This window comes from Paraglaciecola arctica BSs20135, from assembly GCF_000314995.1.
GTDB classification, from domain to species: Bacteria; Pseudomonadota; Gammaproteobacteria; order Enterobacterales; family Alteromonadaceae; genus Paraglaciecola; species Paraglaciecola arctica.
In genome coordinates this window covers 1-100,477 of record NZ_BAEO01000009.1, presented here as the reverse complement: position 1 = coordinate 100,477, position 100,477 = coordinate 1, and the positions used below count along the sequence as shown (strand labels likewise).

The 100,477-nt window shown below is 40.6% G+C and carries 79 protein-coding genes and 2 pseudogenes; 54 read left to right on the top strand and 27 right to left on the bottom strand.

The features are described 5' to 3' along the window. Positions 1-186 precede the first annotated feature (186 nt). Complete coding sequence (locus GARC_RS03435) at positions 187-2,070, top strand: class I SAM-dependent methyltransferase (protein ID WP_007616748.1); 1,884 nt, start codon at positions 187-189, stop codon at positions 2,068-2,070. A 115-nt stretch (positions 2,071-2,185) separates the two neighbouring features. Here the strand turns inward: GARC_RS03435 and GARC_RS26660 are convergent, their stop codons facing one another. From GARC_RS26660 to GARC_RS03420, 4 genes are all read right to left on the bottom strand, one after another. Next, on the bottom strand, positions 2,186-2,362 hold the full coding sequence (locus GARC_RS26660; RefSeq protein ID WP_007616747.1) for a hypothetical protein: 177 nt from the start codon (positions 2,360-2,362) through the stop codon (positions 2,186-2,188). A 460-nt stretch (positions 2,363-2,822) separates the two neighbouring features. Beyond that, on the bottom strand, positions 2,823-3,959 hold the full coding sequence (locus tag GARC_RS03430; protein ID WP_007616746.1) for a DUF4124 domain-containing protein: 1,137 nt from the start codon (positions 3,957-3,959) through the stop codon (positions 2,823-2,825). A 220-nt stretch (positions 3,960-4,179) separates the two neighbouring features. Further along, positions 4,180-4,986 (bottom strand): DUF1570 domain-containing protein, encoded by an 807-nt coding sequence (locus GARC_RS03425; protein WP_007616742.1) that lies wholly within the window; start codon positions 4,984-4,986, stop codon positions 4,180-4,182. 34 nt (positions 4,987-5,020) lie between these two features. Continuing rightward, the gene (locus GARC_RS03420; protein ID WP_007616740.1) at positions 5,021-5,365 is read right to left on the bottom strand and encodes a hypothetical protein; all 345 of its coding nucleotides are present in this window, start codon (positions 5,363-5,365) and stop codon (positions 5,021-5,023) included. Between the two features lie 192 nt (positions 5,366-5,557). On the opposite strand from GARC_RS03420, the gene GARC_RS03415 reads away from it, so the two are divergent. After that, positions 5,558-6,376, top strand: coding sequence for a Fic family protein (locus GARC_RS03415; RefSeq protein WP_007616733.1), 819 nt, complete (start codon positions 5,558-5,560; stop codon positions 6,374-6,376). Here GARC_RS03415 and GARC_RS03410 read toward each other — a convergent pair. Together GARC_RS03410 and GARC_RS03405 are read right to left on the bottom strand one after the other, a co-directional pair. Beyond that, the gene (locus GARC_RS03410) at positions 6,365-7,459 is read right to left on the bottom strand and encodes a hypothetical protein (RefSeq protein ID WP_007616732.1); all 1,095 of its coding nucleotides are present in this window, start codon (positions 7,457-7,459) and stop codon (positions 6,365-6,367) included. The two genes, GARC_RS03415 and GARC_RS03410, sit on opposite strands and share 12 nt — an antisense overlap. Continuing rightward, the gene (locus GARC_RS03405) at positions 7,456-8,520 is read right to left on the bottom strand and encodes a hypothetical protein (protein WP_007616731.1); all 1,065 of its coding nucleotides are present in this window, start codon (positions 8,518-8,520) and stop codon (positions 7,456-7,458) included. The genes GARC_RS03410 and GARC_RS03405 overlap by 4 nt, the downstream gene beginning before the upstream one ends. Before the next feature lie 305 nt (positions 8,521-8,825). On the opposite strand from GARC_RS03405, the gene GARC_RS03400 reads away from it, so the two are divergent. After that, positions 8,826-9,416: a hypothetical protein gene (locus GARC_RS03400; RefSeq protein ID WP_007616729.1), complete on the top strand. Its 591-nt coding sequence runs from the start codon at positions 8,826-8,828 to the stop codon at positions 9,414-9,416. A 189-nt stretch (positions 9,417-9,605) separates the two neighbouring features. Here the strand turns inward: GARC_RS03400 and GARC_RS03395 are convergent, their stop codons facing one another. Next, positions 9,606-10,742, bottom strand: coding sequence for an ROK family transcriptional regulator (locus tag GARC_RS03395; RefSeq protein ID WP_007616721.1), 1,137 nt, complete (start codon positions 10,740-10,742; stop codon positions 9,606-9,608). Between the two features lie 320 nt (positions 10,743-11,062). On the opposite strand from GARC_RS03395, the gene GARC_RS03390 reads away from it, so the two are divergent. From GARC_RS03390 to GARC_RS03370, 5 genes are all read left to right on the top strand, one after another. Further along, positions 11,063-13,786, top strand: a complete 2,724-nt coding sequence (locus GARC_RS03390; RefSeq protein WP_007616719.1) for a TonB-dependent receptor — start codon at positions 11,063-11,065, stop codon at positions 13,784-13,786. Positions 13,787-13,899: 113 nt separating this feature from the next. After that, complete coding sequence (locus GARC_RS03385) at positions 13,900-15,537, top strand: phosphodiester glycosidase family protein (RefSeq protein WP_007616718.1); 1,638 nt, start codon at positions 13,900-13,902, stop codon at positions 15,535-15,537. Positions 15,538-15,539: 2 nt separating this feature from the next. Further along, the gene (nagK, locus tag GARC_RS03380) at positions 15,540-16,550 is read left to right on the top strand and encodes an N-acetylglucosamine kinase (protein WP_007616717.1); all 1,011 of its coding nucleotides are present in this window, start codon (positions 15,540-15,542) and stop codon (positions 16,548-16,550) included. A gap of 99 nt (positions 16,551-16,649) precedes the next feature. Beyond that, the gene (locus GARC_RS03375; protein WP_039988579.1) at positions 16,650-17,975 is read left to right on the top strand and encodes a sugar MFS transporter; all 1,326 of its coding nucleotides are present in this window, start codon (positions 16,650-16,652) and stop codon (positions 17,973-17,975) included. 64 nt (positions 17,976-18,039) lie between these two features. Further along, positions 18,040-19,422, top strand: coding sequence for an alkaline phosphatase (locus GARC_RS03370; RefSeq protein WP_007616715.1), 1,383 nt, complete (start codon positions 18,040-18,042; stop codon positions 19,420-19,422). Between the two features lie 288 nt (positions 19,423-19,710). On the opposite strand, the gene araC is transcribed toward GARC_RS03370, so the two are convergent. Then, positions 19,711-20,841 (bottom strand): arabinose operon transcriptional regulator AraC, encoded by a 1,131-nt coding sequence (gene araC / locus GARC_RS03365; protein WP_007616714.1) that lies wholly within the window; start codon positions 20,839-20,841, stop codon positions 19,711-19,713. 361 nt (positions 20,842-21,202) lie between these two features. Here araC and GARC_RS03360 point away from each other — a divergent pair, with 361 nt between their 5' ends. From GARC_RS03360 to GARC_RS03340, 5 genes are all read left to right on the top strand, one after another. Continuing rightward, positions 21,203-23,788, top strand: a complete 2,586-nt coding sequence (locus GARC_RS03360) for a glycoside hydrolase family 3 C-terminal domain-containing protein (protein ID WP_226989053.1) — start codon at positions 21,203-21,205, stop codon at positions 23,786-23,788. A 91-nt stretch (positions 23,789-23,879) separates the two neighbouring features. Further along, positions 23,880-26,129 (top strand): TonB-dependent receptor, encoded by a 2,250-nt coding sequence (locus GARC_RS03355; RefSeq protein ID WP_007616712.1) that lies wholly within the window; start codon positions 23,880-23,882, stop codon positions 26,127-26,129. A 145-nt stretch (positions 26,130-26,274) separates the two neighbouring features. After that, the gene (locus GARC_RS03350) at positions 26,275-27,369 is read left to right on the top strand and encodes a sterol desaturase family protein (RefSeq protein ID WP_007616711.1); all 1,095 of its coding nucleotides are present in this window, start codon (positions 26,275-26,277) and stop codon (positions 27,367-27,369) included. Positions 27,370-27,633: 264 nt separating this feature from the next. Then, a complete protein-coding gene (locus GARC_RS03345; protein WP_007616710.1) occupies positions 27,634-28,527 on the top strand; it encodes a ThuA domain-containing protein in 894 nt (297 codons plus the stop codon). A gap of 185 nt (positions 28,528-28,712) precedes the next feature. Beyond that, on the top strand, positions 28,713-29,780 hold the full coding sequence (locus GARC_RS03340) for an SMP-30/gluconolactonase/LRE family protein (protein ID WP_007616709.1): 1,068 nt from the start codon (positions 28,713-28,715) through the stop codon (positions 29,778-29,780). Between the two features lie 87 nt (positions 29,781-29,867). On the opposite strand, the gene GARC_RS27140 is transcribed toward GARC_RS03340, so the two are convergent. Beyond that, positions 29,868-29,966 carry a hypothetical protein gene (locus tag GARC_RS27140; RefSeq protein ID WP_226989055.1) on the bottom strand — a complete coding sequence of 33 codons (99 nt, stop codon included), beginning with the start codon at positions 29,964-29,966 and terminating at the stop codon, positions 29,868-29,870. Positions 29,967-30,339: 373 nt separating this feature from the next. On the opposite strand from GARC_RS27140, the pseudogene GARC_RS27135 reads away from it, so the two are divergent. The 3 genes and pseudogenes from GARC_RS27135 (at position 30,340) to GARC_RS03330 (ending at position 33,014) form a co-directional block, all read left to right on the top strand. After that, a pseudogene (locus GARC_RS27135) lies at positions 30,340-31,323 on the top strand (cation:proton antiporter domain-containing protein). Further along, entirely contained in the window at positions 31,310-32,050 is a 741-nt protein-coding gene (locus GARC_RS27130; protein WP_226989052.1) for an NAD-binding protein, read from the top strand. The pseudogene GARC_RS27135 and the gene GARC_RS27130 overlap by 14 nt, the downstream one beginning before the upstream one ends. 1 nt (position 32,051) lies before the next feature. Then, positions 32,052-33,014, top strand: a complete 963-nt coding sequence (locus GARC_RS03330) for a universal stress protein (protein ID WP_007616702.1) — start codon at positions 32,052-32,054, stop codon at positions 33,012-33,014. A gap of 8 nt (positions 33,015-33,022) precedes the next feature. Here GARC_RS03330 and GARC_RS27675 read toward each other — a convergent pair whose 3' ends face one another. After that, positions 33,023-33,346 (bottom strand): SRPBCC family protein, encoded by a 324-nt coding sequence (locus tag GARC_RS27675; RefSeq protein ID WP_153810856.1) that lies wholly within the window; start codon positions 33,344-33,346, stop codon positions 33,023-33,025. A gap of 79 nt (positions 33,347-33,425) precedes the next feature. On the opposite strand from GARC_RS27675, the gene abiEi reads away from it, so the two are divergent. Together abiEi and GARC_RS03320 are read left to right on the top strand one after the other, a co-directional pair. Then, complete coding sequence (gene abiEi, locus GARC_RS03325) at positions 33,426-33,968, top strand: type IV toxin-antitoxin system AbiEi family antitoxin (protein WP_007616700.1); 543 nt, start codon at positions 33,426-33,428, stop codon at positions 33,966-33,968. Beyond that, positions 33,958-34,854: a nucleotidyl transferase AbiEii/AbiGii toxin family protein gene (locus GARC_RS03320; protein WP_007616698.1), complete on the top strand. Its 897-nt coding sequence runs from the start codon at positions 33,958-33,960 to the stop codon at positions 34,852-34,854. The genes abiEi and GARC_RS03320 overlap by 11 nt, the downstream gene beginning before the upstream one ends. Positions 34,855-34,918: 64 nt before the next feature. Here the strand turns inward: GARC_RS03320 and GARC_RS03315 are convergent, their stop codons facing one another. After that, a complete protein-coding gene (locus GARC_RS03315; protein ID WP_007616696.1) occupies positions 34,919-35,329 on the bottom strand; it encodes a BLUF domain-containing protein in 411 nt (136 codons plus the stop codon). Positions 35,330-35,547: 218 nt separating this feature from the next. On the opposite strand from GARC_RS03315, the gene GARC_RS03310 reads away from it, so the two are divergent. Next, on the top strand, positions 35,548-36,735 hold the full coding sequence (locus GARC_RS03310) for an aminotransferase class I/II-fold pyridoxal phosphate-dependent enzyme (protein WP_007616694.1): 1,188 nt from the start codon (positions 35,548-35,550) through the stop codon (positions 36,733-36,735). Between the two features lie 250 nt (positions 36,736-36,985). Beyond that, positions 36,986-38,041 carry a GGDEF domain-containing protein gene (locus GARC_RS03305; RefSeq protein ID WP_007616688.1) on the top strand — a complete coding sequence of 352 codons (1,056 nt, stop codon included), beginning with the start codon at positions 36,986-36,988 and terminating at the stop codon, positions 38,039-38,041. Between the two features lie 124 nt (positions 38,042-38,165). Here GARC_RS03305 and GARC_RS03300 read toward each other — a convergent pair whose 3' ends face one another. Both GARC_RS03300 and GARC_RS03295 read right to left on the bottom strand, forming a co-directional pair. Beyond that, positions 38,166-39,017 carry a M90 family metallopeptidase gene (locus GARC_RS03300; RefSeq protein WP_007616686.1) on the bottom strand — a complete coding sequence of 284 codons (852 nt, stop codon included), beginning with the start codon at positions 39,015-39,017 and terminating at the stop codon, positions 38,166-38,168. A 187-nt stretch (positions 39,018-39,204) separates the two neighbouring features. After that, positions 39,205-40,038, bottom strand: coding sequence for an HpcH/HpaI aldolase/citrate lyase family protein (locus GARC_RS03295; RefSeq protein WP_007616684.1), 834 nt, complete (start codon positions 40,036-40,038; stop codon positions 39,205-39,207). Positions 40,039-40,233: 195 nt separating this feature from the next. Between GARC_RS03295 and GARC_RS03290 the strand changes: the two genes are divergently transcribed. The 4 genes from GARC_RS03290 to GARC_RS03275 all read left to right on the top strand — a co-directional run bounded on the left by GARC_RS03290 (position 40,234) and on the right by GARC_RS03275 (position 42,533). Further along, positions 40,234-40,728, top strand: a complete 495-nt coding sequence (locus GARC_RS03290; RefSeq protein WP_007616682.1) for an immunity 22 family protein — start codon at positions 40,234-40,236, stop codon at positions 40,726-40,728. Between the two features lie 171 nt (positions 40,729-40,899). Further along, positions 40,900-41,418: a hypothetical protein gene (locus GARC_RS03285; protein ID WP_007616681.1), complete on the top strand. Its 519-nt coding sequence runs from the start codon at positions 40,900-40,902 to the stop codon at positions 41,416-41,418. A gap of 193 nt (positions 41,419-41,611) precedes the next feature. Further along, positions 41,612-41,887, top strand: a complete 276-nt coding sequence (locus GARC_RS03280) for a hypothetical protein (RefSeq protein ID WP_007616680.1) — start codon at positions 41,612-41,614, stop codon at positions 41,885-41,887. Positions 41,888-41,945: 58 nt separating this feature from the next. Next, positions 41,946-42,533 (top strand): CBS domain-containing protein, encoded by a 588-nt coding sequence (locus tag GARC_RS03275; protein ID WP_007616679.1) that lies wholly within the window; start codon positions 41,946-41,948, stop codon positions 42,531-42,533. 101 nt (positions 42,534-42,634) lie between these two features. Here GARC_RS03275 and GARC_RS03270 read toward each other — a convergent pair whose 3' ends face one another. The 3 genes from GARC_RS03270 to GARC_RS03260 are packed head-to-tail and all read right to left on the bottom strand — an operon-like array spanning position 42,635 to position 44,132. After that, entirely contained in the window at positions 42,635-43,351 is a 717-nt protein-coding gene (locus tag GARC_RS03270) for a CPBP family intramembrane glutamic endopeptidase (protein WP_007616678.1), read from the bottom strand. Between the two features lie 12 nt (positions 43,352-43,363). Further along, on the bottom strand, positions 43,364-43,654 hold the full coding sequence (locus GARC_RS03265; protein ID WP_007616677.1) for a transcriptional regulator: 291 nt from the start codon (positions 43,652-43,654) through the stop codon (positions 43,364-43,366). Continuing rightward, a complete protein-coding gene (locus tag GARC_RS03260) occupies positions 43,647-44,132 on the bottom strand; it encodes a hypothetical protein (protein ID WP_153810853.1) in 486 nt (161 codons plus the stop codon). The genes GARC_RS03265 and GARC_RS03260 overlap by 8 nt, the downstream gene beginning before the upstream one ends. A gap of 317 nt (positions 44,133-44,449) precedes the next feature. Here GARC_RS03260 and GARC_RS03255 point away from each other — a divergent pair, with 317 nt between their 5' ends. Genes GARC_RS03255 through GARC_RS03235 form a run of 4 tightly spaced genes read left to right on the top strand, consistent with a single transcriptional unit; the run spans position 44,450 to position 48,625 of the window. Beyond that, positions 44,450-45,985, top strand: a complete 1,536-nt coding sequence (locus tag GARC_RS03255) for a PQQ-dependent sugar dehydrogenase (RefSeq protein ID WP_007616674.1) — start codon at positions 44,450-44,452, stop codon at positions 45,983-45,985. A 2-nt stretch (positions 45,986-45,987) separates the two neighbouring features. Next, entirely contained in the window at positions 45,988-46,815 is an 828-nt protein-coding gene (locus GARC_RS25825) for a nuclear transport factor 2 family protein (protein WP_007616672.1), read from the top strand. A gap of 38 nt (positions 46,816-46,853) precedes the next feature. Then, positions 46,854-47,894: a sensor histidine kinase gene (locus GARC_RS03240; RefSeq protein WP_039988567.1), complete on the top strand. Its 1,041-nt coding sequence runs from the start codon at positions 46,854-46,856 to the stop codon at positions 47,892-47,894. Beyond that, on the top strand, positions 47,894-48,625 hold the full coding sequence (locus GARC_RS03235; RefSeq protein ID WP_007616669.1) for a LytR/AlgR family response regulator transcription factor: 732 nt from the start codon (positions 47,894-47,896) through the stop codon (positions 48,623-48,625). Before GARC_RS03240 ends, GARC_RS03235 begins: the two co-directional genes overlap by 1 nt. 45 nt (positions 48,626-48,670) lie before the next feature. On the opposite strand, the gene GARC_RS03230 is transcribed toward GARC_RS03235, so the two are convergent. After that, complete coding sequence (locus tag GARC_RS03230; protein WP_007616667.1) at positions 48,671-51,049, bottom strand: penicillin acylase family protein; 2,379 nt, start codon at positions 51,047-51,049, stop codon at positions 48,671-48,673. A gap of 289 nt (positions 51,050-51,338) precedes the next feature. On the opposite strand from GARC_RS03230, the gene GARC_RS03225 reads away from it, so the two are divergent. Continuing rightward, positions 51,339-52,406 (top strand): ABC transporter substrate-binding protein, encoded by a 1,068-nt coding sequence (locus GARC_RS03225; RefSeq protein ID WP_007616665.1) that lies wholly within the window; start codon positions 51,339-51,341, stop codon positions 52,404-52,406. 117 nt (positions 52,407-52,523) lie between these two features. Here the strand turns inward: GARC_RS03225 and msrA are convergent, their stop codons facing one another. The 3 genes from msrA to GARC_RS03210 form a co-directional block, all read right to left on the bottom strand. Further along, complete coding sequence (msrA, locus tag GARC_RS03220; protein WP_007616663.1) at positions 52,524-53,021, bottom strand: peptide-methionine (S)-S-oxide reductase MsrA; 498 nt, start codon at positions 53,019-53,021, stop codon at positions 52,524-52,526. Positions 53,022-53,023: 2 nt separating this feature from the next. Then, positions 53,024-53,470: a peptide-methionine (R)-S-oxide reductase MsrB gene (msrB, locus tag GARC_RS03215; protein WP_007616662.1), complete on the bottom strand. Its 447-nt coding sequence runs from the start codon at positions 53,468-53,470 to the stop codon at positions 53,024-53,026. Between the two features lie 272 nt (positions 53,471-53,742). After that, positions 53,743-55,314 (bottom strand): phytoene desaturase family protein, encoded by a 1,572-nt coding sequence (locus GARC_RS03210; RefSeq protein ID WP_007616660.1) that lies wholly within the window; start codon positions 55,312-55,314, stop codon positions 53,743-53,745. Between the two features lie 430 nt (positions 55,315-55,744). On the opposite strand from GARC_RS03210, the gene amt reads away from it, so the two are divergent. Then, complete coding sequence (gene amt, locus GARC_RS03205) at positions 55,745-58,828, top strand: ammonium transporter (RefSeq protein ID WP_007616654.1); 3,084 nt, start codon at positions 55,745-55,747, stop codon at positions 58,826-58,828. Between the two features lie 110 nt (positions 58,829-58,938). Here the strand turns inward: amt and GARC_RS03200 are convergent, their stop codons facing one another. Continuing rightward, entirely contained in the window at positions 58,939-60,978 is a 2,040-nt protein-coding gene (locus tag GARC_RS03200) for a glycoside hydrolase family 97 protein (protein ID WP_007616652.1), read from the bottom strand. 239 nt (positions 60,979-61,217) lie between these two features. Beyond that, a complete protein-coding gene (locus GARC_RS03195; protein ID WP_052151457.1) occupies positions 61,218-62,612 on the bottom strand; it encodes a M20/M25/M40 family metallo-hydrolase in 1,395 nt (464 codons plus the stop codon). 173 nt (positions 62,613-62,785) lie between these two features. Here GARC_RS03195 and iadA point away from each other — a divergent pair, with 173 nt between their 5' ends. From iadA to GARC_RS03165, 6 genes are all read left to right on the top strand, one after another. Next, on the top strand, positions 62,786-63,973 hold the full coding sequence (gene iadA, locus GARC_RS03190; RefSeq protein WP_007616648.1) for a beta-aspartyl-peptidase: 1,188 nt from the start codon (positions 62,786-62,788) through the stop codon (positions 63,971-63,973). A gap of 2 nt (positions 63,974-63,975) precedes the next feature. After that, positions 63,976-64,794, top strand: coding sequence for a cyanophycinase (locus tag GARC_RS03185; protein WP_007616646.1), 819 nt, complete (start codon positions 63,976-63,978; stop codon positions 64,792-64,794). A gap of 181 nt (positions 64,795-64,975) precedes the next feature. Then, on the top strand, positions 64,976-67,792 hold the full coding sequence (gene cphA, locus GARC_RS03180; protein WP_007616644.1) for a cyanophycin synthetase: 2,817 nt from the start codon (positions 64,976-64,978) through the stop codon (positions 67,790-67,792). A gap of 14 nt (positions 67,793-67,806) precedes the next feature. After that, positions 67,807-69,501 (top strand): Mur ligase family protein, encoded by a 1,695-nt coding sequence (locus tag GARC_RS03175; RefSeq protein WP_007616642.1) that lies wholly within the window; start codon positions 67,807-67,809, stop codon positions 69,499-69,501. A 206-nt stretch (positions 69,502-69,707) separates the two neighbouring features. Next, the gene (locus tag GARC_RS03170; RefSeq protein WP_007616638.1) at positions 69,708-70,643 is read left to right on the top strand and encodes an AAA family ATPase; all 936 of its coding nucleotides are present in this window, start codon (positions 69,708-69,710) and stop codon (positions 70,641-70,643) included. Then, the gene (locus GARC_RS03165) at positions 70,644-72,026 is read left to right on the top strand and encodes a vWA domain-containing protein (RefSeq protein WP_007616636.1); all 1,383 of its coding nucleotides are present in this window, start codon (positions 70,644-70,646) and stop codon (positions 72,024-72,026) included. Here GARC_RS03165 and GARC_RS03160 read toward each other — a convergent pair. Beyond that, positions 72,001-73,002: a GlxA family transcriptional regulator gene (locus GARC_RS03160; protein ID WP_007616634.1), complete on the bottom strand. Its 1,002-nt coding sequence runs from the start codon at positions 73,000-73,002 to the stop codon at positions 72,001-72,003. The two genes, GARC_RS03165 and GARC_RS03160, sit on opposite strands and share 26 nt — an antisense overlap. Before the next feature lie 151 nt (positions 73,003-73,153). On the opposite strand from GARC_RS03160, the gene GARC_RS03155 reads away from it, so the two are divergent. The 3 genes from GARC_RS03155 to GARC_RS25820 all read left to right on the top strand — a co-directional run bounded on the left by GARC_RS03155 (position 73,154) and on the right by GARC_RS25820 (position 79,516). Then, a complete protein-coding gene (locus GARC_RS03155; RefSeq protein ID WP_007616632.1) occupies positions 73,154-74,335 on the top strand; it encodes an acyl-CoA dehydrogenase family protein in 1,182 nt (393 codons plus the stop codon). Between the two features lie 2 nt (positions 74,336-74,337). Then, positions 74,338-75,477, top strand: a complete 1,140-nt coding sequence (locus GARC_RS03150) for an acyl-CoA dehydrogenase family protein (protein ID WP_007616630.1) — start codon at positions 74,338-74,340, stop codon at positions 75,475-75,477. A gap of 424 nt (positions 75,478-75,901) precedes the next feature. Continuing rightward, positions 75,902-79,516, top strand: a complete 3,615-nt coding sequence (locus GARC_RS25820) for an EAL domain-containing protein (RefSeq protein ID WP_007616628.1) — start codon at positions 75,902-75,904, stop codon at positions 79,514-79,516. Positions 79,517-79,594: 78 nt separating this feature from the next. Here GARC_RS25820 and GARC_RS03140 read toward each other — a convergent pair whose 3' ends face one another. Both GARC_RS03140 and GARC_RS03135 read right to left on the bottom strand, forming a co-directional pair. Next, the gene (locus tag GARC_RS03140; RefSeq protein ID WP_007616626.1) at positions 79,595-79,984 is read right to left on the bottom strand and encodes a type 2 periplasmic-binding domain-containing protein; all 390 of its coding nucleotides are present in this window, start codon (positions 79,982-79,984) and stop codon (positions 79,595-79,597) included. Between the two features lie 134 nt (positions 79,985-80,118). Continuing rightward, positions 80,119-80,688: an ECF-type sigma factor gene (locus GARC_RS03135; protein ID WP_007616624.1), complete on the bottom strand. Its 570-nt coding sequence runs from the start codon at positions 80,686-80,688 to the stop codon at positions 80,119-80,121. Between the two features lie 198 nt (positions 80,689-80,886). Here GARC_RS03135 and GARC_RS25815 point away from each other — a divergent pair, with 198 nt between their 5' ends. From GARC_RS25815 to GARC_RS25810, 4 genes are all read left to right on the top strand, one after another. After that, a complete protein-coding gene (locus GARC_RS25815; RefSeq protein ID WP_007616623.1) occupies positions 80,887-82,668 on the top strand; it encodes a serine/threonine-protein kinase in 1,782 nt (593 codons plus the stop codon). Then, positions 82,655-83,458 carry a tetratricopeptide repeat protein gene (locus GARC_RS03125; RefSeq protein ID WP_007616622.1) on the top strand — a complete coding sequence of 268 codons (804 nt, stop codon included), beginning with the start codon at positions 82,655-82,657 and terminating at the stop codon, positions 83,456-83,458. The genes GARC_RS25815 and GARC_RS03125 overlap by 14 nt, the downstream gene beginning before the upstream one ends. A gap of 359 nt (positions 83,459-83,817) precedes the next feature. After that, positions 83,818-85,386, top strand: a complete 1,569-nt coding sequence (locus GARC_RS03120; RefSeq protein ID WP_007616619.1) for a choice-of-anchor Q domain-containing protein — start codon at positions 83,818-83,820, stop codon at positions 85,384-85,386. Beyond that, positions 85,383-86,069 carry a hypothetical protein gene (locus GARC_RS25810; protein WP_007616617.1) on the top strand — a complete coding sequence of 229 codons (687 nt, stop codon included), beginning with the start codon at positions 85,383-85,385 and terminating at the stop codon, positions 86,067-86,069. The genes GARC_RS03120 and GARC_RS25810 overlap by 4 nt, the downstream gene beginning before the upstream one ends. Positions 86,070-86,223: 154 nt before the next feature. Here the strand turns inward: GARC_RS25810 and GARC_RS03110 are convergent, their stop codons facing one another. Continuing rightward, entirely contained in the window at positions 86,224-87,159 is a 936-nt protein-coding gene (locus GARC_RS03110) for a type 2 periplasmic-binding domain-containing protein (protein ID WP_007616615.1), read from the bottom strand. A 122-nt stretch (positions 87,160-87,281) separates the two neighbouring features. Continuing rightward, the gene (locus tag GARC_RS03105; protein WP_052151456.1) at positions 87,282-88,991 is read right to left on the bottom strand and encodes a response regulator; all 1,710 of its coding nucleotides are present in this window, start codon (positions 88,989-88,991) and stop codon (positions 87,282-87,284) included. A 221-nt stretch (positions 88,992-89,212) separates the two neighbouring features. Between GARC_RS03105 and GARC_RS03100 the strand changes: the two genes are divergently transcribed. The 11 genes and pseudogenes from GARC_RS03100 to GARC_RS26650 form a co-directional block, all read left to right on the top strand. Next, the gene (locus GARC_RS03100; protein WP_007616612.1) at positions 89,213-90,709 is read left to right on the top strand and encodes a CoA-acylating methylmalonate-semialdehyde dehydrogenase; all 1,497 of its coding nucleotides are present in this window, start codon (positions 89,213-89,215) and stop codon (positions 90,707-90,709) included. An 8-nt stretch (positions 90,710-90,717) separates the two neighbouring features. Next, a complete protein-coding gene (locus GARC_RS03095; protein WP_007616611.1) occupies positions 90,718-91,875 on the top strand; it encodes an acyl-CoA dehydrogenase family protein in 1,158 nt (385 codons plus the stop codon). Positions 91,876-91,908: 33 nt separating this feature from the next. Further along, positions 91,909-93,063 (top strand): enoyl-CoA hydratase/isomerase family protein, encoded by a 1,155-nt coding sequence (locus GARC_RS03090; RefSeq protein ID WP_007616610.1) that lies wholly within the window; start codon positions 91,909-91,911, stop codon positions 93,061-93,063. Positions 93,064-93,072: 9 nt separating this feature from the next. After that, complete coding sequence (gene mmsB / locus GARC_RS03085; RefSeq protein WP_007616609.1) at positions 93,073-93,978, top strand: 3-hydroxyisobutyrate dehydrogenase; 906 nt, start codon at positions 93,073-93,075, stop codon at positions 93,976-93,978. A gap of 2 nt (positions 93,979-93,980) precedes the next feature. Then, the gene (locus GARC_RS03080; RefSeq protein WP_007616606.1) at positions 93,981-94,742 is read left to right on the top strand and encodes an SDR family oxidoreductase; all 762 of its coding nucleotides are present in this window, start codon (positions 93,981-93,983) and stop codon (positions 94,740-94,742) included. Between the two features lie 628 nt (positions 94,743-95,370). Continuing rightward, entirely contained in the window at positions 95,371-95,685 is a 315-nt protein-coding gene (locus tag GARC_RS03075; RefSeq protein ID WP_007616604.1) for a DUF4156 domain-containing protein, read from the top strand. Positions 95,686-96,003: 318 nt separating this feature from the next. Then, on the top strand, positions 96,004-96,774 hold the full coding sequence (locus GARC_RS03070; protein ID WP_007616602.1) for a hypothetical protein: 771 nt from the start codon (positions 96,004-96,006) through the stop codon (positions 96,772-96,774). Positions 96,775-96,782: 8 nt separating this feature from the next. Then, a complete protein-coding gene (locus tag GARC_RS03065) occupies positions 96,783-97,805 on the top strand; it encodes a sensor histidine kinase (protein ID WP_007616601.1) in 1,023 nt (340 codons plus the stop codon). Then, complete coding sequence (locus GARC_RS03060) at positions 97,802-98,545, top strand: LytR/AlgR family response regulator transcription factor (RefSeq protein WP_007616599.1); 744 nt, start codon at positions 97,802-97,804, stop codon at positions 98,543-98,545. Before GARC_RS03065 ends, GARC_RS03060 begins: the two co-directional genes overlap by 4 nt. A gap of 784 nt (positions 98,546-99,329) precedes the next feature. Beyond that, positions 99,330-100,133 (top strand): PEP-CTERM/exosortase system-associated acyltransferase, encoded by an 804-nt coding sequence (locus tag GARC_RS03055; protein WP_007616597.1) that lies wholly within the window; start codon positions 99,330-99,332, stop codon positions 100,131-100,133. Positions 100,134-100,325: 192 nt separating this feature from the next. Continuing rightward, a pseudogene (locus GARC_RS26650) lies at positions 100,326-100,477 on the top strand (transposase); the annotation flags it as partial.

The window sequence follows — 100,477 nt, the reverse complement described above, 5'->3', positions numbered from 1 at the left end:
GAATTGCTTTTGATTTGGTTTTTTAAAAAATAGCGGCTTTGACTCCAGATGACTTTGGTATTTCTTTTATCCCAAAAGTTGTTAGGATGGTGTTAATAGTAGTGGATGAATACCTCAAGATAAATGGGGTAAATCCTATGCATAGCCGTGGTTTAACTGGCTTGCTGTTGCAATAAAAGGAATACAATGTCTGCGGACTATTACAACAATCAAGTTAATGAGATTTCTCAGCAGTATTTGTCTGTTACCTTTGAAGACGTACACAGCACTTGGTCACAGCATTTAACGCCTATCTTAGAAAAGCCTAATGCCTCTATTTTGGATATTGGCGCGGGGGTAGGGCGTGATGTAAAACGTATCGCTGAACTTGCAGCCGCAATTCAAACCCCAGCCCAAAGCATATCTAACACTTGCCAAATCTACGCGGTTGAACCAGCAGAAGAACTTATGAAAGTAGGGCAGGTAACCACTGCCGCACATAATGTGCATTGGCTGCAAGATTCTCTGCCTTCACTCGACAAGATCACCCGTCTAGAAATCAGCTTTGACTTAATCCTACTCAGCGCCGTTTGGATGCATGTTCCACCTTCTCAACGTAACCGCGCCTTACGTAAACTGGCTAACTTACTTAAGCCGGGTGGAAAAATTGTTATCTCTCTCAAGTTTGGTATGACAGCAAGCGAGCAACAAGAACGCAGTATGTACAATGTGAGTGTGGAAGAAGTAGAAGGTTTAGCGCAAAACCTAGGGCTGTTTTCTACATTAGTCACAGCAAACCAAACAGACAAACTAGGCCGTGACGAGGTGCATTGGCAAACCCTTGTTCTGCAAATGCCAGATGACGGCACAGGCGCATTCCCTTTTATTCGCCATGTGGCAATTAACGACGGTAAAGCTGCCACTCACAAGCTGGCTTTATTAAGAGTGTTGTTACGCATTGCCGACGGCCATCCAGGGGCAGTATTACGCCGCGAAGCTAACCCAAACGGTGACAGGGTGATTTTACCCGTTGGTTTAGTCGCCTTGTATTGGTGCCATCAATATAAAGAATTAATTGATACTCACCAGTTATACCAAACACCCAATAAAAGCCCGAACATGGGTTTTATGAAAGCCGATGGTTGGCATAAGTTAACCCATCGCACGGCGGCAGATTATCGTATTGGTAACTTGTTTATAGGTGACGATGCCATCGCCTTACACAAAACCATTTCGGCTGCTGTTAGCAACATTAAAGACATGCCTTGTCGTTTCATCACCCTGCCAAATAGTGACAAAGCGGTATTTGAAGTAGACAAAAAAAATGTCAAAGCCAAAGACAGCCTTTTTCTAGATCTACAAAGCCTAGAACAATGGGGCGAGTTTTCACTGCCAGAATCTACATGGCTAGCCTTCAACCGATACGGCTGTTGGATAGAGCCAGTATTGGTCAGCGAATGGGTAAAAACCATGGCCAGTTATTCTGGCAATCAACAATATGCTACGGCAGAAAATCAGCACCATTTACAACAAGCATTAAACTGGTTAGAGCCCAAACGCACCACCACTGAAGTACGCAATCGCTTTGAACAAGTGAAACAACAAACCCCCGAGCTAGCTCAATGTGTATGGTCGGCAAAGTCACTAGACAAACAATACGATATTGACCACAGCATGCCTTTCGCCCGCTGGCCCAATAACGACCTATGGAACCTCTTACCCACCGACTGCAAAATCAATAACCAAAAAAGCGACCGACTACCCACAGAACAAAAATTAAAAAACGCCAAACAGCGTATTCAACACTGGTGGCAACAAGCTTGGCTTAAACCAAGTGATACCAACCTAGAAATACAAGAACAAACAGCCAGCTACCAAGTCAGCCGATCTAGTACCGCTGAGGCAAATACCTCAACAGAATTAGAGCAAACAGCCACTAACCAACCATGGCAAAACAAACGTTTTTTCGCCGAAGCCAACATCGCCTTACCGGGATTAACTTCAAGTAACGAATCCATCGACGACTTGTTTGAAGCACTGGTGATACAGCGTGGTAGGTTGAAAGAGATGCAGCAGTTGAGGGAGTGGTAGTCATTAGAGTTGCTCAATGTGCTAGTTTGATAATGGCTTATTGGGTTTAATATTTTGGTAGGTTGTATTGATGTGGGCATGTGATTACTTTGTATTCCTATTATTCAATAAGTTGTTACGATGGGTGTCTATGTAACTGACGGGTGTCTATGTAACTGGTTCCACCAAAAATAAACGCTGTGACAGCCCCATAGGATTGATTTTCGCTAAAATGAATAACTAGTTTTTCATTAAACTTTTCGAATAATTCAAATATTGCCGAAGCCAATGGGGTGTCTGTGTAGAGGCTCAAAGTTATCCTTAATACTGTTAAAATAAGTAATCAGCCAAGAGTGTAATGTCTTGGCTAGATAATTACCAAATTGTTAAAGAACGAAATTCTTAAAATATTTCAGGTGACGACATAAAACGTACAGCACCAAACTTTTCTCAAGCTGATTCCATTGCTAATTGGTCTGAGTCATATGAGCCATCTATAAATTGAAACTGAAAAAATTCCATGCAGAGTGCCTAAACTATTATCCTTTAGGCAGATGATTTAGCTTCATTTCTATAGAAGTATCGGAGTCAGAACAAGGTTATTTTAAACAACAAGATCAAAACCACATTAATAACCTAGTTCTGCGGGATCAAATTAATTCAACAGTAAAATAGTTAGTTCAGGGCTGGGCTTTACTATCCCATTTTTAGATCTTTTCTCCGTGCTCTCTGTGCAGCGTAGCGCTCTGTGGTGAATAGCTTTAGTCTTAGCCCTATATCTGATGCGTAAACTTATCCCCCTTAGCTAACCATCTTGAAAATCTATTTTGTAATTCTCTGTCGCTCATATTAAAAATTTTCATGGTTTGTTTAAACGACAAGGTATTGCATAGGTTTTGTTGTTCGGCTTTTAGCATTTTTACCAGTTTGGCTTTTCGTTTTGTATCGTCCATTAAGAAATAAATAAACGCCCAGCTTGTACTGTATAAGTTACTTTGTGATTGGCTGTTCCACTCCTTTCTTGAGGCGCTTAATACCTTGCGTAAAGGAAGCGGGCGGTATTTGAGTTTGCCATTTTCATACCAGCTTTTATTACGTGTGATTATTGCACTACTGAGATTGATGGTGATGTTTTCTAGGTATTCGGCCATGCCTTCGTTGAACCATTTATTGCTATTACCTATGATGCCGCGATTAATGGCATGTACAGATTCATGTATGGCAGAGGTAATGGCTTGCTCTGAGCTGTAGTACATAATCACGGCTTCATTGGTGCCATTGTCATAAAAGCCTGCAGTGGGGTTAAGGCTTGGGGCGTGTTTTTTGGAATAGGCGAGAAAACGCTGTTTAGAGGTGAAAAATCTTAGATTGACGACTACTTGTCTTAGATCTTCTTTGGCAATTAATTGGCCGTATAGGGCAAACAATTTATTGATGGAGTGGGTGAGTTTTTCTTTAAATTCAAAAGGTACATTTGCACCACTGATATTCAATTTAAAGTAATCAAATATTTTAGGTCCTGCTATTGTCAAAGATTGCGAGTCAGTATCTTCTGGTTTGCTATCGCTAAAATTGGTGACTCCACTTTTATCTTTCCAAGTGTAAATCTTGCTTTGAGGTTTGACTTTTACGTTGCCAAGAGAGTGGTCGATACAGCTAACAGTATTGCGTTGTGTTTGAGGTAACTCTTGATGTTCGTATTGTAGCGCTGGTGATTTTACTGCTTTTTTATCAATTGAGGCCAAGTCTAAGGGCGATGTTCCCGCAAAGTTGCTGTTATCAAAATAGCCAAGTAGCTGGTTTAAAAAGGGCGGTAAATAGAGTTTTTTATCATCTAGATAATAGGCAAGTTGAAAACTGGCTATAAACGCCAGCAGGATCAGAATTCCGTTTCTTATAAATTTTAACAAGCGCGTGCCTTTTTTAATTACAAACTAGGAAACACAAACCTAAGCGCAACATACACACAGATGCCTGCAATAACACTTACCCGCCAAAGTACATAAGAAAATTCTTTTAGAATAGAAAGGTTTATATGAGTCATGATCAATCCGTGATTTTAAGTTTAGGGTTTAAATATACCCTTAAGTCAGAGTTGTTCAATGTGGCGTTTGATAACTGGTTATTGAATTATATATTTTGGTAGGTCATGTAATTGTAAAAAATCAAATGACTTTTACTTTTCAACGAACCTGACCCTTCAGGTCCAGCTAACCACCTCGAAAATCTATTTTGTAATTCTCTGTCGCTCATATTAAAAATCTTCATGGTTTGCTTAAACGACAAGGTATTACATAGGTTTTGTTGTTCGGCTTTTAGCATTTTTACCAGTTTGGCTTTTCGTTTTGTATCGTCCATTAAGAAATAAATAAACGCCCAACTTGTACTGTATAAGTTACTTTGTGATTGGCTGTTCCAGTCCTTTCTTGAGGCGCTTAATACCTTGCGTAAAGGAAGCTGGCGGTATTTGAGTTTGCCATTTTTATACCAGCTTTTATTACGTGTGATTATTGCACTACTGAGATTGATGGTGATGTTTTCTAAGTATTCGGCCATGCCTTCGTTAAACCATTTATTGCTATTACCTATGATGCCGCGATTAATGGCATGCACTGATTCATGTATGGCAGTGGTAATGGCTTGCTCTGAGCTGTAGTACATAATCACGGCTTCATTGGTGCCATTGTCATAAAAGCCTGCAGTGGGTTTAAGGCTGGGGGCGTGTTCTTTGGAATAGGCGAGAAAACGCTGTTTAGAGGTGAAAAATCTTAGATTGACGACTACTTGTTTTAGATCTTCTTTGGCAATTAATTGGCCGTATAGGGCAAACAATTTATTGATGGAGTGGGTGAGTTTTTCTTTAAATTCAAAAGGTACATTTGCACCACTAATATTCAATTTAAAGTAATCAAATATTTTAGGTCCAGCTAATGTCAAAGGTTGCGAGTCAGTATCTTCTGGTTTGCTATCGCTAAAATTGGTGACTCCACTTTTTGTCTTTCCAAGTGTAAATCTTGCTTTGAGATTTGACTTTTACGTTGCCAAGAGAGTGGTCGATACAGCTAACATTATTGCGTTGTGTTTGAGGTAACTCTTGAGGTTGGTATTGTAGCGCTGGTGATTTTACTGCTTTTTTGTCACTTGAGGCCAAGTCTAAGGGCGATGTTCCCGCAAAGTTGCTGTTATCAAAATAGCCAAGTAACTGGTTTAAAAAGGGCGGTAAATAGAGTTTTTTATCATCTAGATAATAGGCAAGTTGAAAACTGGCTATAAACGCCAGCAGGATCAGAATTCCGTTTCTTATAAATTTTAACAAGGGCGTGCCTTTTTTAATTACAAACTAGGAAACACAAACTTAAGCGCAACATACACACAGATGCCTGCAATAACACTTGCCCGCCAAGGTACATAAGAAAATTCTTTTAGAATAGAAGGGTTGAAATGAGTCATGATCAATCCGTGATTTTAGATTTAGGGTTTAAATATACCCTTAAGTCAGAGTTGATCAATGTGGCGTTTGATAACTTGTTATTGGATTATATATTTTGCAATATCTGATGCCGTAGAATTAGTGTCATGTTTTGATACATTGAATGTTAGTGGTTGCAGTAACCAGGCTGATTTATTATTTGCACATCAGGTTTTAATGGCTGGTTTAGTTACTGACGCGGGTCATTATCGCAATGGTAATGTTGGTGTGATGAATGGTAAGCAAGTAGTACATATGGCTCCGCAAGCTGACCGTGTACCGCAACTAATGGCCGATTTGTTGGCGTGGTTACAACAAACTGATATACATCCGCTGATTGCCAGTTCGGTGTTTCATTATGAGTTCGAATTTATTCATCCGTTTAGTGATGGTAATGGCCGTATGGGGCGCTTATGGCAAACGCTTATTTTAAGCAAATGGAGTCATTTATTAGCGCAGCTCCCTGTAGAGAGTATGATCCATAAGCATCAAGCCAGTTATTATCAAGCCATTAATATTAGTACCCAAAAAGCCAATTCTGAGTCGTTTGTTGAATTTATGCTTGAGGCCATTTTAAATACCTTAACAATAAGTAGTGACAAAGCTACCCCTCAAGTTACCCCCCAAGTTACCCCCCAAGTTAAAATGCTTCTGAATGTTTTATTTGAGCAAAAACAAGGGTTAGATCGAGAGCAAATTCAAAGCCTATTATCATTAAAAGACCGTAAATCATTTCGTGAACGTTATTTAAAACCTGCATTAGTCGCCAGCTTAATTGAAATGACAATTCCAGATAAACCTAACAGTAAGTTACAGCAGTATCGGTTAACTGAACTAGGTTTGGCTTTAGTGGGTTAGTCCTTTTTTGAATTCATTAAATTCTTTTTCATATTTATCGTATTTTTTACTCTTATCAGAAAACCAGTCCATTATGTCTAGATTAAAAAATATAATTTTCTCATCTCCTTTGCCAACGACGCCAAAGGAATATTTATTATCTATATGCAGGGTTAGTCCCAGAGGAAATTCTTTGCCATCAGGCCTGTCGTTGTATAGCGAAGTGATAGATATTCCAAGAGGTAGGCGGTTTTTCCACCAGTTGATACCAAGCCATTCAATAGCCGGTACTGGTTTAGCCTCTTCTCCACGTGATGCGTCAGGCATATAGCTGTAAACTAAAGTTGGGTGTAAGGCAAAAAATTGAATAGGTGGCGGGCCCTGCAAATCTGCTTGTTTCCATTTATCTGAATAGATCCAAGTTGTAACCATGACATCTAGTGATGTTTGGAACATTGAATCTTGCATAAAGTTTTTCCAGTCGGCTTCTATTAAAGCTGCATGTTGGGCGATTTCAGAATAGCGTTTGTCTTTTCTAAATACGTTTACTGCGTCTAAGGATTTTTCTAAGTTTTCCGATACTTTTTGGCAAGATACAAACGGCTTAGTGCCATCTCCGATTTTGACGTTTTTACATTTTTCAGTAGGGTCAAATACAATGGCTACATCTTGGTTTTCTATCGGTAAGATATCAGGTAAAACTATTAATTTGATTTTTTGGCCAATGCCCCCGCCAAGGGTATCCAAAGACACCATACGGCCTTTGTTTACATAGTCACTCCATATTGTAGCAAACTCAGTAAATCCATTAAAATTCATTATTGAAGTTCGCATTTTTTCTACTACTAATTTAGATAATTCATTTCTTTGCTCAAACTTGCCTTGGCAATCTAATACAGCCATTTCTTTGGTGATTTTGTCGATGTCGGTAAACAAGGTGTTGAGTTTATTTAATTCAGTTTTATCGCAGGTTAAATAGGTAACATTTGTTTCAACAATTTCTATGTTCGATGGTTCTGCCGCGACTGACTCAAGTGAAAAAGTTAAAAGCAAAAGTAATATACCCATTTTATGTATTCGATTTAAATGGCTTAGCTTTTTCATATATTATCTCCTGGCATCATGGAAACTAGATTGTCGGCAAATAAAAGGGATTCTATTCTTTGTTGATAGGCTTTAACTGAGTCTATTAAATTTATCGCATTATCAATTGCGATGATCGGGGCATCAATTGAATCAACTAAGTCATCCCACAATGTTTGAAGGTTAGCTAAATCACTATTGAAGGTTGTAGCCTTATGTTTGTCTATCGCTGAGGCTAAGTTGTTCGCATCGATACCTGACTCGGTAGAATACAGGTCATAAATTAAGTTAAGGCCAATTTCGGGATGAGCTAAGTAACCTGTTAAATCATGAGTGTTAGCTTGAGTTATGCCACTCGGATGATGAAAACGACCATTGACTGGTACACGTTCATAAGGCTTGACCAACATAAAGGGATCATATTTGTGAGCCGCAACCGTCATCTTTTTAATGCAACCACCTATATTATCGGTCACTACATTTGTTTTTGGATCAGCACCGTTAATATCATTTAACCCATGTATGATCCTGCTAACGTTGGCAATAGACCAATATTTTTCTATCTTGTCATGGTCGGTACTAAAATGTTGCTCGTCACCATCGCCATCTCTATATATCTTAGACAGTGAGTCGTTAATTAACGCGGTACCAAGGCTGTAGCCTAATATATGTATTCTTTTACCTTGGAATAAACCAGCTCGTTTTTGAGCGATTAGGTCATTTATAAAATTACTTCTAAGTCGTTCCCCCCACATTGTTAAACCGTAATAAATGACATCTAAAAGGTGGGAATAAAAAAACTTATCACCGGATAAATTGGTTGCGTAATCGTTCAATTTAGCAATGACGCCGGTGTTAATTCCTAACTGCGAAAATTCACTTAGGGCTTCAGATTCTTTTTTTCTAATGCCATCTAACAGAATTCCATAATTATGCTCATAGAACTCTACATCTTGCATATAATCAAAGTTTAAACCAGCAAACTCTAATGATTTATCTAGACCTGCTTGTACTTCTTTTGTCATTTGGCCTGGTTCATAAGTGCCCATACCATGCACTAAAATAATCAAGTTATTAGCCATTATTATCCACTCTTAAAGTATTTGAAATTAACAAATAAGTTTGGAAAAACAGTGCTGAATGAACACTTCCATATGCTTTCTTGCGTCGATTGATGTGCGCCCAATACCATCAGTGATTAGTATGTGCTGCTGTATGTTTTTTATCCACTTTGTTTGTGGTTTTATCAAATATAAATAGACACTATAAAAAATATCTTAGCTAAACTAAATATTGATTGGGCATTTCAATGGGTGTTTGATAAATGCGTAAAAGCGCAGTGTTAGTCAGATACTAGATACCAAAAATTAAATTTAAGGTAATAATTATGACGATCCAAACCTCCTTAAAACGTAGAAAAACAGATGCGAATAGTTGGAACTGGCGTTGGGGCCAACTCACTTTTTTTCCATCGCTAGTCGCCATACTGACAACTTATTGGTTGGGGCTAATATGGTTCCTTGAATTATTAGAAAAAATGAATTTTGCGCGCTTGGCCAAAGATGACAATCTAATAACAGAGATATATTTGAAGCAGCTTTTTTGCCTAGGGGTTTTAGGGGGAGCGATGCATTGTAGTATTTATATTGCTAAAGAATTTAATTTATACCATTCGAAGAAAGACCTATCTACAGCGCCAATGTTATTCGATTTTTTAGGATACATAATACAAATTATTGGAGCGGGATTGACTGGCATGTTATTGCTATTTGCATTAAAAACAGGTTTGGTTGTTGTGACTACAGGCTCTACCGATATAATAAAAAATATTCCCGCATCTCATATACCTTACTCAGAGTGGTTTATCGCTTTTGCTGGTGGCATGGGAACACACCATGTAAAAGCATTTCTAGATAAGTTTTTGAAAAAATCAACCGGGACGGCTGGTAAACTAGGTGGAGGTCATGACGATAAATGACCTAAAATATAAAAGGAGTAATAGTCGTTTTATACTAAGTAAACTTGCCTAGATTTATATGAGCGATCCTGTGATGTCAACATATAACCTATCCTATCGTGCTGTATTTCAGCACGAATATCCCGTCCTGAAATACATCGACATGCCTATGGTAGTGACAAAGTCACCCCACAAGTTACCCATCAGCATTTATCTTTTAAAAAAATAAAATGCCGGTATGGCTGTTACGCCTTTTTCTAAAATATCGTTGCCATCAGCTAAGTGGATTTTAGGCGTTGGTGCAAAAACATCACCATAGGATGCACCTGTTACTATCACTTTTTCAGATAGTAATTTTTGCAATTCTATGGGTAATCTACCGGTAAAAACGATAGCCTCTGGATCGAGTAAGCTTTGAATGGCTTTTAGTGGAAATTTCATGGTTTCTACACAAGCCGTTACCCAAGACATTATATTGCTATCTTGATTATCTATGGCTTGTTGCACTCTTTGGGGTGTTGCTGGTTCGCCCCAAATGGCACTTAAATGTTTGTAAAGTGAGCCTATTGTTGGCCTTGGAAGGGATTTGTCACTACTAAAAAGAGCAGATATTTCCCCGGCGTTACCAAAAGCACCATCGACTACTCCACCTTCAAACACAAAACCACCACCAATATCTAAGGTAAAAAGCATGAGATAAAAACTTTGTAGTTTTGCGCCTTTCTGGGTAAGTGAAAAGCCGATAGACGCAGCGTTCCCATCGTTTTCAACAAAACATTGTTGTTGATATCGTTTGGCAAAGGTTTCTTGAAAATTAACTTTTGACCAACCTTGCGGATCTTGTTGCGAACATATTCGACCTTCTGTATCGGTAAAAAAACCAGAAATTGAAATGCCAATACCTAACACATTAATCGAAGGTTTTATTTCAGAAAATAATTGGTCGAGCATCGAAATTGCGGCTTCAATAGCCAGTTCAGCAGAAAGGAAAGTGCCGTCTTTGCAATACCTTATGATATTGGTTCGATCAAGATCGTCCAACAGTACCACCACTCGGTCGTGTTCGAAGATAACACCTACACTTGCGAAAACGCCTGGCTCTAAAGTCAAGTAGGTAGCGGGTTGACCACGTAACCCAGAAATTTTTGAATGTTCTGAAACTATGCCTAGGGATAGGAGATGTTGTGTAAGCCTAGTTAGTGTTTGGTTAGATAATCCTGTTGCTTTGGCTATTTCTGCTCTTGTGGCTTTTCTGTTTCTACGAATATTCTCAATGACTTTCTTGTGACTGCTGTTTAATTGTTTTTCTATTGTTGAAATAGAACTAACCTTTTGATTTGTATGCACCTTTATCTCCTTAAATGACTTGGATGATATATGCCAAGGACACCAATCATTACAAGTCATTGGTTAGAATAACAACTAGTAAATTTAATTACCACAATGATATTTAAATATTGATATTTTATACTTCTATGAGAATTAACCAATAAGTCGTAATTATAACAAACTGATAAATAAGAGATTTATTAAAGCTAATGTATGTGGTTACAACTAATAAGTACTGATGTGTGATTTAATGGTTGACAATTATTGGCCTCGTAGTTAGTTTAAGTACCGACGTGGTACTTAATTATAAAAACACACTACAATGTTGAGGAAAATTCATGCACAGAACAATTGTTAATTCCAAACAAAAGAAACTCAGTAAAATTTCTACAGCCGTTATCTTAGGCCTACTAAGTGGCGCTTCGGCTAACCTTTACGCTCAAGAATCAAGTGAAGGTGATATTGAAGCCATAACCATTACAGGTGTTCGTGGTAGCTTATTAAAATCACTTAATCAAAAGAGATTTTCGAACAAAGTTGTTGATGTTATTACAGCTGAAGACATCGGTAAGTTTCCAGAAGCGAACCTATCAGAGGCGCTACAACGAGTCCCAGGGGTAACATTGAATCGTAACCCAACAGGCGAAGGTTCTGCTATCAACCTCAGGGGGCTAGGGCCAGAATTTACCTCAACAGAAGTTAACGGTATGTTGGCTGGTGGTAGTGAAGGTACGCGTGGTTTCTCTTTTGAAATTTTCCCTGCAGAGTTATTTAATAGTGTAGAAATTTCTAAATCAGTGACTGCCGATCAAGTTGAAGGTGGTATTGCTGGTAGTGTTTCTTTGTCGACACCTGATCCACTTTCGACCAAAGAACAAGTATTTAACGTGTCTGTTTACAATAATTACAGTGAAAATGCTGGTGAAAACAGCCCTAAAGCTTCAATGGTTTTTAACCACAATTGGAATGATACCTTTGGCGTTAATGCTGCGGTAGTATATTCAGATACCGCTATGCAAAACAATGAAGTACGTGGCAGCAGCCATACACCTTTATCTGCTGTTTGGAAGGGACCTGCTGTTGGTGAGCCCGGTGGTGCAACTCAAGAAGAACTTGATGCTTTATACCCACGAATAGAAAGTTTTGGCTATACCTCAGAGCAAAGAGAAACTCTAGGTGCGGTGTTAGGTTTGCAATGGCGACCTAATGACGACTTAGATATTAAATTTGGCGCCTTGATGGGTAGTATTGACGGCGACCGAGTAGAAACTATTCTTGATGCCCCTTCTGAAAGTAACATTACCGCAGTGAACAATGTAGTAATCGAAAATGGGGTTGCAACACAGGCCACTTTAACGGGTGTACAACAACGTGTTGGCGCAAGACAGTCGATAATTAATGAAGACGTTAAACAGTTCACTCTTAGTGCCGATTGGCATCTTTCAGATAGTCTGACTTTCTCTCCTTACATTGGTCATTTTAGCCGCGAAAAATCTGACAGCAATGATCTGTTTTCGTTTAGAAGAATGGCAGATGATGGTAATTTTTACCCCGCCGACGTTAGTTATATTATGCGAGATAAATATCTTGAATGGTCAACCAGCGGAACTGACTTTGCCAGCAATCCTGAAGAATTTGTGGTGAATGTATTTATTCGTCGTCCATTAGAAAGAAAAGATTCTAACAATACCTACAAATTCGATTTTGATTACGATAATGGCGATTTGATGAAAGTCGATTTTGGCTTACGTTATACCGACAGAGAGTTAGAACAAACACAATCTAGAACTAACCTCAGAGCCGCTAATTTTCTAGCTGATGGAGTAACGCCTCTTAATCGTCGTACTGATATACCTACTTTAGCTGATGTTTATACTCCTTTAGATAGGTTTGAAGTAGATGGAGCTGGTTTTGCGCCATCAACTTTAATTGGTGCTGATCCAAGCAAAGCTTTTGCAGCTTACTTTAATGCTGATGGCTCGCTTATTGATGGCATGACGGCAGATGTAAACGAACCTTTTGCACTTATTAATAGCTTTGAATTGCAAGAAAAAACCTTAGCGGTTTATGCTCAAGCAAACATCGAAGTGAGTGACGATCTTACCTTTAGTACCGGCCTTCGCTTTGTTAAAACCGATCAAACCATTGGTTCACAGGCAACAACTGATTCATCTGATCCAGATGCGTTTACCCCTGTTACTTTGGAAAGTGATTATCAAGAAGTGCTGCCTAATATAAATCTACGTTATGCGCTGAACGACGATATGGTTATTCGTACTGCTTATTTTAAAAGTTTAACTCGACCTGCCTTGGGTGAACTAGCGGCATTCGAAAGCTTTAATGGTATTGATGCTGGTGGCGGTCGTGGTAGTAGAGGTAACCCTGATCTACAACCTTTTACCGCTGACAACTACGACATTGGCTTTGAATGGTATTTTACTAGCGAAGCGGTTGCGGCAATCAATATCTTTTATAAAGACTTAGATGGATTTATAGATACCTCTTCAACCACCGAAACTAGAGAGTTCCCAAGACAAAGTGATGGTGTCATGGTTAGTGGACCTATCATCTTTACACAACCTGCTAATGGTGTTGCGGCGACAATCACAGGTATTGAATTGGCTTATCAATCTAGACTTGGTTTTATAAGTGAATCTTTGGAAGATTTTGGTTTGCTTGCTAACTACACCCTTATTGACAGTGCAGCTCAATATTCTGATGAGGGTGACGTAAGAAACTCAGGTTTACCTGGTCTTTCTGAAAGCAGTTATAACCTTGCTGTGTATTATGATATCGAAAACTTTAATGCGCGTATGTCTTATACTTGGAGAGATGGATATTTGGTTGCTTTTTCTTCAACTGCTGGGATCCCACAATGGCAAGAAGACTACGGACAGCTTGATTTCTCAGCGAGTTACAATGTAACTGAAGCATTGCAACTGCAAGTGCAAGGATTGAATCTTCTAAGTGAACAAGAAGTGAATCGTTCGGTGCAAAATACTCCTTACGATCTTGCACAAATTGATAGAAGATTTGTAGTGGGTGCTCGATACTCATTCTAAAAACCTAGTGTGAGTTTAAATAAAGGAGTGCCCTAAGGCGCTCCTTTATTTTCCTACCAAATAATTAAGTCATTTCTGACTATTTTTACTTTTTACCAACAGAGTTATTGAACATGTTTTCATTACGTCTTTTAACCAGAGTTGTTCTGTTTACAAGTACAATATTTATTAGTGCTTGCTCAACATCTTCATATTTTGGCAAAGAACTTAATTTACAGCAGTCCCAACAACAATTACTTGTTCCGGGATTAAGTCATTTTCAAATAAACAAAGGTCAAGCTAGTGGCTACTTTGTTTTGAGCAGTGCGGTTGTTTCAATAGAAACGGCAAATTTATTAAAACAAAAACTTGAAAAATTCAACACAACTGGCGGCAATTTACCTAACAAATTACCTCAGCTTATCGCTGTTATTAAGCCAGTTGAAAAGGGACCTAACGGTAACGCTTTAGGTCAACTCGTGACCTTTGGCCAATTTGACACTTTGCTACAAGCACAAAAAATGCAAGCAGAGCTTGATGATATTGGCATACATTTTAAGCCAACTCACAGTACCCAAAGAAGTGCTGGGGCAGGCAAACAACAAATCAGCATACTTAAATTACAGCCCAGTTTATTCTCGGGCCAAGTCATTTCAGCCTTAGGGAATGACAGTGTGTTAGATATTCAGAAAACGTCAAAAATAGCTCAGCAAAATGCCGCGATTGCCGCAGTTAATGGCGGCTTTTTTGCTTATCAATCACATCAAGGGCTAGTGGGTGATCCCGCAGGAATAGCAGTGGTTGACGGCACCTTAGTGAGTGAAGCAGTAAACGGCAGACCTGCTTTGTTGCTGCGTAATACACCGGCTTTGTCGCTAGACATATTAGAAAATGTACATAGCAATTTAGAAATGCGGATTGATGACCAGCAATTTCAAATAAGCGGTATTAATCGACAAGCGGGTAAAATTTTTAATTGTGGCCAGCACCATGGCGACAAAATTGTTGCAGCTATCCACGATTATGTGTGCTCTGAGCAAGACGAAATAATTATCTACAATCATTATTTTGGAAATCTTGAGGTTGTTTTGAAGGAGCAACAGACATTCCGGTTCTTTTTAGATCAAGATAACAAGGTCTATTTTACTCCGCCAGCTACTTATGCTGTTTTACCTAAAGGGCATAGATTAGTCAGTGCATCTGGCAAATATCTAAACATTCTAAAACAAATGGTCAAATCAACTTCAAGTGTCAGTACTTCGCAACGTATCTGGAGTGATGCTGGTGAAGTGGTTTTGGAAAAGGGCATATACATCATAAATGGTGGCCCAACGCTGTTAAGTGGCGGCAAAACCCAAGTTACCCAGCGTGCTCAACAAGGCTGGGATATTGCGCCTGTCAATATTGGCTCTGCGGCAGTTGATAGCAGAGACGAAATTAGTCAAATCCAACAAGCAGACAACAGCAGAGTGAATTTCTATCAAAATTGGGTGTTACAAAGGCATCCCAGAACCGCTGTTGGGATCACTGATTTAGGCACAGTGTTTTTTGTGGTGGTGTACGGACGTGACCCACTACTAAGCATTGGTGCATCAGTGTCGGAAATGGCTGACATTATGAAAGATCTTGGCGCGGTTAAAGCGATTAACCTTGATGGCGGAGGATCGAGTGTGATGGTGATTGAAGGTGAAAATACTGGAAAACCGTCAGACACAAATGGAGAGCGAGCTGTGGCAGAAGCGCTGTTATTTATTGCTGTAAAGAAGGTATAAAAGTGGGAAACGTGATTAAAAACCAATTAGCGGGACAAGAGCCATCAGCGGGAAGAGAGCCATCAGCGGGAAGAGAGCCTTCAGCGGGTAAAGAGCCTTCAGCTCAACAAAAGCCTTCAGAACAACCCTTATTTTTAGGCATCGATGGAGGTGGCACAAAATGTAAAGCCGTTTTGATGTCTAACAATAATGACATTCTGGGAGTAGGTGTGTCTGGGCCCGGCAATCCCGTATATGGTTTAGAAGAAGCCATTCAGTCAATCGAAAACTCTGCGCTTATGGCAGTACAAGATGCAGGAATGGATGCCAAAGTGTTAGGTGAGTTAGTCGTAGGCATGGGCTTGGCTGGGGTCAATATTCCTAGCCACTACCAAAATATCATGGCCTGGCGACACCCCTTTAAAAGCATATATTTAGCGACAGATTTGTTGATTGCGAGTATGGGAGCTCATAACGGCAGCGATGGTGCTGTTATCGTAACGGGAACGGGAACCTGCGGCTTTTCTTATGTTGATGGCAAGACCAGTATTTTAGGTGGCCATGGGTTTCCTCAAGGTGATAAAGGCAGCGGAGCTTGGTTTGGCTTAAAAGCAATAGAGCAAGTTTTACTGACCTTGGATAATATTGCTGGCCCGACACAATTAGTAGAGCTTGTCTTAAAGCAACTCAAGGCAAAAAACGAACAGGAAGTAGTGGAACAAGTGGTCGGAAAATCGGCTTCATTTTTTGCTCAATTATCATCAACAGTGTTCACCGCCGCAAATGCACAAGACAAAACCGCAATTGCTATTGCGCAAGAAGGTGCGAAGTATATCAGTGATATGGGCCTTAGGCTCATAGACACCAAACCACCCCGTATCTCACTTATTGGTGGCTTGGGTCCCTCATTATTACCTTGGTTAGATGATGGCATAAAAAGCCAATTATCTAAGCCTCTCTCTCCGCCTGAAGTGGGGGCCGTGTTGTTTGCAAGGCAACAAAGCCAGCTTAGTCGCACTGTAGGGACATTTTGAAGTTAGATCTAGCTGGATAAAAGGTCTTAGGGTTTTTCAAACAAGAAAATTAATCACCAAATTAATCGCCATGTTAATCACTAATAAAGGTTAAATAATATGCATCAGTCAGCAGTAAAGAGTCAGAGTACATTTGTTCCAATGCTTGTTGTTGGCATACTTTTTTTCATCTTTGGGTTTGTCACATGGCTCAATGGTTCACTCATTCCATTTTTGCAGATAGTCTGTGATTTAAATGAATTTGAAGCCTTATTTGTGACCTTTTCTTTTTATATCGCCTATACGGTTATGGCCTTGCCTATGTCGATTATCCTTAAAAAAACAGGTTATAGAAATGGTATGGCCATCGGACTCGCTATTATGGCATTGGGTGCACTGTTACATATACCTGCGGCAATAAGCGCTAACTTTATGTTCTTTCTGGTGGCGCTATTTGTGTTGGCTGCTGGATTAACTATTCTACAAACAGCCTCTAATCCCTATATTGTTTATCTGGGCCCAGAAGAAAGCGCGGCGATGCGCATCAGTATCATGGGTTTAGTGAATAAAAGCGCTGGGGTATTAGTGCCTATATTATTTACCACGCTAATTTTAGCTGATATGGGGGATATTTCTGCCAGCACTATGGCCGGCTTAGACGAGATAGCTAAAAATCAACGTGTCACTGAGCTTTCACATAAGCTGATTGTTCCTTATATTGTGATGGCCATTGCGCTGGCTTCATTAATCGTTTTGGTCAAATATACCCCTTTACCCGAGATTGAGTTCTCCGCTGTTAGTTCGGAAGAAAGCGCCACTAAAACCTCTATATTACACTTCCCGCAAACAGTGTTAGGCGCAATTGCATTGTTCTTCTACGTCGGTGTCGAAGTGATCGCTGGGGATACCATTGGGCTTTATGGTGCGTCATTGGGAGTGGATAATTTTGCCGGATTGACCTCTTACACTATGGTATTTATGGTGGTAGGCTACTTAATTGGCGTCAGCTGTATACCGCGATTTATTTCTCAACAAAAGGCTTTGATAGGCTCAGGTATTGCTGGCTGCATTTGCATTTTTGGAATTGTATTGTCATCAACTGAATCCACTTGGCTAGCTGCTATTTTGTGGGGATGGAGCGGCTTACCACTCATACCTAATTCAATTACGTTTGTTGCCTTAATGGGGCTGGCCCACGCACTAGTGTGGCCTTCAGTATGGCCATTAGCATTGAAAGGACTTGGCAACTATACCGCACAGGGATCTGCTCTACTTATAATGGGCATATCTGGTGGCGCGATTTTGCCATTATTGTTTGGAAAAATATCTCATGAAATAGGTGATATTCAATATGCCTATTTTATTGGTTTGCCTTGTTATTTGTACATTTTGTTTTACGCATTTCGAGGGCATGCAATTAGAAATTGGGGCAAGTCTGTAAAGTGATTTAAAACATTCTGTTGTGTGCCATTTATAGGTTTATTTTGACCATTAATTATAAGGTTTTAAGATGAAGAAAAAGTTTACTGTTGTAGCTGTGACATTGTTAGTGACAGCTTGTAATGCCACACAAGTTAGTAAAGTTGAGGTAATTGAACCTTCTCACCCTAAAAATATAATTATGATTGTGGGTGACGGTATGGGGCCAGCCTACACTAGTGCCTATCGCTATTTTAATGATGATCCTAATACTGCTGAAATTGAAGATACGGTATTTGATCGGACTCTGGTTGGTATGAGTAGTACCTATCCAGCCCCTGTGTCTGGCTATGTGACTGATTCTGCTGCAGGGGCCACTGCGCTTTCTGCCGGAGTCAAAACCTACAATGGCGCTATTGGTGTTGATGTTAATAAACAACCAGTAGAAACGGTATTAGAGCGAGCCAAGAGTTTAGGTAAAAAAACCGGCGTGGTAGTAACCAGCCAAATTAACCATGCCACTCCTGCAAGTTTTATGGCCCATAATGTCGAACGTGGTAACTACAATGAAATTGCTGATAGTTATATTGAAAATTATACTAATTACGACTTTGTGTTAGGTGGTGGTTGGAAATTTTTTATTCGAGAAGATAGAAATTTAGTGACTGAATTTCAAGATCTAGGTTTTCAATATATTGACGAGTATGCAGGTTTAGCAACACTACAAAAAGACAAGCCGGTAATTGGTTTGTTTGATGAGGTTGGATTACCTTGGGCATTAGATGATAGTGACCCCTCGCGTTTAAAAACAATGACAAAAGCTGCCATTAAGCACATTGAAAATGAGCAAGGTTTTTTTATGTTGGTTGAAGCCAGTCAAGTTGATTGGGGCGGACACAGCAATGATATTGCAGCGGCAATGGGCGAAATGCGCGATCTGGCGATGACGCTAGAATATTTGGAAGAATATGTGGCTAACCATCCCGACACCTTAGTAGTGCTTACTGCTGACCATAGCACTGGTGGTTTTACCTTAGGTTCTGACGGAAAATATAGCTGGTTACCTGAAGTGTTGAGAAACATGCAACATTCACCCAGCAAGATTGCTGAAAAACTGCTAGATGCTGAGATCACTCAAGAATACGCTGATGAGTTATTTAGTTTTACATTAACTGCAGAAGAACTGGCACAACTCAAAGAGGCTAAGGCGCCTAGTCAAGAAGAGCAGCAGTTAGACTCTAAGGGTAATCCTTATGCTGATACATCAGCAAATATTCAGAAAAAAGCCTTGTACACGGCCGCTAAACACATAGTGGATAAAAGAACGATAACAGGTTGGACAACAGGTGCCCATACCGCAATAGACGTTCCAGTATTTGCATTTGGCAGTCAAAGTGAAAGGTTCAACGGCCTAAATACCAACACTAATATCGCCAATACAGTATTTTCTTTGTTGGGTGATAAGTCGAAATAAAGAAACTCCGATACTAAGCAACTAGTAAAAAACTGATTCAGTCAATGTATTGGAAACCTACAGGATTTTACTAAAAAGTGTTATTAGCGGAATTATTACAACAGCCATCAAAGTGATCTGAGCCATTGGATCATCTTTGCTGGCTTTGTCAGCGCCTTTCAAACTAAAGCTCTAGTAAAAACATCGACAGAGTTAAGTCTATTAGTGGTTCCATTATAGCTTTTAGGTACTCCCACCAATCAAAAAATCCTCTTCTAGATTTCATTTGTTAACGCTTGCCTTTGAGACTTAAACTTTTCTAAACTCAATATGTTGATGTTTTTTTCGATACTGCCTTGGATTGCAGTTTAGATGTTGACTAAAACATCGTGAAAAATATAGCGGGTCATCATAACCAACAGTCTCAGCCACTTTGTTTATGGGTTGTCGGGTTTGTGCTAGTAGTTGCGCTGCCCTGGCCATGCGGCGTTCATCACGAAAATTTAGCATGGTTGAACCGGTTTGTTGCTTGAACAAAGCAGAGAGGCGGGCAGGTGACAAGCCCACTAAGGCAGCCAAGGTATCTATAGTGAAGGACTGATTGAAATTAAGGGCTATGTAGTCGGCAATAAGACGTATACGTTTGTCAAAGGGCAACAAACTTTTTTGCGGCGCTAGCTGACGGCTACGAATTAAAATCTGCTCAAGTATATTTTTCTTTAGGGCTTCTGAAAATTCAGAGGCCTGCAAATGTAACTCGCTAATCTGCTCAAATAAGGATTTTAATCTGTGATAGCAGCTTGCAGAGGCTTGAATATGATGGATGCCTGGGCCAATTTCTGGCCATTGCAATAACTCCAGCCAGCGTTCTTCTTGCTGAAAGTACACCCATTGATGTACCCATAAATCACAGGAATGTTCTCGTCTGTAGTCATAAAGCGCATCTGGTGACAGTAAAATTAGATCACCTGGTTTAGAGACGAACCGTTCGCGAATACAGTTGTAATATCCATTTCCCTCAACCGTCAAGTGCAGGCTCCAGCCAATTTTGCTATGGGGTCTTCTGGTGACGAAGTCGCTAAAGTCATCTCGCTTATGACGTGTTGTGCCTGGCGTAATGTGATTGGTGAATAGGGCGTCCACTTCTTCAAGCGAGTTGTAGATCATAATCAGAAACCGCGAGGCATTTAACTCACTTATACCTTCTGGGGCGGCAAAATCAGCCTGCCACTCTTTTAACAAACCTTGGGTGTTTGCCTGACGTTGAAATATTGAATGGGTAATTTCGCTGGGTAGACCTTGGGTAAAGTAATGAAAAGGACTGCCAGTATGATCCCCCATCATGACACGCAGGCACGAAACGAACTCAGCTTTGCTTACCCCTTGATCTCTGAGCATGCGCCAGTGGGTGTTTGCTGCCTTTTGAATATCTGTCAGCAATAGAATTATCCATATAAATAAGTAGTTTCTGTATTCTATTTGTTTTCTCTAACTGAAACAATCACTGTAATGCATTAGGTTAACAAGAGATTAAAATAATGTAATGAAAACGTCAGTATAAAGCGGTGACTATAAATTATAGTTATTTATCTTTATAAATCAGCAGAATACAAGAGTGATAAGTCAGCGTAAACGGGCTAGAGATAGCAATGTAGACACCTGCGGATTGGAATATCTAAATAAATAGTGACGTTAATAGGCATTATTTGAACATTTTTAAAATATAAGACTTTACTCAGCTGTGCTGCACAGTTGTTATTTTTTTCCATATAGTGCGGTAGCACTTTTACTGAAGGCAAACATGACTAAACACTTGCTCACATATGTTTTTATTTACTGTTTAATGTGCTGGTTGCCATTAAATACTTATGCCGCCTCTAAACCAGAAATAGATACTGTGGATCCAAAAATACAGGCTAGGGTTAATGCCCTGTTAGAAAAAATGACGGTGGCAGAAAAGGTGGCTTTGCTTTCTGGGGCTGATTATTGGAATACAGTTGCCATTAAGCGTTTGGACATTCCGTCCATTCAAGTAACAGATGGCCCTAACGGAGTGCGTTCTAATAACAGCGAACCTACTACGTTGTTTCCTGTGGGTGTGGCTATGGCGTCAACTTGGAACCCCAGCTTAATCCAGAAAGCGGCAGCCGCTATGGGCCGAGAAACTCGCGCTATGGGTGCTCACGTTTTGTTGGGGCCTAATGTCAATATTCAAAGAGTGCCGCTGGCCGGCCGTAATTTTGAAGCTTATTCAGAAGATCCCTATCTAAGTGGTGAGATAGGCCTTGGTTTTGTGCTTGGCGTACAAAGCGAAAATATAGGCACATCACTGAAACATTTTGTGGCGAATAATCAGGAGCATATGCGCCGAACGGGCAGCTCTAACATGGATCAGCGTACCTTACGTGAGATCTATATGCCCGCATTTGAAAAGATTGTGAAACAAGCCAAACCTTGGACTGTGATGGCTGCCTACAACAAGGTTAATGGGGTCTTTATGACCGAAAATAAGACCTTGCTGCAAGATGTACTCAGAGGTGAATGGGGCTTTGATGGCCTAGTTGTATCTGATTGGGGCGCGCTACATGCTAGTGCTTCAGCAATTGACGCTGGGCTTGATCTTGAAATGCCTGGGCCAGCAAAACACTACGGAAATAAATTGTTGGCGGCAATTGAGCAAGGCGATGTCGACCTAGAAAAACTTAACGATAGTGCTAAACGCTTACTGACACTTATTATTAAAACAGGTGTTATGGACACTCGTACCTCGGCTACACAGGCAGGTGCCAATGGCGAAGTGAACTCTCTTACCCATCAGCGCTTGAGCCAGCAAGTGGCGGAAGAAGCAATCACACTGTTAAAGAACCAAAAAAATCTACTGCCTCTTAACCATAAAAATATTACTTCCATTGCCGTTATCGGCCCCAATGCTGACGCCGCTATTATACAAGGCAGCGGTAGTTCGCAAGTGGTGCCTTTTCAACAGACAACACCACTGGAAGGTATACAAGCCTTAGTGGGTGATTCGTTAAAAATAAGTTATGCCCAAGGTGTGGATAATGAGCCCGAACCGGCAACAATTGACGCCAGGCTACTCAGCCCAGACAAGCAGCGTACTAAGCAAGGTTTAAGGCTCGAATATTTTGGAAATCAAGATTTTTCAGGCAAACCAGTATTTGTTTCCACAGATCGTAGTTTTTCTAAATTGGGCTTCGCCGATGAAATTTCAAATGCCGCTCGAAATCGTTTTTCTGCACGCTGGCAGGGGTATTTTTGGCCTAAGGTCAGTGGTCGCTACGAATTCGAACTAGTGCATTTGTCCAGTGCCACACTCACTATTGATGGACAGGAAATCATCAATGATAGTCTGGAAAAACAACACACCGGCTTTTTAGACTTTTTAAATATAGGTGCCCGCAAGGCAGGTATTGAGCTTAAAGCTGGCGTAGCCTATCCGTTCAAGCTGGATTATGTGGCAGGTAAAACCCCTGTTCCTCTCAATTTGTTGCGCTTGGCAAGTCGCAGTCCTGCTGGTGAATTTTCCGAGGCAGTGAAACTCGCTAAAGAGTCAGATGTCGCTGTGGTGTTTATAGGTGTGTCAACCACATCAGAAAGTGAAGGCAGAGACCGCTCTGACTTGGAACTCTTTGGAAAACAAAATGCCTTGTTAGAGGCGGTATTAAAGGTCAACAAAAATACCATAGTTGTTTTGAATAACGGTGCACCATTAGCGATGCCGTGGATAGATAAAGCGAATACAGTGATTGAAGCTTGGATGCCTGGTCAAGAGGGCGGACATGCCATTGCCAATGTGCTGTTTGGGCATACCAACCCCTCTGGTAAATTACCGGTTTCGTTTCCCAAACGTCTACAAGACAATCCTAGCTATTTGCATTACCCCGGTGATCAAGATGCCAACTACGGTGAGGGCATTTTTGTTGGTTATCGTTACTACGACAAAAAAGAAATTGAACCCCTGTTTCCTTTTGGCCATGGGTTGTCGTACACCCAGTTTAGTTACAGTGACTTGACTGTGTCGGATCCGCTATTTGATAAAGAGGAACTGCAGGTTTCTATCAATATTAAAAATACTGGTGCCATGGCAGGCAAAGAAGTAGTACAGCTTTATGTTCAAGACAACGAGTCTAAAGTTGTTCGCCCTATTAAGGAACTTAAGGGGTTTAATAAAGTGTCTTTAGGCCCTGATGAGCTTAAAAAAATTACATTTACATTAACCAAAAGAGATTTAAGTTATTTCGATGCACACCGCCAAGCATGGCGAGCAGACGCAGGTAAATTTACCGTTCTAGTGGGCAGTTCTTCACGAGACATTCGTCAGCAAGTGTCATTTCAGCTACCAGTAGATTATAGCCTTGAAATCAATTAGGTCTGAATAAAACGATTTTGGGATCTCTACTCAAGGGGGCTCCAGCTGAATTTGTAAGATTAAATATAATAATAATTAAGGGTACAAACATATGAAAAACATTGGAAAAAGAAGTCGAGTAGCGTCTTCGGTTTCGCTGGCAATGGCGACTTTGATGGCCTCGTCTGTGATGGCTGCAGAAAGCGATTTTGAACTTGAAAAAATCACTGTTACTGCATCGAAAAGAGTAGAAAACTTACAAGACGTGGCCTCGGCCGTTACCGCGCTGTCGGCAGACGATCTGGTTAATAGTCAAATTACCCGAACCGAAGATCTGGTTAACTTGTCGCCCTCGTTAACCTTTCAAAGCGGTGGTAGTGACAACGCCTCCTCTTTTAATATTCGTGGTATTGGCACACAGTCCTTTAGTTCGGGTGTTGAACCTAGTATCGCGACCGTTATTGACGGCGTGATAATGGGGCGTTCGGGCATGGCTTTTAATGAACTTTTAGATGTGCAGCGTGTTGAAGTATTACGTGGCCCGCAAGGCATGTTATTTGGAAAAAATGCCTCTGGTGGTGTGGTGCAGATTATCACTAATGATCCTGGTGATAGCTTTGAAGCGGCCATTAATACCAAAGCGATATTATCTGGCACCGATGAGTATCGCGTCAGTGGCATGATCTCAGTGCCAGTAACAGACACTTTGGGTTTTCGGGTGGCGGCATTCACCACAGAGCGTGATGATCATATTTATAACGTACTGACCGACCGTAATGTAAATGGTAGTAAAAACAGCGGCGCAAGGCTCAAAATCAAGTGGCAACCCACTGATGATTTGAGTGTGAAATGGAGCAGCGACTTTAGTGAAAGAAGTGGAGAGTGTTGTCAGCCACAGGCCCGAACGGCTACCGCTAACGAGGCGCACTTTTTGGGGGAGCTCAGCGCATCTGAAGATAACAAAAGTATTAATGTAGCTGGAGAACTCTACAATGAGTCGGAGTCTTCGGGGCACTCTTTAGAAGCCAACTGGGAGCTTGGCGAATATACCTTAACCTCTATCTCGGCTTATCGAGATTATAGTTCCAAGTCGAACCAAGATGTTGATGGTACACCAGTGACTTTGCTTGATATCAACGCGGGTGAGTCTTCACAAAACCAAACTACTCAAGAATTGCGCCTGACCTCTCCACAAGATCAAATGCTGACCTATGTGGTAGGTCTTTATTATTTTAAGCAGAGTATGAATCGTGATTTTCAACGGATTTATCACGACCTTTTTGGGGTGTTTGTACCTACATTTCCCGGTTTGAAATTTGGCTCTCATTACGAGGCCACAGTTGAAAGCACAAGTTATGCAGGATTTGGTCAGTTTGAGGTTAATATCAGTGACACTTTCCGCCTGCTCGGAGGCGCTCGCTACACCAATGAAGAATTGGATTTTGAATTTGAAAGAGAACAAGCCGCAGACGTATATGCGCCTATTGTGGCCAACCAAGCTTTGTATCAAGACGCCACTGATGACACCGACTGGTCATTTAAAGTGGGCGCGCAGTGGGACTTGAATAAAGATGTAATGAGTTATGTGACACTTACTGAAGGTTACAAAGGTCCGGCTTTTAATGTCATTTTTGAGATGACCAGTGACACCACTTTGCCAGTTGCACCTGAAACTAGCCAAGCCTTTGAAGTAGGGCTTAAGTCGAGATTATTTAATAATCATTTGGTACTCAACACGGCTTTGTTTAAAAGTAACTACGACAATTTCCAAGCCCAAGCTCAAGATGCCAGTTCAGCGGCATTTACCTTGCTTAACGCCGGAGAAGTACGCACCCAAGGCATAGAGTTAGATTTTCAAGCCAGACCTACTGAAGACATGATGATTTCAGGTGGATTTGCTTACATTGATGCAGAAATTGTTGATTTTAAAGGCGGTCCTTGTAGTCCACGTCAAGTGGCGGCTGACGAAAATTCTTGTGCCGATAATAGCCAAGACTTGTCGGGTAAAGACTTACCTTTTTCGCCAAAGGTGAAGTTTAATTTGTCACTTGAGTACTTTATGCCTGTAGGTGAAGACCATGAATTAGTGCCTCGTGCTACTTATCGCTGGCAAGGTGATGAGTTGTTTTCTATGGATCAGGACGCAGAAAAAAGCCAAGACGCTTATGGTGTTTTAGATATCTCTGTACGACTTGAATCCTTGGACCAACCCTATAGCGTCACCTTGTTTGTGAATAATGCCTTAGACGAAAATTATGTCGACGCCATAGTCCACAACAACATCTGGGCCGGATCCTACGACCATTATTATTCGCCAAAAAGTGAGCGCACTGTTGGTATCGACTTCAGGTACACCTGGTAGTCATTAGCATTACCCGTTAAGTTACAGCAGTAACTGTCGACTCAGTATTGAGCTTACGGTTACTGTGTAGGTACTGCAAAGCAGACAAATGTGCAAAGTGGACGAAGATGCAGATTGTACAATTGTGCATAGGAGGACAGATGTAATGAACATTATTAGTTATGCAACACCCTTTTTTTTATTGGCCATATTGCTCGAATTGGCTTGGGGGTGGTTTAGAAAAAATAACACTTATCGTCTGAATGACAGTGTGAATAGTCTTTCTCTGGGTATGCTACGCACCTTAAGCAAAATTATGTTTATTGGTATAGGCGCGGTGGTATTTGCAAAAGTAGAAAATCAATGGGCTATTTTTTCCTTTGATAAAAGCCTGGTTCTACATTGGATTGCCGCCATACTTATTTATGATTTTTGTTATTACTGGTTTCATCGCATTAGCCACGAACGCCAATTTTTTTGGGGCTCACATGTAGTTCATCACCAAAGTGAAGACTATAACTTGTCAACAGCGTTGCGACAGACAGGTACAGGTTTATTTGCGACTTGGATATTTTTTGTGCCGTGTTTTTTGCTCGGTATCCCGCTGTATATGTTTATAACCATTTCTACTGGGCACCTTGTGTATCAATTTTGGATACATACTCAACACATTCCCAAACTGGGGTTTCTAGAGTGGTTTTTAGTGACGCCCTCGAACCATAGGGTTCACCATGCGCAAAATGCTCGATACATCGATAAAAATTACGGCGGGCTATTAATAATATGGGACCGGATGTTTGGGACTTTTGCTGAAGAAGATGAAAGCGAAGAAATTATCTATGGTTTGCGAACAGCCCTAAACAGTTGGAACCCCTTGTGGGCCAATGTACATGTATTTGTTGGCATGTTCCGTGATGCTTGGAGAGCCGAAAGTTACCGAGATAAATGGGCGATGTTATTTTCTCGCACTGGTTGGCGCCCTAGTGATGTGGCACTTAAATACCCTATTGAGAAAACTGATCTGACAAATTTTCACAAATATAACCCCACTTTATCGTCAAAAGCAAAAGTGATGGTTTTTTTATACTACATGATGATGCTGGGATTTTTTATGTGGTTTATGGCCAATGTTGGATCTATGTCGTATATGTATCAAGTTGGTGGCGCCTTAATAATGACTTTGTTTGCGTTAATTCTTGGTGTTGTTATGAACAACAGAAAATCCAGCAAAGTATTTCTAAAAAAAGGCAATACAGGTTAGGTTTGCCCAAAGGAGGCGAGATATTTTCTCGCTATTTTTTTCTTTGGATTGCTAGGTTGAAATTCAGTAATTCTTGATTTGTTTCTTCAAGAGTTTTCGATTATATAAAATTTAAAGAACGCACAAAAGTACAAAAATTATTTCTGAACAAGTAAAATTAAACCGCCTTAATTATCCCTTGTTCATCAGCATTGCTCATCGATTGCAACCTATGTGTAAACGGCTTTATACTTGTTTTAAAATAATCTAGTGATACCTTTTTATATGAAATTATTATATCTGCTACCTTGCGTTTTTTTAACCGCTTGTTCCTCACTTAAGCCTGAGCCGTTACTGGCGGCAGCAGAACCCACTGTGACTGTTATTGGCGAAGAAGTAACAACAACGGGGCGCTATTTTGAATTTGTTCCCACACCTTCCATTTTGATTTTTTCTGAAACTCGAAATTGGCGTCATGAAGAAGGCATTGCAGGAGCAAACCTCGCTATTATGAAAGCTGCAAAAGAAATGGGGTATGGTTATTTCACAACAGAACATAGCGGTATCTTTAATGAAAAGGACTTAGCACGTTTTAATGTTGTGGTTTTTAATAACATGACGGGCGATGCCTTGACACCTGAACAAGAAATGGTTTTTGCCAAGTGGCAATCTAAGGGTAATGGTACTGTTTTAATTCATGGTTCAGGTGATGCGTCACATCAAGACTGGGATTTTTATCACAACGAACTGTTAGGCGCGACCTTTGTTAGCCATCCTGCGGCACCACAATTCCAAGAGGCGCGGGTTGAGGTTTTGGGGCCTACCCATCCCGTTATGGCTGGTATGCCAAAGGATTTTATGGCGATTGATGAGTGGTACACATTTGAAGCTCCACCTAGTGATGATTTTATTGTTCTTGCGGGATTAGATGAAAGCACTTATAGCCCTTTAAACACTGTTTATGGCGATATTTCTGATTTACGCATGGGGCCAAAAACGTCAGATCATCCAATTATTTGGGCGCGATGTCTTGGCGACAATCAGGCTCGCTCGGTTTACACGGCAATGGGACATCGTTATGAAACCTATGAGACACCCGAAGCATTACTCATTTTGAAAAACACCCTAAATTGGACGGCTAAAATAACCGATCCACAATCTTTAGGTTGTGCAAAATAGCCAGTATTTTTGTGGTTTTGCATTGCAGCATCAAGATAAGGCCGATGAGCAATCGGCGAATATCTTCCTGACCTCAACTTATTTCTCATAACCCAGGTTCAGTAGGCTCATTAAGCATTATTTATAATGTTTTATCGTCTTTGAAATAGACAGATGCTTTGTAAATTGAATTTAAAATAAGGTCAGTGGATTTGAAAAAATTAATTATTAGCATCATCATTATTCCAATTGTTTTGTTTATTATTGTTGTTTGGCTACCGGCCCCAATTGCGCCCGTGGCTTACTCACCGCCTCAACCGCAAGCACTTAAAGGCGTACTTGCAGCTAACAAGCTATTGCACAAGGCTGAACTTTTGGCTTTAGGGCAAATCAATGGCCCAGAAGAAGTAGCAGTGGACAGTCAAGGTCGAGTTTACGGAGGAACACAAGACGGCAAGATTATGGTCTTAACCACAGATGGCAAACTAGATGTTTTTGCCGATACTCAGGGACGTCCCTTGGGGATGCAATTTGATCAAAATGAAAACCTGATTGTTTGCGACGCCGATAAAGGGTTACTTTCAATTAATCTTCAAGGAAAAATCACTGTTCTGGCGACATCAGCGAACGGAACTCCCTTTAAGTTCACCGATGCTTTAGATATTTCCAGTGATGGCATCATATATTTTACGGATGCGAGTGCTAAGTATGGGCACAAAGAATATCTTTATGATCTTTTAGAATCAAAACCACACGGCAGACTCCTAAGCTACAACCTAAGCACTGGTGAGATTAAGCTATTGTTGAGCGATCTTTATTTTGCCAACGGTGTGGCTTTGTCTCAGCAGCAAGACTTTGTTTTAGTGAATGAGACTTACCGTTACCGGATTGTTAAGTATTGGTTGAAGGGACCCCAAGCGGGCACTCATGAGATTTTTATTGATAATCTGCCAGGGTTTCCTGATAACATTTCCAGCAATGGTAAGGGCACATTTTGGTTGGCGCTGTTTACTGTTCGCAATGACGTTTTGGATAGCTTACACCCTTACCCTTTTCTCAAAACTCAAATGTCTAAACTGCCCAAGTCTATGTGGCCTAAGCCACAACCTTATGGCTTAGTGTTGGCCTTAAATGAACAAGGTGACATCACCCAAAGCCTGCACGAACCCTCGGGACAACACCTAAAAGAAATCACCTCGGCTAAAGAGCATGATGGTTATTTGTATTTAGGGAGTTTGCATAATGATCGCATTGGTAAGTATAAATTGCCATAAAGAGTGATTACTAAGTTAGTGGCTAATCTGCTTTTTATGGGCCATTTGTTTCTTCGAAGATGTTGATATTCTTAAGCAATTTTTCACTCAAACCTGTGAATATTGCCTAATTAAATTGTGGTATACGTGATGTAGCTTATCTAATTCTTCGCGGCTTATCGCAGGATTAGTCACTAGGGTTTGAATATTTTTATCAAGCTTTTGACGATACCGTGCTACTTCGTCTTTTGCTAATAATTGCTCAATAAATAGATATCCTATTGGTTAAAAACTAAAAATCATAAGTAACTGTGGCCCGTGCGCTGCGACCTTCACCGAGGTACATAAATGCACATGAATGGAAATATGTGAACCGATGAGCTCTAATTTAATCAGACATCATCTTCTGGGTTATAAAAATTGAATTGATGCCCATTGATCCTTGCTTAAGATCAAGCTCTTAATCCATTTTCCCGGTTTAGATCAATATCATATTGAGTTATCGATCTTAATTGGTAGAATTTTGAAACCTTATTGTCGCTGTATCTAAATCTTTGATTTTCAAGACAGGAGTTATGAAATGAATTTAACAGAGCTCATTGCGCAGTCGTCTTTTACAGAAATTGCGGTACTTTTGGTGTTGGCTGCATTTTTGGGTTTTATAGGTTTGTTATTACGACAACCTCTAATCGTCAGTTTTATAGCTGTCGGTTTAATTGCAGGGCCTTCGGTACTTGATATAGTTCATTCCAAAGATCAAATTACCCTTCTTTCCGAATTAGGCATTGCGGTACTGCTATTTCTTGTTGGCATCAAATTGGATGTGAAATTAATTAAGTCCATTGGTGGTGTGTCTGTTTTGACTGGGTTGGGTCAGGTGGCTTTTACATCTTTACTTGGTTATTTTATTGGTTTGGGACTTGGGCTAGATCATATTACCAGCATTTATGTAGCGGTCGCCCTTACATTTTCTTCGACCATTATCATTGTAAAACTGTTATCTGATAAACGAGAAATCGAATCACTACATGGTCAAATTGCACTAGGATTTTTGATTGTTCAAGATCTTGTAGTGGTGGTGGCTATGATAGTGTTGGCTACTATTGGTATAGGCTCTGGTCATGGTGATGCAAATAGCTCATCTGTATGGCAAGTCGCCATTTCAGGGGCGAGCTTACTGGGTTTTGTTATTATTTTTGTTCGTTACATGGCTAACCCTCTAACTGACAAACTTGCCAAAGCTCCAGAATAGTTAGTCATTTATGCCATTGCACAAGCGGCACTATTTGCGGCCATAGGCGAAATGGTTGGCTTAGGTATGGAAGTGGGTGGGTTATTGGCAGGCGTTGCCTTAGCGTCTACTCCTTATCGGGAAAGCATTGCAGCAAGGCTCGCACCTTTGCGTGATTTTTTACTGCTGTTTTTCTTTATCGCTTTAGGCGCGACATTAGATTTATCGCAACTTGGCACCCATTTATCCGCGGCCATTATTTTTTCACTTTTTGTGCTTATTGGTAATCCTCTTATTGTGATGATTATTATGGGGACTTATGGGATATGGTAAAAGAACAGGTTTTCTAGCCGGTTTAACCGTGGCGCAAATTAGTGAGTTTTCGTTGATTTTTATAGCCATGGGCATAGGGCTTGGCCATGTGCCGCAAGATATTCTGGGCTTAGTAACACTAGTGGGTATTATTACCATAGCTGCCTCAACTTATATGATTACCTATTCACATCAACTCTATTCTTTGTTTGCGCCTCTTATAGGTATGTTCGAAAGATCGGGTGTTCCTCGTGAGGCGGCCACAGATGATCATACTGGTGATCACTACCCCGTTATCATCTTTGGTTTAGGGCGGCTAGGAACCGCTATCTCGATGCAACTCAAAGATAAAGGTATTAAAGTTTTAGGAGTTGATTTTAATCCTGCGGCGATAAAACATTGGCATCATTTAGGCTTAGATTGTAATTATGGGGACGCGACAGATGCTGAATTTATTCTTGAATTACCCCTTAAACGTGCACTTTGGGTTGTGTCGACTATCCCTCATCTGCACACTGGCTTATCGTCAGAAGATCCACGAAAAACGGTTGTTCAGTTAACCCGAACAGCAGGGTACACAGGCAAGTTAGCTGCGATTTCACATAGTAGTGTAGAAACTGAAGAATTAAATTTTCTAGGAGTTGAGCTTATTTTGGAGCCTTTTCAGGATACTGCAGATCACGCAGCCAATGCACTTTTCGAAAGTTTTAATGTTCAAATAAATAAACCGGTACAAGGAGAATCATAATATGAAAAGATTTAAGAACTTTCTGTATGTAATGAACCATGACATCAGCGAACCGTCTCCTTCATTGCTACGAGCCGTTTCTCTAGCTAAGAATAATCAGGCCGATTTGACCTTGTTACTAGTGATCCCAAAGCTTTTTTTACCTTCGTCTGTAAAAAAAGTTGGCATGGGTACGGTGGAAATGGAAAAAACTGTTTTTGCCCGAGAGCAAGAAAATTTACTACAGCTTGCAAAGACTCTTGATAAAGATGTGAACGTCAAGGTGCTGCTAAAAGTCGGAAAAAGATATCTTGAAAGTGTACGCCTAGTGTTATCACAAAACGTTGATATGCTTATTAAAGAAGTTGACAAGGTGAGTTGGTTGGACCGTTTGATTGGTAGTGACGACATGCATTTATTGCGCAATTGTCCATGCCCAGTTTGGCTGATGAAAAAGGATGAAAAGCCTGATTACAAACAAGTGTTAGCTGCTGTGGATTTTGATTCTGAAGATGACGAAACTTGTAATGATGAATTGAATCATATGATCCTGGCTCTTAGTTGTTCAATTGCCTTAGCTGAATTTTCGACAGTGCATGTGGTAACGGCCTACAATGCAGCTGATGCTGGATTTATTGGTTTGTGGGCAAGTGATCCCGAGAACGTTGAAAAGCAGATGTTAGAATCAGAATTTCGCAATAGCAGGTATCAAATGGACTTGTTATTTCACAACTTAAACGAAGAAATAGGTAATGAATCTTTTAATTATTTGTCACTGATCCCCCATTTAGTAAAGGGGAGGGCTGGTGAGGAACTCCCTAAAATAGCGAAAAGCATTGGGGCAGATTTAGTGGTGATGGGAACTATCGCCCGCACTGGAATTGCTGGCCTAGTAATTGGTAATACCGCTGAAACTATCCTTAATCAACTAAACAGTTCGGTCTTAGCAATTAAGCCAAAAGGTTTTGTTTCACCAATATCTTAATTTACCAGTCACAATTGCTCGGCATATCGTTTAAGCCCATTTCTTATGGGTTTCTCTATCAAACTGCTGAGCAATTTTCCCCACATTGGAATATTCACCTTAGGTTCAAAGCTAATGGTGTAAACCAGTTTTGAGGTTTCTCCGTCACCTGAAAAGTGCAGTTCACCATTATGGTTTTTAATAGGGCTACCTTTGCTGATTTCATAGGCAATAAATTTATTTGGCTCGTAAGCTTTAATGATTTCTTCAAAAGCTGGGGTGGGAAAAGATTTAATAAGTCTTACTGAGCCTAATCCGTTTTTATCTGCATCTCTACAGAAAACTTCTAAAATAGAAGGTAATTGTTGATTTGATAAGTATGCAAAAAACTGCCATTATGGAAGTATATTGTATATATATTGGGGTTGTCTGATGAGTGTATTCAAAGATCTTAATAAATTAACTATTCAGGCTATCAATAATGGGCATTGCGGAATATTCACCGCCAGTGATCTAGCCATGATGCTTAATCGAGAGGATAACAAAGCCTTTCGTGCCATCCTTACAAAAAGTGTAAGCAACGATACCCTTAAACGTGTCACAAAAGGTATCTATGTCAACGCACACTTAGCTCCCAACCCAAAGGGAGCAATATACAGAATTGCCAAACATCTTAGATGGAAGTATTTCAATTACGTGAGTCTCGAGTCTCAATTAAGCCATGTGGGAGTGATATCTCAAATTCCAATGGCGTATTTGAGCGTGATGACCACTGGACGCAGTGGCACATTCGTAACGGATTACGGCACAATTGAATTTACCCATACAAGTCGAGATATTAGGTTACTTGAAGATAGCGTATATTTTGATGATGAAATCGGTATGTTTCGCGCCAACAAAAAACGAGCAATTACTGATCTTAAACGTGTTGGAAGAAACATAAATATGATCGAGGAAATAGACGATGTTGGATAAGATAGTTCAAAGTGCCTTACGCAGAAACCGAAAACTTTTGGGGCTAGATGATGTGGTTGAAAAAGAAATACTGCACCATGACATAATACAGGTATTGCAGTTAGAAGGAATTTTACAACAATTGACTTTCATCGGCGGTACATCGTTAAGAATATGCTACAACTCAAGTCGCTTGTCTGAGGATCTAGATTTCACTGCAGGGCTAGATTTTAAAACAAGTCAATTTGATGGTATGGCGGAGCAATTGCAAATACATCTACATAGAAAATATGGATTGCGGGTAGACGTCAGAGAGCCAAAACTCACTAACACAGATACCTCTTCGTGGAAAATTACAATAGAAAAATATGCAGATAGACCCGACCTACCATCACAAAAAATGCATATAGATGTATGTGCTCTACCTTCATTTGATCGTGAATTTCATCCCGCTATTGATCATTACGGGATCCAATCACCGATAGCTAGTTTACCAATTCCTGTGCAAAGTTTGGATGAAATCATGGCTGACAAAATGGTCGCTTTTGCTTTTCGTCAGCGCAGGATAAAACCGAGAGATGTATGGGATATCATGTGGTTAAAGCAACGGGGAATCATACAAGACCCCACGCTTATTCGTCGAAAATTGGAAGTAAGGGAAAAATCAATTCAATCATATATCGAAAATACTGAGCGACATTCCCAACTGGTAATTGAAGACAAAACAACCAAGTTAGATTTTGAACGAGAAATGAGCCGTTTTTTACCACAAGATATTCGCTCCAACACTCTTAATAATCCAAATTTCTGGAGAGCTGTGGGACAAGAGATAATGGCTGATGTGATACAAATTAACGATATATTAAAGGGTAAAAAATCACAAAAATCAGCCAGATTTAAGATGTAGAAAATAAATATCCCGAACTCAGGTTACTTAGCTTCGCTATAGTTTCACGCTGTTTTCACATTGATTATTCAGGACTTAGACTTTTCAATAACATTTTTAAACTCTGGCCGTGAATATCACTAAACTTTTGTTTTTCGCTAAATGAGTTCAGTATATGTAGCGCGTCATTGAGTTCGGATCGGTCTAAATCTTTAGAAAATCCCATCGCCCAAGCCTCCATTTCTCTGGTTTTGGTTGTGGTGGCTAAAATCACTCGCAGATTATGATGTCTGGTGTCTTTGGATATGAGCTTATAGGCGAACTCAACATCATCTTGTTTACCTTCAATAATCTGAATGAAGTGTTGTGGTAGTTCTACTAACAAACCTGTAATGCCATACTTTTCGTTATTTTCGCGCGCTTTACATAGAATCGAATCCATATCACTTGGCACAAATGTATTTACTTTGTCGCTAACATAGATGAGTTGGTACACAGTAATAAACGTCCGATATTTATCGATGTTATTGAGATTATCCTCTATGACTCAGTAAGCCAACGTTTTTTGATCCACTTAGATGCACAGCAATGAATAGATAGCCAAGCTAACGATTGGAAAAATCAATCTTTAGTTAAAGGGTGTTTTACGTTGCTACAAAGGGCAAAATAGCTGGCTATTGTTTCACTATTTTCCATAAAGTTGAGTTGTATCATTTGAAATATTCACAACGCGCTCAAGCGATTTCGCCGTTTTTTGCCATGGCTTTTAGTGAAAAAGCTGCTCGTTTGGAAGAGCAAGGCAAACACATTGTTAGATTGAACATAGGCGAGCCTGATTTTGGTGCACCGCCAGACGTGTTAACAGCAATGCAGGATCTTGCGATCAATGCGCCGCTGCCTTACACCTCGGCACTAGGGTTACCAGAACTACGTGCTGCCATTGCAGGCTTTTATCAAACAAGCCACCAAATTGAAATCGATCCAAAACGTATTGTGGTCACAGCAGGGGCATCTGCAGCCTTATTACTACTGTCGGCTGCCTTTGTGGATGAGGGTGACAAGGTGATCATGGCTGATCCGTCGTACCCTTGTAATAAACAATTTATAAAAAGTTTTGGTGGCAAGGTGCAATTGGTGCCGACTCAAGCAGATTCACGCTTTCAATTGAATATGGCGCTGCTTGAACAACACTGGCAGTCAGGCACGCGCGGTTTAATGTTAGCCACTCCCTCTAACCCCACAGGTACAGCTATAGCAGCAGATGAACTAGCTGCGATGTGCCAATTTGCGCGCAGCAAAGGGGCATGGCGAATTGTTGATGAGATTTATCTTAACTTGCACCATGGCCAAGCCGATTCACAACCAATGAGTGTATTGTCATTCGATGATGAGGCGCTTGTTATTAACAGCTTTTCGAAATATTTTGGCATGACAGGTTGGCGATTAGGCTGGTGTGTGGTGCCTGAACGCGCTGTCGATGTGATGGAAAGACTGGCGCAGAATTATTATATTTGCCCGTCGACTTTAGCCCAAAAAGCCGCTTTACAATGTTTCACCCCAAGCTCTATTGCTGTGTGTGAGGCAAGACGAGCAACCCTTATTACTCGAAAAAAACTGGTACTGGCTGGATTACAAAAATGTGGATTACATGTGCCAGTTTCCCCTGACGGCGCTTTTTATGTTTATATCGATGTGAGTCCCACAGGGCTTTCCGCTATGACTTTTTGTGAGCGAGTATTGCAAGAAGCTCATGTTGCGCTAACGCCAGGCAATGATTTTGGTGAATTCCAAGGCGACCAGTATGTGCGTTTGTCATTTGCTTCTGCAGAATCTGAACTCGAAGAGGGCTTGCATCGACTTGCAATCTTTATGGAAGGCTTAAAAAGTAGCCTTACCACTTAGTGTTTGGTGATAAGCCGTGCTCATTTTATTCAAGAATTTGCTTAATTTTAGTAGTTTGAAATAAACTGCCAGCCCCTTATTTTGCAGTTTTGCTAGGGGGCTTTTGTTTTTACTAATATCAATCATCAGTGGAGGGAAAGTCAAAGCATTAGTGTTGCCGACAGTTCGTTTTATATTGTTTTGCCATTATTTAACATGGGAGTTAATTCGTGTAATGTTAACATTCTTATCTCATTAATGATTTTGGTAAATGGAAACGACTAACAACGATAGAATACGTAATGTTCAAGGGAAAGATCGAAGACCCGAATTTTGGCTAGTGTTTATGCGTAGCGCTCAAGTTGCTGCATTAATTGATGTTGCATTCTTTTTTCTTTTTTACGCTTTGGGTTCGCCTATTCTTGCTTGGGTCAATATTGTCAGTGTGGCGATATACACCTTAGTTTATTATGCCTCCAAAAACCGAAAGAAAAGAATTGCTGTCGCCCTTATCTGGTCAGAAGTGATAATTCATGCAGGGCTCGGTATTATTCTTATTGGTTGGGAAAGTGGCTTTCATTACTATTTACTCATGTTTATTCCGGCAATTTGTTTATCAACATCTTTTAGACCAGCGTTAATCACATTGACAGTGTTATTCGCGTGTTATGTCGGACTAGACTTTTTAGCTTGGTTTATTGAGCCAATTCAGCCAATTAATTCATTTGCGTTGAAAATAGTTCATTTGTTCAACCTGAGTGTAGTGTTTGTGATGCTCAGCTATTTGTCGTTGTACTATTTAAAGACCGCGCGTCGCGCTCAAAAAAAACTGAACATATTGGCAACAACAGATCCTCTTACAGAGTTGTACAACCGACGCTATATGAACGACCTAGTAGACAAAGAAATACAAGACTTTAATAGAACAAACGACGGTATTGGTATTATCTTAATTGATATTGACTATTTCAAAAAAATTAACGACCAGTACGGCCATAAAGTTGGCGACGATGTTCTCGTTAGGGTTGCACAGATCATAAAAAAACAAGTCCGCAAGCAAGATCTTATCTCGCGCTGGGGGGGGGAAGAATTCTTGATTATTCTCCCCGACACCCCCCTCATTGATGTGCAGTTGAGCGCCGAGCGAATAAGAGCTGCGTTTCTTACCTATGACTGGCTTAAGGAAATTGGGGAAGATGTTAGTCCCACTATCACGGCAGGTATTAGTGAGTTGAAGCAAGCAGAGAGCTTGGATTCTGCTATAGCCCGTGCCGACCGAGCCCTTTATAAAGGTAAAGCGGACGGTAGGAATCGTGTGGAATTATGAACCTCATCGTTACCACAACACTCATACAAAATTTCATCTGAACTCGAAGAGGGCTTGCATCGGCTTGCAATTTTTATGAGCCGCTTAGATAGCTGATTATTAACAACCTAAGTTACGGGGGTAATTAATGTTTGGCTGCAGACCATTGTTTGGGGTCAAGCAAATAACACTGTTTAAATTGTTCATATAATTTCGGGTGATGGTGCTCTAGCTGATGGGGTTTTTCAAAAAATGTTTCAGTCACCACCGCAAAAAACTCGGCTGGTGATGTGGCGCCGTAGCTGTCAATTACATCGTCTTCACCATCGGCCCACTTTTGTTGTTGCACACTGAACTCGGCATTTAATACTTGTGACCATTGTTGATATTGGGCTGCTGTGGGCAATAAAGGCAAACCATCCATTGCGGCATTTTCTTCGTCTAGTTTGTGGGCAAATTCATGCATCACCACATTGTGGCCATCGCGACTATCTCTGGCTCCTTGCAATACATGATCCCAAGCCAGTATTACCGGACCTCGGTGCCAAGATTCCCCCGCTCTGGTACTAGTACCAGTAATATGCAACATGCCTTCTATCCGAGTGCTGCTGGCTACATAAGTCTCTGGGTAAACCAAGATGCTACGAAATCCAGGATAATAATTGCCTGGCCGATTAAGTATTAACAAACAAGCTTGCGCGGCAATTAACACTCTGACTGTATCGTTTATTTCGAAGTCATTTCGGCCAACTATGTCTTTCTCATCTAAAAACACCTGAATATGGCCCGCTAATTTACTCTGTAATTCATTGGGTAAACGCAAATACAAAGGAAATTCAGTTTGTAATATGTGTAAGTATTCTGGGGGTAATGGCTGCGCTCTTAAGCGGATACGTTTTAACTCACGCTGTTTTATTTTGCGTTTGTCTAGGTAAAACCACGCCACCATGGCCAAAATGGGTAAACTCAGTAAACAATATATTAGGTTTTGGCGCATAGATTTTCTGTGGGTGATTTAAGGACAGACACTAGCTTATCAAGTTTTTATATGAGGAGTTTGAAGAAGTTTATTTAAGAGCTGATCCTGAGATAAATAGCATTCCGTGGATTTCAGCCACTAGAGTCCGACTGTGTTGTCATTAAGCAGTTAAATCCATCGCAAACCTTGATATACGGATGGGTATTTAATCTATTACTTTTGCCAATGCTAAAGTGCGCTGACAAGCTAATATTATTGGTCTGTCTACCATGCGGCCGTTGACCACCACCACTCCTGCATTTTCTTGACCATCAACCGTTTGCATAACCTGTTCGGCGTAAGCAATTTGAGTAGTAGTGGGCTTGAAGGCCATATGAATGGCCGCTATTTGGCAGGGATGGATCGCCGCTTTTGCACTGAAGCCTAAGTCTTTAACTAGTTGGGTTTCGGCCAGTAAACCTGCTTCATCCTTAATGTTGACATAAGGCACATCTATTAAATCAATTTTGGCTCTAGCAGCAGCCATCACTAATTGACTACGCACAAATAACAGCGGTTGATAGGCAAACTCACAGCGCAACTCTGCCGACATATCTGCACCACCAAACATCAAGGCGACGACTTTGTTTGATGCCTTGGCAATTTGGGGGGCGTTGTCTAAACCTTCTAAGGTTTCAATTAAGCCAATGAGTTTAGTGGTCCCCGGATGCAATAATTGGCTGGCTTTTGTCATTTCGGCAGCGTCGTTACATTTGGCTAGCATAATGTAAGCGGGTTGAACTGTAGCCAGTACTTCTAAATCCAAAATACCTAATACAGTAGATAATGGATTGATACGCACACAAAGCTTTTGTTTGTTGGTCTCATCTAAACCTGCGATAAAATCAACTATAGTTTGGCGAGCACTGTCTTTATCGCTAGGTAAAACAGCATCTTCTAGATCAATGCAGACCAGATCAGCACCGGCATTTAAGGCTTTATTAAAACGTTCTGGCTTAGAGCCAGGCACAAATAACAACGAACGAATGAGTTTTTTCATAATCACCTCTTTAATTTATTGGTTTTAATACAGGGAATTAGCAATGAGCATATTTAACCTCAGCTCGGGATAAGCCATACCGTCCAGCACCACTATTATTACGCCTATCTTCGTTGAAGTTGCTCACAATAGCGCGCTATTCCCCTGTCACTATAATAGAATACACAAATATTCATTATCGGCAGTCACTTTTCTATGAACCAAGACAATCATTCAACTCCTGAAAAAGGGTTACTTTTTAATACCAAAGGCAAAGTATCCGTTTGGGCCTCGCAACATCCTTACGCTGATATTCCTGATGAATATTTTGAGGAGACCTTTTTCAAAAAAGGTACTCGGGCAAGAAACGCTTGGTCAGACAATTATAAAATACGCTATTTTACTCCTGAGATGATGGAAACTAATGGTGCACACACTGGCACCATAGATATACATGAAGCGGCTGGTGGCTGTTCTTGCTCAAGCTCTTTTATCGTTAATTTGATGAGTAAAGCGAAAAAAAATAAGATGGAGCAAGTAACCTGGATTATTTTACTTTTCGAACAGGAATATAGCGTCAAACTTAGTGGTGTTGCTGAAGATGAATACACCACCTTTTTGGGAGCTTTTAACTATGATGCTTCTAGCGAGAGTCTGTTGGGTGAAGAAGAAGATGAAAATGACGATGAAACAGAGATAGATCCAGAATAAGGTGGATAACTTTAGCTTTACGATTTATTTATGGCTATTGTCTTTTTTTACCTATTTGAGAAATGTTATTCTCGTTAACGAACGAGCTAAGGATCTTAATTGACTCCATCTTTGGTTAATTAAGATATTGATGTGCACAGCACAATTATTTAAACACCCATTGAGGAATATATGGCGTCACCAAAATTTCATAATAGTATTCGTAAGTACCACCGTTGGCTGGGATTTTTTTTGGCGGGTGTTATCACAATTTACGCTACTAGTGGGATCCTATTAATATTTAGACAGACAGACTTTCTCAAGTTTCCACAAACCGAAGTACGTCAGTTAGAGCCGGGATTACAGATTGAGTCATTAGGTGATAATCTGCGCTTGAAAAATTTTAAAGTCGAGTCTGAATCGAACGACGCCATTATTTTTAACCTTGGTCAATATGATAAAAGTACCGGGGAGGCTGTAATCAATACAATTGACTATCCCAAACCTCTAGCCAAATTAGTGAAGTTGCACAAAGCCACACATAATAGCCCACTGTTTTTCCTTAATATAGGTTTTGGAGTTTCATTATTATTCTTTGTTGTATCGTCATTTTTGATGTTTATGCCAAAGTTGCCTTTCTTCAAAAATGGCATAAAGATATCTATTGCAGGGGCTTTGTTTGCGCTTATATTTGTGATTTTTGCATCATAAAACATACTCTAAACTTTTGAATCTGAACGTATGGCTTATCCCGTGTTCAGATTTAACAGGATGAATCTACTGAAATTTACGACAGGTTCCACTTGTGTTTTTTACTGACAGCCATATTATTTAATACATGAACACTAGCTTACTAAATAAATACCAACTCACAAATTGCATGATTAAGTGCAATGTCGCTGTAATGTTGTTTTTATTTTTGTCGGCATCGTTTATTAATCTTGCCGAAGCCGGTGATGTTTCCAATCAGGAAAAGGCCTTATACCTTGCTGATTATGAATGTGTCGCTGATAGTACACCCGAATATGATCCAGATGATGGTGTCGGTATTTCATATGAGGTTACTGAATACTTCGAAGTTGCCCTTACCACTCTTGAAGTTCAAACCCAAGCAACATACCACCTAAATTTTACCTATCTACGGCCGCTTACCCGTGCTCCACCAAAAGTATTTAATTAATACCTAGTCTACAGAGTCCCTTTGTAGGAAATTTAATAAATATTTTTGGTGAATTAAAATGAATGATTTTAAAATAATTCCTACTGTGGATAGCAGTATTTCTTGTGCAAACGTATCAGTCGAAACGCAGCCTTATGTTGATATACATAGTTCAGCTGAGCATGTTGTTAACGACATTGATTGTATTGTTTCGCAAATGATTGCTCCTGATACAAGTATTGATGAAGCATTGACAGTAATGAGACTAAGCAATAGAAAGTCGAAATTATATGTTGGCACAGATACAAAGTTATTGGGGGTGGTTAGCGGCTTTACTTTGGTCAGCCGTGTTGTATTAATGATTGCAAACCGCAAAGGTGTGGCGAGGGCTGACTTAACAGTGTCAGATGTCATGAGTCAGGCATACAAAATGCCCGCTTTACGAAAAAGTAATGTTCACAGAGCTTGTATCGGTGATATCAAGAAAACCATGGAGTCACTCGGTGAAGCGCATATACAAGTCGTTGATGAAAACAACAAAATTTGTGGAGTGATTTCATCAACAGATATTAGTCGGGTTTTGGATGAGCCAGTTTATATCAATGCCACCGCTCATTCGTTTAAAGATTATTTTGACGTTATGCAAAAACACGAGGAGCTTATTTAACGCCTTATTAGTTTAAGGTCTGTTTATAAAAGGGGAGGGTTATAATAGTAACTCTCCCCTTTATTTTATTAATATTTTGATTCTTATTGTGACAGGTTTTTCTAAACTCTGTCTAACATAGACATAGTATTAAGTAAGCAGTGTGCAATGATTAAAGGCCATAAATTTCTTCCAAAACAAACATAACCGATCCCCATAGCAAGACCAATTAACCCAACAGTAATAGACCTTTCTGATAAATCATAAGAATGTCTAAAGCCAAATATACTCGCCTGAATTAATACTGCGGCTACCGTGGCAAACCAAGTGCTAGAAAGTGCTCTTTCAATCCAGTTCATTAAAAAACCTCGATCTAACATTTCTTCTAACATTGATTGCAGCCAAATAAATGGGATGATGGCGAAAAACAGTTGCCAATTTCCTGCCAGCTCGCCAAATTTAGACGACGCATTTTCATTCGACATGTCGGGGGCAATTTGCAAACCAAGTTGTTCTTTAAATGTTTGAAATATCAGAATTGAAATAATGGTGAAGGCGAAGATAAAAACAGTCGCTAGCAATGTTTTCCGATAATTTTTTGGTCGACATAAACCGATTTCTATCCACGTAATACCTCGTATACGCATTAGAACAGTTGCAACTACTAGGGTAGTAAATGACCAAAAAAGACCGTTAGTAATAAAGTTAAATTGTGCAAAGTACACTTCTCTTATTAAAAACATTACCGAAATATAGACTGCTAAATCAAAGCCTAAAACCATAGGGTTTTTATGATAGGAGAATAACGATTTTATTTTTTTTGAATAGAAAATATGCATTCATTTTCTCGTTTAAAGATTGCCTACTATTTCTTGTAATGCTTTCACATGGCCACTATATGCCATGCGACCCTCTGTTGATAACGACAACCAAGTACGTTGCCGCCCCATGTCTGTGCGTTTAGATAAGCGAACATAATGAGCTTCTTCGAGTGACTTTAAGTGTTTTGAAAGCACAGAGTCACTTACCTCTAATTTTTCACGTAATACTTTGAATTCGATTTCTGCAGTAAGGGTTAATATCGCACAGATTTGTAGGCGATTTTGCCCATGGATCAGCGGATCAAATTTAGCCTTAATCATTTAAATTGGTTCCCATCTTGTAATCACCAGTGGGATAACAATGCATTACATAAGCTAAAACCAAAGTCGTGATAGCGCCACCTGCATAAGAGGCCCACCAGATGCCACTTTCAGAAAATGTTCTGGTTAACGCGACAGCCACTGCAAAAAATATTGCTATTAATAAACCAAATATCAATTCTGACTTACTCTTTGGTGCAAATTTAGGTTTAACGCCTAACAGACGACTACTATAAAAATGAAACGCAATAGCCAATAAAAACACCACGGCAGAGATAATAGCCCCCAACATCCACAAGTTATCGTGGCGAGTCGATGCCCAAGAAAAAACGCCCATTCCGTAGGAACAAGACATAATAAAATTAAGCCACAGCGGTACCCTGAGGAATACGTTTGTGTCTTTCTCAATTTTGGCTAAAGACTCAAGTGCCGCTTTAGCCTCGGTGACAGAAATACTTTTATCATTGTTATGCATCATTAACTCTTTGTTAGTTTCCAATGTGGAAAGTAATATAATCTACACTTTCCAATATGGCAAGTTAAAACTTTCCAAGGTGGAAAGTTGTTGTGTTGGAACCTAGGAAGACAACGTTAGAAGCTAAAATAACTTCGGAATTGCCCTTATGATTTAAAAAGGATGAACATCCAAAAGGGATTATTTGCCGCTTATCTCCCTATTTTACCATTTAAAGATTTTTCCTAAATCTAGCTAATTATTGTCCTATTCTTTAGGTCGCAACTGTTGCAAAACCAACAAAGAATGCTGCGTAGCGTTACGTTTTATAGGATGAGTTTATGAACAGGTTTTTAATGAAAGTTTTACTACTGACTTTACTGTTGTGTGCGATATCAGTTAAAAGTCAGACTATTAATTTAATTGAAGGGATAAAGATTAAAAATGGCAATCGGGCTGAAGCTTTGTTTTATTACAATAATAATTGGCGGGCTATTCGTCTTACCGCTCTAAAACTGGGTTATATAGACTCGTTTGAATTGATTGAAACTAGCGCTGATAAAGCCTCCGAATTTGACATTTTATTGATCACAAAATACTCGGACCTAATTGATCAGAATAAAGCCGAAGGTCGCTTCAATAAAATCGTCGCCAATAGCGGCGCTTTAAAACTGCTTAACGACATCAAGCCAGATGAGTTCAGGCAAAGTGTTTTTGTAAAAATTGGAGAAGGGGTACAGATTCAGGATCCTTTTTCTGGCAAACCCATAAAAGACATGGTTATACAGGGACTGGCACATCCTTGGAGCATGGCGTTTTTATCCGAGAATGAAGTTTTAATAAGTGAAAAAGACGGCGACTTACTAAAAGTTAATTTGCTAACAAAACAGAAAACCGTCATTCAGAATTTTCCAGAGGATCTTGCAATCAATCTTACAATTGATGCGTCTCAATACGAGCCTGGTATTTATCCTTCTTCTTTAACCGGCAGAACAGGAAGTTTTAATATGGGCATTTTTGATGTAGTGCTGGATCCAAATTTCACAGCTAATCAATTGTTTTATGTTGCTTATGCCGCACAAAAAGACGACACATTTACCACAAAAGTCATCAGAGCCACCCTTAAAAACAATGCATTAACAGACATCAAAACAATATTTGTTGCGGATCCCTATACACCGGGAGCCTGGCATTTTGGCGGCGGCATGACATTCGCATCAGACGGAAAATTATATATTACGATTGGCGAACGGCTGTTTAACGAAATGAACCAACCAAGTATGCCTATTGCGCAAGACCTACAAGACAAGCGAGGGAAAATTCACCGAATTAACCCCGATGGCTCCATTCCAACCGACAATCCTAAGTTTGCCGACAAAACAATTGATAGCATTTATGCCCTTGGCATTCGGGCTGCACAAGGTCTAACGGTTGAGCCCCACACTGGCGATATCTGGTTCACTGAACACGGCACCAATCAGGGGGATGAAATTAACCTCTTAAAGGCTGGGGCAAATTACGGCTGGCCAATTAAAACTACTGGTACTTATCGCTATTCCGAGTACAAGCCACCGGCACTTTCAGATCGAACCTTTAGCGACCCTTTGTGGTACTGGCTTCAAACAGTTGCACCAACAGGATTAACCTTTTACACAGGAAGCGAGTTCCCCGAATGGAAAAATGATTTGTTTGTTGCGGGTTTAAGTCGTGGCAGCCTTTGGCGAGTGAGAATTGAAGGCGAAACAATCAAAGCCATCGAAGAACTTTTTGTCGACGACCGCGTTCGCTCCAGAAAAGTAGTGCAAAGCCCAGCAGGAAAATTATACCTGCTTACAGACGAAGACAACGGCAAAATTATTAGAATAAGGAAGAAATAACAATGACAAACAAACTGTTTATATCTATTTTATTGTTGCTAACCTTTGGCCTCAATGCCCAACAAAGCACACCAGTTAACGACATTGAATCCATCACTGTGCCATTAGAAAATTACTTAGGCGGACACCTTAAAGGCGACAAAAGCATGCTCGGCAAAGCCTTGCACAGTGAAGGAAAGCTAAGTTACTTACGTGATGGTAAATACGCCAAATTGGAGTTTCCAGATTACCTAAGTGGCATGAAATTACGCAATCTAGATGATGGAGTACGACGTATTCCCTATATTAAAAGTATCGAGGTAACGGGGAACGTGGCGATTGCAAAATTGGTACTTGATTATTCAAGCATACTTTTTACTGACTACATGACCCTGTTAAACATTAATGGTGAATGGAAAATCACCAACAAAATAGCTTACTCGGTTCGCGACCCACAAAATAACAAAGTCGAGAGGGCCAACATAATAGAAGTGATGGCGCCATTGAAGCGTTATATGCTGGCATACAATAACGGTGATACTGAGCATTTGTCAGCAGTGTTTCACAACAAAGCCAACATAATGTCTATAAGCAAAGGTCAATATAAAACACTCACACTTAAGCGTTATATCGAAAGTTTTAAGCATCTGAAATCCAAGGGTGAAGGGATGATAAGCCATCAAATCCAGAGCATAGACACAACAGGTAATGCCGCAATTGCAAAAGTAATTCTTAACTTCCCAAATTCAATCATCACTCAGTATTTATCATTATTAAAAATTGATGGAGAATGGAAAATAGTCAATAACGCTTTTGATATTATCCCCAGCACGGCGCTTAAAATAATTTAATTAGTTACTTAGGATCTAATTTCTATGGGCCAACATAAATGAATTTTGTGAAGCTAACCAACTCACTTTGGAAATGGCAAGTGATTGGTTGGCTGCTTTATTTCCTGTTGATGTTTTTAACCTTTCTTCCCAGAGATTCTGATGAATCCATTGGTTATATTTTTCTGGTTAAATCGTTTCGAACTCTAGTTGGTTTTTCACTGAGTTGCCTGTTATGGCTGATTTATAGAAATCTTATCAATAGCCAATCTATGGGTAGGACTGTTTTGATTGTTTTTATTTCGACGGCCTTATTTGGCATGGTTTGGACTAGTCTTGAAACACTGTTTTTTTGGTCTACATTGCCTAATTTTGATCTTATGTATTCATTGCAGTTTAAACCTAGAATGGCGTTAACTTATACGGTCACACTTTTAGCCTGGAGTGCTATTTATTTTGGAATAAAGTATTGGAAACAAGTGCAAGTCGAACATCAAAATACATTACATGCCAAAATTTTAGCTGAGACCGCGCAGTTGGAAATGCTGCGCTACCAAGTGAATCCACATTTTTTGTTTAACGCGCTTAATTCAATTCGTGCATCCATTAGCCCAGATAACCCAGCCGCTAAGCAGATGATTACGCAACTCTCTGAGTTTTTACGGCACTCTCTAATGAGTAATGATAAAAATCAAAACACTCTGAGTGATGAGCTTGAGGCAGTAGAAAATTATTTAGCTATCGAGAAAATTCGTTTTGAAGAAGCGTTAGAAGTTGAATTGAATATAGACGATAAAGCAAAGCAAATAATGCTTCCCAGTTTTTTACTTAACCCCTTGGTAGAAAATGCTATTAAGCATGGCTTGCAAACAAGCCCTGAGATTTTAAAAATAAACATTTCTGCAGTTTTAGAAAGCGATAGGCTTGTAATCGAGGTTAAAAACAGCGGCAGACTTAATGCCCAAAAGACTGACAAAAAAGACAAAATTGGTTTGAATAACGTGCAAGAGCGACTCAAAAAACAGTTGCCTAACAAAAGCTCATTTGCTCTGTATGAAGAAAACGGATGTGTTGTTGCCAGAATAGAGATTTTACAATAATGACATTTAAGGCGTTATTAGTAGACGATGAAAGACTGGCTCGCCAAGAGTTACGAGAGCTGTTAGCTGAATTTAGTGATGTTCGGATTATTGGCGAAGCAAAAAACTTAACCGAAGCAGTGGACCTAATCAAAGATAAAAAACCCGATATAGTCTTTTTAGATATTCAGCTGCGACAGGAAAACGGTTTCGATTTGCTCGAAAAAGTTGTGCATAACTTTAATTTAATTTTTGTCACTGCCTTTGATGAATTTGCGATCCGTGCATTTGAAATCAACGCCCTTGACTATCTACTCAAACCGGTTAACCCCAAAAGGCTCAAAGCCTCTATTGATAAGCTGTACCAAGAAAATGCTGAGCCTGTCTTGGCCGTTCAAAAACTCAATATCGATGATCCCATTTTTCTAAATCTGGGAGATCACTCCCACTTTTTACAAATTAGTAAGATTTCTCATATTTGCGCATCTGGTGACTATACCGAGGTATTTACCATTAGTGGCGCTGCAGGAGGGAATGCACTTTTGGTCGAAAAGTCCCTCAAAGAATGGGAAGACCGTCTTCCCGAAAAATCATTTGTACGTATTCATCGTTCGACCATAATAAACATCAGTCAGATTGACTCTATTGAGGTACTCCCTAACCGCACAATGGAAGTCAGCCTAAAAAATAGCCCAAAAATTTTTACTGTGAGTCGCCGTTACGCAAGTAAATTTAAACAACAGTTTGGCTAATGAGCTATTTAGACTAAGAGTAATGATTTTACTCATCCCGGAATTTTATTTAACCGGTATTAATTTTAGTGTACTTACAGTGTTGGCCGCTATATCTGCCTCGCTAAAGTGCTGTTTAATGTATTGACCATTGATATAAGTTTGGGCTTGGTCTTGATAATGTTGATCAAAGGCTACACCACTTTGCCCAACAGGGTTGATACCCAGTGAGTGACTGGGATCGGCAAAGTCGATTAGTCGGCGGGTTGAAGGGCCATATGCCACCTTCCATGGAGTTGGACCCATTTTATGTGACAAGTTGTTGGGCGTTTCGTGACCGCCTGGGGCTGCAAACTGGCCAACGTTGAACATCTTGTCTAGTAAATCTTGCTGACCCAAGGGGTGCCCATGGGTGAGGGTATGAGTTTTGCCCCATTGCCAGTTGGCTGTGTCGGTCCCCAAGGTGCTGCGCAGATGTTTTAGACTTGCTTGCCACGCAATTGCGACTGTTTCAGTGCGATCTTCTATGACTGATGTGTCGCGATTATCCCACCAAGGTGAGTTGGCTTCTGCAGCCAAGCGCGGTAATGCAAAATCAACTACGCGGGTGTTGATCAAAGTATTAAAGAAACTCTCCCCCATCTCGTCTCCCATAGCTTCATAGGCGAGTTGGTAAACTAACTGGTTAAAAATTGTTGGGGCGATGCCTTCAAGCTGGTGATCCCCATTCCAGTTACTGAGTAATAGTACTAGCTCTTGTTCATCGGCGCTGGCAGCTGCCTTTATAATGGGTAACAAAGGTTTGAGTAAGCGCTGTGCATAACCACTACCAGAGTCGAGTTGCAATGCCTGACTGTTTTGTATGTTCCACTTCACACTATTATCGGCTAGACCTTGATTAAGACGTATCCCGCGTGCCGGCAAGTTGTAGTAACCAGGTACCTCAATACCGCTGTCTGGGACGGGCTGATAATTAGCTGAAACTATATAACCACGAGCTGGATTTTCTTCTTGAGGATTAGCAGTAAAAGGTACAAAACCAAGCTTGTCTGCCTCATAACTGCTGCCATCTAAGATAAAATTAGGGTTTACACCATCGGGCCGAAGAGGCAGTTTAGCTGCGGCCCACCAACCAATATCGCCACTGGCATTGGCCCAAACTATGTTGAGCCCTGGAGCATGAATTTTTTCACTGGCGGCTCGCGCTTTTGCCAAAGTATCGGCACGGTTTAGTTGATAAAATGCATCAAGGATTGGGTTCTCGGTTTCAAGAAACGCCCACCACATAGCAATAGGCGTTTTGCCTGCATGTTTGCCTAGTGCATCGTTGATGATTGGTCCATGAGGTGAACGACGCAGAGTTAAAGTGACAGGATCAGCACCTTTGACTGCAATTTGTTCGCTGCGACTTTGCAACTCCACCCACTTACCTTGATACCACACTTGGTTAGCGTTATCAGGGTTGAGTTTTTCGGCGATGAGGTCTATATCGTCGTTCTGGAACATAGTAATGCTCCAACCAAAGTCTAGATTATGTCCCAGAGAGGCCGTTGCACTGAGTGCCTGATGATGGCCGTAAAGCTCAAATCCTGGGTAAGACAAGTGTGCTTCATACCAAACTGAAGGCACCGCAAAACCTATGTGAGGGTCACCTGCTAAAAGTGGTTTACCGCTTGCTGTGCGGTTACCCGATACCGCCCAAGCATTACTGCCTTCAAATAATGCTAAACCACTATCTGTGACTGCTTGTTGGCTGAGCTGGGCGAGGCGATTGAGGTCTTGCCAATCATTGGCTGCTAAGTTTGGCGCCACAACGCCCTCGGGATGCCAAGCTAAATCAAATACATCAAGGTATTCGCTACCAAGCTGATCGCGTATATAGGTTAATACCGGCTCAGTACGAAAAGCCGCTGCAAAACTATAGGCCATATAACCTGCGACACTTACTGAGTCCTTAGGAGTAAAAGGGCGTTTTGTAATGCCCAGAATATCGAATTCTATCGGTGCAGGGTGAGTGTTTTGGTATTGATTGATACCATCTAAATAGGCCATTAAGGCTTTATTTGCTGGGGTGTTAGGATCCATTTTTGCTGCGTAGGCATCGGCATAGGAACGAATGCCCAGACTACGAAATAACCTGTCGCTGTCGATCAGTTTTGGACCCAGTATAGCCGCCAATTCACCTCGCGCTAAACGGCGCACCATTTCCATTTGAAATAATCGATCTTGGGCATGCACGTAACCAAGGGTGCGATACATATCCGATTCATTCTGCGCTTGAATATGTGGCACACCACGCTCATCATAACGGACACTTACGCTTGCTTGTAAGTTGGCAAGGCTAACTTCACCACTGCGTTGTGGTTGTTTGCTGTTAATGTACCAAGCACCTGCGGCACAAATGATGACGACAATAATAATGAGAATTTTCAGAAGTGACTTCATTGGGCGGATCTATCTTCTAGTTACTAAGTAGAATAATCCTAACATCAGACCAGTGACTTACGCACCATTTTTGTGCGCATCTGTTATCCGTCTATTATGTGTGGATATAGTCTCTTTTTTTTAGAGAAATATGCATTCTTTGATTTACTTTCTGAAATGACATTAATGTAAATGGGTTAGAAATAATACCCAATATTGTTGATACTTGTTTTGTCTATTACTAGGTCTTCTAAATACTTTCAGCTATGCTAGCCAATAGTTGTGTTCTTTGAGATGGATTTTACAGCTAATGAATTTGAAATTATTAACATTATTAAGCACTCTTTTGTTTTCTCAATTTGCTTTGGCAATCAAGGTTATTTTAATTATTCCAGATAAAGAGGGTGCAGCGTTTTGGAACATGGTTTATCAAGCCAGTACCGCCTCGGCTAAAAGTTTAGGGGTTGAACTTGAGGTGATTTATGGTGGTGTTAATCGTTTTACTACCCTAGAAATAATTGAAAATATTATCGCCCAACCAAGCAAACCCGATTATCTTATTTTTCGTCCATATCATGGTAATACTGCACATGTTTTTGACACAATTGAAGCCCATAGTATTGAATTTGTGACCTTAGAGCAGGCTTTTACTGACAAAGACGCAACAGAATTATTAAAGCCTAAACAAAAATACAAACATTGGATTGGTGAAGTGGCTTACGACAATGCTAGAGGGGGAGCGTTACTTTTAAATACTTTACTTGAAGAACACAGTAGTCGTAATCCTGATGTGAAGCCTTCAATAACCGGAATTGGTGGTAATTTTGATTATCTATCCAGCACCAGAGAACAAGTTCTAACTGCTTTATTTAGGAGCAGTGATATTAGTTTAAATCAAATTTTTCCCACTTATTGGGATCCCGAAAACATTGCCACTAACTTTGAAACGATACTTAGGCGATATCCTAAAACTAATATTTTTTGGTGCGCAAGTGGTGAACTTGCTTTGAAAACGTTAGAGCAATATCAGCTGTTGTCTAACAAGCCAGTTGTTTTAGGTGGATTTGACTGGCTGCCCGAGGCATTACTCAAAATTCAACAAGGCGAAATGACCGCGTCGGTAGGTGGGCATTTTTTGATGGGGGCGATAGCCGTTACTAAGATTTTTGATTATCACCATGGAATAGATAGGTTTTCAAACCACTCTGAGCTTTATGATTTTGAAGTGATTAATAAAGATAACGTAAAGGATTATTTAGACTTTGTACAACAACAAAAATGGCAAAAAATTAATTTTAATCAATTTTCAGCATTCAAAGAAGGGAAAGAGCCACAGACGTTAAATATGCAAAATATCATCAACTCAATTAAACAATAATTTTTAACATATTGACTGCCAAACGACTTTTTACTTTTAGTATTACAACCACCACCTGAATCATTGGTACTAGGGGCGGTTGTTTTAATTATATTAACGCTGTGCAATAAAACCTAGCTAGGCTGAAGGTAGTTTCCAGTCAGGTCTGGCAAAGTGACAGGTATAACCATTAGGACGGGTTTCTAAATAGTCTTGGTGTTCTGGCTCTGCTTCCCAAAAGTCACCCACTGGCTCTAGTTCGGTCACTACTTTTCCTGGCCATAATCCAGACGCATCCACGTCAGTTATGGTCCTCAATGCTTCTGATTTTTGCTCATCAGACACATAATAAATAGCCGAACGATAAGATGCCCCAGTATCATTTCCTTGCCGATTTTCAGTGCTAGGATCATGAATTTGAAAGAAAAACTCTAAAATTTGTCGATAACTAATAACGTCATTATCAAACATTATTTCGATACCTTCAGCATGGTTACCATGATTACGGTAAGTAGCGTTGGCTACTTCACCACCTGTATAACCCACACGGGTAGAGGTGATGCCGGGACGTTTGCGAATAAGATCTTGCATACCCCAAAAACAGCCACCGGCTAATACTGCTCGTTCAATTGCCATGATTAAATATCCTCAACTTGATCTAGATAGGCTTCATACCCTTGGCTTGTCATCTCATCTCGATGAACAAATCGTAATGAAGCAGAATTAATACAATAACGCAGGCCACCTTGGTCTGTTGGCCCGTCAGGAAAAACATGCCCTAGATGGCTGTCTCCATGAGAAGAACGTACTTCAATTCGTGTCATTCCATGAGAGTTATCAGTAATTTCATTCACATTGAATGAGTCTATCGCCTTAGTAAAACTGGGCCAGCCACATCCTGACTCAAACTTGGCAGACGATGCAAACAAAGGCTCGCCAGAAACCACATCGACGTATATGCCTGGAGAAGTATTGTCTAACAGTTCGCCTGTGCCAGGGCGTTCGGTGCCATTTTCTTGGGTCACTCGGTACTGCTCTGCTGTTAAGGCAGAAATGGCATCTGCTGATTTTTGATATTGACTCATGATTTCCTCTTTTTCGAATAAGGCTGCTACATCTTGCAGTGTAACAGACCTGCTTGTAGAGTATTTTATTGCTAGTAGAGGATAAAGATCACTATTTTAATAATATTTTGACTAAACGATTATGATTTGGCCTTTCAAAATATATTTGAAGTCGCTGATGGACCTAAGTATAGAGTAAATCAAAGTGAGGTAATCGAGAAGCGTGTTGGGTTGTCGGTATCTTTGCAACAACTTGACTCTATGCACTTCAGCTAACCGTTTTTATGCACATTTTAGGTATCGCGTATAATTTCTCGCGCCGCATTGTGTCCCGGTGCACCTGTCACACCACCACCAGGGTGAGTCCCCGCACCACACATATACAAACCTTTTATGGGCGAACGATAATTGCCATGGCCTAACAAGGGTCTAGTGCTAAACATCTGATCCAAACTCATATTGCCGTGCATAATGTCACCTTTTGTCAGCCCGAATATGCGTTCTAAATCATGAGGGCTTAATATTTGCCTACCCAGCACCGATTGTTTAAAGCCCGGTGCGTATTTTTCTACTTGCTCAATGATTAAATCTGCCGCTGTTTCGCGGTGTGTATCCCAATCAATATCCGGATCAAACTGTTGGCAAAACAAACTGGCTACATGTTGTCCTTCTGGGGCCAGAGTATTATCTAAAGTTGATGGGATCAGCATTTCAACTATGGGCGCTTTAGACCAGCCAAACTCACGCGAATCACGGTAACTTCGGTCAAGGTAATCACAGGTGGCGCCAATGATTATTCCGCCTGTTAGGTGATCAGCACTGGCTCGTTCTTGTTTTGCTAAGCAGGTAAATTTTGGTAATTCACTTAATGCTACATTCATTCGGAATGTCCCTGAGCCATTTTTATAATGTTTCATGCGACGTGCAAAATCTTCTGGCAACTCTTTTGTGTCAACCAATTGGTTATACAATAAGCTTGGATTTAAGTTTGAGACTATGACTTTTGCCTCTAACGTCTCGCCATTTTCTAGCAACACACCGTATGCTTTGCCATCCTGTACCAGCACTTTTTTAACTGCGGCACTGGTTTGGATTTCTACCCCTTTGGCCACAGCTGACTTGGCCATAGCTTGGGTAATGGCTCCCATACCACCAATAGCATGTCCCCAAACTCCTTTTTCACCGTTTACTTCACCAAAGGCATGGTGCATCAAAACGTATGCGGAACCTGGGGTTTGAGTGTCGGCGTAATTGCCAACTATGCCATCGAAGGCAAAGGCACCTTTAACATATTCGTTTTCAAAATAGAGATCTAAAAAGTCCGAGACACTTTTAGTGAATATATCTAATACTAAACGTTCGTCTTCAATGGGTAATTTTCGCAAGCGATTAGCAAATTTTGCAGCTTTGAAAATATCTCTGATGCCGCCACCCACATTGGGTGGGGTTTCAAGTAAAAAGTCACGAATGATATCGGCAACCATGGCTGTGTCTCTAAAATAACGCTCTAATGCATCCGCATCACTTTGTGAGAACCTAGCGATTTCAGCCTTTAAATTATCAGAGCCAACAACAAATGCTAAAAAATCACTATTATCATGGGGCCACAAATTGTTGACCTTTCTATGCACAATATTTAAACCGTTTTTATGCAGTTCTAAATCATCTATCACCTTAGGATTAAGCAAACTAACAGTATAAGACGCCACTGAATTTCGGAAACCAGGATGGAACTCTTCTGTCACCGCAGCACCGCCTACTACTTCGCGGCGTTCTAATACACGTACTTTTTTACCTGTCATGGCAAGATAGTTGGCACACACTAACCCGTTGTGGCCACCTCCAATAATGATTACATCTAACATCTGTTTTCCTAGAAATTCCCGCTGGGATATTGAGAGTATTTAACACTGCTTCATCACTGTCAATATCCTAGGTAAAGCAGGTTAATCAATACCAATATTCTTTTTTTAGTACTTTATCTGCATTAAAAGTTTTGCTAGAAAGGTACCGACCTAACCATAAAATATCTGCACCTTTTCCCATTTTAGGGGTTGTTGTGCATTGTTTTGAACATATTAAGCTCCTTTAAAATTTGCTGAATGGCCACTTCTTTGTACGGATTGGTATAAAACAACACTGCCCTTACTTGGTGCTGGTTTGCATGAATATCTCTTGCCTGCACTATTGTGGGGAAAATACTGGTCTTTTATTGCCATAAGGTGGTATTTGAGCGGGAACAATATTTGCTTTAAGCCTAAAGATATAACCGTAAATTGTAGGGTACAAAAGTAAATGTTAGACCACCTTTGGCTGCTTATTTCTACTATGTTTGTTTTTTTAATGCAGGTGGGATTTTTATGTTTAGAAAGTGGCAGAACTCGCAGTAAAAATAATATTAATGTTGCGGCTAAAAATGTCACCGATTTTATTATTTCAGCTTGTGTGTTTTGGCTATTTGGTTTTGGCTTAATGTTTGGGCCAAGCGTTGCTGGATGGATAGGAAGCGGTGAATTTTTATTCGGTCAAAATAACACGCCCTACCAAATTTTGTTTTTCCTTTTTCAAATGATGTTTTGTAGCACTGCCGCTACATTGACCTCTGGCGCTGTAGCAGAACGAATGCGGTTTTCTGGGTATATTTATATCACTATCATTCTTAGCGCCTTTATTTATCCGCTGGTTGGTCATTGGGCATGGGCTGGCGCGTTTACTTCGGGCAACGAGGGATGGCTGCAACAATTAGGTTTTATAGATTTTGCAGGCTCAACTGTGGTGCATTCAGTTGGCGGTTGGGTGGCATTAGCTGCCGTTTTAGTGATTGGACCTAGGCTAGGGCGATTTCAGTCCGCACATAGTTTTCCCTCTGGCAGCAATATACCCATGGCCGCTTTAGGTACTATGCTAATTTGGTTTGGTTGGTTCGGTTTTAACGGTGGTAGTGCGCTTATTTTTGATGATTTAGTGCCTATTATTATTCTAAACACCTGTTTAGCAGGCATTTGGGGCGGACTGGCTAGTACGGTTTTACATCAAATTACCCAGCGCTATGTGGACGTTGGTTCGAGTTTAAATGGCATTATCGCTGGTTTAGTTGGGGTGACTGCAGGCTGCCACGCTGTCTCGCCTGTGGAAGCTGCTTTTATTGGAATTTTGGCGGGTGTCATAGCGCATTATGGATCAGAGTTACTTGATAAATTAGAAATTGATGATGCCTTAAAAGTGATTCCCACACATTTGTTCGCGGGTGTTTGGGGGACATTGGCCGTGGGATTTTTTGGCGACCCACTCATACTTGCCACTGGTTTAACTATGATTGAGCAAGTGGCAGTGCAATTACTTGGTATTTTCACTATAGGTGTCTTCAGTTTTTGTGTGAGTTATTTATTTATAGTGCTAATTAACCGTTCACATCCACTCAGAGTATCCCAAGAAGATGAAGTTCGCGGCTTAAATATCAGTGAGCATCATGCCACCACTGAGTTGATTGACTTATTAGATGAAATGCAGACCCACCAAACAGAAGGCAATTACAGTTTAGCTGTGAAAGAAGAGCCTTTTACTGAAGTTGGCCAAATAGCAAAAAAATACAACCAAGTGATTTCTCAGGTATCACAAGAGATGTTAGCCCGCGAAAAGGCGATGAAGCAATTCAAGCTGAGTGAAAAACGCAAAAGTGCCATTTTGGACTCATCCATGGATTGCATTATTTCCATTGACTGGCAAGGCCATATTATTGAATTTAACCCAGCTGCAGAGCGCACTTTAGGTATTTTGAAAAATCAAATTTCTGGTCTGTGTTTTATTGACAATTTTGCTCTAGAAGAGAATAAAAAAGCGTTTTTAGTTAGTTTGTCCCATCAATTTTCCCACGCTAGTGGGTTAGTGTTAGATAGGCGTTCTAAAGTGCAGCTAAAACGAGCTTCAGGTCAAACCTTCCCAGCTGAAGTAACCATCACCAGTGCCAGAGTCAGTATGGATAAAAGGCTGGAATTTACTTTACACCTTAGAGATGTCACCCAAGAGCAAAAAATCCAATCAAGGCTACATTTTTTAGCCTATAAAGATCCACTTACTCACCTCTCTAATCGCACTCACTTAATGCGCGAACTTAATTTGGCGGTCAGAGATGCAAAATTTAATAATGACGTCATAGCCTTGTTTTTTTTGGACTTAGATAACTTTAAAAAAATCAACGATACCCTAGGACATAAGGCGGGAGACGTTTTACTTGTAGAGGTTGCTTCACGATTAAATAAGGTCTGTGGAGAACAAGATATTGTTGCGCGTTTAGGAGGAGATGAATTTATTATTGTTGTAAGGGGGGAGCTCACGACTAAGATTGTCTGTGAAAAAGCACAACAAGTGTTAGCTGTATTGAGGGATGTTATTACGATAAAAGAAAAAAATTACCGCATTCCTACCAGTATCGGCATTGCTATCTCTGAGTCGGGTAGTGTCAGTTCAGATGAACTGATACAACATGCCGATATCGCTATGTACCATGCTAAAACAAAAGGCAGAGATAATTTCCAACTTTATACGCAACTAATGGGAGAAAAAGCCCATGCAGAGGGTGAGTATGAAAGAAGGATACAAGCTGCCTTAGAGCTCAATCAGCTAAGTATGGTGTATCAGCCTAAAGTAACCGCACAGGGCACCTTAGTGTCGTTTGAAGCTTTGATACGCTGGCACCATCCAACCTTAGGTGATATTTCTCCTGCCGAATTTATTCCTATCGCTGAGCAAAGTAATTTAATTGTGGCTATTGGTGAGTTTGTTATTGTTTCGGTATTGAAGACCATTAAACAATGGTTTGCCCAAGGCTATCAAGTATTACCCGTTTCTATCAATATTGCGGGCCGACACCTTGTTTGCCCTGAGTTTTTGCCTTTTATTAAAACTCAGCTAACCCATTACAACATTGACGGAAAGTACATAGAAATAGAAATCACCGAAAGCATGTTAATTGAGGATATTGATACTTGTGTGTCTATTCTGAATGAGTTGAAGTCGCTCAATTGTAGTGTTTCTGTGGATGATTTTGGCACCGGTTATTCGTCGTTAAGTTACTTAAAAATATTACCGTTGGATATTCTCAAAATTGATCGTTCTTTTGTTGCAGAAAGTGATGTGAAAAATGAGGATGCTGAAATATGTGCAACTATTGTTAATTTAGCCAAGAGTCTTAAGTTAACAACTATTGCTGAAGGCATCGAAACTGAGTCACAATTAGCCACTTTGCAAAAAATGGGATGTGATTATTATCAAGGTTTTTATTTTCATCGACCACAAAGTGTCGCAGATGCCAGTAAGCTATTAATTCAAAAAGACCTCACACAATACAGCGAAGAATCTGTAGTTAATATTCTATATTAACTACAGACAAAGAAGGGGCATTGCCCCTTCAATTTAATACCACTAGATTTGCCATACTGAAGGCTGGCTGATTTATCATTTAGCTTGCCCCAAAAACTAATCGCCGAGTTTTATAGTGCTTTGAAGCGGATCGCAGCGCCACCGCTTGTGGCAAGTTTTAGATTTAACGTATCCTCACTTGTGACGACTTGCTTGACGATATCCAAAGCGTAGGGATTGCTTTTCCAATCAGCGTCTTCGCCATCTTTATAGATTTGTGCTTGGTAACTTTTACCTTTCTCTAAGAAGCTTAGTGCTAGTTTAATTTCGCGACTTTTTTCATTAGTAATTGCTCCTAAAAACCAATCATTTTTGTCTCTTTCTTGCCTAGCAAATACCACAAATTCACCGACTTCACCATCCAAGGCAATACTTTGTTGCCAGTCCGTTGATACGTCTTGAATAAATTGGAACGCGGGCAAGTTTTGCTCGTAGTGTTCTATTAAATCGGCCGCCATTTGAATTGGGCTGTATAACACCACATACAAGGCAAGTTGTTTGGCTAAAGTGGTTTGTACGCGATTTTCTGCATCAAGCCCTTCATAAGCCAAATTAAAAATTCCTGGTGTAAAATCCATAGGCCCTGCCAACATGCGGGTATACACAAGGTTAACTGTATGTGCAGGAGAATTTGGAGGGGAGCCCCAGGCATTAAACTCCTGACCTCTAGCACCTTCTCGACTGATCCAATTGGGGTAGGTACGTCTTAATCCGGTATCTTTAATGGGTTCGTGAGTATTAATGCTAATTTGATGTTTGGCTGCTTGTTTGACACTGTGTAAGTAGTGATTGATAACGTTTTGACTATCGTGCCACTCCATGCGTGCAATCCCGTTTTCGTCAATACGTTTAACTTGGCCACCATCGGCAACGTAACCTGTTTTTACTTGAGTCACGCCGTGTTTTTGATAAAGTGTGTAGGCGTCGTCCATTTGGTTTTCATAATTACTTATACTGCCAGATGTTTCATGGTGGCCAATTAGTCGAACGTCTTTAGATTTGCCATATTGGGTAACGGCTTCTAAGTCAAAATCGGCATAGTTTTGCGTGAAACTGAATACATCTCCATTTTCATACCAACTGCCGTCCCAGCCAATATTCCAACCTTCTACTAACACACCATCAAAACCATACTTAGCCGCAAAATCCATATATTGTTTGGTTTGCTGCGTGGTTGCACCGTGAATAGGGCCAGAACCCCAGCTATTCACATTTAGATGCATGCCCCACCAAATACCAACGTATTTACCTGGTTTAACCCATGACACATCACCCAGCTTATTCGGTTCATTGAGGTTGAGAATTAAATCAGAATTAAGCAATCCAACCGCATCTTTAGCTATTTGAACCGTACGCCATGAGCTTTTAAAGTCACCAGTAGTTAATACTTTTAGGCCATCATAACGGGGTGTTAAATTTGATTTTAGCGTTCCAGGGCGTCTTTGGTCTAAGGTCATGGCTGCAAAATTCACTAAGGCTGCTTCATGAATACTGACGTGTTCACCACCTGGCAGTTTGAAAGTGAAAGGCGTATGCACCCGATCAATTTTATCGAGTTTTGTCGATTCGTATAAATATTCGTATCGATTCCAGCCACGAGCAGGTATCCACCAAGAATCTATTTTTTCAGGTTGTTGGAATGAAAATTCGGTCAAATCATCAATAATAGCGACAGGAGTTTTGTTGTCACCCAAACCTTCATAACGAAACCCAAAACCATCATCAAATAACTTAAATCGAATACCTATATTAAATGGTGAATTATCATCTTCTTTGAATTCGACATAAAGTTCGTTGTGATGATCTCTTACAAATTTGCGCTCACCCCATGGCTGAACCCAAGTATCATCTGCTGACAATATCTCGCTTTTCCTAATACTTAAATTCTGCGAAAAACCTTCTTCGTTCTTAAGCAGTAGTCCCAAAGCTGAGGGTTGTATTACTAATTTTCCAGCATATTTCACTTGGTATTTAATCGCCCCGTTATCGTCTGATAAAAAGATTTCTAGGGCGTTATTGGGAGAGGTTAGACTGACAGTTTTGGCCATTGTTTGATTAACAATAAAAACCGTGAGTAATAGACCACAATTTGCTAGATGTTTGAGTTTCATATTAGTCTTATCCTTTGATCTTTCTAAATTTAAGATCAATAAAGTTTGAATAATTAATACTATCTCTGCATTGAGTGCTTAACAAATTGCTACATACGTATTCAATTCAAATTGGCTAAATAATATTAGCAAATTCAATAACCTCAGTTAATTGTGGGCAGTCTTTGAGGATTTAATACAGTCATAAATGTTCAAGCCTGCTACTAAAAATGGCAGCAGGCATTTGTTGTAATCTAAGGTTAGTTAGCTGTTAGGTCTTTTAAAATAATGCTCCAATGATCCAAGCCATCATAGAAGGTTTTGATAGGTAAACGTTCATTTAGACCGTGGGCAAACATTTCATCTGGGTTCATAAATACACTAGCTAATGCCCATGTTGGGATACCTGCTTTGCGAAAGTGCATACCGTCTGTGCCGCCTGATTCCATGTAGGCAATTATTTGTACATTAGGATAACGAGCATGTACGGCTTTTTTGACCGCGGCCCTTACGTCATCCCGCAATTCTGATATTGGGCTTTCTACTGGTAAGCCTAAGGTGACAAATTCTATAGCATCATTGTTTACCACTTTTTGTAGGCTTTGTTTGACGTCTTCAACACTGATACCTGGGAAAATACGGCAATTGACTGTGGCTGTGGCGGATTGCGGTAGGGCATTTTCAGCGTGTCCTGCTTTTAACATAGTAGTGACACAAGTAGTACGAGTGGTACCCACGTATGAGGATTCTTTTTCTAGTCGGTCAGATGCTTTTTTATTTGTTGGGTCGGCTGCAAATGCCGTCATAGCCTTGCCTAATTCGCCGCTCAATTGGGTACCTGATACTTTAAAAAACTCCCGAGTCATGTCACTCCACATCACAGGGAAGTGGTAGTCTCTGATGTTAAGTAAGGCTGTTGATAGTTCATAAATCGCATTGTCGGGCCTTGGTCTTGAGCTATGGCCGCCTTTGTTGCGCAATGTGAGTTCGAAGCTAACATAGGTTTTTTCTGCTGCTTGCACTAAGTAGGTTATGGCTTTGCCATCTTTATCCAGATCACCGCCGCCAGCATCAGAATTAAGAGCGTATTCTGCGTTTGCCAGTTCAGGCCGTGCATTGGCGAGCATTTTTGTGGTTACCATGGCGGTTTCTTCGTCACCCGAGAAAACGATAAAGATATCCCGGTTAGGAATAAAACCTTCTTTTTTCAAACGAATAAAAGTTGCAGAGAGCATGGCAATGCCAAGTTTATTATCTATAGTGCCGCGGCCGTAGAAATACTTATCATCTTGAGTGAGCGTAAAAGGCGGGCGCTGCCAATCTTTGTCAAACGCTTCTACTACATCCATATGACCCAGTAAAAGAATGGGTTTTTTGTCTGCAGAGCCGTTACCTTGGTAACGCACAATTAGTGCTGCTGTTTCACCAGTTGGAAGAATTTGAATATCTTCATTTTTAAAGCCAACGTCACTAAATTCTTTTGCTAGGTATGCGGCCATTTCTGGTACTTTGCCACGTCCGGCTACGGTTGGGATCTCAATTATGGTTTTGTAAATCTGCAGCGTTTTTACTGCATGTGGGGAATCTTTTATCGCAGCAGCTAAAGTGGACATAGAGGCAAAGATTAATATTGTAAATGATAGAATTTTTTTCATGTGGGTTATTCAATATATAGATGAAAAACGAGTATTAACTCTAGTCTTAATTTGTACGATTTGCAGCCACATTGGCAGATTAATCTTGGTTTTATGGGGGGATTAAGCTGACAAAGCCTTTGCTAAGCGGCTTTGAGTGCTTTAGGATCGCGCTGTTTTCATCTTATTTTTATATGTCGGTAAATTCTGTGGCTTCAGCTAGTTCTATAACTTTACTTAAAAACGCTAATGTTTATGCTCCTGAGGCTATGGGTCTTCAGCATCTTGTGATTGGTGGTGGCGAAATACTCTACATGGGTGATGAGTTACCTGTTTTGGATCCGCTACTTGCCGTTGATGAACTCGACCTGCAAGGCCAAGCGTTGCTTCCTGGTTTTATCGACGCCCATACCCACATTACGGGCGGCGGCGGTGAAGCAGGTTTTTCAACTCGTGTTCCAGCTGTGCCTTTAAGTCAATTTACGCAAGCGGGTGTGACAACTGCGGTTGGATTATTGGGTACTGACGATGTGACTCGCAGTACTGAATCATTACTTGCCCAAGTGTACGCTTTGCGAGAGGAAGGGCTGTCAGCCTACTGTTATACAGGTGGGTATCATCTGCCGCCAACTACTCTAACGGGCTCAATAAGAACCGATATTGTATTTATTGAGCCTATTGTGGGGGTAGGTGAATTGGCTATTAGTGATCATAGATCATCGCAACCCACACTTAATGAATTACTAAAAGTAGCATCAGAAGCTCATGTTTCACGCTTGATGACTGGTAAAGCGGGTGTAGTGCATTTGCATTTAGGTGATGGTGAGCGTGGTCTAGAATTAGTGCGCCAAGCGTTAGCTTCGTCAGAGATCCCTGCTAGAACCTTTAATCCTACTCATGTTAACCGGCGCAGAGAATTATTCGAAGAAGCGTGTGAGTTAACCAAGCAAGGTTGCTGGATAGATGTCACCGCATTTGAAACTGGTGAAGTAGGTTACGAGCCAGCAGACGCATTATTACGCTATATCAATAGCGATTACCCACAAGACAAATTAACCATTAGTTCAGATGGCGGTGGTTGTCTGCCCAATTTTGATTGTCATGGTCATATGACCAAAATGGATTTTGCAAATTCGATTGCAATGACCAATGTATTTTATCAATTGGTAGACCAAGGAACAAAAATTGAAGATTGCTTAGCTTTTTTTACAAGCAATGTTTCCACGCTTATGAACTTTAAAAATAAAGGTCAAATAGCACTCGGTATGGATGCTGATTTAATCGTTTTAGATAAACAAAACCGTATAAACCACGTGATGGCAAAGGGTGTTTGGCATATCTACAATAAAGCAGTTGTTAAGAAAGGTACCTTTGAGGAATAAAAATGCCGTCTCCAGATATTAAAGGGCAACAACGCGGGTATGTCATACCCATTGGTGGTGCAGAAGAAAAAATAGATAACCCAGAAATTTTAAAGAAATTTGTGGAGTTATGCGGCGGCAGCGATGCTGATATTTGTATTGTGCCTACCGCTTCTCAGTTGGAAGATACCGGTGAGAGATATCAAAAAATATTTAAAGAACTAGGGGCCGGTAATACCCATTGGTTGCCTATTAGTGATCGTAATGATGCTAAAAAAGAAGAATATGTCACCCAACTTGAAAGTTGTACTGGCATATTTATCACTGGGGGTAACCAATTACGTTTGTCGACTATTCTAGGAGGCACACCTATAGCCCAAACTATTCGTAAGCTAAATGCCCAAGGTGTGCATGTTGCAGGCACTTCAGCGGGTGCCGCTATTGTGTCACAACATATGATTACCGGTGGCAATACCGGCATTGTACCTACCGAAGATGGTGTGAATTTAGCGCCGGGCTTAGGACTGATTAATACTATAGTGGTTGATCAGCATTTTAATGAGCGCAATAGATTGTCACGGTTACTCAGTGCCGTGTCTTACAATCCGTTTTTACTCGGTCTAGGACTTGATGAAGATACCGCAGCTTTTATCGACGGTGACAATGAATTTACTGTAGTGGGTAGTGGCGCAATTACCGTCATCGACCCATCAGACATTGAACATTCTTCTATGGCTGAAGCGCGCAGTGGTGATGCACTCACATTGCTGAACTTAAAATTACATATATTGGCTAGTGGCAGTCGTTATAACATTAATGATCGTAAAGCCTTCATCGAATAAAGTACTTTTAAAAGATGGGTAGCTGATATGTTTAGTTACCCATTTTAATATATCCCCTATTCCAAGCTAAAATCATTGGCGCTTATCCGCATTTTTCTATAAGTTAGTTTGATGTGTAAACAATCTATGCATTCTCAATCTATTCTTATTTCAGTAACACTTAAGCAGGAACCTTTAGCCTATGAAAATTCTCAGCAAAAATGTGTATGTTGGTCCTAATATCTACGCTAATTTCCCTGTTATTCGTTATCAAATCGATATTGGTGAGTTAGAAAATTGGCCTTCAGTAAAGTTAGGCGCAGGTTTTATTGATGGACTAATTAAAGCTTTACCTTCATTACAAAGCCATGGTTGTTCATATGGTGAAGACGGCGGATTTATTAGGCGCTTGAGAGAAGATGAGGGCACTTGGATAGGACATATATGGGAACATGTGGCCCTCGAATTACAGAATTTGGCAGGCTCTCCGGTTAATTTTGGTCGTACTAGAAGTTTGAAAAAAGAAGGCTGCTACAACGTTGTTTATCAATATCATCAAAGAGACGTAGGGCTTGAAGCCGGCGCCTTAGGCATGCGTTTATTAACCCATTTGATGCCAGCTAATGTACAACAAGTTATTAGTTCGGATATTGAAGATGACTTTGATTTTAGCGATGAATTACGCAGTTTTGTGCGTATGGCGCAACGTAAAGAATTTGGGCCCAGTACAGGCTCACTAGTAGCAGCTGCAGAGCAGCGCAATATTCCTTGGCTTAGGCTTAACGAATATAGCCTAGTGCAGTTTGGGCACGGTAAATATCAACAGCGTATTCAAGCTACTATAACCAGTGAAACCAAACACATAGCCGTAGAAATTTCTTGCGATAAAGAAGACACCCATAATTTACTCAACGATTTGGGGTTACCCGTTCCGCAACAGGTGATGGTTTATAGTGAAAAACAAGCCGCTCGTGCAGCCAATAGAATTGGTTTTCCGGTGGTGGTTAAACCTTTAAATGCGAATCATGGTCGAGGTGTCAGTATCAACCTGACAACTGATGAAGAGGTTATTACCGCTTACCACGAAGCTCAAAAACACGGCACCAGTAAAGCTATTTTGATTGAAAGCTTTTTGACTGGTTATGATCACAGAATGTTAGTAGTGAATAATGAACTAGTGGCGGTTGCTAAACGTGTACCCGGCCATGTTGTGGGTGATGGTGTCAGTAATATTGAAGAATTAGTCGATATAGTTAACCAAGATCCACGTCGCGGCATAGGCCATGAAAAAGTATTAACTAGATTGGAGTTAGACAGCCAAGCCGAACGTTTGATGGATGAAGCTAACTACAACAAACAAACCGTATTAGACAAAGACCAAATTTTCTTTTTACGCTCTACTGCCAATCTATCCACTGGTGGCACCGCCATTGATGTGACTGATATGGTGCACCCTGATAATAGAGATATGGCGGTGCGCTCAATCAAAGCCATTGGTCTTGATGTGGGGGGAGTAGACTTTTTATCTGACGATATCAGCAAATCTTATAAAGAAATTGGTGGTGGTATTTGCGAATGTAATGCTGCCCCTGGTTTTAGAATGCATGTGGCACCAAGTGAAGGCACTCCAAGAGATGTCGCTGGAAAAGTCATAGACATGTTGTTCCCCGTTGGCAGTCATGCGCGCATTCCTATTGCTGCAATTACCGGTACCAATGGTAAAACCACAACTTCACGTATGTTAGCCAGCATCATGAAATCGTCTGGATTTACTACCGGCATGACTTCTACAGATGGTGTGTATATCGACGGCCACTTAACCGTTAAAGGGGACATGACAGGTCCCACATCTGCGCAAATAGTACTACGTGACCCTAGTGTTGATTTTGCCATTATGGAAACGGCACGTGGTGGTATTCTCAAGCGCGGCTTGGGCTATACCACTTGTAATGTCGGAGCTTGCCTTAATGTTACAGCCGATCATTTGGGACAAAGAGGAATTAATACAGTAGAGCAACTTGCACAAATTAAACGTGTGGTAGTTGAAGTAGCCAAAGATGTGGTGGTGTTGAATGCTGATGATCATTTGTGTTTACAAATGGCAGATTTCTGTGACGCTGAGCGTATTTGTTATGTGACTATGGACTCGGGTCATGGGCTAGTGCGCGAACATATCCGCAGTGGTGGTATGGCCGCTGTGCTCGAAAAGGGCATCAATGGCGATATGATCACTATCTATGATAAGGGTGCACATATACCACTACTTTGGACTCATTTAATCCCTGCAACAGTTGAAGGTAAAGCTTTACACAATGTGCAAAATGCTATGTTTGCCGCAGCCATTGCCTATAGTTTTGATACCTCTCTAGAAAATATTCGCCAAGGCTTACGAATTTTTAATACCTCTTTCTATCAAGCCCCAGGTCGACTCAATATTTATGATGAATTACCGTTCAAAGTCATACTCGATTACGCCCATAATCCAGCTGCAATCGCTACCATTACCGATTTAGCTACACGTCTAGATGTAAGTGGAAAACGCAGAATAGTACTGGCGATGCCAGGCGATAGACGAGATGAGGATGTGGTAGAAGTAGGCCAAATTACTGCCAAAGGTTTCGATACATTCATTTGCAAAGCTGACGATGACAGAAGAGGTCGCGGTAATGATGAAGTACCACAAATGCTCAAACAAACATTGCTTGAAGCCGGTATTGATGACGCCAACATTCAAGTCATTCCATCTGAAGAAGAAGCGATTGATCAAGCCCTTAAAGATTGTAAAAAAGGCGATTTGCTGATAATTCTGGGAGACAACATCACCCGTTGTTGGAAACAGATTGTGCATTTTAATGGCAATGTTGACGCAGACAAGCAAGATGAAATACCGTCACAAGATTTCCCTGAAAAACTATTTGAACCTATAGAGCATAAGTTTGAATTAAACGCAGGTGAGTCACTGGTGCATGACGAACGTGGTGTGCGTTTAGTGGTTGAGCATGACGAAGATTCTGATTAAGGAAGATTCGAATAATGCGATTAGAACTAGACGACGCACGGCGCTTAACTGGGCCTAACTTATTGTGGGATCAACCTGGTGCCATTCTTGATGTGTTTATTGATGACATTGATAAGAATACTGTGGTGGATGTTTGGCACAAGTGGCTGGCAAAGTTGTTAGCTGAATTTGGCTGGCAACAACAAACTACTTATCGACTGCATAGCGAAGGGGCAAACTTAGCCATAAGTGCCCCAATAGATGCCCTTTATTGTGCTTGTGATCTTGCTGAATTAGCTTGGCATTGTGCTGTAGCTGAACTTAAAAACGACTTCACACCCAATTGGCAACAACGGCTAAATGAATTACAGGATGAACTTGCTGAAGAGCTCAACCCTGCACTTATCACTTTGATACAAGAAGCCAAAAAGCATGGAGTCAGTTGTATCGCTGATGACGATGAAGTCAGCTTAGGTATGGGTAAGTCATCACAAACTTGGCCTGTTAGGGCACTGCCAGACTTAAAAAGTATTAAATGGCAACAATATCAAGACATTCCACGGGTTTTCATCACTGGCACCAATGGCAAGTCAACCAGCGTACGTTTGGCGTCGCACATTGCTAAAGCCGCGGGTTATGTTGCCGGTGTCACTTCTACTGATTTTATTCGTGTAGGTGGCGATATTATTGATCATGGTGATTATTCTGGCCCAGGTGGCGCAAGAATGTTACTTAGAGATCAACGCACTGAGCTGGCTTTTTTAGAGGTGGCCCGTGGTGGAATATTACGAAGAGGCATCCCCATTGATTCAGTGGACGCGGCGCTTATTACCAATGTCGCCAGTGATCATTTGGGACAGTATGGTATCAATACAGTTGAAGAATTAGCAGAAACAAAATTTGTGGTTGCTAAGGGACTCGATGCACAGGGTACATTAGTGTTAAACGCCGACAATAAACTGGTAAGAGAACAAGGTTTAAAGCTTGATAAAAAGGTTTGTTGGTACAGCACAGATGAATCTAATGCTTTGATCCAAAGCCAGATAAGGTCAGGTGGTGCGGCGGTATTTATTCGCAATAAACATATTGTTTATGCTTTAGGTTGTGATGAAGAATACATTGCCGCACTAGAGCAAGTCCCTATGACACTGAACGGCGCTGCTGAGCACAATGTGCAAAATGCGTTAGGAGTAGTGGGTTTATGCAAAGCGCTGAATTTACCTACTCAAGCGATTCGAGATGGTTTAAAGGATTTCGGCAGCAACGCCCAAGATAACCCTGGAAGAGGCAATATCTACGAAATCAAAGGTATTAAGGTGCTGGTGGATTTTGCTCACAACGAACATAGTATGCGTGCGGTAGTAAGAACCATTAACCAACTTCCAGCTAAGCGTAAAATTGCCATGTTTAGCCATGCTGGGGATAGAAGTGACGAAGAAATACGTAATCTCACAGCTGCTGTAACCGAGTTAGATGCAAGTTTATACGTAGTGACTGAGTTAGAGCGTTATTTACGGGGGCGAGAAATAGGCGATGTACCAGAGATTGTTGGTAATTATTTACAGCAACAATCGATTCCTTCTGAAAAAATACAGTATGCAGCTAACCCATTAGAAGGCGCGAAAATCGCCATGGATTTTGCCCAGCCAGGCGATGTGGTTTTATTATTTGTATTGTCGGATAGGGAACAAGTGCATGAGTATTTGACCCAATTAACTTTTCTAAACTAACCATAATCTCTGGTGTTCTATAAAAAAGCTCAAATCGTAATTGCTGTTTGAGCTTTTGTTTCACTTTTCTAGTGATGTCCCAAGAAATAGAAACAATCCACAACAACAAGCTTTTCGCCAATAGTTTTAAAGTGATTTTAGTGATTGGTAATAGGCAAACATTATCTGAATAATATCGGATAACTATCCTCGAGCAGCAGATATCCGTGATCATTAAACACCAAGAAAAAATTGCCTCACCAGAGATTATTCAAAGCCGTTACGAGGCCTTAGGTTACATATGTAGCAATTCAGTCGCCACCGCAATATATTTGGCTTGTCACTTGCAAAAACCCATTTTAATTGAAGGTCCTCCCGGTGTTGGGAAAACTGAATTAGCCAAAATAACAGCTGCTTACCTCAACGCGCCGCTGATCCGTATGCAGTGTTATGAGGGGCTTGACGAGTCAAAGGCACTGTATGAATGGAAGTATGGCAAACAACTGCTTTACACTCAGGTTCTTAAAGAACAATTAGGTGATGTGCTTAGAGGTGCTAAGGGATTAGATGAATCTATTACCCGTTTGCATGAGTTTGGCGACATCTTTTATTCACAAGAGTTTTTGGAACCCAGACCCTTATTGCAAGCTCTGCAGAGTGAGGATGGTGCAGTTTTACTGATAGATGAAATAGATAAAGCAGATCAAGAATTTGAAGCTTTTTTATTAGAGCTGTTATCGGATTATCAAGTGTCTATTCCAGAAATTGGTACAGTAAAAGCTGTTTCGACTCCAATAGTGATGTTAACCAGTAATAACACGCGAGAGCTCGGGGATGCGCTAAAGCGTCGTTGCTTACATTTGTATATTCCATTCCCTGATGCAGCCTTAGAAAGCCGAATTTTAGCGACTCAGGTTGAAGGTCTGGATGCACAGCTAAGAGAGCAGATAGTGGCTATTATTGGCAAACTTAGAGATATGCCATTGAAAAAATCTCCGGCAGTCAGTGAAACTATCGATTGGGCAAGAGCGTTACTTTTATTAAATGTTGCAGAGTTGGACTCTCATTGGGTGAAAGAAACTTTGAATTTATTACTGAAGTTTCAGGATGATATCGAGTTAGTTGAGCCAGAAATTGCGGCTTTATTGAAGAGTTTGCGCTAAGTGCGTTTTGTTGCCGACTTTATAGGTGCGCTGCGTGAAGCTGGTTTGCCAGTTTCGCCAGCTGAGTCCTTGGATGCGTTAAAAGCCATCCAGTTGTTAGGACTTGATAGTCGTGAAACATGCAAAAATGTTTTGGCATTAACCTTGGTTAAGCGACAGGATGACCAAGAGATTTATGAGGAGTTATTTGACTTATATTTCACTGGTGTTGAAAAAGCTAAAGAAGCGGATCAAGGTGACAGCGAGCCCTCTGAGGATTTACTCGCAGCGCAGAAGGATGCAGGCAATGGGGATGACTCGGCAGCTAACGCAAGTTCAGCTTTGGGACAAGCTCTGATACAAAAAGAAGATATGAGTCTGGCTATTGCTCAGGCGGCTGTGGCAGAGAAGTTGTCGACTATTGTGCTGTTTACTCAAAAAAATCATTTCGCCTACAAAATAATGCAACGCCTCGGAGACGAAGCGCTGAGCGCCGAAATCCATGGAGTAACCAACAGTCCTGAACCAAAAAACAGTCCTGATCCAAAGCAAAAAAAACTACAACGAGAATTAATCAAATCTCGTGCCCGCCTGCTTGATCAAGTTAAAGATTATGTGGAGCAGCAGCATCAGATTTTTGCTCAACATAAAGGCCAAAAATACCGTGAGGATTTTTTACAGCAGGCAAAGTTAAGCCAGCTTGATCGTCTCGACTACAAACTAATGCAAACTTTGGTGCGCCGCGCTGCGCGCAAATTAGCTGCACAACATAGTCGTCGGCGTTTAACCCGTAAACGGGGGCAGTTAGATGTGCGTAAAACCATAGCCGCCAATGCCGCTTTTGATGGGGCATTATTTCATACACGTTGGAAAGCAACACGGGTAGAAAGGCCTAAAGTTGTGGCGATCTGTGATGTTAGTGGTTCGGTGAGTAGGGTTGCGCGTTTTCTTTTGTTGTTTTTGTATTCTCTACAAGACGTTATGCCAAAAGTACGCTCATTTGTTTTTGCCTCGGATATGGTCGAGGTTACCGAGCTGTTTAAACAGCAAGAAATTGAGTTGGCCCTTGAGGAAATTATGAAACGCTGGGGTGGCTTGTCTACGGACTATGCCAAGGCTCTGTCAGGCTTTCAGTCACAAGCGCTAGCGAGTATCGACAAAAAGACAACTGTTATCATGTTGGGCGATGCCCGTAATAATCAAGGCGATGGTCGGGTAGATATTTGGGAACAGGTTTTTCGTAAGAGTAAGCGGGTGTTATGGCTAAATCCAGAGCAGCGTAACAGTTGGGATAGTGGCGATTCAATTATGTCGGAGTATTTACCATGGTGTAGCAGTGCTGAACCTTGTCGAAATTTGAAAGATATCGAACGTATTTTTAGTCGGATTTTGAAATATTCCTAACACCTGCTGCGGCTGGCCTTAAGCGTCTGCGAAACTCTCGAGGCGTGACATCGGTCAGCGACTTAAATACTTTTGAGAACGAGCTGATATCTCGATAACCCACATCCATTCCAATGGTCTTAATGCTGTCTTCGGTATTAGCTAAGCGATGTTTAGCGGCTTCAACTCTGAGTCGCTGTAGGTAGCGCGAGGGCAGTTCTCCCGTGGCTTTTTGAAAGCGCCGAATAAATGTGCGTTTACTCATACCAATTTGTTTGGCGAGATGTTGTAGCTCCAAGCTTTCAGTGAAATATTCGTCTAGCCAATCCTGTGCTTTGTGAATACCTAAATCTCTGTGTTGCCGAAAACCGGCAATATTAATTAGATTTAAATCGTAGATCCTGCGGCTATCAAAGGTGATATCTCTGGCCAAGCCGGCCGCAATTGAGGCGCCGCAAAATTTTTCCAATAAGTGCAAACTAAGATCCATTGAGGCATTTTGACCATTAGAGCTGTAGATCCCTTGATGTTCTACACTTGCCTGATTGGCTTGCCATTGAACATCAGGGTAACGTTGCTCGAATTCACGTAAGTGACGCCAGTAGGCTGTTGCTCGCCCGCCGTTTAATATTCCGGACTCAGCAGCCCAAAAAATACCACTATTGATCCCAGCAATGCGTGCACCCTGAGCGTGTTGTTTGGCGATCCAAGCTGGAATATTAGGATATTGTTGGGTTACCTCTTCGAAATCTCCCCAGTAATGGGCCAGCATGATCAGATCATATGCTTGTTCACCTATTATTGAATCGCCATGGATAGAATGGCCACCATAGAGCTGTACCGGTTTATGATCGGCACTGAGCAAGTCGCAGTGAAATTGCTGATCTTGGGGTTGCCGTAAATTAGCGCTGTGAAATAATTCCAATGAGCCATAAACCGTAGAAGCCCAGGCACCGTTAAAAATAAGTAAGGCTACTCGCCATTTTGCTTCAGGCACGCTATTTTCCCCATTTTTTCATTTACACTATTTGGCACATATGCCGCAATAAGTGGCATTTTACCCTAAGTACATGGGAAAGGAAGGGGCGTAGAGTAGGGGCCTACTTGGAGACATGCCCAAGATGAACAATTGATAGAGGATAGACTAAGTGGATATTACCTTTTCGGCTGAGGAATTGGCCTTTCGCGACCAAGTGCGCGCATTTTTGTCTGAAAATTGGACTGACAATCTAGCCACTAGAATTCGTGGCGACAACCAAGAGTTTAAGGCTGCACAAATTGAGTGGCAGAATAAATTAAATGACCAAGGGTGGTTAGCCCCGGGTTGGCCTGTTGAGCACGGTGGTGCCGACTGGTCTGTGACAGAAAACTTTATCTTCGAAACGGAACGCTCTTTAGCCGGGGCCCCTGATGTTGTGCCATTCGGCTTAAAAATGGTTGCGCCGGTGATTTACGGTTTTGGTAGCGAAGAACAGAAAAAACGCTTTTTACCGCGTATTCTTAAAAATGAAGATTGGTGGTGTCAGGGGTATTCTGAACCCGGTGCAGGCTCAGATCTTGCCGCATTAAAAACCAAGGCTGAACTGGATGGTGATGACTATATCGTGAATGGTGCCAAGGTTTGGACCACTTATGCTCAGTACTCAGATTGGATCTTTTGTTTAGTACGTACTGATTCTTCTGGCAAACGTCAGGACGGTATTACTTTCTTATTGATTGATATGAAAAGTCCTGGCATTACGGTGAATAAAATTTCATCTATTGACGATCATCATAGTCTCAACGAAGTGGTGTTTGACAATGTTCGGGTCCCTGTCGCTAACCGTATTGGTGAACAAGACAAAGGTTGGACTTATGCTAAGGCCTTATTGGCTCATGAACGTACTTCTATTGCCGCCGTTGCCGATTCTAAGCGTCGCCTTCGTGACCTGCGCAAGTTACTTGCTCAAGAAGTCAGTGGTGGACGTCCTCTTAGCGAAGACACCCAGTTCCAGAATCGCCTATCGAATACTGAAATTGAATTGATGGCATTAGAATACACAGAGTTACGTGTGTTGGCTTCAACGGCAGACGGTAAAGGACCGGGTGTTGAATCTTCACTACTTAAAATCAAAGGTACTGAAATTCAACAAGCGATCCAGCAAATGTATATGGATTTGGCCGGCTACTACAGCGGCGTCATTCACGGCGAAGAAAATGCAGAAACCATAGGTCACGCCTTTGGACATGATGCGAGGAAAGCTTATATGTACGGACGCGCTGCCACTATTTATGGTGGTTCAAACGAAGTACAGAAAAATATTACTGCCAAATACGTACTGGGGCTTTAATCATGAATTTTAATTTATCCGAAGAACAAAATATGCTCAAATACAGCGTCACACGCTTTGTGCAAGACCAATATGACTTTGAAAGTCGCCGCGCTAATGCTGCGAGCGAATTAGGTTTTAATCCTAAAAACTGGCAGACCTTTGCCGATCTTGGCTGGCTTTCCATTCCCTTTGATGAAGCTCATGGTGGTTTTGGCGGCGGTGCGACCGACGTTATGGCCGTAATGGAAGAGATGGGTAAAGGTTTAGTTGTGGAGCCCTTTATCGCTACCGTATTAATGTTTGGCGGATTGCTGAATAAAAGTGGTAACGCTGCCTTACAAGAAGCCAATATCGAAAAAATTATCGACGGTTCATTACAAGGTGGCTTTGCCTACTTAGAACGTCAGAGTCGTTTTGAATTGGCTGACGTGAAAACACAAGCTAAACGTGACGGCAATGAGTTTGTCCTTAACGGCGAAAAGACGGTTGTTTCTAATGGCGCTGCAGCCAATAAAGTTGTGGTTTCTGCGAGAACTTCTGGTGAACAGTGTGATGAAGCCGGGATTACCTTATTCCTGATTGATACTGACGCACCAGGTGTGGAACGTACTACTTACCGCCTGATGGATGGGCAAGTGGTTGCTAACATCAAACTTACGGATGTTCGTGTTGCCGCTGACCATGTTTTGGGTGATGTTGATCAAGGTTACCCACTTATTGAAGCCATAGTAAGCGATGTTATTATTGCTTTGGGTGCTGAAGCTTTGGGGATCATGCAAAAGCTGACCACTACTACTATTGAATACACTAAAACAAGACAACAATTTGGTGTGGCCATTAGCAGTTTTCAGGCTCTGCAACATCGTATGGTGGATATGTTTATGGCTGGTGAGCAAGCCAAATCCATGTTGTATCGTGCCGTGTGTGCCGCTGAAAGTGGCGCAGAGGATCTGGCTAAAAATATTGCTGCATTAAAAGTGATGATTGGTCGTAACGGTAAATTGATTGGCGATGAAGCCATTCAATTACATGGTGGCATGGGTCTGACTGATGAGCTTGATGTAGGTCATTATGTGAAGCGCTTAATGATGATCAACACCACTTTTGGTGATGCAGATTTTCAGCAGAAAAAATTTAACAAACTCTCTTATTCTGACTGATATCTGATTTAGGCACTTGGTTTGAAGACATAGTCTGATGACTTTATCTGATAAGAGTGCCAGAACTGATAATCTAATCTGAAGTGAGTTTCAGTAACCATCTAGAAACACTTGCCAATTCGGTAGGTGTTTTTTTTTTGCTTATAAAGCGGTTTTATTATCCTATGTTAATTACTGCGACAAAGTAGACACGATCGGGAGTTATAGTTGGTAACGGTCACTGCGACTTCAATCACAATTTATGTAGTTAAATCAGTTTTCATATCTAAGATAAAGAAATTGTTAACACCCTGTTAAAGTCATGGTTTGTGCACTAACGCTGTTGTCTATGCCCCATTCAATAGTATATATTCCTCACCAAAATGAAAAACTCAACATACTTCAAAGTGACTTTAGATATTTTTATGTTTGTATTAGGAACAGGATGAAATTAAACGCTGTAAATTCATCCACTTTTCAGGCTTTCAATGATTTTGAACAGCTATTTAAAGTATTTTTTAACCAGCAATCGCAATTTATGGCGATACTTACTCCTGAAGGTAAAGTATTAGACGTAAACGAATTTGCGTTAACATCTCAAGGTGTTACCCGAGAAGATTATATCGGAAAGCCTTTCTGGCATTCGCCAGCTTGGTGTGATTTTCCTGAATGGGGCGATATTTGGAAACAACGATTAGTTGACGCTTCAAACCTGCAAGAAGCTTTAATTACTGAAGATGTTTTTCAGACTGAGGGCGGTCCGATTCATTATGCTGAAACATCTATCACTGCCATCTACGCATCCAATAAGAGTCAACTCTCGGGCTATATTATTCAGTCTATCGATACTACAAAACGTTGTCTCAAAGAAAGAAAGATACAAGAAAGTGCCAGCAGGTTAGAAGATATTCTGGAACAGTGCCATATTGGTAGTTGGGAATTTAATCATATTGACAACACTGCTCATTGTTCCCTAACACACGATCAAATATTTGGTTACGATTCATTGCGACCTCAGTGGACCTACGAGATGTTTCTTGAGCATGTCATCCCTGAAGAACGAGCCACTGTCGACAAGAAATTTCAACAAGCAATAAAGAATAAAACAGATTGTAGTATTGAATGTCAAATTCGCCGTAATGACGGTGAAATACGTTGGGTTTTGACTACAAGTGGCCATGCGATTGATTCAACAGGGCAAGCCAATTTAAGAGCAGGAACAATACAAGATGTTACTGAATTAAAACAAGCTGAGATAAATAAATTACGCCATAGTGCTGAGCTAGAAAGCTTATTTAACGCCTTACCCGATATTTATTTTCGTATGACGCATGATGGGACCATTCTAGATTATCGCGCGCCAAATGAAGATGATCTGCATACAAAAACCAATGATTTTATTGGTAAACGAATTCAAGATGTTTTTCCCGAAAAGATTGCACAGCTATACCAATCAACAGTGGATGAGGTAGTACATTCAGGAAAAACGATTATTTTTAAATATGAGTTGATTATTAGTAACAAAGTTATGCATTTTGACGCTCGTCTGAACAAAATTTCTCATAATGGTCAGCTTATTTGTGTTATTCGAGATGTTACAAATGAAGCTGAATCGAAAGAGTCTTTGGTGGCTAGTGAACAACTATTTCGTAGTATTTTTGAACAAGCGGCAATTGGCGTTGGGTTGATAAGTGCAGCGAAAGGGACGTTCATTCGCATTAATCAGCGATTTTGCGATATGCTCGGTTACAGTGTGGATGAGATGTTAAATGAAACGCACTTTAAAGTATTTACCCATCCAGATGACTTACTTATGAGTGTTGAAAACCGTGAAAAAATACTCAGCGGTCAACAACGTGAAGTCACTATAGAAAAACGTTATCTGCACAAAGATGGTCATACTATCTGGGTTAAACTGACAATGTCTCCTACTTGGGAAATTGGAACGCATCCCCTGAACTATATTGTGGTTGTTCAGGATATTAGTCTACGTAAGAAAGCTGAAGAAACACTTAAATTATCCTCTCGAGTATTTAGTGATACCCATGAAGGTATTATGGTTACAGACGCGCAACAGGTCATTGTTGATGTTAACCCCGCCTTCGTCAAAATTACCGGTTATAGCCATGATGAGATTATTGGGGAGTCACCCAGAATTTTAAGCTCTGGCAAACAAAGCCCACAGTTTTATTCACAGATGTGGAAGTCGATCACTGAACAAGGTCACTGGCAAGGCGAAGTATGGAATAGGACAAAACAGGGAGAATTATATTCTGAATTACTCAACATATCCTCATTAACCAATGAGCATGATGAAGTGACTCATTATGTCGCTGTTTTTTCTGACATTACGAGTATCAAACAGCAGCAAGATAAACTAAATTTGATGGCTCATTATGATGTACTCACTCATTTACCTAATAGGTCCTTATTTATAGATCGCTTTCATCAAGCTATTGCCCATAGTAAACGTACGGGGCATAAACTCGCGGTGTGTTTTCTTGACTTAGACGATTTTAAACCCGTAAATGATACTTATGGGCATGAGGCTGGAGATCGTTTATTAATTGAAGTGGCAGAGCGCATCACTGGCTGTATTAGAGAAGAAGATACTCTGTCTCGCCAAGGTGGAGATGAGTTTGCAATATTACTTAATGATATTGAATCAGCATCACAATATGAAATAACTATGCAGCGCATTCATCAAGCGTTGGCACTACCTTATTTTATTGATGGGGTTCAACATGATATTACTGCCTCTAGTGGTGTGACTTTATATCCATCAGACAATGGCGATATAGATACTCTATTACGTCATGCGGACCAAGCGATGTACAAATCTAAACTGTCAGGGAAACATCGTTCTCAATTGTATAATCCTGATTTAGACCAACGTATTATTCAAAAGAATCTGCAACTAGAGGAAATTGAACAAGCTTTAGTGAATAGTGAATTTCAATTGTACTATCAGCCTAAAGTTAACATGGTAACTGGCGAGGTGTTTGGGGTTGAAGCCTTAATACGTTGGTTCCATCCTGAAAAAGGACTGATCCCTCCACTAAATTTCTTACCCTATATCGATGGCTCACCATTAGAAAGTAGGATAGGAGAATGGGTTATTAATGAGGCGTTACAGCAACTTGATGATTGGCAACAGCAAGGTGTTGAAGTGGAAGTTAGTGTTAATATTTCATCAAACCATTTACTGTCATCCTCCTTTTTTGTTGCCCTTGAAAAGTCCTTAGCCGCACATCCAAATATCGATCCTCGATGTTTACAATTAGAAATATTGGAAAGCTCTGCTTTAGGTGATTTAAATGCAATTACGCATATTATCGAGACATGCCAAAACCTATTAGGCGTTAGCGCTTCTTTGGATGATTTTGGTACGGGTTACTCTTCGTTGACCCATCTAAGAAGTTTACCTGTTAATACAATTAAAATTGATCAAAGTTTCGTTAGAGACATGTTGGATGATCCAAGTGACTATTCCATCATTGATGGAGTGATTTCTTTGACAAAATCATTTAACCGCGAAGTTATTGCGGAAGGCGTAGAAACAACTAATCATGGCCTTATGTTAATCCTTATGGGCTGTGAGCTAGCTCAAGGTTATGGAATAGCAAAACCTATGCCTGCTTCAGCGGTATGTCAGTGGCTAAATAGCTATATTCCTAATGAAAAATGGCTTCTTTGTGGCAATAAATCTCTTAATAACCAAGAAAATAGCCTCGAGATATTCAAACTTATTACTTTGCAGTGGCAACAAAGTCTGAGTAGAAAAATTGTAGCACCACCAGATGACGTTGCACCCTGGCCTATTCTTGATAGTAAAATGTGTCATTGTGGTAACTGGATCCGTCTGAAAACGCAAGAACAGTTATTTGAAAAGGAATACATGTTGCAACTTGAACAAGCCCATCATGATATCCATACTATTGCTCAACAAATGCAGCGTCAGTATCAATCAGGAAATATACAAGCTGCACGTGCTGATTTAGTTGAATTCGAGTTGGCTGTTGGTGTTATTAATAAGGTCATAGCGACATTAAGCACTTAAATTAATGGTATTCACTTACGTAAAATGATTATTTATACGGATTGATATTAGTATCTCGTTATGCAATTTGAACTTTTATTAACTTGATCCTTTAGAAGGCGATTTTTCGAGCAGGTCTTTTGGGGTAATCCAAAAATGTTCATCTATATCTAACATCTCTTGCGGTAATAATGAATTATTCAATTGAATGATCCTGCGATTAGGTAAATCCAAACGTTCAAACAGTGTTTTAAAATGATGTTCAAATAACCTATCAAACGAACCGTCTGCTTTGGCTTTGTGCAGTCCTTCAGTTAAGATTTTCGCTAATTCAAGATTATCTTTAGCAACATAAAAAACATATGCGGATTTGTATCGAATGAGTAGATGAGGATCGAGGACAATACTCATATTAGTATATTCACGCTGTTCCATTTCGATCTCAATGACCCCACGTGGGAAAAAGTCGAAACGGTCTAGTAATAACATTTCAGCTAGCGCTCTGCGGCTGGAACCCGATGCAATAGTAAAACCATTTTCTTTATAAATTTTGTAATCAGCCCAATTGAGACGTTGCCCGGGATTAAATGCGCGAACTCCGAGTATCCAACGTGGATAGGTGCTTAATTATCAGTTAAGTAGGTTTTAAGCAATGCCCTTGAGAAGCGCAGTTCGCGATCTATAGTACTAGTCGATAACCCTGTGACAAGTGCCATTTCAGCAAAATTTAAACCCGCAAAATATTGTAATTCTATGAGCTGAGCTTTACGGCTGTCCTTTGCTGCTAGGGCCTCTATAGCGTCATCCAAGGACAACATTTCTATCGATATGCCCATCGAACTATTGTTATCTTCAACACAAGTATTGAAGGTTATGTCTTTACCACTGCCTCCCCGTTTAGCTGCCGTTTTTGCTTTAGCGTGATCAACCAACATGCGGCGCATCATGCGTGCTGCCAGTGCATAAAAATGAGCACGATCTTGCCAGCTAACATTAACATCAATTAGTTTTATAAAAGCTTCATTCACTAATGCAGTTGGTTGCAAGGTATGGTCTGATGATTCGTGATTAAACAACCGGCCTGCAATGTTTTTTAGTTCTTTATAAATCAATGGCGATAACTGCTGCAACACCATTTTATCACCACTACCAAACTGGTGAAGTAACTGCGTAATGTTGGATCCCTTTTGCATGGTTATTCAGTGACGCCTATTAGGTGAAATCATGTCAAATCCACTATAAACCGGTTTGTGATTGAATGCGATAAGCCATAACAACTCACTCTTTTTGAATATATTAAAATCTCCAAGATATAAAATGTTCTAGAAGCTTGGATCTAAAGCGCCTATTATTTGTTCATTCAAGGACATATATAAACTTAGTGATCAAGCATGGCCAGCGATACATTATCTAGATTGCAAAATGCATTTGAACACGCGATTTCGCTGCCAGCGGATTTACAGCAACAATACCTTCTACAGCTTTCTGAATCAGACCCGAATCTACATCGTGAACTTATTACATTATTAGCGAACGATAAACATACCAATAACTTTATACATTCCGCCCTTAACGCCACTTTTGATGATATGCAAAAAGACAAGCCCCTGTGGATAGGTAAAACCTTTGGCGCATTTAAAATTACCGCAGAAATTGCCAGCGGCGGAATGGGGGTAGTATTTTTAGGTGAGCGTGATGATGACAATTTTGAACAAACTGTCGCGATTAAAATACTCAGCGGTATGCTGGCGTCTTCACAAATGCAACAGGCCTTTGACAACGAACGGCAAATTTTTGCACGAATGCATCACCCTTATATCGCTCAACTTTACGATGGCGGAGCGACAAATGATGGTGTGCCGTATTTAATTATGGAATATGTTGAAGGTGAGCCTATTGACGAATATTGTGAAAATAGGCAACTATCAATCAAACAACGCTTAACTTTATTCCAAAAAGTCTGCGAAGCCGTTAGTTATGCACATCGTAATCTTATTGTGCATAGAGATATTAAACCTTCCAATATATTAGTCACTCGCTCCGGCATTCCTAAATTACTGGATTTTGGTATCGCTAAAGCTATTAATGTCAACACTGGCAAACAACAGGGCGAAATAACCCAAATTGGAAACCGGCCATTAACCCCCGCTTTTGCGAGTCCTGAGCAAATAAAAGGAGAAGCGATTACCACATCGAGCGACATTTATTCGTTAGGCGTATTACTGCACTATTTGCTAAGTGGTGGCATGCCTTTTAAAAACGGCGATATTACTGATCAGAATCAATTTGATGTGTTACCTATTGCGCCTAGTCAAACGTTCAAAAAGAGACAAAAAGAATCTAAAGGGTTAAGCAGTAGTGATATAAAAATATATAAAGCACTTAAAGGTGATTTGGATGCCATTGTGCTCAAAACACTAAATGAAGAAAGTGAACGACGATACATTTCTGTGGATGCCATGTACGAGGATATAAAACGATACTTGGATAACAAACCCGTTCAAGCACAGAAAAGTAGCAATCTCTATTACCTTAAAAAATATCTCAAGCGACATGCTAGCGGTGTCATGTTGGCAACGTTATTTATAGTCAGTATAGGGGTTTCCTCTTGGTTCGCAGTTGCTCAGCATTTTAAGTATGTCGCACACAAAGATGCAGCTGAGGAATTGTTTGTTTTTATGTCTAGTATATTTTACAAGGCGGGGAATAATCGAATAACAGTAAAAGAAATTCTTGATAATGGTGCTGCACTAATCAAGAACAATTCAGCGATCCCCAATTCAAAGAAAGCTAAATTTCTCAGTGATATGAGTGAAAGCTACATAAAACTGGGTGAATATGAAACTGCCAATACATTTCTTGATGATGCTTTAACCATTCACAAAACAGGGAAGGGAACTATTGAAGATAAAATTGATATTTTATGGCTGCTAGGTTTCTTGCGGTCTACTCAAAAAAGGACTGCCGAAAGTATTGAGGTTCTTAGAGAGACAGTAGAATTAATCGAGCAATCTAATTATTTTGGTAAAAATACCCATGCATATGTATTGGATATGCTTGCAGGATCATTGTCTGATCTCGGCGAATATGAAGAAGCAATTGACTTATATTCTCAATCTTTAGCCAATTTTAAAAAAATATCCAGAAGAGGCGCGCGCTGTGGTTATCGCTAACCATAATTTAGCCATTATTCTTCATTTAAATGGAGAATATTACAGGGCATTAGAGGTGGAATCTCAAGTGATCAAGGACGCGGTGGAGGTATTTGACGAAAAAGATGTGATTTTTTCAGCTATTTATAATTTCATGGGAACGTTAATAATCGATACTTCATTTAACAAACAAAAAGCGCTTAAATTTTTTCAACAAGCATTGGATTTTGACGAAGCTTTTTTTGGTCCAGAGCATATTGATGTTGCTATCGATCTTTCCAGCATCGCCGAATTAGAGTTGTTGATGGGAGAGTTTTCTAGTGCAACCCAAAAAATAAAACGGGCACTTAGGATCAATGAAGAAAAATTGGGTATCGAAGCAGTGGACGTAGGACACAATTTAGTTTTGCTGGCAAAATTGCAAATATTGGCTGGGCAAAATAATTTGGCGGTAAAATCTCTGGATAGAGCGGATAAAATATACAGAGTTTATTATGCTAACGAAGAACATGAATCACTTGCAAAGGCACTTTCCGTAAGAGCCATGTATTATGAAGCACAAGGTTTGGCAGTAAAATCTCTTGAGCACTATCAAAAAAGTAATGATTTACTAAATCGCCTATTCGATCAGTCGCATCCCTTAGTAATGGATAGTGCTCTAGATATTGCACATTCTTATATTAAGCTAAACAATAAAGATGCATCCAAGGTATATATTCAAAAAGTACAATCTGTTGTTTCTAGAAAGGAAATACCCACAAGAATAAAGCTAAGATTAAATAACATTCTAGAAGCACATAATAATCCCTAACAAGACCGGTGAAAAACCTAGTTCTCGCTAAATAGAGCTTGAAGACAATCCATTCACCAAAGCCATTTCTTCGAAGTTTAAGCCTACAATATACTGAAGTTATATCAGCAGTGCCTTACGTGCATCATGTTCGGCTAACAGCTCAATGGCTTCATGAAGTGTCAACAGGTCCACTTTAAATGAAACCCAATCCTACATGCACACAGAGAGTATTAAATGATTTACAGCTATCGCTAGCTGAATAAATTCTATCTCTTAAATTAATTGAAAAGGTTTGGGCAAATTTCCAACTATCTCTCGCTATTAACAATAAGTACTTCACAAAGGTGCTCAATCACATTGTTTTTTAGGAGAAGGAAATGATCAATTTAAATCACAAACGTTTTACTACCGAGACTTTGTTAGCCTCAGCTAAAATGTTAATACTTGTTATTCTGTTCACATTAAATATCACCTCTTGGGCTGCTGAAATAACAGTAACCAACACTGAGCCATTTGGGCCTGGAAGTCTTGCGCAAGCCGTTGATGATGCCAACATATTGGCTGGGAAAGATACCATTGTGTTTGATCGGTCAATATTTGGGTCGGCGCAAAACATTAAAATTTCTAGAACACTGAAAGTAACTGATGACTTACTGATTGATGGTTCAGGTACTTTTCAAGGAACAGTTAGTTTTTCACCTGCAGCACTAAGCATGAGAGAGTTATTTGCTGTTGAAGGTCAAGCAGGAAACAGGGTTGAGTTTGAAATTAAGCAGCTTGGGCTAAAAGTGGCAAGAATAACAATTGAACGGACTGGCCGCTTAATTAGAGGCGTTAATGCCAATATATATTTAGATGACCTTACTTTATCAGGTCAAGGTAATACGCTGATTAATGGGAGTGGAGCAGCCATAGCTATAGAGAATGGCAACCTAAAACTCACTCATTGTCGAATACAGCAATTTCAATCAGAATTTCGCGGTGGCGCTATTTACGCCAGGTTAGAAGATGACGATAAAATTATTATTGACCACTGTGCATTAAGTGAAAATAGAGTGGTGGGCAAGGATAATTCTAGATTCCTTTTGGATGGTGGTGCGATTTATATCGAAGGTGGTTTCACAACAGAGCCGAATCTTATCATTACCAATAGTGAGCTTAGCGATAACGCAACTCAATCAGGAAGTGGAGGCGCAATTAGTGCTAGTCAAACTATCAATATCAGTATTAGTAATTCAACACTTAGCGGTAATTCTGCATATCATCAGGGCGGAGGTCTTTACCTTACATCCCAAAGTGGAATAAGAGGTGCTTCAGAACATGCCCCTTTATTTTTGCAATCCACCACAATAACTAACAACTTTGCCGGTGAAGGTGGCGGGCTAAGAATTTTGACTTACAGAAGTATCTATCCAGTATCAATGGCAAATAGTGTGATTGCAGGAAATCATGCGAGTCCCAGTGGCACTAATTTTCGTACGGACATTTATGGTGGGAAAATAACAGCTAGTTATTCAATGATCGGTAGTATTCAAGGTGTGGATTTTGTTGAGCACTCTTCTGCAATAGGAAGTGTGCTAACGGAGATTGATCCAATGTTTGCGCCGTTGACAGATAACAAAGGTCAAACACAAACTCACGCTTTACAAGCAGGCAGCCCATTAATTGATGCGGGAAAACGTCATGCACAGCCCAAAGATGACAGAGTTGCGGATTATACTTTTGATCAACGTGGTAACGGCTATGCAAGAGTACAAGGTGCCAATATGGACATAGGCGCATTTGAATTTCAGGTAAGCACTAACTGCAATAACTGTGGTGGTGGGACAACTGACAATAGCGGTGGTGGCGGATCTTTATGGCTGTTGCTAATAGTCTTAAGCACAATATTGCTTTTCAACATTGTCAGCTCATGTCGTAGTAATAGCTACAGGATTTTCTCATGAAACAAATCATGCTTCTAATACTGATGACCTTCATTGTTATGGGGTGTTCTAGTAATTATCATCGGGTGGATCCCGTTGTAACACCCATCAATACGCCTCAGGAAGGCGAAACTGCCACGGCCAATATAGGTGATAACATATTACTTCAAGCGACTTATTATACCTTCGATGCCATCGAGTTACGTCAGGAGCTTTCAAGAAATTTTGGTTGCCACAATGCCACTGCAGGTTGGTACATAAAAACCTCTACAGACAGTGATTTCGATTATTACTCACCTGCACCTAAGACTCGTGATGGTGGTCATTTCTATATAGCTGGTGGGTTATGTTTGGGCTGGGTTGACGCCATCAAAAGAGAAAGAGACACTGGCGATTTATGTTTGAGAAATAATTCTGTTCGAGATTTGTGTGATGATGATGATGACTTCAATTTAACAACCTTAGAATTACTGCATCTGAATAGTATTCAAAAATCCTTAATTTATAACGGTATGGTAGGTAATAAAGTGCTATTCGCTTATCGGGAGTTTAGTCATCAATCCAATGCCACTCACTATTCAAACAATGTTGAGTATGACCTAAATGAATCCAACGTTATTGGCTACAAAGGCGCCAAGATTGAAATACTCGAAGCCACTAATCGGTATTTACGGTATCGGGTAATAAAACATCTTGCGCACTGAAATCCCCGTGGCTAAATAAACCAGAGTTCCGGCTAAGTAAAATATTCGTTACTCAAATAGGAAAAGCCCAAGTCGTAAAACGATTTGGGCTTTTTTATAAGCTTCACTTTTTATTATTTCGTCACACAAATTCTGTGAGAAACCTATTCGCCAACTATTGGGCAAAGCCCGTGTTTTTATGATCAGATACTCTTGGAGGTGGTATTGTATCGAGTAAGGTTTTTGGGGAAATCCATAAATGCTCTTCTATATTTAACATCTCTTTCGGTAATAGGGCGTTATTCAATTCAATAATTCTGCGATTAGGTAAATCTAAACGTTCAAATAATGCTTTAAAATGATGTTCAAACAACCTATCAAACGAACCGTCTGCTTTGGCTTTGTGCAGACCTTCAGTTAAGATTTTAGCTAATTCAAGATTATCTTTAGCAACATAAAAAACAAATGCGGATTTGTATCGAATGAGTAGATGAGGATCGAGGACAATACTCATATTAGTATATTCACGCTGTTCCATTTCGATCTCAATGACCCCACGTGGGAAAAAGTCGAAACGGTCTAGTAATAACATTTCAGCTAGCGCTCTGCGGCTGGAACCCGATGCGATAGTAAAACCATTTTCTTTATAAATTTTGTAATCAGCCCAATTGAGACGTTGCCCGGGATTAAATGCGCGTAACTCATCAAGTGTACTCACATCAGCAAAAATCTGTTGTTTGGCTTGTGTCACAAATGCTAAACGCCAGCCAATTAAACCCTTATAGATTGGAGCTTTTACCGGGAGATATGTATTGAATCGCTCTTTAGTTGCGCTGCCCCAGACTATGTCGATACCTTGATGTTTAGCCATTATCTGAAAGGCGCGTACTCCGGGTATCCAACGTGGATAACGTGAAATCAAGACATCTGCTTTTTGGTATGACAGTATTTGGGCTAAGAGGGCGTCTTCAAAACCATCTAAGTTAAGCCCGAAGCTAACCAGTTTAGTTGTAGTTTTGGGAGCTATCACATTGTTTTCATTAGTTTTAGCAATAGTTGGGAAAGAAAAAAATATTAAAATAATAACGCCGATTATGTTTTTTCTGAACATCTTTACTTCCCATTCAAAACAACAGCAAATGAGGATAACTCGAGTAGAGCAATTCAGTAAATTTGTAATCCAACCCCATGACTATCAAGTATTGTTTGTAGTTTTCCTGAGTTTTTATCTTTTTAATGGTTTGGTTTAGCTGGGGTAACAATGCGCTGTGTTCTTTTCTTATTTTCATCATCATTGCTTGCTTGACCCTCTGTTTCACTGGCAAGAAAAAATACGTCTTTTTTCTTGGTAATACGACTGACTATATCATCCAAACGTTTTTGATTGCCTTCATTAAGTTCACGGTTTTGCAATTCTGTTAAAAATTCCAAAGTGTTCACTTTTTTGTAGGAAAGTAGCTCTGCATGTACTAAACCCTGTAACAAGTTGAGGCTAAAAGCCAGCTCTCGTGGGAATAGTAAATAAGCGTTATAGAAGTCCTCAGTTGCTTCGATATAATTTTTGAACGTGTATTTTTGCAACCCAATTTTATTAAATTCAAGGGCTTGCGGCCTTCTTTCACCAATAGCATCTTCGCCCTTAGCAACCAACATGCTTGAGACAGTTTTTTCATTACCGTCATTAATGTCTCTCAGTTTTTCTTGGCTAAGCTTTAAAAATTCTTTGGCTTTTTCGGTATCACCTGTATTTCGCCATGCTTGAACAGCATCGGTGATAGTGGATATTTCAGCGTCTTGTAGTTCACTCATACCTGGGCGAGATAAAATTTCATTGGCTTTGACCAGATTACCTTCCAAAAACGCGATATTCGCAAACATGTAATCCTTTCGAATGGTTAAACTAGGATCTGATAGTTTTCTGCCTGCCGCTCCAATTAAAAATTTCGCGACTTTTAAATCTGAAGTGCGTTGGGTATTAGATCTTAGTTCGGCTTCAGTTATATAACAACGAGCGAGATCGAGGGATATTTCATCGTAACGTTCGCGAATTGAACGATTAGATTCGCGCTTTTTTTCTAGTAAAGCGATAGCTTCGTGGCCCCGCTCTTGTGCTTGATATATATAGGATTTTAAACGAGCAGCAGGAATAGATAACTCGCCTTCGCGAATTTGATGCATATAGTTTTCGGCTTTACTGTATTGATTATTGCTGACGCTGATACGTGCTAGCCACTCACAAGCTTTGTCGTTGGTGAGTTCTGACCGAGTCAATTCGTGTAATAAGGTTTCACTTTCTTCTACATGATCATCTAAAAATAAATTTTGGATCAGTCCCCATTTTGCCCATATGACTTTGTCTGAGCGTTCCAAAATACTGCGGTAAAGATCAGCTGCTTCAGAAAAACGACTTAATTTGGTTAATAACCTAGCGCGCAATTTGATCAGTGCACTTTTTTTCTTCGGTTGGGCATTTTCTTCTATTAGGTGATCTAGTACCACTAATGCTTGTGGGTAATTGTCATCATCCATCATTTCAAAAACAGGCATTAAATATTGATGTAGGGCAAGACAGTTAGAAATATTCTTAACCAAATTACGTATGGTATAAGGCTTAACTACTAAAGCTTCAGGATGCACGTCAACAATTTGGCCGATAATTAGTGGCAGTCGATCAGAGGTAATAAACATCACACAAGTCGTGTGGGTGATTTGTTTCTGCTTTTGTAAGTCTTGTAATACCTCTACGCCGTTTTTATTTTGGCCAAGGTGAAAGTCCATCAATAAAAGATCCAACTTCTGACCTTTTAAATTAGCTTTTAGTTCTCGACCATTGCTGAAACAGCTAATTTGTCCAAACCCCATATCCAATAAATGATTGCGGATATTGGTGCGAGCCATGCCATTGTCTTCCACAACGGCGACTTTAATTTTAGCAAGTGACATATAAATGGACTATTTTTCTACACATAATCAGCAGCATAGCAGGCACAGGAGATAAAAATAATTAATTTTTTTAGGTCAATGTACATAGTCCCACTTAAATGCAAAGTTTAAGCTTGTATAGCTAACGAAACACTTATCTAAAAACTAAATTGTTTGCTTTACGTTAACGTAAAGGTAAAAATTTGTTAGCCTCGTAAAATATAAACAATTTAGGATTATTTATGCAGCTTGTTCCGTCCTTGATCAATGGCGAATTGATAGTGTCGTCTTCGTTACCAAACATAGCAGTGACTAACCCTGCCAATAATAAAGTTATTGCTGAGTTGACTTGCACTACTGACGCAGAATTAGCTTTGGCTGTAGCAAGCGCTAAAGCTGCTTTTGAAACCTGGAAAGAAGTGCCAGCGTCAGAAAGAGCAAGAGTGATGATGCGTTACCAACAACTTCTTAAGGAGCATCATGATGAGCTTGCTACACTTTTAAGCAGTGAAACCGGCAAAACTTTTGCCGATGCTAAAGGGGATGTATGGCGCGGTATCGAAGTAGTCGAACAAGCCATGAATATTCCAGCAATGATGATGGGCGAAACCGCTGAAAATGTGGCCAGGGGCATAGATACCTATAGTTATATTCAGCCTTTAGGTGTGTGTTTAGGTATCACCCCTTTTAATTTTCCAGCCATGATCCCCTTGTGGATGTTCCCTATGGCGATTGCTTGCGGCAACACTTTTATTCTTAAACCATCTGAGCAAGACCCATTAACGCCAATGAAACTAGCTGAGCTATTTGTACAAGCTGGCGCGCCAGAAGGTGTATTAAATGTGGTGCATGGTGGTAAAGACCAAGTGAATAAACTGCTGGTCGACCCTGATATCAGGGCGGTGTCTTTTGTTGGTTCGGTTCCCGTAGGACAACATATTTATAAAACTGCAACTGACAACATGAAGCGTGCGCAGTGTTTTGCTGGCGCTAAAAATCATTCGGTGATCATGCCTGATGCTAATAAACAGCAGGTGTTGAATAATCTGGTAGGTGCCTCTGTGGGCGCTGCGGGCCAGCGTTGTATGGCTATTTCTGTGGCGGTATTTGTAGGTCAAACCAAAGACTGGATTGCTGAGCTAACTGAGCTATTAAAGGCCGTTCAACCGGGATTATGGGATGATGAATCAGCCGGTTTTGGTCCGCTAATCAGCCCACAAGCCAAACAAAAAGTGTTATCGCTTATTCAACAAGGTAAAGACGAAGGGGCAACTTGTTTGCTTGATGGTTCTGACTTTGTGTTGGATATAGACGGTTACCAAGACGGCAACTGGGTTGGACCTACGGTATTTTCTGATGTCACAGAAGATATGGTGATATACCAACAAGAAATTTTTGGTCCAGTGTTATGTTGTATGGCAGTAGATACCTTAGAAGAGGCTATCGCTTTAGTTAATCGTAACCCTTATGGTAATGGCACCTCTATATTTACTGCCAGTGGCGCTGCTGCACGTAAATATCAACATGAAATTGAAGTGGGTCAGGTGGGTATCAATGTACCTATTCCTGTGCCATTGCCGTTTTTCTCTTTTACGGGTTGGAAAAACTCATTTTATGGCGACTTGCACGCCTACGGAAAACAAGCTGTGCGTTTTTATACCGAGACTAAAACCGTGACTGCTCGCTGGTTTGAGGATGATCTTGCCTCAGGACCCAATATGACTATCTCATTGAAATAGGTGGCGTTATGAATTTTGATTTAACCGAAGACCAACTTGCCTTTGCCGAAACTGCTAAACAATTTGCAGAGCAAGAACTTGCACCTAATGCGGCTAAGTGGGATAGAGAGCATATTTTTCCCAAAGAGGTGATCCAAAAAGCCGGTGAGCTTGGGTTTTGTAGTTTATATACTCCTGAAGATGAAGGCGGCATGGGCTTAAGCCGCTTGGACTCTTCGATTATTTTCGAACAACTAGCAATGGGCTGCACCGCAACCACAGCCATGATGACTATTCATAATATGGCTACTTGGATGGTCGCGACTTGGGGAACAAGAGCCGCTAAAGATAAGTGGTGTCCAAGCCTAGTCACAGGTGAAAAGCTCGCTTCTTATTGCTTAACTGAACCAGGCTCTGGCTCAGATGCCGCCGCAATGCGCACTTCAGCCAAAAAAGACGCGGGCGAATACCTGTTAAACGGTTCCAAGATGTTCATTTCAGGTGCCGGTGAAACTGATGTCTTAGTAGTGATGGCGCGTACTGGTGAAGCTGGCCCTAAAGGCATCTCTGCTTTTGTGGTTCCTGCCGATGCTGAAGGTGTGATCTATGGCAAGGCAGAAGAAAAAATGGGCTGGAATGCACAACCCACTCGTTTAATTACCTTTGACAATGTGCGTATATCGGCTGATTGTTTATTGGGTGAAGAAGGGCAGGGGTTTACCTTTGCCATGAAAGGCTTGGATGGCGGGCGCATCAACATTGCTACCTGCTCAATTGGTACTGCACAAATGGCATTACAAACAGCCAAAAATTATATGCAAGAGCGTACCCAATTTGGCAAACCATTAGCGGCATTTCAAGCCTTACAATTTAAATTAGCAGATATGGCTACCGAACTAGTGGCCGCGAGGCAAATGGTTAGATTGGCCGCATTTAAACTAGATAATCAAGACTCTGAATGCAGCGCTTATTGCGCTATGGCAAAACGTTTTGCAACCGATGTGGGTTTTAATGTGTGTAATGAAGCATTACAAATTCACGGTGGTTATGGCTATATCAAAGAATATCCATTAGAAAGATATGTAAGAGATGTGCGAGTACACCAAATTTTAGAAGGTACCAATGAAATTATGCGAATGATCATTGGTAGACGTTTATTAGCAGAGAATGCTGGTGACATCCTTTAGGATTTAAGACCCCTCATATAGGTAAGGAATTTTATGTCTAATGAAAATGCAGTGGTTTATTTCGACGAAATAATCACAGAGTGTGGTTTTAAGATTGGCCATGCAACCTTAAACAAAGCTGCTGCACTTAATGCTCTCGATTTGCAAATGATCAGACTGCTAACGCCTCAATTAGAAAAATGGCAGCAAGATCCTAAGATTGCTATGGTGTTTTTAGATGGAAGTGGCGAGCGGGCTTTTTGTGCGGGTGGCGATATTGTGTCTATGTATAAGTCAATGCAGGCCTCGCAAGCCGACAAAGAAAGCTCAGAGGCAGCTAATCAATTAGCCTTGCAGGAATTTTTCACTGAAGAATACCAACTCGATTACCTTATTCATACTTTCTCCAAGCCTGTCTTAATATGGGGTAATGGTATTATTATGGGTGGCGGCTTAGGCTTGATGAGTGGTGGCAGTCACAGAGTTGTCACTGAAAATTCGCGTATTGCTATGCCCGAAATCAGTATCGGATTATACCCTGATGTTGGCGGCAGCTACTTTTTAAATCAAATGCCAGCGGGCAATGGTTTGTTTTTAGGACTAACAGGTGCAAGCATCAATGCCACCGATGCTTTGTATAGTCATTTGGCCGACTACTTTGTACCCCAAGATGCAAAAGCTACACTCTTTGCCAGATTATTATCCGCAAATTGGCAAGAGGAATTATTACATCAAACATTAACCAGTATTTGTGATGATTTTCACTCCCTACATTTTGGTCAATTGCCACAGGGAAATCTTCAAGAAAATCAGCAGTGGTTAACAACTTTGGCCGCGCAAACTGATGTTGTGGCAGCGGTTGACTACATAATGTCAGCCAATGCTGGTGATAATAAATGGTTAAACAAAGCACAAAAAACTTTAAGTGCGGGGTCACCTATCACGGCAAATTTGGTTTTTGAACAACTGCATAGAGGCAAGGGTATGAGCTTAGCAGCATGTTTTCAAATGGAGTTAGGTTTGTCATGTAAATGTGGCGAGTTTGGTGAATTTCAAGAAGGGGTAAGGGCGCTGATGATTGATAAAGATAATCAGCCCAATTGGCGCTATAAGTCTGTTGAACAAGTACCGCAAGCTACTATTGATTATTTTTTTGCTGATATTTGGTCTCAAGACTCTCATCCATTAGCACAGCTAAACGCAGGTTAGGGGAATAAAATGTCTAATAAACTACCTAAAATAGCCTTTATCGGTTTGGGCAATATGGGCGCACCTATGGCTCATAACTTGTTAAAAGCCGGTTTTTCAGTGAGTGTATTTGACCTAGTGCAAACCGCTATGGACAATCTACAACAAGCAGGGGCTACTGCAGCCAATTCTGCAGCAGATGTTGTTCAGGGAGCCGATGTAGTGATATCCATGTTGCCAGCAGGTAAGCATGTTGAGTCACTTTACATTGGTGAAAACGGCCTAATTAACCAGTTAAAAGCTGGTACTTTGGTGATTGATTCGAGCACTATAGATGCATCGACTTCAATAACGGTTGCCAATAAACTGGCCGAAAAAAACATCTATTTTATTGATGCTCCTGTATCTGGTGGGGTCAGTGGTGCCATGGCGGGTACTCTGACTTTTATTGTGGGTGGTGACGAGCAGGATTACGCGACAGCATTACCGATTTTGCAGGCAATGGGCAAAAACATCTTCCATGCTGGCGACCACGGTGCCGGTCAAGTGGCTAAAATATGCAATAATATGTTGTTATCTGTTTTGATGTTAGGCACCTCTGAAGCCCTACAGATGGCGATTGATAACGGCCTAGATCCTAAAGTGATGTCGGACATTATGTTGCAAAGTTCTGGCAGAAACTGGACCTTAGAATTGTATAACCCCTGCCCTGATGTGATGCCTAATGTGCCTTCATCGAATGATTATCAAGGTGGCTTTATGGTGGATTTGATGAAGAAAGACTTAGGCTTGGCAATGGACGCTGGGCTTAAGAGTCAATCTCTCACACCCATGGGAGCACTCGCACAAAGCTTATATAATATCCACAGTCAGCAAGGCAACGGACAACTGGATTTTTCCAGTATTTTTAATTTATTTTCCAAGCAAGAGAAGTAGCAATGAATTTACAAAATAAAGTGATTGTTATCACAGGCGCAGCCCAAGGTTTGGGCAAAGCAATGGCTGAAGAATTTGCCAAACAAGGCGCACATATTGCCTTGTTAGATATGCAAACCGAAGCCGTTGAAGCGGCCGCTGCCGAAATCGAAAAGTTAGGCGTAAAAGCTAATGGTTACGCAGTTAATGTCACCGACGAACAACAAGTGGAAGCCACCTTTGCAAAAGTGGCTGCGGATTTTGGACAAATTAACGGTTTAATTAATAGCGCAGGCATCATGCGTGATGGCATGTTACTTAAAGTGAAAGAAGGTAAGATCGTAAGTAAAATGCCACTAGAGCAATTCCAATCTGTACTGGATGTAAATGTCACAGGCACCTTTTTGTGTAGCCGCGAAGCCGCCGTTCAAATGGTCGAAACCAAAAGCAAAGGAGTGATAGTGAATATCTCCTCTGTATCTCGTGCAGGTAATGCCGGTCAAACTAACTACTCAGCATCCAAAGCGGCAGTCGCCACTATGACAGTATCATGGAGCAAAGAGCTCGCCCGTTTTGGTATTCGCACTGGGTGTATCGCACCTGGCTTAGTCGAGACTGCTATGGCCGCACAAATGCGCCCTGAAATGCGTGAAATGTTTATCAAAAGTATTCCTGCGCAGCGTTTAGCCGAAGTGGAAGAATTGGCCCATGCGGCTAAGTTTATTTTTGAGAATGAGTATTTTACGGGTAGGACTTTGGAGTTGGATGGGGGGACACGGGTTTAGGTTTTATTTAAATACTTTTAGTCATCACTTTCAGTGATTGTAAATAGGTAATGTAGCCATCATTAGTCGATGGCTTTTTATGCCCTAGCGGGCACTGCCATCCCTAGCAGGTTTCTCACAGAATCCCTTTTGTGCGACTTACTTTCTTGCTACAGCTCAAGAAAGTAAGCAAAGAAAGCCGCTCGAGGGCAAAGCTCTTCATTCACTAAACTATCCATTTTTGCAGGTCGTAATGATTCGTTCCCGACGAGGCATTACTCAATCGCCTGTCCATGGCGATTGACCTACAAAAATGAGTAATTTAGTGGCGAGCTTTGAGTCGAGGGTAAATCAAAAGCATCGGCTTTTCCGACTAATATTTAGATACTTAATTGAAATTAAGTATCTGGCTTTATATTCAGTGATTGGTTGTGTGTCCAATAACAGCCGATCGTCGACATTGTGGGGTATCGCCACAAGTATTCTTTGCTTGTATGTAGAAAAGTGTTTATAAAAGAAGCACGTAGAGACCGTGTAAAAATATGGTCTTAATTATATGCGACATAATTTCGTGTTTAAACACAACGTTATGTCGTCGAAAAATTGTTATGTTCTGAATTGATCAATTTTACAACGAGGAAGTAAATAAATGAGAGTATTAATAATATTAGTAACTATGTTTTTAGTGTTTGGTTGTACAACAACTTTAACTGTAAAAGGACAAAGCGTCAGGATTGTAGAAAGTAATCAGCAATCTAATTGCAAATTTCTAGGAACCGCATCTGCGTTTGACACTCTTGGCGCTACGGCTGGTCATGAATCCGAAAATGCTTTAAATGAACTTCGAAATAAAGCTGCTATTCTCGGCGGGAATGCTATAAAAATCCTTAATCTAGATTCCACTATTCAAGGCGCAACAGCTACAGGTGAAGTACTTATATGTAATTTTGGTGAAGGAATATAACAAGAAATTTGAAGTTGGATACTTGGCAGGAGCAGCCATCTGCCTTATAACTTGGTGTTAGAACGGCATCAATTACAAGTTATATTAAATAGAAAAGCCCCCCATCTTTAAAAGTAGCAAATCATCCCCTGCTTCAAGGTAGAAGTACACCACCTGAAAACCATTTCAAACCGTCGTTTCTTCTCTTTATTCGGGTTTTCCCCCCGCTTATGGGGTTTGTATATTTCCATGATTATCTCTGCGCTACTTTAGCCTCATACCAAAGAGCTACGGCCACGAATAACACATATTAGAATGGATGATTTAGAGGATGGGAAAATGACACAAACAACTCAACAGACGGTATTAGCTAAGCAACTGAAAACACAAAAACTAATCAACTATGCGTTCGGCGTTAGTATCTTGGCGCTTGGTAGTTATGTGGCGCTGGGCAATTCCCAAAACACAACTAATGTCGCCACATTCGAAGAAATATCGGTTCAGCGTATTAATATTATTGAAACAAATGGTCTTAACCGCATGGTACTTGCAAATTCAGATAAAGCCCCAGCCGTTGAACAATATGGCAAAGAGGTGTTCCGTTCTAATGGAGCCCGTCCTGGAATGATTTTTTATAATGATGAAGGCACAGAAAATGGCGGTCTGATATTCAGAGGAAAAAAAGAGAATGAAAAAGTAAGTCATGGGCTGCACATGTCGTTTGATCGCTACAACCAAGATCAAACCATGATGATGCAGCATATAGAGCAAGAAGACTTCATGATTACTGGCTTAACCATTATGGACAGGCCTAGTAGGGATATGGACTTTGAGTTAAGCAATGCGTTTACCAAAGCCCAGGCAGAAGGTGACAATGGAAAAATGGCCGAGCTTGAAACACTAATCATTGCGGAAAATAAAGGAGCCGCGCGGCGAGCCTTTTACGGCACCTTAAATGGGAGCTCTCAACTGCGCTTAAATGATGCACAGGGCAATAAACGTATCCAACTGCTTGTGAGCAAAGAAGGCGATGCAAAATTAGAGTTTTTAGATGAGGAAGGAAACGTTATTATGCGCTTGCCTGATACCAGCCAAGCTAAAAAGCAATAAGACACACCATGAACAAGTTAACTAATTTTTTTATCATTTGCCTGTTTTCTTTGTTTATGGTGTTGTATTCCGCCCAATTGCAAGTCAAACCGGGGGAGGCCATTCAGTGGCATTTTGATGCCCCCGTGTGGATGGCAATTCAATGCTTTATTGCCCAATGGATAACGTTACGTTGGTTTGAGTTTTTTCAGACGCGACGGCAGAAAATCACCGATACCAATAGCTATATTCGTGTATTTCTGTGCAGCAATGCAAGCTTTACACTAGTAGTAACCGGATTAATTTGCGTCCTTGAGTTGGCAATTGGTATTCAAACTATCACTCTGGCCCATATACTCTCGCTAATCAGTATGCAGTTTATTTTGCACACTATTGTCGGGGGATTTACCCTCGCATTTAAGGTTTTTGAACAGATAAAACAGCAAGGGATTGCCTTACAACAAACGGAAAAATCACTACTCGAAAGTCAGGTAAAAACATTGCAGCAGCATATCGACCCTCACTTTTTATTTAATAACCTCAATGTGTTATCAGCGCTTATTCAACAAGATCCAGATGATGCGGATGAATATCTCAATACGTTTTGCGATATTTACCGCTACATTTTGCAGCATAAAGATCATACATTGGTCTCGTTAAAACAAGAACTAGCCTTTGCCACAAACTATATGGATTTGATAAGCACACGCTTTGACAAGGCCTACACTTTAGAGGTGACTACTATGCCCGCTGCCGATCTAAGCAGCAAAGTGTTGCCTTGTTCCTTGCAACTAGCGATAGAAAACGCAATTAAGCACAACCAGGGCGATAAAGCGGATCCCTTAGTTATCAAGATAACCATTGAGGAAAATCAGTTACGTATTTTTAATAAGATAAACGAGAAAGAGTTCAAACAGGAATCCACTCGGTTAGGGATCACAAACTTGCAATCTCGCTGCAATACGATATTTAACCAACCGTTAAAGGTGGAGCACACACCTGACCATTTTGAGCTGATTTTGCCTCTATGTAAGCAAAAGGAAGCAGTATGAGAGTTGTGGTAATTGAAGATGAACCCCTAGCAAAGCAAAAACTGATAGGTTTCATTACCCGGTATTTCACTGATGCGACTATCGTTGCTCAGTTCGATAAAACTTCGGATGTATTGGCTTTTTTTGCATCTGAACAACAGTTGGATCTGATTTTTTCAGATATCGAATTACTCGACGGACAAGTGTTTAGTGCCTTAAACTCCCTCGATTTACCCTGCCCGGTGATCTATACCACCTCTTATGACCATCATTGGGCTCAGGCCTTTCAAAACCAAGGTATTGAATACTTGCTCAAGCCCTTTTCCTACAAGCGTTTTTCACAGGCCATGCTCAGCTATGAACAATTAAAAATCAATTTTTCGAGTTCTAAAAAAACGATTCTGGTTGATAACGGTACTCCCTATAAAAGCCGGTTTTTGCTGCGTAACGCACAGGCAATTGAAGTGTTAAGAACCGAGGATATAGTATGTCTACGCGCGACATCCGGGGTGATTTCTGCATACGATAAAAGTGGCCAACATCATATGCTGACGGGGAACTCAATTTCAGAACTTGAACAACAATTGGATCCTAAACAATTTTTTCGTTTAAACCGCAGTGACTTAATCAATCTGGATTATATCTGTGCATTTGAGAATTATGGCAAAGATACCCTCGCTGTATCGACTAATGTTTTAGACCAGCCGCTTATCACTAGTAAAACCCGCACGGCGCAATTCAAGAAGTGGTTAGATCGCTAAGCTCTGTATATAGCGCTGAAGTATGCTGTCTGTTTAACATGCAAGTGCAAAGATACGGCTATTAGGTACATCCTGATTTCGGCATGTAATAGGTCTTTAAACTGCTTTATTTTTAGAATTGGGCTGTAGTAGAAAGCCTGGAGTTTCTTGGACCAATAAAGGCGATATTTACGTTTATGACTGTTTTGCTAAATCCAGCCGTTGTATTCGACAAGATAAAGCTGGTTACATAGAGCATCATAACAGCCCTATTATAGAGCGGCCTAAACTCAGCGCACACACTTTCAAAGCTACCAGCACAACCTGTGCTCAATAGCGTTGTCTAAAATTTGAATTGGCTGAATCATTTAGTTGCATTAATAAGCCAAATCCCCAATCGGCCTGAATATCTTATTTCTTAAAACCCCATAGAGGAATATACCCATCACTTTATGCTTGTTGATTAGACTGTGATTGGGTGTCTTTATTAACTGGCACTTCAGATTAAAAAGCGACCAAGTAACAGGCAAAGCATTCAAATAAAGTTGGTTACCCTTAGTGCAATGTGTGATGATGTTGATTAGAGCGTTTATGAAGTCAATGTCTAGAGAATATGTACATGATCAATATTGGAAAAACACTATAATCGTTAATACTGGGAAGCTTTCCCCGTTGCTTTTAACATGTCTATTCAAGAGAAAGAATCTTTGTATGAAATTGGTTGTAAAACTGCTCTAGAATTCATTCCTAAAAGACTAAACAGTGTTGATACGGAAGCTAAAAAAATGGTTACGATTCCAAAAACGTGAAAAATTTAAAAAAATATTCCAATAAACCCATAATTGGCCCGCTAATAAAAAAAGTAATGAATATTGCGGTTAATAATGAACTTAAAACGGTATCCCGACATTTTGCAACTTACCTTTCACCTGTTTTGGCCACCAGTCCTTTACTTAAAGACGAAGCTTACCGTATTCGCCATGGTGTTTATTGCGAAGAATTAAAATTTGAAGCAGAAAATCCAGCTAAAATCGAAAAAGATGACTTTGATGATTATTCGTTTCACTGCCTCATACAGCATTTACCCACTCACAACTATGCAGGGACAGTCAGAGTTGTAAGGCCAGAAACCAACGGTCAAACTATACCGATTCAAAAGTACTGCTTAAACTCTATTTCCCCTGGAAAAATAAACCCTAATGATTTTAAACCTCATGAGATTTGTGAGATATCACGCTTGGCTGTTCCAAATGAATTTAGGCGTCGTAAAATGGATAAATATAGTGGCGCATCAACTGGGGTTATCAATCAACATACTTATTCTGTAAACGAACTAAGATGTTTCCCCTTTATTGCGATTGGGCTTTATTTATCTGCTGCTTCATTAGTAATGGAGAATCAAATAAAACATACTTTTGTGATGATGGAGCCCAGACTTGCACGCAGCATGAAGTTCATTGGTATAGAATTTGAACAAATCGGCCCTGTAATCGAATACCACGGCAAAAGAGCTCCGTATTATATCAACCCTGAATTACTGATGGAAAACCTCTCGCCAGGCATCAAATTAATGTTGAAACACATACGCCTCACATTAAATCATGGATAAAAAACTGTGGGATGGTTTACCAGGTTTACCAAGAGCAAGTTTACCAAGCCACCCATAACAAAAGTTTACCAAGCCACCCATAACAAAGTTTACAGAGTTTACCAAGAAGTTTACCAAGCCACCCATAACAATTTGACTAAATAAAAAGACAAGCTAGGCTTTGAATAGGAAATAAATCAAAGGATTGATGTCATGCCCCAGCCACGTAGCAGTCAAATTTGTTTATCGGATACTCCTTATTACCATTGTGTTTCCCGTTGTGTACGGCGCTCTTTTTTGTGCGGTGTGGATAGTTATTCAGGCCAGAGTTATGAACATCGCCGTGGATGGGTTGAAGAGCGGTT

What these genes read in the sequence shown, in the direction of transcription:
- GARC_RS03435 (WP_007616748.1), top strand. Translation starts at nt 187, where the DNA reads ATGTCTGCGGACTATTACAACAATCAAGTTAATGAGATTTCTCAGCAG.
- GARC_RS03415 (WP_007616733.1), top strand. Translation starts at nt 5,558, where the DNA reads ATGTGGCGTTTGATAACTTGTTATTGGATTATATATTTTGCAATATCT.
- GARC_RS03410 (WP_007616732.1), bottom strand. Translation starts at nt 7,459, where the DNA reads ATGAAAAAGCTAAGCCATTTAAATCGAATACATAAAATGGGTATATTA.
- GARC_RS03405 (WP_007616731.1), bottom strand. Translation starts at nt 8,520, where the DNA reads ATGGCTAATAACTTGATTATTTTAGTGCATGGTATGGGCACTTATGAA.
- GARC_RS03400 (WP_007616729.1), top strand. Translation starts at nt 8,826, where the DNA reads ATGACGATCCAAACCTCCTTAAAACGTAGAAAAACAGATGCGAATAGT.
- GARC_RS03390 (WP_007616719.1), top strand. Translation starts at nt 11,063, where the DNA reads ATGCACAGAACAATTGTTAATTCCAAACAAAAGAAACTCAGTAAAATT.
- GARC_RS03385 (WP_007616718.1), top strand. Translation starts at nt 13,900, where the DNA reads ATGTTTTCATTACGTCTTTTAACCAGAGTTGTTCTGTTTACAAGTACA.
- GARC_RS03375 (WP_039988579.1), top strand. Translation starts at nt 16,650, where the DNA reads ATGCATCAGTCAGCAGTAAAGAGTCAGAGTACATTTGTTCCAATGCTT.
- GARC_RS03370 (WP_007616715.1), top strand. Translation starts at nt 18,040, where the DNA reads ATGAAGAAAAAGTTTACTGTTGTAGCTGTGACATTGTTAGTGACAGCT.
- GARC_RS03360 (WP_226989053.1), top strand. Translation starts at nt 21,203, where the DNA reads ATGACTAAACACTTGCTCACATATGTTTTTATTTACTGTTTAATGTGC.
- GARC_RS03355 (WP_007616712.1), top strand. Translation starts at nt 23,880, where the DNA reads ATGAAAAACATTGGAAAAAGAAGTCGAGTAGCGTCTTCGGTTTCGCTG.
- GARC_RS03350 (WP_007616711.1), top strand. Translation starts at nt 26,275, where the DNA reads ATGAACATTATTAGTTATGCAACACCCTTTTTTTTATTGGCCATATTG.
- GARC_RS03345 (WP_007616710.1), top strand. Translation starts at nt 27,634, where the DNA reads ATGAAATTATTATATCTGCTACCTTGCGTTTTTTTAACCGCTTGTTCC.
- GARC_RS27130 (WP_226989052.1), top strand. Translation starts at nt 31,310, where the DNA reads ATGGGATATGGTAAAAGAACAGGTTTTCTAGCCGGTTTAACCGTGGCG.
- GARC_RS03330 (WP_007616702.1), top strand. Translation starts at nt 32,052, where the DNA reads ATGAAAAGATTTAAGAACTTTCTGTATGTAATGAACCATGACATCAGC.
- abiEi (WP_007616700.1), top strand. Translation starts at nt 33,426, where the DNA reads ATGAGTGTATTCAAAGATCTTAATAAATTAACTATTCAGGCTATCAAT.
- GARC_RS03320 (WP_007616698.1), top strand. Translation starts at nt 33,958, where the DNA reads ATGTTGGATAAGATAGTTCAAAGTGCCTTACGCAGAAACCGAAAACTT.
- GARC_RS03305 (WP_007616688.1), top strand. Translation starts at nt 36,986, where the DNA reads ATGGAAACGACTAACAACGATAGAATACGTAATGTTCAAGGGAAAGAT.
- GARC_RS03300 (WP_007616686.1), bottom strand. Translation starts at nt 39,017, where the DNA reads ATGCGCCAAAACCTAATATATTGTTTACTGAGTTTACCCATTTTGGCC.
- GARC_RS03295 (WP_007616684.1), bottom strand. Translation starts at nt 40,038, where the DNA reads ATGAAAAAACTCATTCGTTCGTTGTTATTTGTGCCTGGCTCTAAGCCA.
- GARC_RS03290 (WP_007616682.1), top strand. Translation starts at nt 40,234, where the DNA reads ATGAACCAAGACAATCATTCAACTCCTGAAAAAGGGTTACTTTTTAAT.
- GARC_RS03285 (WP_007616681.1), top strand. Translation starts at nt 40,900, where the DNA reads ATGGCGTCACCAAAATTTCATAATAGTATTCGTAAGTACCACCGTTGG.
- GARC_RS03280 (WP_007616680.1), top strand. Translation starts at nt 41,612, where the DNA reads ATGTTGTTTTTATTTTTGTCGGCATCGTTTATTAATCTTGCCGAAGCC.
- GARC_RS03275 (WP_007616679.1), top strand. Translation starts at nt 41,946, where the DNA reads ATGAATGATTTTAAAATAATTCCTACTGTGGATAGCAGTATTTCTTGT.
- GARC_RS03270 (WP_007616678.1), bottom strand. Translation starts at nt 43,351, where the DNA reads ATGCATATTTTCTATTCAAAAAAAATAAAATCGTTATTCTCCTATCAT.
- GARC_RS03265 (WP_007616677.1), bottom strand. Translation starts at nt 43,654, where the DNA reads ATGATTAAGGCTAAATTTGATCCGCTGATCCATGGGCAAAATCGCCTA.
- GARC_RS03260 (WP_153810853.1), bottom strand. Translation starts at nt 44,132, where the DNA reads ATGATGCATAACAATGATAAAAGTATTTCTGTCACCGAGGCTAAAGCG.
- GARC_RS03255 (WP_007616674.1), top strand. Translation starts at nt 44,450, where the DNA reads ATGAACAGGTTTTTAATGAAAGTTTTACTACTGACTTTACTGTTGTGT.
- GARC_RS25825 (WP_007616672.1), top strand. Translation starts at nt 45,988, where the DNA reads ATGACAAACAAACTGTTTATATCTATTTTATTGTTGCTAACCTTTGGC.
- GARC_RS03240 (WP_039988567.1), top strand. Translation starts at nt 46,854, where the DNA reads ATGAATTTTGTGAAGCTAACCAACTCACTTTGGAAATGGCAAGTGATT.
- GARC_RS03235 (WP_007616669.1), top strand. Translation starts at nt 47,894, where the DNA reads ATGACATTTAAGGCGTTATTAGTAGACGATGAAAGACTGGCTCGCCAA.
- GARC_RS03230 (WP_007616667.1), bottom strand. Translation starts at nt 51,049, where the DNA reads ATGAAGTCACTTCTGAAAATTCTCATTATTATTGTCGTCATCATTTGT.
- GARC_RS03225 (WP_007616665.1), top strand. Translation starts at nt 51,339, where the DNA reads ATGAATTTGAAATTATTAACATTATTAAGCACTCTTTTGTTTTCTCAA.
- msrA (WP_007616663.1), bottom strand. Translation starts at nt 53,021, where the DNA reads ATGGCAATTGAACGAGCAGTATTAGCCGGTGGCTGTTTTTGGGGTATG.
- msrB (WP_007616662.1), bottom strand. Translation starts at nt 53,470, where the DNA reads ATGAGTCAATATCAAAAATCAGCAGATGCCATTTCTGCCTTAACAGCA.
- GARC_RS03210 (WP_007616660.1), bottom strand. Translation starts at nt 55,314, where the DNA reads ATGTTAGATGTAATCATTATTGGAGGTGGCCACAACGGGTTAGTGTGT.
- amt (WP_007616654.1), top strand. Translation starts at nt 55,745, where the DNA reads ATGTTAGACCACCTTTGGCTGCTTATTTCTACTATGTTTGTTTTTTTA.
- GARC_RS03200 (WP_007616652.1), bottom strand. Translation starts at nt 60,978, where the DNA reads ATGAAACTCAAACATCTAGCAAATTGTGGTCTATTACTCACGGTTTTT.
- GARC_RS03195 (WP_052151457.1), bottom strand. Translation starts at nt 62,612, where the DNA reads ATGAAAAAAATTCTATCATTTACAATATTAATCTTTGCCTCTATGTCC.
- iadA (WP_007616648.1), top strand. Translation starts at nt 62,786, where the DNA reads ATGTCGGTAAATTCTGTGGCTTCAGCTAGTTCTATAACTTTACTTAAA.
- GARC_RS03185 (WP_007616646.1), top strand. Translation starts at nt 63,976, where the DNA reads ATGCCGTCTCCAGATATTAAAGGGCAACAACGCGGGTATGTCATACCC.
- cphA (WP_007616644.1), top strand. Translation starts at nt 64,976, where the DNA reads ATGAAAATTCTCAGCAAAAATGTGTATGTTGGTCCTAATATCTACGCT.
- GARC_RS03175 (WP_007616642.1), top strand. Translation starts at nt 67,807, where the DNA reads ATGCGATTAGAACTAGACGACGCACGGCGCTTAACTGGGCCTAACTTA.
- GARC_RS03150 (WP_007616630.1), top strand. Translation starts at nt 74,338, where the DNA reads ATGAATTTTAATTTATCCGAAGAACAAAATATGCTCAAATACAGCGTC.
- GARC_RS25820 (WP_007616628.1), top strand. Translation starts at nt 75,902, where the DNA reads ATGAAATTAAACGCTGTAAATTCATCCACTTTTCAGGCTTTCAATGAT.
- GARC_RS03140 (WP_007616626.1), bottom strand. Translation starts at nt 79,984, where the DNA reads ATGTTATTACTAGACCGTTTCGACTTTTTCCCACGTGGGGTCATTGAG.
- GARC_RS03135 (WP_007616624.1), bottom strand. Translation starts at nt 80,688, where the DNA reads ATGCAAAAGGGATCCAACATTACGCAGTTACTTCACCAGTTTGGTAGT.
- GARC_RS25815 (WP_007616623.1), top strand. Translation starts at nt 80,887, where the DNA reads ATGGCCAGCGATACATTATCTAGATTGCAAAATGCATTTGAACACGCG.
- GARC_RS03120 (WP_007616619.1), top strand. Translation starts at nt 83,818, where the DNA reads ATGATCAATTTAAATCACAAACGTTTTACTACCGAGACTTTGTTAGCC.
- GARC_RS25810 (WP_007616617.1), top strand. Translation starts at nt 85,383, where the DNA reads ATGAAACAAATCATGCTTCTAATACTGATGACCTTCATTGTTATGGGG.
- GARC_RS03110 (WP_007616615.1), bottom strand. Translation starts at nt 87,159, where the DNA reads ATGTTCAGAAAAAACATAATCGGCGTTATTATTTTAATATTTTTTTCT.
- GARC_RS03105 (WP_052151456.1), bottom strand. Translation starts at nt 88,991, where the DNA reads ATGTCACTTGCTAAAATTAAAGTCGCCGTTGTGGAAGACAATGGCATG.
- GARC_RS03100 (WP_007616612.1), top strand. Translation starts at nt 89,213, where the DNA reads ATGCAGCTTGTTCCGTCCTTGATCAATGGCGAATTGATAGTGTCGTCT.
- GARC_RS03095 (WP_007616611.1), top strand. Translation starts at nt 90,718, where the DNA reads ATGAATTTTGATTTAACCGAAGACCAACTTGCCTTTGCCGAAACTGCT.
- GARC_RS03090 (WP_007616610.1), top strand. Translation starts at nt 91,909, where the DNA reads ATGTCTAATGAAAATGCAGTGGTTTATTTCGACGAAATAATCACAGAG.
- mmsB (WP_007616609.1), top strand. Translation starts at nt 93,073, where the DNA reads ATGTCTAATAAACTACCTAAAATAGCCTTTATCGGTTTGGGCAATATG.
- GARC_RS03080 (WP_007616606.1), top strand. Translation starts at nt 93,981, where the DNA reads ATGAATTTACAAAATAAAGTGATTGTTATCACAGGCGCAGCCCAAGGT.
- GARC_RS03075 (WP_007616604.1), top strand. Translation starts at nt 95,371, where the DNA reads ATGAGAGTATTAATAATATTAGTAACTATGTTTTTAGTGTTTGGTTGT.
- GARC_RS03070 (WP_007616602.1), top strand. Translation starts at nt 96,004, where the DNA reads ATGACACAAACAACTCAACAGACGGTATTAGCTAAGCAACTGAAAACA.
- GARC_RS03065 (WP_007616601.1), top strand. Translation starts at nt 96,783, where the DNA reads ATGAACAAGTTAACTAATTTTTTTATCATTTGCCTGTTTTCTTTGTTT.
- GARC_RS03060 (WP_007616599.1), top strand. Translation starts at nt 97,802, where the DNA reads ATGAGAGTTGTGGTAATTGAAGATGAACCCCTAGCAAAGCAAAAACTG.